Origin of the sequence: Burkholderia sp. Bp9142 (assembly GCF_003853415.1) — a bacterium.
Classification (GTDB): Bacteria; Pseudomonadota; Gammaproteobacteria; order Burkholderiales; family Burkholderiaceae; genus Burkholderia.
This window is the reverse complement of sequence record NZ_QTPP01000006.1, coordinates 110,832-223,125: the sequence shown is the minus strand read 5'-3', so window position 1 is coordinate 223,125 and position 112,294 is coordinate 110,832. Positions and strand designations below refer to the sequence as shown.

Here is a 112,294-nt window from a genome sequence, read left to right as displayed (position 1 = left end):
CTCAACACGCACTGAGCGTGACCGGCGGCCGGCTTGCCGGCTGCCCGGGCGACGGCCGCCGCGGTGCGACCGCTTGCCGCCCGGGTGTGCGGTTGGCCGCGGTCTGCCGACGATCCGACGTTACAATAGAAACCCGCGCAGGCGCCCGGCCTGCGCGGGTTTTTTCTTTCCCAGCCCGATGACCTTTGCCGCCAAGCCTTTTGCTGCTGCTGTCAATCACCTGCTCGCGCGCGAATCGTGGGCGCGCGACCGCCTGATCCCCTATGCGGGCAAGACCGCCCGGCTCGACGTGCCGCCCGTCACGCTCACGCTGCTCGTGCAGCCCGACGGCTATCTGTGCGCGGTGGAAGCGCACGATGCGCAACACGTCGACGTGTCGATCGCGCTCGCGGGCGATACGGTCGCCGCATTCCTGCAGGGCGGCCAGGCGGCCGTGATGAAGCACGTGAAGATCGAGGGTGACGCGGAGTTCGCGACGCAGATCGCGAAGCTGGCCGAGCACCTGCGCTGGGAACCTGAGGAAGATCTCGCGAAGCTGGTCGGCGACGCGGCGGCGCACCGGATCGCGACGGTCGTGCGCGACGCCGGCGCGCGCGCGCGCCGCACCGGCCGCAACGTGCTCGATTCCGTCGCCGAGTACTGGCTCGACGAGAACCCGCAAGTCGTCCGGCGCACGGTGCTCGGCGGCTTCGACGCCGAACTGGCGCGTGCGCGCGATGCGCTCGCGCGGGTCGAGAAACGGGTTGAGCGACTCGAACAAAAAATCGGCGCGCGCACGGGCTCCGGCCCGCGCGGCGCGCACTGAGGGCCGCAGGGCATGCGCATTTTCCGTTTCATCAAGATTGTCTACACCGTCATCCGCTTTGGCCTCGACGAAGTGATGCTGTCCCGGATCGACGACCGGCGCGTGAAGCTGCTGCTGCGGATCACGACGATCGGCCGCCGCTATTCCGATCCGCCCGCCGTGCGGCTGCGTCACGCGCTCGAAAGCCTCGGCCCGATCTTCGTGAAGTTCGGCCAGGTGCTGTCGACGCGCCGCGACCTGCTGACGGTCGATTTCGCGAACGAACTCGCGAAGCTGCAGGACCAGGTGCCGCCGTTCGATCCGGCGGTCGCGATCGCGATCATCGAGAAGTCGCTCGGTGCGCCGGTCGACGAGCTGTTCGACGAATTCGAGCGCGAGCCCGTCGCGAGCGCGTCGATCGCGCAGGTGCATTTCGCGAAACTCAAGCAGGGCGCGCATGCGGGCAAGGCGGTCGCCGTCAAGGTGCTGCGCCCGAACATGCTGTCCGTGATCGACTCCGACCTCGCGCTGATGCGCGACATCGCGATCTGGACCGAGCGCATGTGGGCCGACGGCCGGCGCCTGAAGCCGCGCGAAGTCGTCGCCGAATTCGACAAGTACCTGCACGACGAGCTCGACCTGATGCGCGAGGCCGCGAACGGCAGCCAGCTGCGCCGCAACTTCGCGGGCCTCGACCTGCTGCTCGTGCCCGAGATGTTCTGGGATTTCTCGACCTCGCAGGTGCTCGTGATGGAGCGCATGACCGGCGTGCCGATCAGCCAGGTCGAGACGCTGCGTACCGCGGGCGTCGACATCAAGAAGCTCGCGCGGGAAGGTGTCGAGATCTTCTTCACGCAGGTGTTCCGCGACGGGTTCTTCCATGCGGACATGCACCCGGGCAACATCCAGGTGAGTCTCGATCCGAAGACCTTCGGCCGCTATGTCGCGCTCGATTTCGGGATCGTCGGCGCGTTGTCGGATTTCGACAAGAACTACCTCGCGCAAAACTTTCTCGCGTTCTTCAAGCGCGATTACCACCGCGTTGCGACGCTGCACCTCGAATCGGGCTGGGTGCCGCCCGAGACGCGCGTCGAGGAACTCGAAAGCGCGATCCGCGCGGTGTGCGAGCCGTATTTCGACCGCGCGCTGAAGGACATCTCGCTCGGCCAGGTGCTGATGCGCCTGTTCTCGACGTCACGCCGCTTCAACGTCGAGATCCAGCCGCAGCTCGTGCTGCTGCAGAAGACGATGCTGAACGTCGAGGGGCTCGGCCGCTCGCTCGACCCCGAGCTCGACCTGTGGAAGACCGCGAAGCCGTATCTCGAGCGCTGGATGACCGAGCAGATCGGCCTGCGCGGCTGGTACGAGCGCTTCAAGGTCGAGGCGCCGCAGTGGAGCAAGACGCTGCCGCAACTGCCGCGCCTGATCCATCACGCGATGGCGGCACGCCACGATGCGCCGCGTGCGGCAAGCGAGGAACTGATGCGCCAGATCCTCGTCGAGCAGAAACGTACCAACCGGTTGCTGCAGGCATTGCTGATCTTCGGTCTTGCCGTCGGCGTCGGGGCGCTCGTCGCGCGCGTGCTGCTCGCGCTCGCGTACGGCGCATGACCGACAGGAGCCGTGCGATGTCCGAACGGAAGCAACCGTCCGCGCCGGGCCCCGCCGAGTTCGCGACGCGCGACCCCGGCAACGCATCGTTCTGGGACGAGCGGTTCGCGCGCGGCGTGACGCCCTGGGAATTCGGCGGCGTGCCGGACGGGTTTCGCGCGTTTGCGCAGCGGCGCGCGCCGTGCGCGGTGCTGATTCCCGGCTGCGGCAGTGCGCAGGAGGCCGGCTGGCTCGCGCAGGCCGGCTGGCCGGTGCGCGCGATCGATTTCGCCGCGCAGGCGGTGGCGGCCGCGAAGGCGCAGCTCGGCGCGCATGCGGACGTCGTCGAGCAGGCCGATTTCTTCGCGTACCGGCCGCCGTTCGACGTGCAGTGGGTGTACGAGCGCGCGTTCCTGTGCGCGCTGCCGCCGAGCCTGCGCGCCGGCTATGCGGCGCGGATGGCCGAACTGCTGCCCGCGGGCGCGCTGCTGGCCGGCTATTTCTTCGTGACGGCGAAACCGAAGGGGCCGCCGTTCGGGATCGAGCGTGCCGAACTCGACGCGCTGCTTTCGCCGCACTTCGAGCTGATCGAGGATTTGCCGGTGACCGATTCGCTGCCCGTGTTCGAAGGGCACGAGCGCTGGCTCACGTGGCGCCGCCGCTGAAGTCCGGGCGTCGCGGCCGTTGCCGGAGCGCGCCGGGGTTTCGGCTATAATTCAAGGTTTTGCAAGCCGTTTCCAGTTTCTGCGGGAAAAAATATCATGCCGATCTACGCCTATCGATGCGAAGCGTGTGGTTTCGCGAAGGACGTGCTCCAGAAGATGAGCGACGCGCCGCTGTCACAGTGTCCGGAATGCGGGAAGGATGCGTTTCGCAAGCAGGTCACTGCCGCGGGCTTCCAGCTGAAGGGATCGGGTTGGTATGTCACCGATTTCCGCGGCGGCTCGGGCGGCACCAGCGCACCGGCGGCGGCGTCGGGCGACGCGGCGCCGGCAGCGGCTGCGCAAGCAGCGCCCGCAGCGGCCGCGGCGGGCAGTTCCGAAAGCACGACGACGAGCGCCGCGCCGGCCCCGGCTGCGGCGCCCGCCGCCGGCAGTTGACAGTCGCGGCCCGGCCGGGCCGCGTCCACACCGCGCTTCCGGCGCGGTTCATTGACGGCAGATGATGAAAAAGACGACCCTGAAAACGGTGTTCCTGACCGGCCTGCTGGTTCTCGTCCCGCTCGCGATCACGCTGTGGGTGCTCGGCCTCATCATCGGCACGATGGACCAGACGCTGCTGCTGCTGCCCGAATCGTGGCAGCCGGAGCGGATGCTCGGCTTCCACCTGCCGGGGATCGGCGCGGTGCTGACGCTCGCGTTCATCTTCGTCGTCGGGCTGGCCACGCAGAACTTCATCGGCCAGAAGCTCGTCACGTGGTGGAACGCGGTCGTGCGTCACATCCCGGTCGTCGGGCCGATCTACACGAGCGTCAAGCAGGTGTCGGACACGCTGCTGTCGAGCAGCGGCAACGCGTTCCGCAAGGCGCTGCTGATCGAATACCCGCGCCGCGGCTCGTATACGATCGCGTTTCTGACCGGCGCGCCCGGCGGCGACGTGGTCAACCATCTGACGGAAGAGTACGTGAGCGTGTACGTGCCCACGACGCCGAACCCGACGTCGGGCTTCTTCCTGATGCTGCCGAAGAGCGAAGTCATCGAACTCGACATGTCGGTCGATGCCGCGCTCAAGTACATCGTCTCGATGGGCGTCGTGGCGCCTTCGGCGCCGGCCCCGGCGCCCGCCCGCCGTCCCGTCGAGCCGCCGCTGTAAGTAAAGAATCATCGCCCGGGCCGCGCGTTGCGGCACCCGTTGATCAAACCGAACGAAAGCAAACATCATGTCGATGCGTACTGAATACTGCGGTCTCGTGACCGAACACCTGCTGGGCCAAACCGTGTCGCTGTGCGGCTGGGTGCAGCGCCGCCGCGATCACGGCGGTGTGATCTTCATCGACCTGCGCGATCGTGAAGGCCTCGTGCAGGTGGTGTGCGACCCGGATCGCGCGGAAATGTTCGCGACCGCCGAAGGCGTGCGCAACGAGTTCTGCGTGCAGATCAAGGGTCTCGTGCGCAACCGTCCGGAAGGCACGGTCAACGCCGGCCTGAAGAGCGGCAAGATCGAAGTGCTGTGCCACGAGCTGAACGTGCTGAACGCGTCGGTGACGCCGCCGTTCCAGCTCGACGACGACAACCTGTCGGAAACGACGCGCCTCACGCACCGCGTGCTCGACCTGCGCCGCCCGCAGATGCAGCACAACCTGCGCCTGCGCTATCGCGTCGCGATCGAAGCGCGCAAGTACCTCGACGAGCAGGGCTTCATCGACATCGAAACGCCGATGCTGACGAAGAGCACGCCGGAAGGCGCACGCGACTACCTCGTGCCGTCGCGCGTGAACGCGGGCCAGTTCTTCGCGCTGCCGCAGTCGCCGCAGCTGTTCAAGCAGCTGCTGATGGTCGCGAACTTCGACCGTTACTACCAGATCACCAAGTGCTTCCGCGACGAGGACCTCCGTGCCGACCGTCAGCCGGAATTCACGCAGATCGACTGCGAGACGTCGTTCCTCGGCGAGCAGGAAATCCGCGATCTGTTCGAAGACATGATCCGTCACATCTTCAAGACGACGATCGACGTCGAACTCGACGCGAAATTCCCGGTGATGCCGTACTCGGAAGCGATGGCGCGTTTCGGTTCGGACAAGCCGGACCTGCGCGTGCAGCTCGAATTCACCGAGCTGACCGACGCGATGAAGGACGTCGACTTCAAGGTGTTCAGCACGCCGGCCAACGCGAAGGACGGCCGTGTCGCGGCGCTGCGCGTGCCGAAGGGCGGCGAGCTGTCGCGCGGCGACATCGACGGCTACACGGAATTCGTGCGCATCTACGGCGCGAAGGGCCTCGCGTGGATCAAGGTCAACGAGAAGGCGAAGGGCCGCGACGGCCTGCAGAGCCCGATCGTCAAGAACCTGCACGACGCGTCGATCGCGGCGATCCTCGAGCGCACCGGCGCCGAAGACGGCGACATCATCTTCTTCGCGGCCGACCGCGCGAAGGTCGTCAACGACAGCCTCGGCGCGCTGCGCCTGAAGATCGGCCATTCGGAATTCGGCAAGGCGAACGGCCTCGTCCAGGCCGGCTGGAAGCCGCTGTGGGTCGTCGACTTCCCGATGTTCGAATACGACGACGAGGACGCGCGCTACGTCGCGGCACACCACCCGTTCACGAGCCCGAAGGACGAGCACCTCGAATACCTCGAGACCGATCCGGGCCGCTGCCTCGCGAAGGCATACGACATGGTGCTGAACGGCTGGGAAATCGGCGGCGGCTCGGTGCGTATCCACCGCGAGGAAGTGCAGAGCAAGGTGTTCCGCGCGCTGAAGATCGGCGCGGAAGAAGCGCAGCTGAAGTTCGGCTTCCTGCTGGACGCGCTGCAGTACGGCGCGCCGCCGCACGGCGGTATCGCATTCGGTCTCGACCGCATCGTCACGATGATGGCCGGTGCCGATTCGATCCGCGACGTGATCGCGTTCCCGAAGACGCAGCGTGCGCAGGATCTGCTCACGCAGGCGCCGAGCCCGGTCGACGAGCGTCAGCTGCGCGAACTGCACATCCGTCTGCGCCAGCCGGAACAGCCGAAGGCGTAACGTGCTTCCCGGAGGTCGTGTGTGCGGCGACGCCCACACGACGCTCGATGAAAAAGGCGCAGCGATGCGCCTTTTTCGTTTTTTGCGGTACAGTCGCAGCACTTGCCGCACGTTCGGGCACAGGGCCGGCGCACGGCCCTGTGCCGCATGAAACCAAGATGACGAAGCCGCCGAAAATTCCCGAATCCGTTCTCGTCGTGATCTACACGCCGGAACTTGACGTGCTGGTGATCAAGCGGGCCGACCAGCCCGATTTCTGGCAGTCGGTGACCGGATCGAAGGACGCGCTCGACGAGCCGCTCGCGCTCACGGCCGCACGTGAGGTGGTCGAGGAAACCGGCATCGCGGTCGGGTCGCACGACGTGCCGGCCACCGCGCTGATCGACTGGCACCACCGGATCGAATACACGATCTATCCGCAATACCTGCATCGCTATGCGCCGGGCGTCACGCGCAACGTCGAGCACTGGTTCGGCCTGTGCGTGCCGCGCCGCGTCGACGTGACGTTGTCGCCGCGCGAGCATGTCGACCATGCGTGGCTGCCGTTCCGCGAAGCGGCCGCGCGCTGCTTCTCGCCGTCGAACGCCGAGGCGATCCTGCAACTGCCCGTGCGCGTGTCGCTCGCGCGGGCGCCGAACGGCGCGTCCGCATGAATGCGGAAACCCGCAAGCGCTTCGCGCAATTGCGGCAGATGTTCCTGCAGGAGCGCGGCTCCGCGTCGCGGCTCGCGTTCACGGCCGGCAACACGGTGCGGCTGTGCGAGACCGGCAACGAATTCTTCCACGCGCTGATCGAACGGATCGATGCGGCGCGCGAGCAGGTGATGCTCGAAACCTACATCTTCTGCGACGACGCGGCCGGCCGGCCGGTGTCGGATGCGTTGATCCGCGCGGCGCGGCGCGGCGTGCGCGTGCGCGTGATCACCGACGGCGTCGGCACCGCGCGCCTGCCGCTGTTCGACACGTGGGCCGAGGCCGGCGTCGAGCACTGCATCTACAACCGCTATCTGTTTGGCCGCTTCGGCTTCTCGCGCACCCACCGCAAGCTCGCGGTGATCGATCATGCGGTCGCATTCTGCGGCGGCATCAACATCGTCGACGACTACACGCAAGGCACCGCGACGCTGCCGTTTCCGCGCTGGGATTTCGCGGTCGAGATGGCCGGGCCGGCGGTGTCGGACGTGCGCGCCGCGTTCGAGCTGCAGTGGCACCGGATCCAGTTCGGCCACAAGCCGTACGCGCAGTACGCGGCCGGGCTGCACGGCGGCGAAGCGTTCCCCGACATGTTCCGGCGCTGGATACGCAGCCACCGGTGGATCAAGGCCGGTGCGCTGCGGGTCGTCACCGAGCCGAGCGTCGCGTTCGTCGCGCGCGACAACGTCGTGAACCGCCGCGCGATCGAGAAGGCGTATCTCGCCGCGATCGGCCAGGCACGCCAGCGGATCCTGCTCGCGAACCCGTACTTCATGCCCGGCCGCAAGCTGCGCCGCGCGCTGACGGGCGCGGCACGCCGCGGCGTCGACGTGCGGATCCTGATCGGCCGCAAGGAGTTCGCGGCGCTCGATACCGCCGTGCCGTTCCTGTATCACGCGCTGCTGCGCGCGGGCGTGCGCGTGGCGGAATACGACAAGACGATGCTGCACGGCAAGGTCGCGGTGATCGACGACAACTGGGCGACGGTCGGTTCGTCGAACCTGGACGCGCTGAGCCTGATGCTGAACAATGAGGCCAATGTCGTGCTGGTGCGTTACGACGCGATCACCAACCAACTGCGCGACGCGATCGCGGCCGCCTTCTCCGAAGGCCGCGAAATCGACGCCGCCCGGTATGCCGCCCGGCCGCGCATCGAGCGTATGCTGAACTGGCTCGCGTACAACACGTACCGCCTCGTGATGAAGGCGCTGACGGTCGGCGGTTACGACTGACACGGACTCAGCGTCCGCTTCAAAAATCTGTCCGCACGTTCGTGCGGAAAAGCCGCTCCGGTCCCGCCGGAATCGCGCAAAATAGCGGCTCGGTTAGACACCGGTTTCTAATAATTTCCTTGTTTCGCGAGCGGCCGCACTCAATAATAGTACGGCCGTTCGATTTTATTCGAACCCCCGAACGGTGACAGAAATAGCTATGCGAAAAGGCGAACAGACGCGTGCCGCGATACTCGAAGCTGCTTTGGACCTCGCCAGCCGTGACGGGCTGGAGGGGCTGACGATCGGCCTCCTGGCCGAGCGCATGCAGATGAGCAAGAGCGGTGTGTTCGCGCACTTCGGATCGCGCGAGGACCTGCAGGTCGAGGTCGTCCGCGAGTATCACCATCGTTTCGAAAACGAGGTGTTCTTTCCGAGCCTGCGCGAGCCGCGAGGCTTGCCGCGCCTTCGGGCGATGCTGGCCCGCTGGACGGAGAAGCGCATCCAGGAGGTGACGACCGGATGCATCTACATCAGCGGCGCCGTCGAGTACGACGACCGGCCCGACAGCCCCGTGCGCGAGCAGCTGATCGCGAGCGTGACGGCCTGGCGTGCCGCGATGCTGCGTGCCATTTCGCAGGCGAAGGAAGAAGGCCATCTGCGTGCGGATACCGATCCGGACCTGATGCTCTTCGAGTTGTACAGCTTCACGCTCGGCCTGCATCACGACGCCCGCTTCCTGCATTCGCCGGATGCCGTGCGCCTCACGTGGGCCGCGCTGGAAAAGACGATCGTTTCGTATCAGAGCGAGAGCCGTTAGCGGCGCGGGAACCGCCCGCCAGGAGCTCGAGCCGTTTTGCCCACCTTTGGAGAGAGTCATGGGACAGTACGCCGCGCCGCTGCGCGACATGCAATTCGTGTTGCACGAGCTTCTGAACGTCGAAGCCGAAGTCAAGCAAATGCCCAAGCATGCGGACCTCGACGCCGACACGATCAACCAGGTCCTCGAGGAAGCGGGCAAGTTCTGCTCCGAGGTACTGTTCCCGCTGAACCAGGTCGGCGACCGCGAAGGCTGCACGTATGAAGGCGACGGCGTCGTGAAGACCCCGACCGGCTTCAAGGAAGCGTATCGGCAGTACGTCGAGGCCGGCTGGCCGGCGCTCGGCTGCGATCCGGACTACGGCGGCCAGGGCCTGCCCGCGTTCGTGAACAACGCGCTCTACGAAATGCTGAACTCGGCGAACCAGGCATGGACGATGTATCCGGGCCTGTCGCACGGCGCCTACGAATGCCTGCATGCGCACGGCGCGCCGGAACTGCAGCAGCAATATCTGCCGAAGCTCGTGTCGGGCGAATGGACGGGCACGATGTGCCTGACCGAGCCGCACTGCGGCACCGACCTCGGCATCCTGCGCACCAAGGCCGAACCGAACGGCGACGGCTCGTACTCGATCAGCGGCACGAAGATCTTCATCTCGAGCGGCGAGCACGACATGTCGAAGAACATCGTCCACCTCGTGCTCGCGCGCCTGCCGGACGCGCCGCAAGGCACGAAGGGGATCTCGCTGTTCATCGTGCCGAAGTTCATTCCGGACGCCGCGGGCGAGCCGGGCGAGCGCAACGGCATCAAGTGCGGCTCGATCGAGCACAAGATGGGCATCCACGGCAACTCGACGTGCGTGATGAACCTCGACAACGCGAAGGGCTGGATGGTCGGCGAGCCGAACAAGGGCTTGAACGCGATGTTCGTGATGATGAACGCCGCGCGCCTGGGCGTCGGCATGCAGGGCCTGGGCCTGACGGAAGTCGCGTACCAGAACTCGCTGACGTACGCGAAGGAGCGCCTGCAGATGCGCTCGCTGACGGGCCCGAAGGCACCGGACAAGCCGGCCGACCCGATCATCGTGCACCCGGACGTGCGCCGCATGCTGCTCACGCAGAAGGCCTACGCGGAAGGCGCGCGCGCCTTCACGTACTGGTCCGCGCTGCAGATCGACAAGGAACTGTCGCATGCTGACGAAGCGGTGCGCAAGGAAGCGGCCGACCTCGTCGCGCTGCTCACGCCGATCATCAAGGCGTTCCTGACCGACAACGCGTTCGAGTCGACCAACCACGCGATGCAGATCTACGGCGGCCACGGCTTCATCTCCGAGTGGGGCATGGAGCAGTACGTGCGCGACGCGCGGATCAACATGATCTACGAAGGCACGAACTCGATCCAGTCGCTCGACCTGCTGGGCCGCAAGGTGCTCGGCGACATGGGCGCGAAGCTGAAGAAGTTCGGCAAGCTCGTCACCGAATTCGCGGAAGCCGAAGGCGTGAAGCCGGAGATGGCCGAGTTCATCAACCCGCTCGCCGACATCGGCGACAAGGTACAGAAGCTGACGATGGAAATCGGCATGAAGGCGATGCAGAACCCGGACGAAGTCGGCGCCGCCGCCGTGCCGTACCTGCGCACCGTCGGCCACCTGGTGTTCTCGTACTTCTGGGCGCGCATGGCGCGTCTCGCGCTCGACAAGGAAGCGTCGGGCGATCCGTTCTACAAGTCGAAGCTCGCGACGGCCCGCTTCTACTTCGCGCGCCTCCTGCCCGAGACGGCAGCGACGATCCGCGCCGCGCGCGCCGGTTCGAAGACGATGATGGAAGTCGACGAATCGCTGTTCTGACGCGAGTCCGGGCGGTGCGCGCCGCGCGTCGCCCGAACGCAACGGTTCCTGGTACTCACTTCGCCGTGCAGCCCTCACATCCCGCGCTGCACGACACTATCCGGAGACATCCCGTGAGCAATTTCCTGATTCGCAAGGTCGCCGTGCTGGGCGCCGGCGTGATGGGCGCGCAGATCGCCGCGCATCTCGTCAACGCGCGCGTGCCGGTGCTGCTGTTCGACCTGCCGGCCAAGGAAGGCCCGAAAAACGCGATCGCGCTGAAGGCGATCGAGAACCTGAAGAAGCTGTCGCCCGCGCCGTTCGGCGTGAAGGACGACGCGAAATACCTCGAAGCCGCGAACTACGAGGACGACATCGCGAAGCTCGCCGAGTGCGACGTCGTGATCGAGGCGATCGCCGAGCGGATGGACTGGAAGCACGACCTGTACAAGAAGGTCGCGCCGCACATCGCACCGAATGCGATCTTCGCGACCAACACGTCTGGCCTGTCGATCACGACGCTGTCCGAAGGTTTCTCGGACGAGCTGAAGTCGCGCTTCTGCGGCGTGCACTTCTTCAACCCGCCGCGCTACATGCACCTCGTCGAACTGATCCCGACCGCGCACACGCGTGCCGAGATCCTCGACCAGCTCGAAACCTTCCTGACGAGCATCGTCGGCAAGGGCGTCGTGCGCGCGAAGGACACGCCGAACTTCATCGCGAACCGCGTCGGCATCTTCTCGATCCTCGCGGTGATCACCGAGGCCGCGAAGTTCGGCCTGCGCTTCGACGAAGTCGACGACCTGACGGGCAGCCGCCTCGGCCGCGCGAAGTCGGCGACCTTCCGCACCGCGGACGTGGTTGGCCTCGACACGATGGCGCACGTGATCAAGACGATGCAGGACAACCTCGCCGGCGATCCGTTCTTCCCGGTCTATGAGACGCCTGCCGTGCTCGCTGAACTGGTGAAGCAGGGCGCGCTCGGCCAGAAGACGGGCGCCGGGTTCTACAAGAAGGAAGGCAAGGCGATCAAGGTGCTCGACGCGAAGACGGGCACCTACGTGGATTCGGGCGCGAAGGCGGACGAAACCGTCGGCCGCATCCTGAAGCGCCCGCCGGCGGAACGCCTGAAGCTGCTGCGCGAGACGGACCATCCGCACGCGCAGTTCCTGTGGTCGATCTTCCGCGACGTGTTCCACTACATCGGCGTGCATCTCGAGTCGATCGCCGACAACGCGCGCGACGTCGACCTCGCGATCCGCTGGGGCTTCGGCTGGAACGAAGGCCCGTTCGAAGGCTGGCAGGCCGCCGGCTGGAAGCAGGTCGCCGAGTGGGTGCAGGAAGACATCGCGGCCGGCAAGGCGCTCGCGAACGTGCCGCTGCCGACGTGGGTGCTCGAAGGCCCGGTCGCCGAGAAGGGCGGCGTGCACACGGCCGAAGGCTCGTGGGCGCCGGCCTCGCAGCGCTTCGTGCCGCGTTCCGACCTCGCCGTCTACGGCAAGCAGGTGTTCCGCGCGCCGCTCATCGGCGAAGCCGGCACCGATCCGAAGACCTACGGCAAGACGCTGTTCGAAACCGACGCGGTGCGTGCCTGGGTCGACGATCGTGCCGGCGAAGACGACGTCGTGATCGTGTCGTTCAAGTCGAAGATGAACACGATCGGACCGAGCGTGATCGACGGGCTCGTGCAGGCGATCGAACTCGCGGAGAAGGATTACCAGGGCGTGGTGATCTGGCAGCCGACGTCGCTGAAGCTCGGCACGCCGGGCGGCCCGTTCTCGGCCGGCGCGAACCTCGAGGAGGCGATGCCCGCGTTCATGATGGGCGGCGCGAAAGGCATCGAGCCGTTCGTGAAGAAGTTCCAGGAAGGCATGCTGCGCGTGAAGTACGCGAACGTGCCGGTGGTGGCGGCCGTGTCGGGCATCGCGCTCGGCGGCGGTTGCGAGCTGTTGCTGCACAGCGCGAAGCGCGTCGTGCACGTCGAGAGCTACATCGGTCTCGTCGAAGTGGGCGTCGGCCTCGTGCCGGCGGGCGGCGGCCTGAAGGAAGCGGCGCTGCGCGCGGCGGATGCGGCCACGGCCGCGAACGCGACCACCGAGATCCTGAAGTTCGTCACGAAGTCGTTCGAGAACGCGGCAATGGCGAAGGTGTCGTCGTCGGCGCACGACGCGCGTGCGATGGGCTATCTGAAGCCGTCCGACACGATCATCTTCAACGTGTTCGAACTGCTCGACACCGCGAAGAAGGAAGCGCGTGCGCTGGCCGCCGTCGGCTACCGTGCGCCGCTGCGCGCGAAGGACGTGCCGGTGGCGGGCCGTTCGGCGATCGCGACGATCAAGGCATCGCTCGTCAACATGCGTGACGGCCGCTTCATCAGCGACCACGACTACCTGATCGCGAGCCGCATCGCCGAAGCCGTATGCGGCGGCGACGTCGAAGCCGGCAGCCTCGTCGACGAGCAGTGGCTGCTCGCGCTGGAGCGTCGCGCGTTCGTCGAGCTGCTCGGCACGCAGAAGACGCAGGAACGGATCATGGGCATGTTGCAGACCGGCAAGCCGGTGCGTAACTGAGCGAGCGGATAAGGCAAGGAGTCTCAAATGAGCAAACAACTGCAAGACGCATACATCGTCGCCGCCAGCCGCACCCCGATCGGCAAGGCCCCGCGCGGTGTCTTCAAGAACACGCGCCCCGACGAGCTGCTGGTTCACGCGATCAAGTCGGCGGTCGCGCAGGTGCCCGGCTTCGACACGAAGCTGATCGAGGACGCGATCATCGGCTGCGCGATTCCGGAAGCCGAGCAGGGCCTGAACGTCGCGCGCATGGGCGCGCTGCTCGCGGGCCTGCCGCAGACGGTCGGCGGCGTGACGGTCAACCGCTTCTGCGCGTCGGGCATCACGGCGCTGGCGATGGCGGCGGACCGCATCCGCGTCGGCGAATCGGACGCGCTGCTCGCGGGCGGCTGCGAATCGATGAGCATGGTGCCGATGATGGGCAACAAGCCGTCGATGTCGCCGCACATCTTCGATCGCAGCGAAGACTTCGGCATCGCGTACGGGATGGGCCTGACCGCCGAGCGCGTCGCCGAGCAGTGGAAGGTGAGCCGCGAGGACCAGGACGCGTTCTCGGTCGAATCGCACCGCAAGGCGCTCGCCGCGCAGCAGGCCGGCGAGTTCGGCGACGAAATCGCCGCGTACACGATCACCGAGCGTTTCCCGAACCTCGCGACCGGCGAAATCGACGTGAAGACGCGCGAGATCGCGCTCGACGAAGGTCCGCGCGCGGATACGTCGCTCGAAGGCCTCGCGAAGCTGCGCACGGTGTTCGCGAACAAGGGCTCGGTCACGGCCGGCAACAGCTCGCAGACGTCGGACGGCGCGGGCGCGCTGCTGGTCGTGTCGGAGAAGGTGCTCAAGGCATTCAACCTGACGCCGCTCGCGCGCTTCGTGAGCTTCGCGGTGCGCGGCGTGCCGCCGGAAATCATGGGCATCGGTCCGAAGGAAGCGATTCCGGCCGCGCTGAAGGCCGCGGGCCTGAAGCAGGACGATCTCGACTGGATCGAGCTGAACGAGGCATTCGCCGCGCAGTCGCTGGCGGTGATCCGCGATCTCGGCCTCGACCCGTCGAAGGTCAACCCGGTCGGCGGCGCGATCGCGCTCGGCCACCCGCTCGGCGCGACCGGCGCGATCCGCGCGGCGACCGTCGTGCACGGCCTGCGCCGCCGCAACCTGAAGTACGGGATGGTCACGATGTGCGTCGGCACCGGCATGGGTGCGGCGGGCATCATCGAACGCCTGTAAGCGGGTCGCGACGCAAAGCGACGACGGTGCGCGGGCCACGAGCTCGCGCACCGTTTTTTCATTCCGGTAGAGGAAGTCAAAGGAGACGGTTGTGGCCGAAATTCAAGTGGAACGCGCCGACGGCGTGATGACGATCACGATCGCGCGCCCGGCGAAGAAGAACGCGCTGACGGCGGCGATGTACCAGACGATGGCCGATGCGCTCGCCGACGCGCAGGAAGACAAGGCGGTCCGCGTGATCCTGCTGCGCGGCGGCGACGGCAACTTCAGCGCGGGGAACGATCTCGAGGATTTCCTGAAGTCGCCGCCGAAGGACGAGAACGCGTCGGTGTTCCAGTTTCTCGCGCGGATCAGCAGCGCGGCCAAGCCGATCGTCGCCGCGGTGCCGGGCATCGCGGTCGGCGTGGGGGTGACGATGCTGCTGCACTGCGATCTCGTCTACGCGGCCGACACCGCGACGTTCTCGCTGCCGTTCGCGCAGCTCGGGCTGTGCCCGGAAGCCGCGTCGAGCGTGCTGCTGCCGCGCCTGGCCGGCCATCAGGTCGCCGCGGAAAAGCTGCTGCTCGGCGAGGCGTTCGACGCGCTGGAAGCGCACCGGATCGGCATCGTCAATCGCGTGCTGCCGGCCGCCGAGCTCGACGCATTCGCGGCGAAGCAGGCCGCGAAGCTCGCGGCGCTGCCGGCGTCGTCGCTGCGCGTCACGAAGGCGCTGCTGAAGGATACCGGCGGCGTGGCGACGCCCGCGCGGATGGCCGAGGAAGCCGGCCACTTCTCCGCGATGCTGCGCGCGCCGGAAGCGCGCGAGGCGATGACGGCGTTCTTCGAGAAGCGCAAGCCGGATTTCCGTCAGTTCGACTGACACCGGAAACCAGCGCTTCGCCGTTTCGGATGCCTTCGCCGTCCGAGGCGGCAACGCGCGCGTCCGTGAGCCGCCGGCCGCGCGGCTTCGGTTCCGTGCCGGCGGCCGATGCGTCGATCGACGCGTCGGCTCGACCCTGCGTCGCCGCGCGCTCGTGCGGCGTTTCGCGCGCCCCTGCGTCCGCCACCGTGCTGCGGCCGCACCTCCACGCGCCATGCATGCCCGCGCCCGTCACGGCGCGGCGCGGCGTCGGCACGCTGCCCTTCCCGCCATTGCCGCCCGCTATCCGCGCCGGCTGAGCGCGCTCCCGTCCCCGTCGCGCCCCGGGGCGCGCCTGCAATCGCGTGGGCCGGCATCCCCGGCCCGCTCCGGTTGCGGCGGTTCCCGCTTACTCGGCAATCCTTGTTTTCCGTCAAGTTGCACTGCGGCAATTTTCCGTACAGTTCGCGCACAGGTCGCCCGGGCCGGATGCGTCGCGCGACCGCGGCGTGCGGGCCGGCAGTTCTTCTCAACGACAATCAGGCAAACGAACAATGATCGGACGAATCACCGGCGGAGCGCGTGCGGCGCCCGTCATCGCGATGCTGGCGGGCCTCGCCGGATGCAGCGACCTTCACGTGCTCGATCCGAAGGGCGCGGTGGGCGTCGCGGAGAAATCGCTGATCGCGACCGCGACGTGGGCGATGCTGATCGTCGTCGTGCCGGTGATCCTGCTCACGCTATGGTTCGCGTGGCGTTATCGCGCGTCGAACCGCAACGCCACCTACGCGCCGAACTGGTCGCACTCGAACGCGATCGAGGTCGTGATCTGGACGGTGCCGACATTGATCATCCTGTTCCTCGGCATCCTCACGTGGCGGACGACCCACGCGCTCGACCCGTACAAGCCGCTCGAATCGTCGGTGAAGCCGATCGATGTCGAGGTGGTCGCGCTCGACTGGAAATGGCTGTTCATCTATCCGGAGCTTGGCATCGCGTCGGTGAACCAGCTCGCGATTCCGGTCGGCACGCCGGTGAATTTCCGCATCACGTCGGACTCGGTGATGAACTCGTTCTTCATCCCGCAGCTCGGCAGCCAGGTCTATGCGATGGCCGGCATGCAGACGCGCTTGCACCTGATCGCCGACGAGGCGGGCGACTACGCGGGCGTATCCGCCAACTACAGCGGCCGCGGCTTCTCCGACATGAAATTCCGCACGCTCGCCGAGCCGCGCGAACAGTTCGACGCGTGGGTGCAGAAGGTGAAGGCGTCGTCCGAGCGGCTCGACGCGACCGTGTATGGCAGCGTCGCGCAGCCGAGCGAGAAGGCGCCCGTGCGCTACTTCTCGTCGGTGGATCCGAAGCTTTTCCACAACATCATCGCGAAGTACAACAACGGCCATGTCCTCGACCCGAAGGACGCCGCCTGCACGACGAAGGGGTAACGCATGTTCGGCAAACTGACACTCTCGGCGATCCCGTTCGATCAGCCCATCATCATGGGGGCGAGTGCCTTCATGGGGCTCGTCGTGCTGGGCATCGTCGCCGCGCTGACGGCCGCCGGCAGGTGGAAATGGCTGTGGCGCGAATGGCTGACGTCCGTCGATCACAAGAAGATCGGCGTGATGTACCTGGTCGTCGCGGTGCTGATGCTGCTGCGCGGCTTCGCGGACGCCGTGATGATGCGCCTGCAGCTCGCGCTCGCGTACAACGGCCCCGGCTACCTGCCGCCGCATCATTACGATCAGGTCTTCACCGCGCACGGCGTGATCATGATCTTCTTCATGGCGATGGCGCTGCTGGTCGCGTTCTTCAACCTGATCGTGCCGCTGCAGATCGGCGCGCGCGACGTCGCGTTCCCGTTCCTGAACTCGCTCTCGTTCTGGATGACGGCGGTTGCCGCGATCCTGATGAACGTTTCGCTCGTGATCGGCGAATTCGCGCAGACGGGCTGGCTCGCGTATCCGCCGCTGTCGGAGCTGCAGTTCAGCCCGGGTGTCGGGGTCGACTACTATCTGTGGGCGCTGCAGATTTCGGGCGTCGGCACGCTGATCACGTCGATCAATTTCTTCGTGACGATCGTCAAGATGCGCGCGCCCGGCATGACGCTGATGAAGATGCCGGTGTTCACGTGGACCGCGCTGTGCTCGAACGTGCTGATCATGGCGACGTTCCCGATCCTGACGGTCGCGCTCGCGCTGCTGGGGCTCGATCGCTACCTCGACATGCATTTCTTCACGAACGAGGCCGGCGGCAACGCGATGCTGTACCTGAACCTGATCTGGGCATGGGGGCATCCGGAGGTGTACATCCTCGTGCTGCCCGCGTTCGGCATCTATTCGGAAGTCATCGCGACGTTCGCGAAGAAGCCGCTGTTCGGCTACAGGACGATGGTCTATGCGTCGTGCGTGATCATGGTGCTCGCGTTCCTCGTGTGGCTGCATCACTTCTTCACGATGGGCTCCGGCGCGGACGTCAACGCGTTCTTCGGGATCATGACGATGGTCATCGCGATCCCGACCGGCGTGAAGATCTTCAACTGGCTGTTTACGATGTATCGCGGCCGCATCGAGTTCACCGCGCCGGTGCTGTGGACGATCGGCTTCATGGTCACGTTCACGCTCGGCGGGATGACCGGCGTGATGATGGCGATCCCCGGCGCGGACTTCGTGCTGCACAACAGCCTGTTCCTGATCGCGCACTTCCATAACGCGATCATCGGCGGCGTCGTGTTCGGCTACTTCGCGGGCGTCCATTACTGGTTCCCGAAGGTGTTCGGTTTCCGGCTCGACGAGAAGTTCGGCAAGCGCGCGTTCTGGTGCTGGTTCCTCGGCTTCTATGCGTCGTTCGTGCCGCTGTACGTGCTCGGCTTCATGGGCATGACGCGCCGCCTGAACCACTACGACAACCCGGCATGGCATCCGTGGCTGGTCGCCGCCGCGTTCGGCGTCGCGCTGATCGCGATCGGCGTGCTGTGCCAGGTCGCATCGGTATGGGTCGGCTGGCACAATCGCAACCAGCCGCAGTATCGCGACGCGACGGGCGATCCGTGGAACGGCCGTACGCTCGAGTGGGCGACGTCGTCGCCGCCCGCCGTCTACAACTTCGCGGTGATCCCGAACGTCCACGAGCTCGACGAGCTCGCGTACCGGAAGGCGAAGGGGCTTGGCCTCGGCCTCGGCAAGAACGTCCGGTACCAGGACATCCACATGCCGTCGAACACGAGCGCGGGCTTCTTCGTCGGCATCTTCAGCCTGCTGCTCGGCTTCGCGCTGGTCTGGCACATCTGGTGGCTCGCGATCGCTTCGCTCGTCGGCATCGTCGCGACGGTGGTGCTGTACAGCGCACAGGACAACGACGGTTACTACATTCCGGCGGACACCGTCCGCAAGATCGAGGAACAACGCGCGGGCGTGCGGATCGGCACCCCGGCGCCGCAAGCCGAACTGGAGACGAACTGATGTCGTATCAATCTGTCGCGGGCGGTGCCCGCCATCCGGCGGCACACGCTCATCCGCCGTCGCATTCGGTGTTCGGCTTCTGGCTGTACCTGATGACCGACTGCGTGATCTTCGCGTCGCTGTTCGCGACGTTCGCGGTGCTCGGCAACCAGTTCGCGGGCGGTCCGACCGCGAAGGACCTGTTCGACATTCCGGGCGTCGCGCTCGAGACGGCGGCGCTGCTGCTGTCGAGCATCACGTACGGCTTCGCGATGCTCGGCGCACAGCGTCGCCGGCGCGGCACGGTGTTCCTGTGGCTCGCCGTCACGTTCGTGCTCGGCGCCGCGTTTCTCGCGCTGGAACTGCGCGAGTTCTCGCACCTGATCGCGCAGGGCGCCGGCCCGCAGCGCAGCGCATTCCTGTCGGCGTTCTTCGCGCTCGTCGGCACGCACGGGCTGCACGTGGCGGTCGGCCTGTTGTGGATGGTCGTGCTCGTCGTGCAGATCGCGCGCGGTCCCGGCATGACGGAGCGCGACTTCCGCCGCCTCACCTGCCTGAGCCTCTTCTGGCACTTCCTCGACATCGTCTGGATCTGCGTGTTCTCCTTCGTCTATCTTGCGAGCGTGATCTAAATGGCCCATTCGGAACTCATCCGCCACGATGACGCGCACGGCACCGCCGGCGGCTATCTCGCCGGGTTCGTGCTGTCGGTGCTGCTGACGGCCGCTTCGTTCGGCCTCGTGATGGGCGGCGTGCTCGCGCCGAAAGCGGCGATCATCGCGCTCGCGGTACTCGCATTCGCGCAGATCGTCGTGCATCTCGTCTGCTTCCTGCACATGAACACGTCGTCCAGCCAGCGCTGGAACGTGATGGCGTTCAGCTACACGGTGCTGACCGCGCTGATCCTGATCTTCGGGACGCTGTGGGTGATGCACAACGTCAGCATGAACATGATGTCGCGTTAACCGGCCCGGGCCGCGGTGCGGCCCGTTCCTCCGCGCCGTGCGTGCCGCACGGCTCCCATCTTTTCCGGCGTGCGGTTCGCGCGCCTTTCCGCATCATGGTCGACAACGATTCCCAGACCCCGGTCCGCTCCGGCGAACCCATTCCGCACCGCAAGATCATCCGCGCGTGGCTCGTGCCGTTCGCCACGCGCGAGATCGTGCGCCCGATCCTGCTGCTCGTGCTCGACTACCTGCTGCTGTTCGCGGCATTCGCCGGCGCGCTGCTGATTCCGTCGAGCGTCGGCAAGATCGTCTGCGGGATGGCCGCCGGGTTCATCACCGGGCGGCTCTTCATCATCGGGCACGACGCCTGCCATCAGAGCCTGACGCCCAATCGCCGGCTGAACCGCTGGCTGGGCCGCATCGCCTTCCTGCCGTCGCTGACGCCATACAGCCTGTGGGAAGTCGGGCACAACGTCGTGCACCACGGCTATACGAACCTGAAGGGCTTCGATTTCGTGTGGGCGCCGCATACGCCGGCGGAGTTCGCCGCGCTGTCGCCGGTGCGCCGCTTGCTGGATCGCGTCTACCGAAGCGGCTGGGCGCCGGGCCTCTACTATTTCGTCGAGATCTGGTGGCTGCGGATGTATTTCCCGACCAGGACCTATATCGGTGCGTCGCGGCCCGTGTTCCGGCGTGACGGCCTGCTGGTGACGGGCTTCGCGGCCGTGTGGATCGCGGCCGTCGTCTGGGTGGCGATCGCGACACGGCAGCCCGTCGCGCTGCTGCTCGCCACCGGCGTGCTCGTGCCGTTCCTGTTCTGGTGCTCGATGATCGGCTTCGTCGTGTACGTGCACCACACCGACCCGCGCATCGCGTGGCACGCGAACCGGGCCGAATGGTCGAATGCCGCGCCATTCGTGTCGACCACGCTGCACCTGACGTTCCCGTTCGGGATCGGCGGCCTGCTGCACCACATCATGGAGCACACGGCGCATCACGTCGACATGAGCGTGCCGCTGTACCGGCTCAAGCCCGCGCAGGCGAAGCTGGAGGACATGCTGCCCGGGCGGATCGTCGTGCAGCGCTTCAGCTGGCGCTGGTACTTCGACACGGCACGGCGCTGCAAGCTCTATGACACCGACCGCAAGCTGTGGACGGACTACCGCGGCAACCGGACGAGCGATGCGGCATGCGACGCGAGCGCGCCGGCCGCCGCGGACGAACCGCCGGGCACGGTTCGCGAACCGGCGCCCGCCGCGAGCGCTCACGCGGTGCCGTAATCGACGTGACCGGTTTCGCGGCAGAAGCTGACCAGCCGCAAGCCGGCCGCCTTCGCGATCTCGATCGCGAGCGACGACGGCGCGGAGATCGTCGCGACCATCGGGATCCCGACCCGCGCCGACTTGCGCACGAGCTCGTAGCTCGCGCGGCTCGACAGGAACACGAAACCGTCGGTGGCGTCGGCGCGCGCCAGCACGAGCGAGCCGATCAGCTTGTCGAGCGCGTTGTGGCGGCCGACATCCTCGAACGCCATGCGGATCGCGCCTGTTGCGTCGCACCACGCGGCCGCATGCAGGCCGCCGGTGAGCCGCGTGAGCGCCTGGTGGGCCGGCAGCGCGTGGGCCGCGCGCGCGAGCGCGTCGGGCGCGAGGCGCGCGAGAAAGCCGGTGTCGGGCACCCGTTCGGGCGCGAGGTCGAGCAGGTCGATGCTTTCGATCCCGCACACGCCGCAGCCGGTGCGCCCCGCGAGCGCGCGGCGCCGGTCCTTCAGCGCGGCGAACGCCTGCTGGACGACCTCCAGGTGCACCTCCGCGTGCGGCAGCGGCGCGTCGGCGTGCAGGATCACGTCGATGTCCTTGATGTCGCTGCCGCGCTCGACGATCCCTTCCGAGATCGCGAAGCCGACCGCGAACGCCTCGAGGTCGCGCGGCGTGCACATCATCACCGCGTGCGAGATGCCGTTGAAGACCAGCGCGACCGGCCATTCCTGGCCGACGTAGTCGTGCGCGGCTTCGACGGCGCCGCCGCGCGTGCGGCGCACGGACAGCTCGATCGCGCCGCGCGGTTCTTCTGTTTCAGTCGGATTCACGAGCACTCCCGTTGATTCGAGGCACGGGCGGCGGCGATCGTGTCCGCCGCGCGCGCGCAGAGGTTCTAAAATACCTCAGGCAGGCCGGCCGCGCCGGCATCCGCCACTCGGGTAACGACCATGGGACTCAGCGACGCTCCGCTGCTATTCAATTTCGAACACGATTCGTCGGAAAACCTGACGTACATTCCGATGATCGTGCGTTTCAATCTCGACCGTTTCGGTCTGCGGATTTCCCTGGAGCAGTGGCAGCTGCTGCCGCTCGAGGACCGCAAGCTGCTCGCGCGCTTTCCGGCCGACGAGGACACCGCGATCGAGCCCAACTTCGATCACGCGCTGTTCGAAATGCTGCGCACGCATGCCGACCTCGAACCGTCGTGGTTCCAGCCGGACGAGCAGCCGAGCTGGCGCGCCACCGACACGGTGCCGGACGCGCTCGTGCAGCAGAGCGCGCTGGCCGGGCTGCCGGCGCCCGCGCTCGCGCAGTGGCAGCGGCTCGCGCCGTTCCAGCGCTACGTGCTGGTGAAGCTGTCGCGCAAGCCGAAGCTCAATCACGACTTCGTGCCCGCGATGCGGGAGTTCGGGCTGGCGGCCATGCACTGACGGGCCGCGTGCGGCGCCGCAGCGCGGCGCGTGCGGGTCAGAGCGGCGGCAGTTGCCGCGGCTTGCGGTCGGGGCCGGTCGCGACGTAGGTGAGCGTCGCCTCGGTGACCTTCACGATTTCGCCCATCAGGCGCATGCGCTGCGCGTACACCTCGACGTCGACCGTGATCGACGTGTTGCCGGTGCGCATGATGGTCGCGTAGAAGCTCAGCAGGTCGCCGACGAACACCGGCTGCTTGAACACGAACGAATTGACCGCGACCGTCGCGACGCGGCCGTTCGCGCGCTGGCTCGCGGGAATCGAGCCGGCGATGTCGACCTGCGACATGATCCAGCCGCCGAACACGTCGCCGTGGACGTTCGCGTCGTGCGGTTGCGGGACGACGCGCAGCGCGGGCTGCTTTTGCGGAAGTTCGAGGGTCGAATCGGTCATGGCGGGGGCTTTCATCCTGTAATAAAGGCGCCGCCGCGCACCGGCAGGCCGGCGAGGCCGCCCGCAGCGGCGCGTGGCGGCTTCTGCGACAATACAACGTTCGCAAATTGTACGAGAAAGCGGGCGAGCCGGCCGCCGCGGCAACGCGTCCGGCACCGCCGCCGATCCTTCCCCCATGCGCCGATATTCCGCTTCCGGCGAGCCCGCGCCGGCTCAGACCGGGCCTCGCAACGACTGGCAGACCATCCGGTCGCTGCTGCCGTATCTCGCCACCTACAAATGGCGCGTCGCGCTCGCGCTCGGCTGCCTGATCGGCGCGAAGGTCGCGAACCTCGGCGTGCCGGTCGTGATGAAGCGCATCGTCGATCACCTGTCCGCCGTGCAGCAGCTCACGGCGCTCGGGCGGGCCGAGCAGTCGGCCGGCATCGTGCTCGCGGGCGGCGTCGGCCTGCTGGTCGTCGCGTATGCGCTCGTGCGGCTGTCGACGTCGCTGTTCACCGAGCTGCGCGAGATCCTGTTCTCGAAGGTCACCGAGAGCGCGGTGCGCCAGCTCGCGCTGCAGGTGTTCCGGCATCTGCACGGTCTGTCGCTGCGCTTCCATCTCGAACGCCAGACCGGCGGCATGTCGCGCGACATCGAGCGCGGCACGCGCGGCATCCAGCAACTGATTTCCTATTCGCTGTACAGCATCCTGCCGACGCTCGTCGAGGTCGGGCTCGTGCTCGGCTTCTTCGTGGTCAAGTACGAGGCGTACTACGCGTACGTGACGTTCGCGGCGCTCGTCACGTACATCGTGTTCACCGTGAAGGTCACCAACTGGCGCACGCACTTTCGCCGCACGATGAACGAGCTCGATTCGCGCGCGAACTCGCGGGCGATCGATTCGCTGATCAACTACGAGACGGTGAAGTACTTCGGCAACGAGGAGTGGGAGGCGCAGCGCTACGACGAGAACCTGAAGCGCTACCGCAAGGCCGCGATCCGCTCGCAGAATTCGCTGTCGGTGCTGAACTTCGGCCAGCAGGCGATCATCGGCACCGGGCTGGTGTTCATCCTGTGGCGCGCGACGCAGGGCGTGCTGGCCGGCAAGCTGACGCTCGGCGATCTCGTGCTGATCAACACGTTCATGCTGCAACTGTACATCCCGCTGAATTTTCTCGGCGTCGTGTATCGCGAGCTGAAGCAGAGCCTCACCGACATGGACCGGATGTTCGGGCTGCTGTCGGCCGCGAAGGAAGTCGCGGACGCACCCGACGCGCGGCCGCTCGCGGTGGCCGGCGCGCAGGTGCGCTTCGAGCACGTGAACTTCTCGTACGAAGCGGCGCGGCAGATCCTGCACGACGTGACGTTCACGATCGATGCGGGCACGACCACCGCGGTGGTCGGCCACAGCGGTTCCGGCAAGTCGACGCTGTCGCGCCTGCTGTTCCGCTTCTACGATCTCGACCGGCAGGCGGGCGGCGCGATCCGGATCGACGGCCAGGACATTCGCGACGTCACGCAGGACTCGCTGCGCGCGTCGATCGGGATCGTGCCGCAGGACACCGTGCTGTTCAACGACTCGATCTACTACAACATCGCGTACGGCCGGCCGACCGCGAGCCGCGACGAAGTGATCGCGGCCGCGCGCGCCGCGCACATCCACGACTTCATCGAGAGCTTGCCGAAGGGCTATGACACGCCGGTCGGCGAGCGCGGGCTGAAGCTGTCGGGTGGCGAGAAGCAGCGCGTCGCGATCGCGCGCACGCTGCTGAAGGATCCGCCGGTGCTGCTGTTCGACGAGGCGACGTCGGCGCTCGATTCGCGCTCGGAGCGCGCGATCCAGCACGAGCTCGACCAGATCGCGCGGCACCGCACGACGCTCGTGATCGCGCACCGGCTGTCGACGGTCGTGCATGCGCAGCAGATCCTCGTGATGGACCACGGGCGGATCGTCGAGCGCGGCACGCACGACGAACTCGTGCGCGCGGACGGGCTGTATGCGCAGATGTGGGCGCTGCAGCAGCAGCGCGCGGCGGCGGGCGGGGAGGCGGCCGAGGCCGCGTGAGCGGGGATGCCGCGCCGGGGCGGCGCGCGGCGGAAACGGGTGGTTTGCCGGCCGTCCGCGATCGGCCGGCGATGCGCCGTCACGGCCGCGTGAGCCGGCGGAGCGCCCGCGGTATTCGATTCCGGGTCGGCCTGCCGCCGAGTGACCGGGCCGTCATCGGTCTTTCACGCCATCGGCCGCCGCGCCGGGTGGCCCGGCCGCGGTCAGCGGCGAAACGATCAGCCCGCGGCGGCGCGCAGCCGCGCGTCGAGCTCGCCGAGCTGCGCGGGCGTGCCGACGTTCTCCCAGATACCTTCATACAATTCGCCGCTCGCGCGGCCGGCCTCGATGGTCGCCTTGAAGTAGGGCGACAGCGGCCGGTGCGTGCCGGGCACGATGTCGCGGAACATCCGCGTGTCGTACACGCCGATGCTGCCGAACGTGACGCGCGGGGCGCCGGCGAGTGCCAGCCGGCCGTCATCGCGAAGTACGAAATCACCGCCCGGATGGAACGGCGGGTTCGGCACCATCACGAGATGCATCGCGGGCGCATCCAGCGCGGCCATCTGCGCGGCACGCGCGGCGAGCGTCCGGTAGTCGAATGCGCAGTACACGTCGCCCGCGACCGCCGCGAACACCGTCGGCCGGCCGTCGCGCTCGAGCAGCGGCAGCGCCTGCGCGATGCCGCCGGCGGTTTCCAGCGCTTCGCCTTCGGCCGAATACGCGAGCCGCACGCCCCAGCGCGAGCCGTCGCCGAGTGCCGCCTCGAGCTGCGCGCCGAGCCACGCGTGGTTGATCACGATCGACTCGACGCCCGCGCGGGCGAGCGCCTCGATCTGCCAGACGATCAGCGGCTTGCCGCCGGCTTCGAGCAGCGGTTTCGGGCGGATGTCGGTCAGCGGGCGCATCCGTTCGCCGCGCCCGGCGGCGAAGATCATCGCCGTGGTCAGGGTAGTGCTCATGTTCGGCTGAAGGTAAGGACGGTGAGGGCGGTCAGAACGTATAGCCGACGTCGGCCGCGCCCTTGCCCTCGAGCTCGTCGAGCAGCTTCGCGAACGGCACGAGCGGGCGGTAGCGCAGCGCGACCTTGCGCGCATAGGCCAGGAAGCGCGGCAGGTCGTTCAGGTAGTGCGGCTTGCCGTCGCGGTAGTTGATGCGCGCGAACAGGCCGAGGATCTTGATGTGGCGCTGCAGCCCCATCCACTCGAGCTGGCGGTAGAACTCGCCGAAATCCGGGTCGACCGGCAGGCCGGCCTTCTTCGCCTTTTCCCAGTAGTACGCGAAGCAGTCGAGCTCGAACTCCTCGTCCCAGCTGATGAACGCGTCGCGCAGCAGCGACACGACGTCGTACGTCAGCGGCCCGTACACGGCATCCTGGAAGTCGAGCACGCCCGGATTCGGCTCGCAGACCATCAGGTTGCGCGGCATGAAGTCCCGCAGCATGAAGCCCTGCGGTTGCGCATGGGCGCTCGCGACCAGCAGCGCGAAGGTGCGGTCGAGCGTGCCGCGCATCGCGTCGGTGACGGGCTTGCCGAGGTGCCGGCCGACGAACCATTCGGGCAGCAGCTCCATCTCGCGGCGCAGGAACGCCTCGTCGAACGGCGGCAGCACGTCCGGCCTCGAGCTCAGCTGGAAGCGGATCAGCGCGTCGAGCGCGTCGCGCATCAGCGGGCGTGCCGCGACCGGGTCGGCCGGATCGAGCACCGCGATGTACGACGTGCGGCCGAGGTCGGTCACGAGCATGAAGCCCGCGTCGAACTCGTGAGCCAGCACCTCCGGCACGTGGTCGCCGGCCGCGGCGAGCAACTGCGCGACCTGGACGAATTCGCGGCACTTCTCGGGCGGCGGCGCGTCGACCGCGACCAGCGAGCCGCCGGGGCTCGTGGCCGACGCGACACGGAAATAGCGGCGGAAACTGGCGTCCGACGACGCGGGCGCGAGGGTCGACAGGTCGAGGGCGAAGCGCTCGGCGAGCGGGCGCAGCCACGCGGTGAGCGCTTCGAGGCGGGCGTCGGGCTGGGATGCGGCGGATGGGGGTGTCATGAAACTCGGCGGAGGGGGGAACGTCTTGCCATATAATACCCCACGACTTTTTTGACGCGCCCCGCGTCAGCTTGCGCCGTGCAGGCCCGCCGCCTGTCGCGCCGTCCGCCCGATCGCCTCCCCGGTTTGCGCTCAGCCGCAGTCGCGGTGCGACGGCGCGGCCCGCCGCGCGCGAATGTGCCGTGCAGGTGCGGTTGACAAGGGGCGATTCGCCAAACGATAGATGCCGCCCAAACCGCTATTCCCGAATGTCTTCCCCGGTGACGGGGCGCCGCGCAAACGGCGGCTCGCGCTCGCACTCCTGGCCGTGCCCGGCCTCGTGCCGGCCGTGTCGTACGCGCAGCTGTCGGGCGCGGCCGCGCAGCCGCAGCCGCTCGACTCGCCGTGGGACCTGCGTCTCGCCCCGCAGCTCGAGGATCATCCGCTGAAGGACGGCGCGAAGCCGGCCGCCTTCGTGATCGCCGACCATACGAGCGGCACGGCCGACCAGGACCTGGCCGCGAAGGGCTCGGCCGAGTTGCGCCGCGGCGACGCGGTCGTGAAGGCCGACGCGCTCCACTACGATCAGGATACCGACATGGCCGACGCGTACGGCCAGGTCAAGGTGGTCAACGGCGGCACGTCGTTCGCGGGCCCCGAGGCGCATCTGAAGGTCGAGGCGAACCAGGGCTTCATGACGGCGCCGAAGTACCACTTCAACGTGACGGGCGGGTCCGGCAGCGCGGAGCGCGTCGACCTGCTCGACAGCGAGCGCTCGGTGTTCGTCAACGGCACCTACACCGCGTGCCAGTGCTCGACGAACCCGGCGTGGTACATCAAGGGCAGCCGCTTCGACTTCGATACGGGTGCCGACGAAGGCACCGCGCGCAACGGCGTGCTGTTCTTCCAGGGCGTGCCGATCTTCGCGAGCCCGTGGATGACGTTCCCGCTGTCGGGCGAGCGGCGCAGCGGCCTGCTGCCGCCGACCTTCTCGATCAACTCGAACAACGGGTTCGAGCTGACGCTGCCGTACTACTTCAACATCGCGCCGAACCGCGACCTGACGATCACGCCGCGCATCATCTCGCGGCGCGGCGTGCAGACCGAAGCGACGTTCCGCTACCTGTCGCCGTCGTATTCGGGCACGTTTACGGCCAATTACCTGCCGGACGACCGGCTCGCGCACCGCGACCGCTACGCGATCTACTGGCAGCACCAGCAGAACTTCGGCGGCGGTTTCGGCGGCTACGTCTACTTCAACAAGGTCTCGGACAACACGTATCCCGAAGACCTTGGGTCGATGAACCAGTTCATCAACGGGACGCAGACGCTGTACCAGCAGGAAGCCGGCCTCACGTACAACAACGGCCCGTGGTCGGTGCTCGCGCGCTACCAGCACTGGCAGACGCTGCCGCCGTCGATCGCGCCTTATAGCCGCGAGCCGCAGTTGAACGTGAAGTACACGAAGTACAACGTCGGCGGCTTCGACTTCGGCGCGGAAGCCGACTATTCGCGGTTCCGCATCACGACCGCCGATGCGACCGAAGGCGACCGGATCGTCTTCAACCCGTACATCGCGTACGGCGTGTACGGCCCCGGCTACTTCGTCGTGCCGAAGGTCCAGTACCACTTCGCGTCGTACGACCTGAACTACCTGTCGTCGAGCACGCCGAACAACCCGAAGCGCTTCACCGAGTCGATCCCGACCGTGAGCTTCGACACGGGCCTGATCTTCGACCGCTCGGTGCGCCTGTTCGGCCAGGACTTCATCCAGACCCTCGAGCCGCGCCTGTACTACGTGTACACGCCGTATCGCGACCAGTCGAACGCGCCGCTGTTCGACACCGCGGAATCGGACTTCGGCCTCGCGGAGATCTACCAGCCGAACACGTTCGTCGGCAACGACCGGATCGCGGACGCGAACCGGATCACGGCCGGCCTGACGTCGCGCTTCATCGATCCGCGCACCGGCGACGAGCGCGCGCGCTTCGTGGTCGCGCAGCAGTACTATTTCGCCGACCAGCGCGTGACGCTGAACTCGGGGCAGTCCGCCGTGCAGGCCCGCCACTCGGACCTGATCGTCGGCGCCGCGCTGAAGCTCGGCTCCGGCTTCATGTCGGAAACCGCGTTCCAGTACAACCAGAACAACAACCAGCTCGTGAAGTCGAGCATCGGTTTCGGCTTCAGCCCCGGCGAGCGCCGCGTGATCAACGTCGGCTACCGCTATACGCGGGCGAACACGACGCTCGACAACCAGCCGATCAACCAGTTCCTGGTGTCCGCGCAATGGCCGCTCACGCGCCGTCTGTATGCGATCGGCCGCTTCAACTACGACCTGGCAGCCGACCGGATCGTCGATGGTCTGCTCGGCTTACAATACGACGCGGATTGCTGGGCGCTCGGGGTCGGTGTCCAGCGCTTCGCGAACGGCGTGAACACGTCGGGGCAGCAGAACTCGTCGACGCGCTTCATGATGCAGCTGACGTTGAAGGGGCTGTCGAGCGTCGACAACGGTCTCGTCGCCGCATTCCGCGCCGGGGTGCCGGGCTACACGCCGCTGCCGTCCGCGCCGCCGCCGATGTCCCGCTTCAGCAACTACGAGTAACGCCGGCTTGTCTGCACCGGTCAGCACGATTTCAATGGAGTATCAGTGGCAATGAAGAAAACCCTTCGTTTCGCGGCAGTCGTGTCCAGCCTCGCCGCGTCAGCCGCGCTGCTCGCCGCCGCGCCGGCCGCGGCGCAGGCACTTGGTTCGCATGGCGCGCAGCTCGCCGACGAAGTCGTCGCGGTCGTCAACAACGACGTGATCACGGGCCGCGAACTCGACCAGCGCGTCGGCCTGATCTCGCGCCGGCTGCAGCAGCAGAACGCGCCCGTGCCGCCGGCAGACCAGCTGCGTGCGCAGGTGCTGAACCAGATGGTGCTCGAACGCATCCAGGTGCAGAAGGCCAAGGACGACGGGATCCGTATCGACGACGCGACCGTGCAGTCCACGCTGCAGCGCCTCGCGCAGGCGAACGGGATGACGCTCGAACAGTATCGCGCGCGTCTCGAGGCGCAAGGCGTGCCCTGGAGCGTGTTCACCAGCGACGCGCGCACCGAGCTGATGCTGTCGAAGCTGCGCGAGCGCGAGGTCGACGGCAAGATCACCGTGTCGGACGCCGAGGTCGCGAACTACATCGCGAGCCAGCGCGGGCCGAACGCGTCGCAGCAGCAGGACCTGCGCTTCCAGCACATCTTCGTCAAGGCGCCGACCAACGCGCCGCAGGCGGAGATCGAAGCCGCGCAGAAGAAGGCCGACGCGCTGCTGCAGCAGGCCACGTCGGGCGCCGATTTCGAGAAGCTCGCGAAGAGCAATTCGGAAGCGAACGACGCGAAGAAGGGCGGCGACCTCGGCTTCAAGGCGCCGGGCGCGCTGCCGGCCGAGGTCGTCGAAGCCGCCTCGAAGCTGCGCCCGGGCCAGGTCAACCCGACGCTGATCCGCGTGCCGGACGGCTTCGAGATCGTGCGTCTCGTCGACCGCCGCCAGAGCCAGGGCGCGACCGCCGCGGCACCGAAGATCGTCCAGACGCACGTGCGCCACATCCTGTTGCGCGTCGGCGAAGGCAAGTCGGAAGGCCAGGCGCGCCAGCAGCTGCAGGACATCCGCAAGCAGGTCGAGGCCGGTGGCGATTTCGCGAAGTTCGCGCGCACCTACTCGCAGGACGGTTCGGCGTCGCAGGGCGGCGATCTGGGCTGGATCAGCCCGGGCGAGACCGTGCCGGAATTCGAGCGCGCGATGAACAACCTGCAGGACGGCCAGATCAGCCAGCCGATTCGTACCGAGTACGGCTACCACCTGATCCAGGTGATCGACCGCCGCGAGGCGGAAGGCTCGGTGCAGCAGCAGATGGATATCGCGCGCCAGGCGATCGGCCAGCGCAAGGCCGAGCAGGCGTATGCCGACTGGCTGCGCGAACTGCGCGATTCGTCGTACGTGCAGTACAAGATCGGCGGCGTCGGCCCGGCGAACTGAGCGAGCTTCACATGACGGCATCCGCGCTGCAGATCGCGATCACGACCGGCGAACCCGCGGGTGTCGGCCCGGAGCTGACCGTGCAGGCGTTGCAGGATGCCGCCCGGCGCTGGCCCGGCGCGCATTTCACCGTGCTCGGCGACGCCGCGCTGCTCGCCGCGCGCGCGGCGGCCGTCGGGGCCGACCAGGCGGTGTTCGCCGGCGGCGGGCCGGTGTCGGTCGAGCATCATCCGCTTGCCGTGCCCGCGCAGGCGGGCAAGCTCGACGCGGCCAACGGCCGCTACGTGCTCGGGCTGCTCGATGCCGCGATCGACGGCGCGCTGGCGGGCCGGTTCGACGCGATCGTCACCGCACCGCTGCAGAAGAGCACGATCAACGATGCCGGCGTGCCGTTTACCGGCCATACCGAATACCTCGCGGAACGCACACATACGCCGCGTGTTGTCATGATGCTGGCGGGCACGGGCGAGCGGCCGCTGCGCGTCGCGCTCGCGACCACGCACCTGCCGCTGAAGGACGTGTCGTCCGCGCTGACGATCGACGGGCTCGTCGAGACGCTGGCGATCGTCGATCGCGACCTGCGGCGCGACTTCGGTCTCGCGGCGCCGCGCATCCTCGTGACGGGGCTGAACCCGCATGCGGGCGAGAACGGTTACCTCGGCCGCGAGGAGATCGACGTGATCTCGCCGGCGCTCGCGCGCGCGAACGCGCAGGGCATCGACGCGCGCGGCCCGTATCCGGCCGACACGCTGTTCCAGCCGCGCCATCTCGAGGGCGCCGATTGCGTGCTCGCGATGTTCCACGATCAGGGCCTGCCCGTGCTGAAGTATGCGACCTTCGGCGAGGGCATCAACGTCACGCTCGGGCTGCCGATCATCCGCACGTCGGTCGATCACGGCACCGCGCTGGATCTGGCCGGCACGGGCCGCGCGGATCCGGGCAGCCTGGTCGCCGCGCTCGACACGGCCGTCACGATGGCGCACCATCGCCGCGCGTCCTGACGCGCACGGGCGCAGGCCTGACCTTATTCGTCGCATTTTTCGTTTTTCTCAGTCGATGTCGAACAGCAGACAGCACCAAGGCCACTTCGCGCGCAAGCGCTTCGGGCAGAACTTCCTCGTCGATCACGGCGTGATCGACTCGATCGTCGCGACGATCGGCCCCGCGCGCGGCCAGCGTATGGTCGAGATCGGCCCCGGGCTCGGCGCGCTCACCGAGCCGCTGATCGCGCGCCTCGCGACGCCCGAGTCGCCGCTGCATGCGGTCGAGCTCGACCGCGACCTGATCGGCCGCCTGCAGCAGCGCTTCGGCGCGCTGCTGGAACTGCACGCGGGCGACGCGCTCGCGTTCGACTTCCGCTCGCTCGCGGCACCCGGCGACAAGCCGTCGCTGCGGATCGTCGGCAACCTGCCGTACAACATTTCCAGCCCGCTGCTGTTTCACCTGATGACGTTCGCCGACGCGGTGATCGACCAGCATTTCATGCTGCAGAACGAAGTCGTCGAACGGATGGTCGCGGAGCCGGGCACGAAGGCGTTCTCGCGGCTGTCGGTGATGCTGCAGTACCGCTACGTGATGGAGAAGATGCTCGACGTGCCGCCGGAATCGTTCCAGCCGCCGCCGAAGGTCGATTCGGCGATCGTCCGGATGATTCCGTACGAACCGCACGAACTGCCGGACGTCGATCCCGTGCTGCTGGGCGAAGTCGTCACGGCCGCGTTCTCGCAGCGCCGCAAGATGCTGCGCAATACGCTCGGCGACTACCGCGAGACGATCGATTTCGACGGGCTCGGCTTCGATCTCGCGCGGCGCGCGGAGGATGTGAGCGTGGCCGAATATGTCGGTGTCGCGCAGGCGCTTGCGAAGGTGCGCAAGGCCGCGGAGTAGCGGTAACGCGCGGGCAACGCGCGCGGCACATGCCGGATCGAGGTTCACGAGGCTGCCCTGGCGGGCAGCCTTTTTACTTTGCCGATCGGTGCTCGTCGATCCCGGCGCGCGGCCGCGCGGCGCTACGCGCGCCGGCGCGGCGGCGCGTTGACGAGCGCGATCCCGGTCAGCACCAGCGCGGCCGCGGACATGAAGCGCCAGCCGACCGATTCGCCGAGCAGCAGCACGCCGAACGCGACGCCGAACAGCGGCGACAGGAACGTGAACACCGACAGCCGCGACGCGCTGTAGCGCGTGAGCAGCCAGAACCACGACAGATAGCTGACGAACGCGACGATCACCGACTGGTACGCGAGGCTCGCGAGCGCGACCGGCGTGACCTGCGCGAACGACATCTGGCCGAGCAGCGCGGCAAGCGCGACCAGCACGGCGGCCGAAACCGCGAGCTGGTAGAACAGCGTCTTGCTCGCGCTGGCCCGCGCGAGCGACGTTGAACGCACGACGACCGTCGTCGCGGCCCACATCGCGCCGCCGAGGATCCCGAGCGCGTCGCCGGCGAGCCCGGCCAGTACCGACGCGCCGGGTGCGCGCGGCGTCAGGAAGCCGTCCGCGAACGCGAGCGCGATGCCGGCGAACGCGAGGCCGACGCCGGCCCACTGGACGCGCTGCAACCGCTCGCCCGGCGCAAACAGGTGCAGGCCGAGCGCCGTGAAGCACGGTGCCGTGTACAGGAAGATCGCCATGTGCGACGCGCTCGTCAGCGTCAGCCCGAAGAACACGCAGATGAACTCGCCGGCGAACAGCGCGCCGGCCGCGATGCCCGCGCCGAGCGTGCCGTCCGCGCGGAACAGCGGCGTGCCGCGCGAGCGCGCCCAGCCCCACAGCAGGAGCGCGGCGATCACCGAGCGCAGGCCGGCCTGGAACATCGGCGGGATCGCCGCGTTCGTGCTCTTGATCGCGACCTGCTGGAAGCCCCAGATCGCGCACAGCAGCAGCATCACGCCGACGGCGCGCGTGTCGAGCGCGCGGCGCACGGGCGACCCGGCGAGCGCGGTCATCGGCGGACCTCGCCGATGCGGCGGGAAGGGGGCAGGGACATGGGCAGCGGCGGACGGACGGCGCGTCCGGCACGTTCGAATCGGCGGTTTCGCACGGCGGGCGGTGTGGCTGAATGAGGGGGGGGTCGCGTTTCGGCGGCGGGCGACATGCCCGCTTTTGGTGCGAGGTGGGAGGATGTTACCCGATCGGCAGCGTCGGCGGGGACCATCGAGCCGTGCGGTTTCTGCCGGCGCACGGGCGTCGGGCTCATCGTGCAGATGCTCGGTATCGGCTGGCGGCAGGCCGGGCGCCGGCGGCGGGATTCACGTGACTCCGGTAGAATTTCCGGTTCTGGAAAGTCCCCACTGGAGTACAACCCATGCGTTTGCTGCATACGATGCTGCGAGTCGGCGATCTCGACCGCTCGATCAAGTTCTACACCGAATTGCTCGGCATGAAGCTGCTGCGTCGCGAGGATTATCCGGAAGGCAAGTTCACGCTCGCGTTCGTCGGCTATGAAGCGGAGAGCACGGGCACCGTGATCGAGCTGACCCATAACTGGGATACGCCGTCCTACGATCTCGGCAACGGCTTCGGCCACCTGGCGGTGGAAGTCGACGACGCGTACGCGGCCTGTGACAGGATCAAGGCGCAGGGCGGCAAGGTGACCCGCGAAGCGGGCCCGATGAAGCACGGCACGACCGTGATCGCATTCGTCGAGGATCCGGACGGCTACAAGATCGAGTTCATCCAGAAGAAGGCGCGCTGAGCGCGGGATGGGCGGCGCGCGGCGCACGATGTGCGTCGCGCGCAACGAAAACGGGCGATGCGGAGGAATCCGCATCGCCCGTTTGCATTGCCGGTGCGCCCGATCGCGTTACAGCGACGGCAGCAGCTCGGGCGGATGATGCTTGAGCGTGTGCCGCGCTTCGCGGAATTCCGGGAAGATCGATTCGACGGTCTGCCAGAAGGCCGGGCTGTGGTTCATTTCGCGCAGGTGCGACAGCTCGTGCGCGACGACGTAGTCGATGATCGACAGCGGGAAATGGATCAGCCGCCAGTTCAGCCGGATCTTGCCGTCGCTCGAGCAGCTGCCCCAGCGCGTCGCGGCCGACGACAGCGCGTACGTCGAATACGTGACGCCGAGCTTGTCCGCGTAGACCGCGAGGCGTTCGCCGAAGATCCGCTTCGCTTCGCCCTGCAGCCAGCCCTGCACGCGATCCTTGATCTGCTGCATGTCCGCCTGCGCGGGCAGCGGCAGCGACAGCCGCAGTGCCTCGGCGTCGAATGCGACGGCACCCGTGCCGAGCGCGATCGCGATCGTCTTGCCGAGATACGGGAGTTGCGCGCCGTCGCGCCAGTCGATCTGCGGCAGCGCGCGCTGCTCGGTGCGGGTCTTCCACTCCGCGAGCTTCGCGAAGATCCAGCGCTGCTTCTCGGCGATCGCCGCTTCGATGTCGGCGAGCGTGACCCAGCGCGGCGCGGTGATCGACAGCCCGCTGCCGTCGATCGTGAAGCCGATCGTGCGGCGGGCAGAGCGCTTGAGCCGGTATTCGAGCACGCGGCTGTCGAGCGCGAACGTACGGATGCGGGAGCGATCGGGAGGCGGGCCCGGATCGAGCGGCGCCGCGGGCACCGCGGGAGCCGCCGCCGCTTCAGGCGGCGCAGCGGGCGCCGACGGTGCCGGCGACGCCGCTGCCGGCCCGTCGAAGAGCGGCAGGTCCATCTGGCGATGATCGAGGGCCACGACGGCAGGCCGTGGCCGCGGACGCTTTTTCATCAGTTCGCTTCGTTTCGTCGTACGCAACGGCTGCAATCCGGGTGATTCAGACGCGCGCGGCATCGCGCGTGCCGGCATTGCCCGGCTGGCGATAGGCATCGGGATCGATGCGGCGCATCTCCGCTTCGATCCATGCCTCGACCTGCGAGTTCAATACGTCGGGCGTCTTGCCGTCGACGGGAATCGGCTTGCCGATCGACACGGTGACGACACCCGGGAATTTCGTGAACGAATTGCGCGGCCACACCCGACCTGCATTGTGCGCGATCGGCACGACCGGCGTGGCGGTTTCGATCGCGAAGCGCGCGCCGCCCGTCTTGTACTTGCCTTGCTTGCCGACCGGCGTGCGCGTGCCTTCCGGGAACATGATCATCCAGGCGCCTTCCGACAGGCGCTTCTTGCCCTGGCGGATCACCGACGTGAACGCGTTCTTGCCTTCCTTGCGGTTGATGTTGACCATGTGCAGCATGCCGAGCGCCCAGCCGAAGAACGGCACGTACAGCAGCTCGCGCTTGAATACGTAGCAGAGCGGCTTCGGCATCAGCGCCGGAAACGCGAGCGTCTCCCACGCGGACTGGTGCTTGGCCAGCAGCACGGCCGGGCCGTCGGGCAGGTTTTCCATCCCTTCGATCCGGTAGCGGATGCCGTTCAGCCAGCGCACGACCCACAGCGTCGACTTGCACCAGCCGGCCGCCATCCAGTAGCGCGCATCGGGGCGCATGAACGGGAACGCGATGAAGCACGCCGTGGCGTACGGCACCGTGTACAGGATGAAGTAGATCAGCAGCAGCAGGGAGCGGACGAAGCGCATCGGCGTGGGTCTGACAGTAGGGAGGATGCGCGCGGCGGCCGCATCACTCGTGTTCGTGTGAAAGGAAGTCGAGCGCGAACGCGCGCAGGTCGTCATGGACCTTCGTGCCATCCGGCAGGTTGCCGGCGGCGAGCGTCTTCTTGCCCTTGCCGGTCAGCACGAGGTGCGGCCGGAAGCCGACCGCGACGCCGGCCTGCAGGTCGCGCAGCGAATCGCCGACGGCCGGCGTGTGGGCGGGATCGATCTCGAAGCGCTCGGCGATCATCTGCATCATGCCGGGCTTCGGCTTGCGGCAGTCGCAGTGGTCTTCCGACACGTGCGGGCAGAAGAACACCGCGTCGATGCGCGCGCCGACGGCGGCCGCCGCGCGATGCATCTTCAGGTGCATCGCGTTGAGCGCGGCCATGTCGAACAGCCCGCGGCCGATGCCGGACTGGTTGGTCGCGACGACCACGCGATAGCCCGCGTGGTTGAGTCGTGCGATCGCCTCGAGGCTGCCGGGCAGCGCGATCCACTCGTCGGGCGTCTTGATGAATGCGTCCGAATCGACGTTGATCACGCCGTCCCGGTCGAGGACGACGAGCTTGCGGTGGGGGCTGGTCGGCATCGTGCGGCCCTTATGCGGCGAGCTTCGAGATGTCGGCGACGCAGTTCATCTGCTGATGCAGCGCGAACAGCAGCGCGAGACGGTTCGCGCGCAGCGCGGGATCCTTGGCATTGACCATCACGTCGTTGAAGAACGTGTCGACCGGCGCGCGCAGCGCGGCGAGCGCCGACAGCGCGCCCGTGTACGCACGCGCCTCGAGCTGCGACTGCACGTGCGGCGTCACGGCCGCGAGCTGCTCGTGCAGCGCCTTTTCGGCGGCCTCGACGAGCAGCGTCGGCTGCACCGTGCCGTTCGCGCCGCCTTCCGACTTCTTCAGGATGTTCGAGATCCGCTTGTTCGCGGCCGCGAGCGCTTCGGCTTCCGCGAGGCGCGTGAATTCGCGCACCGCGTCGAGGCGCGCGACGAGATCGTCGACGCGCGTCGGGTTCAGGCTCAGCACCGCTTCGACTTCGCCGGCCGAGTAGCCGCGTTCGCGCAGGAGGCCGCGCAGGCGGTCCATGAAGAACGAGAAGATCGCGTCGGTCGATTCGGCGACGCCCGGCACGCCTTCGAAGCGCGCATGGGCCGTGCGCAGCAGCGACACGAGATCGAGCGGCAGCTGTTTCTCGAGCAGCAGGCGCAGCACGCCGAGCGCGTGGCGGCGCAGCGCGAACGGATCCTTCTCGCCGGTCGGCGCGAGGCCGATGCCCCAGATGCCGACGATCGTCTCGAGCTTGTCGGCGAGCGCGACGGCGGTCGACACCGGCGTGGTCGGCAGCGCGTCGCCGGAGAAGCGCGGCTGGTAGTGCTCGGCACAGGCGAGCGCGACGTCGTCGGCTTCGCCGTCGTGACGCGCGTAGTACGTGCCCATCGTGCCCTGCAGTTCCGGGAACTCGCCGACCATGTCGGTCAGCAGGTCGGCCTTCGCGAGGCGCGCGGCGCGCTTCGCGTGCGCGGCATCGGCGCCGATCGCGGGCGCGATCTCGCCGGCTAGCGCCTCGAGGCGCTCGACGCGCGCGAGCGCCGAACCGAGCTTGTTGTGATAGACGACGTTCGCGAGCAGCGGCACGCGGTCGGCGAGCGGCTTCTTCTTGTCCTGCTCGAAGAAGAACTTCGCGTCGGCGAGGCGCGGGCGCACGACGCGCTCGTTGCCTTCGACGATCTCGTCCGGCGTCTTCGTGTCGATGTTCGACACGATCAGGAAGCGCGAGCGCAGCTTGCCGTCGACGTCGGTCAGTGCGAAATACTTCTGGTTCGTCTGCATCGTGAGGATCAGGCATTCCTGCGGCACCTGCAGGAATTCGTCCTCGAAGCGGCACGGATAGACGACCGGCCATTCGACCAGCGACGTCACTTCGTCGAGCAGCGATTCGGGCATCACGACCGTGTCGCCGTTCGCGTGTTCGTTCAGCTGCGTGCGGATCGTTTCGCGGCGATCGACGAAGTGCGCGATCACGCGGCCCTTGTCGCGCAGCGTGTCGGCATACGCGCGCGCATGCTGGATCGCGACGAGGCCGTCGGACAGGAAGCGGTGGCCGAGCGTGGTGTCGCCGGCGTCGATGCCGAACGCGGTGACGGGCACGATGCGATCGTCGTGCAGCACGGTCAGGCGTTGCACCGGGCGCACGAACTTCACGTCGGAGCCGTCCGGGCGCTGGTAAGTCATGACCTTCGGGATCGGCAGCTTCTCGAGCGTCTCGTCGAGCGCGGCCTGCAGCCCGTCGGCGAGCGTCGCGCCGGCAGCCGAATAGTTGACGAAGAACGCTTCGGCCTTGCCGTCCTGTGCACGCTCGAGATCGGCGATCGACAGGTTCGGATGGCCGAGCGCCGCGAGCTTCTTCGCGAGCGGGGCGGTCGGCTTGCCTTCTGCGTCGAGCGCGACCGACACGGGCAGGACCTTTTCGCGGACCTGCTTTTCAGGTGCGACGGCGCGCACGTTCTGCACGACGACCGCGAGGCGGCGCGGCGTGGCGTAGCGTTCGAATACGAGTTCGCCTTCGACGAGGTCGCGGGCCGCGAGGCGTTGCGCGAGACCTTCGGCGAATGCGTCGCCAAGGCGCGCGAGGGCCTTCGGCGGCAGCTCTTCGGTCAGCAGTTCGACGAGCAGGGGGGCGGGATGATTGTGCGTCATGTCTGGAATAAATCTCGTCTCGTCAGTCCTGATCGATCTTGCGTTCGACCTTGAGCGGCGGCGCCCATGCCGGCTGGGCGGCGTCCTGGGCGTCGGTGGTGAGGCCCGGCACGCCCGGCGGGTTGCCGAGCATCGGGAAGCCGAGCTTCTCGCGCGAGTCGTAGTAAGCCTGCGCGACGAGACGCGACAGCGCGCGGATGCGGCCGATGTACGCCGCACGCTCGGTCACCGAGATCGCGCCGCGCGCGTCGAGCAGGTTGAACGTGTGGCCGGCCTTCAGCACGAGTTCGTACGCGGGCAGCGCGAGCTGCGCGTCGATCATCTTCTTCGCTTCCGCTTCGTAGCTGTTGAAGAACGTGAACAGCAGGTCGACGTTCGCGTGCTCGAAGTTGTAGGTCGACTGCTCGACCTCGTTCTGGTGGTAGACGTCGCCGTACGACAGGCGGCGCAGCTCTGGGCCGTTCGGGCCGTGCTCCTCCCACTCGGTCCATACCAGGTCGTATACGTTCTCGACCTTCTGCAGGTACATCGCGAGGCGCTCGAGGCCGTAGGTGATCTCGCCGAGCACGGGCTTGCAGTCGAGGCCGCCGACCTGCTGGAAATACGTGAACTGCGTGACTTCCATCCCGTTCAGCCACACTTCCCAGCCGAGGCCCCACGCGCCGAGCGTCGGGTTCTCCCAGTCGTCCTCGACGAAGCGCACGTCGTTCTGCTTCAGGTCGAAGCCGAGCGCTTCCAGCGAACCGAGGTACAGGTCGAGGATGTTTTCCGGCGCCGGCTTGAGCACGACCTGGTACTGGTAGTAATGCTGCAGGCGGTTCGGGTTCTCGCCGTAGCGGCCGTCCTTCGGGCGGCGCGACGGCTGCACGTAGGCGGCGCGCCACGGCTCGGGGCCGACCGCGCGCAGGAACGTGTGGACGTGCGACGTGCCCGCGCCGACTTCCATGTCGATGGGCTGGAGCAGGGCGCAACCCTGCTTGTCCCAGTAGGACTGCAGCGTCAGGATGATTTGCTGAAACGTAAGCATGAAGAGCCTTCGTGGCGCTGGCGCTCCGTTGCGGGCGGCGCTCCGGGCGGGGCCCGGAGGGTCGGCTCGCGCGGCGGCGCGGCTTGTTAGTGTGCTGAAACGTGTAATTTTACCGGATCGGCGACCCGATGCGGCCGGAACGCGGACGAAGAGGCTGCCGGCGCTGTTCCGGCGACCTTGCGCAGCCTGTGCGCGGGGGGTGTCGATGCGCGCGGGCGGTCGCGTGCGCGGCGTCGCGATGCGCCTGTCGCGTCGGCTGCCGCGCCGCTTTGCGCGGGCGTTAAGATGCGCGTATTGCGGCGCGCGTGGCGCCTGCCGCGCGACCGATTGCCCACTCCGGACCGCATGGACGATTCGAACGACCTCCTCATTCCATTGGTGCCGCCGCTGCTTGCGCTGCTCGGGCAGGCCGCCGACGCGCACGCGCGCGGCGAGCGCGATGCGCATGCGCTCTGGCTCGCCGCCGCCGGCCATCTGCACGCGGTCGACATGGCCGCGCTCGCGCAGCTCACCACGGCGCTCGTCGCGCGGCAGCACACGGCCGACGCGCTCGCGCTGGCCGAATGCGCGGTGCGCGTTCATCCGGGTGCCGGCGCCCGTTTCAATCACGGCTATGCGCTGCAGATGCTGGGCCGTCACGCCGACGCCGTCGCGCCGTACCGCGCGGCCTACGCGCTCGATCCGGGCTGGCCGTCGCTGCGCAACAACCTCGCGATCGCGCTGCGGCTGTCGGGCGGCGACCGCAACGAGGAAATCGCGCTGCTCGGCGCGGCCGTGGAGGCCGATCCGCACGACGTGCAGGCGTGGATCAACCTGGTCGTCGCGCGGCTCGCGACGCACGACCTCGACGGCGCGCTCGCGTGTGCGGCGCGGCTCGCGGAAATCGCGCCCGACAATGCGCTCGCGCTGAACAACATCGCGATGGCGATGAAGGAAGCGCAGCGCTGGGACGACGCCGAGCGCTACGCGGCGCGCGCGTGCGAGCTGGCGCCCGACGACGCGTCGTTCCGTTTCAATCTCGCGATCATCCAGCTCGTGCGCGGCAACCACGCGGCCGGCTGGCGCGGCCACGAGGCGCGCTGGGACGGTGCCGGCGAGCTGCGCGGCCGCCGGCCGGTGCTGCCGGGCCCGCGCTGGCAGGGCGAGCCGCTCGCGGGCAAGACGCTGCTCGTGTGGGGCGAGCAGGGGCTCGGCGACGTGCTGCAGTTCGTACGCTTCGTCGCGCCGCTCGCCGAGCGCGTGCATCGCGAGGGCGGCCGGCTCGTGTGGAACACGTTCCCGCAGGTGGGCACGCTGATGGAGCGCAGCCTCGGCGCGCACGTGGATGCATTCAGTGCGGGCGGCGGCGTCGACGCGCTGCCCGCATTCGACTACGAAGTGCCGCTGATCGGCCTGCCGTTGATGCTCGGGATGGAGACGTCGACGCTCGAGGAGGCGGTGCCGTACCTGCATGCCGATCCGGGCGCGCGCGATGCGTGGCGCGCGCGGCTCGCGGGCGACGGCCGGCTGAAGGTCGGGCTCGTGTGGACGGGCAGCGCGGGGCACCAGCGCAACCCGTTCCGGCGCGTCGGACTCGAACGCTACGCCGATGCGTTTCGCGGTATCGACGGCGTCGCGTTCCATTCGCTGCAGCCGGGCGCGGACGCGGACGTCGCCGCGGCGCGCGCGGCCGGTTTCGCGATCGAAGACTTCACCGCCGAACTGAAGCGTTTCGACGATACGGCCGCGTTCATCGGCGCGCTGGACCTGGTGATCACGGTGTGCACGTCGGTCGCGCACCTGTCGGGCGCGCTCGGCGCGCGCACCTGGGTGCTGCTCGACGTGAATCCGCACTGGCCGTGGCTGCTCGAACGCACCGACAGCCCGTGGTATCCGACCGCCACGCTGTACCGGCAGCCGACGTTCGGCGCCTGGGCGCCGGTGATGGAGGCGCTCGGGCGGGATCTGCGCGGCCTGGCCGCGGATGCGAAGCGGCCGGCCTGAGCGGCCGACCGATGCATCACACGTTGCGGTTCCGGCCGTCGCCGGCCTGCGCGCCGTTGCGGCGGCGCAGGCCCGGCCCGAACGTGAAGCCGAACGCGAGCAGCACCAGCGACACCGCGAGCACGATGTTGTTGCCGCTCGTCACGTAGGGCGTGAAGCCGCTCGTGCCTTCGATCCGCACGTCGAGCGAGCCGATCGTGAACGGCTTCAGCTGGCCGAGCACGCGGCCGCGCGCGTCGATCGCGGCCGTCATCCCGGTATTGGTGGCGCGCAGCATCGGCCGGCCCGTTTCGAGCGCGCGCATCCGCGCGATCTGCAGGTGCTGGTCGAGCGCGATCGTGTCGCCGAACCACGCGAGGTTCGTCACGTTGACGAGTACGCCGGGCGGCTGCGGGTTGTCGCGGATCGTCGCGGCGATTTCCTCGCCGAACAAGTCCTCGTAGCAGATGTCGGCCATCACCGGCTGGTTGTGCACGAGGAACGGCTTCTGCACCGGCGCGCCGCGCGCGAAGTCGCCGAGCGGCATCTTCATCAGGTCGACGAACCACCGGAAGCCCCACGGGATGAATTCGCCGAAGGGCACGAGATGGTGCTTGTCGTAGTGATAGATGTCGCGCGAGTGCGGCGTCACGCCGTACAGGCTGTTCGTGTAGTCGACGTAATGACCGTCCGGCGTCACCGACGCGCCGACCGCGCCGAACAGCACGGCCGAGCCCGTCGTGTCGCTGAACTGGCGGATCGCGACGGCGAACGGCTCGGGCAGTTCCTGGATCATCACCGCGATCGCGGTTTCCGGCGTGACGATCAGGTCGGCCGGCTTCTCGACGATCATCTGCGTGTACATCTTGATCGCCGCGTCGATGCCTTCCTGCTCGAACTTGATGTCCTGCTTCACGTTGCCCTGCAAGAGCCGCACCGTGAGCGGCGCATTCGCGGTCACGGTCCACGTGGCCTGCGACAGCCCGACGCCGGCCGCGACGAGCGCGACGGCAATGGCGGCCGGTGCGATGACCCGCACGCGCGCATTGCCGGCGGCGCCGCGTTCGACCGCGGGCGCGCGCCGCGCGGCGACGAGCGCCTGCACGGCCAGCGCGGCAAACAGCGCGAGCACCCAGGCGATCCCGTACACGCCCACGACCGGCGCGAAGCCCGCGAACGGGCCGTCGACCTGCGGATAGCCGCTCGCGAGCCACGGAAAGCCGGTGAGCACGGTGCCGCGCAGCCATTCGCCGAGCGCCCACGCGCTTGCGAACGCGAACGCGCCGTGCCAGGTCGGCGAGAACGGCCGCGGGTCGGGTTCGCGGCGATGCCACGCATGGCCTGCGCAGAACGACCACAGCCCGGCCGAGAACGCCGGGTACAGCGACAGGTACAGCGAGAACAGCACCAGCGCGCCGCCCGCGAGCGGCGCGGCCATCTCGCCGTACACGTGCATGCTGATGTAGAGCCACCAGATGCCGCTGATGAAGTTGCCGAAGCCGAACGCGCCGCCGGTAAGCGCGGCGCCGCGCCAGCTCGACGTGCGCGTCAGCTGCGCGAAAAACCAGACGAATACGACGAGCTGCAGCCAGCCGCCGTGCGGGGTCGGTGCGAAGCTGAGCGTATTGGCCGCGCCGGCGAACAGCGCGGCCGGATAGTGCCAGCGCGGCAGCGCGCGGCCGGGCGCCGGCGCGAGAAGACCGCCAGCCGGGCGGGACGGGATCGGATCGTCCATGTGAAGCGAAAGAGGGCGAGCGGTTGAAGGAGGCGCGGCCGGCGCGGGACGGTCAGTCCTCGTGCGAGGTTTCGGCGCGGCGGCTCGTGTGCGGGTTGCGGCGCACCAGCAGCACGTGGACCTGGCGCGCATCGCCGCGCTGGATCTCGAACACGAGGTTGCCGAGTTGCAGCTTCTCGCCGCGGTGCGGCACGCGGCCGAAATGATGGGTGATCAGCCCGCCGATCGTGTCGACCTCGTCGTCGGGGAAGTCGGTGCCGAACGTCTCGTTGAACTGTTCGATCTCGGTGAGCGCGCGCACGCGGTAGCGGCCGTCCGGCCCCGAGATGATGTTGCCGGCTTCCTCGTCGAAGTCGTATTCGTCCTCGATGTCGCCGACGATCTGCTCGAGCACGTCCTCGATCGTGATCAGGCCCGCGACGCCGCCGTATTCGTCGACGACGATCGCGAGGTGGTTGCGGTTCACGCGGAAGTCGTGCAGCAGCACGTTCAGGCGCTTCGATTCGGGAATGAACACGGCGGGGCGCAGCATCCCGCGCACGTCGAATTCCTCTTCGGCATAGAAGCGCAGCAGGTCTTTCGCGAGCAGCACGCCGATCACGTTGTCGCGGTTCTCCTCGTACACGGGGTAGCGCGAGTGCGCCTTCTCGAGGACGAACGGGATGAAGTCTTCAGGCTTGTCGGCGATGTTGATCGCGTCCATCTGCGCGCGCGGCACCATGATGTCGCGTGCGCACAGGTCGGACACCTGGAACACGCCTTCGATCATCGACAGCGAATCGGCGTCGATCAGGTTGCGTTCGTGGGCGTCCTGGAGGATTTCCAGCAGCTCGGTCCGGGATTCCGGCTCGGGCGAGATGAAGTCGGTCAGGCGCTCGAGCAGCGAGCGCTTTTCTTGCGGTTTGTCGGTTGACTTACGACTGGGATACGAATCGTTCATGGTGGTGCGCCCGGGTCATGCCGGAGCGCGCGGTCACGGAGTAGGCAAGGATACACCAAGGGCATGGCGCGGCCGTGTCACCCCGGCCGTCCGGCCGGGGGCAGGCGGCGCGCGCGCCCCGCTCGGGGAACGGTCCGCGCCGGGCGCGGCGCCGTCCTTCGTCTCCATCCTATCTCAGAAAGGGGCGCCGGGGCAGCGGCGGCAAAAAAGCGGGCGGAACGGCGACCGGCTGGCCGGTCGGCGCCGGCGGCATTTCGTCGCGTGCAGGGCGGGCCGGGGCGGGCGCGGCAGCGCCGGAATTCAGAAGCGCATGCCGGCCGAACAGCCGCCGGCCGCCGCGCCGTTGGTCGCGGCGCCGCCGCAGCCCAAGATGCCGCAGCCGGACAGCACGACGCTCGCGGCGACGAGCAGCGCGGCCAGCGTGACGCGCGATCTGCGTGACGATTTCATGGGCGCAGAGCCTCCTTTCACATGCATGGGCGTGACGCGAGCCGGCCTGTCGGGCGTCACCGGCACCGCGCGAGCAGCGCTTCGAGCGCGCGATCGGGGATGCCGCTCGCGCGCAGCGCGTCCACCGTGCGGCTCACGTAGTCGAGCGTCGTGCCGTAGCGGCCGGCCGCGCAGCCGAACACTTCCGTCACGACGTGGTCGGTCAGCTTGCCGGTGTAGGTCGGCACGTCGCGGCGCATCACGAATGCCAGCGCGTTCACGCGTTCGCCGGTCTCGAGCGAGCACGGCAGCCACGCGGGCCGGTACGAGCCCATCGGCATCTCGCGTTTCCACAACGTCTCGAGATGCGGCTGCGCGGACGGGCCCGCGAGCCGGAAAGCGATGCCCGAGCACGAGCCGCCGCGATCGAGCGCGAGCACGAGGCCCGGACGTTCGGGCGTGCCGCGGTTCACGCGCGACCACAGGTAGAGCCCGCGATGGTAGCCGTGTACCTTGCCGCGCACGGCGGCGACGGTCGGCAGCCCGGGGTTCCAGATCAGCGAGCCATAGCCGAACAGCCAGAGATCCTGCTGGCCGTCCCAGTCGCGCATCGTGTGCGCGAGCGACGCGGCGAGCTCGTCTTCCGTCAGCAGCCGCCCCTCGCCGATCGACGGCGGGTACGCGGGCGGCAGCATCGCGGCTTGGCGCATGGTGCGGACGCCTCTTGCGCTTACTGATACGGGTTCGGGAAGCCCAGCTTCGCGAGGATGTCGACCTCGAGCGCTTCCATTTCGGCGGCGTCCTCGTCGCTCGTCTCGTGATCGTAGCCCTGCGCGTGCAGCGCGCCGTGCACCAGCAGGTGCGCATAGTGGGCCGCCAGCGGCTTGCCCTGTTCGTGCGCTTCCTTCTCGACGACCGGGCAGCACAGCACGAGGTCGCCGATCACGGTGCCGTCGGGCGCCGGGTCGTACGCGAAGGTCAGCACGTTGGTCGGGTAGTCCTTGTGGCGGTAGCCGGCGTTCAGCGTGCGGCCTTCTTCGTCGCCGACGAAGCGCACGGTCAGCTGCGCGCTCGCGAACAGCGCCGGCTCGATCCATTCGGCGATCAGCTTGCGCTTGGGGAGCGTCTTGCGGACGTCGCCGGTGATTTCGTCGCCGTACTGCACGGACAGGTCGAGCGCCAGCTCGCGCGGCTCGTCCGCCATTTCCGCGATTTCCTCGTCGCGCGGCGCGGGTTCGGCACCCACGTGCAGCGTCACGCTGTCGTAGTGCTCTGGCTGCAGCGCGAGCTTCGCGCGCATCGCCGGATCGTTGTGCTGCGCGACGATCGCGACGGCCGCCTCGCCCGAGCTGCCCGACAGGTCGAACATCAGGCTGCGGCCGTCCGGGAAGTCGATGCGCAGCCCTTGCGCGTCGACGGTCCGGGCCTTGCCCTTCGCATCGAACAGCGAGAGACGGGGGGAATCGGGCGCGGCGGACTGGGCGCGCCCGGACTTGCGAGAACGGGAAGATTTCATGACGGGTGCGGCGATTGGAACGCGTTGAGGATACACCAAACGGCCGATCGCGCCCGAATTCGAACCGGCCGCGCGCGGGCGAAAAAAGGCCCGGCGCGCCGTCGGGCGGGCCGGGCCGTCGGCCGGTGCGGCGCGCGGGCGCCGCCCGTGCTTCACGCGTCCTGGTGCTGCGCGTGGAAGTCGTCGTACGCCTCGACGATGCGCGCGACGAGCGGATGACGCACGACGTCCGCGCTCGTGAAGCGCGTGAGCGCGATGCCGCGCACGCCGCCGAGCACCTGCTGCGCCTCGACGAGGCCGCTCTTGTGCCCGCGCGGCAGGTCGACCTGGCTCGTGTCGCCGGTGACGACGGCCTTCGAGCCGAAGCCGATCCGCGTGAGGAACATCTTCATCTGCTCGGGCGTCGTGTTCTGCGCCTCGTCGAGGATGATGAATGCGTGGTTCAGCGTGCGGCCGCGCATGTACGCGAGCGGCGCGATCTCGATCATCTGGCGCTCGAACATCTTCGCGGTCTTGTCGAAGCCGAGCAGGTCGTACAGCGCGTCGTACAGCGGCCGCAGGTACGGGTCGACCTTCTGCGCGAGATCGCCCGGCAGGAAGCCGAGCCGCTCGCCGGCCTCGACGGCCGGGCGCGTCAGCACGATCCGCTTGACCTGGTCGCGCTCGAGCGCGTCGACCGCGCATGCGACCGCGAGGTAGGTCTTGCCGGTGCCGGCTGGCCCGATGCCGAACGTCACGTCGTGCTGCAGGATCTGCTTCAGGTATTCGCGCTGCGCGGGCGTGCGGCCGCGCAGGTCGGCGCGCCGCGTGTAGAGCTTCGGCGCCGGTTCCTCGTCGGGACCGACGTCGTCGATCTGCACGACGGGTTCGTCGAACGGATGGTCCGGGTCGCCGCGAAAGCGCACGTCGAGCGTGTCCTGGCGGCCGTTGCCGGACGTGTGGCGCACTTCGACCAGCGCGAGCTGGATATCGTCGACCGACAGCGGATCGCGCGCGCGGTTGTAGAAGTTATCGAGCGCCGCGAGCGCGAGCTTCGCGCCGCGCCCGCGGATCGTGATCCGGTGGCCGCGCCGCGCGAGCGTGACGTCGAGCGCCTGTTCGATCTGCCGCAGGTTCTCGTCGAGCGGGCCGCAGAGGTTGGCGAGGCGCGCGTTGTCGTCGCGCGGTGCGGTGAATTCCAGTGCTTGGACGGTCTTCAAAGTAGCGTCGGGCTCCTGTTGAACGTCAGTCGGTCAGTGGGTGGCCGCGCTCGCGTCGTCGCTCACGAGCAGGAGCTCGCCGCGCAGCGAGTGCGGGTACGCATGGTTGATCTTCACGTCGATCATCTGGCCGATCAGGCGCGGGTGCGACGCGAGCGGCGCCGGGAAATTCACGACCCGGTTGTTCTCGGTGCGGCCCGACAGTTCGTTCGGGTCCTTGCGCGACGGGCCCTCGACGAGGATCCGCTCGACCTTCCCGACCATCGATTGGCTGATGCGCGCGACGTTTTCCTCGATGGTCGCCTGCAGATGTTGCAGGCGTTTGAGCTTGACCTCGCGCGGCGTGTCGTCGTGCAGGTTCGCGGCCGGTGTGCCGGGGCGCGGGCTGTAGATGAACGAGAAGCTGGTGTCGTAGCTCATCTCGTGCACGAGCGCCATCATCTTGTCGAAATCTTCCTCGGTTTCGCCGGGGAAGCCGACGATCATGTCGGTCGACAGCGACAGGTCCGGGCGGATCGCGCGCAGCTTGCGGATCACCGACTTGTATTCGAGCACCGTGTAGCCGCGCTTCATCGCCATCAGGATGCGGTCGGAGCCGTGCTGGACCGGCAGGTGCAGGTGGCTCACGAGCTTCGGCACCTTCGCGTAGGCGTCGATCAGGCGCTGCGTGAATTCCTTCGGGTGCGACGTCGTGTAGCGGATCCGCTCGATGCCGGGGATGTCGGCGACGTATTCGATCAGCGTCGCGAAATCGGCGATATCGGACGAGCCGGCGGTCAGTGCGCCACGATAGGCGTTCACGTTCTGGCCGAGCAGCGTGACTTCGCGCACGCCCTGGTCGGCGAGGCCGGCCACTTCGGTCAGCACGTCGTCGAGCGGGCGCGACACTTCGTCGCCGCGCGTGTACGGCACGACGCAGTAGCTGCAGTATTTCGAGCAGCCTTCCATGATCGACACGAACGCGCTCGGCCCCTCGACGCGCGCGGGCGGCAGGTGGTCGAACTTCTCGATCTCGGGGAACGTGATGTCGACCTGCGCACGGCCGCTTTCGCGGCGCGCGTCGATCATCTGCGGCAGGCGGTGCAGCGTCTGCGGGCCGAACACGAGGTCGACGTACGGTGCGCGCGACACGATCGACGCGCCTTCCTGGCTGGCGACGCAGCCGCCGACGCCGATCAGCAGGCCCGGCTTCGCTTCCTTCAGCTCGCGCACGCGGCCGAGGTCGGAGAACACCTTCTCCTGCGCCTTCTCACGCACCGAGCACGTGTTGAACAGGATGATGTCCGCGTCTTCCGGGGTATCGGTCTTTTCGAGGCCTTCGGCCGCATTGAGCACGTCCACCATCTTGTCCGAGTCGTACTCGTTCATCTGGCAGCCGAAGGTCTTTACGTAAACTTTTTTCGTCATGGGGATTCGCCGTTCGCAGTGGTTGACCTGGGGGCGTCGTCAAGGGTGAATCGGGACGGCTGCTGCCGGTGCCGCGTGGCGGACCGGAGCGCACCGCGCGCCGAGCCCGTCATACACGATCGCGAAGATCGTGAAAAGCCGTCGGGAAAGCCTTCCATTATAACTTTACGCGCTGTCCCGGGCGGCCGGCGGGTTGCAGTCGCGCGACGTCGCGCGTCGTGCTCCGACCCCGACATGGCGGCGCGACAACCGTCAGCGGCACGCGTTCAGCAGATCGTCGAGCGCCGCTTCCTCGCGCGCGAACCGTTCGGCGAGGAAGTCGAGCAGCACGCGCACGCGCGGCGCCATGTAGCGCTTGCTGTGATAGATCGCATGCAGCGGCGCGTCCTGGTGCCGCCAGTCGGGCAGCAGCACGCGCAGCCGGCCGGCGCGCACGTCGTCGGCGATGTCCCACAGCGACTTCAGCGCGATGCCGTGGCCGCGCAGCGTCCATTCGCGGGTGAGGCCGCCGTCGTTGGTCTCGAACGCGGTCGACACCGGCACCGTGTGGGTCTGCATTGCGTCGCCGCGCGTGAAGCGCCACGTGTTCATCGGGCCGGACGCGATCGTGATCACGTTGCAGGGAAAGCGGGCCAGATCATGCGGATCGGCCGGCACGCCGTGGCGCTCGACGAACGACGGCGCCGCGCACAGCACGCGCCGGTTCGCGGCGAGCCGGCGCGCGATCAGCGCGCCGTCGGGCGGCGCGGCGAAGCGGATCGCGAGGTCGATCTCGTCCTGCCACAGGTTCGACGACGAGTCGGACGCCGTCAGCGAGAACGTGACGCCCGGATGCAGCGTGGTGAATTCGTCGAGCCAGTCGAGCAGCTGGTTGCGGCCGAAATCGGACGTCGACGACAGCCGCACCTTGCCGGCCACCACGTTGCGGCCTTCCTGCAGCAGCGCGTGCGCGTCGTCGAGCGCCTGCAGCGCCTGCCGGCAGCAGTTCAGGTAGAGCCGGCCTTCGTCGGTGAGCCGCAGCTGCCGCGTCGAGCGCTCGAACAGCCGCGTCGCGACCTTCGCCTCGAGCTTCGCGAGGCGCGCGCTGGCGGCGGCCGGCGTGAGGCTCAGCTTGCGCCCGGCCGCGGACAGGCTGCCCAGTTCCGCCGCCTCGACGAACAGCCGGATGTCGCCCAGTCGATCCATCGGATTTTCCAGAATTTTTTGAAAATGGTTCAAATGCCACGCCAATTATCAAAGATAGGCGTATTCGGGACAATGCGCGCACATCCCGCCTTTTTGTGCGGTGCGGCACCGAGCGGGCGCCGCGTCCGCCGCCGCCTTCCGGAGAACGTCATGCCCATTCCGTTACTGGCGCTCGCGATCAGCGCCTTCGCCATCGGCACCACCGAATTCATCATCATGGGCCTGCTGCCCGAAGTCGCGCACGACCTCGCCGTGTCGCTGCCGTCGGCCGGCCTGCTGGTCACGGGCTATGCGCTCGGCGTCGCCGTCGGCGCGCCGCTGCTCGCGGTGCTGACGAGCCGCATGCCGCGCAAGGCCGCGCTGCAGCTGCTGATGGCGATCTTCATCGTCGGCAACGTGCTGTGCGCGAGCGCGTCCGGCTACGCGATGCTGATGGTCGCGCGCGTCGTCACGTCGTTCGCGCACGGCTCGTTCTTCGGCATCGGCGCGGTGGTCGCCGCGTCGCTCGTGCCGGCCGACAAGCGCGCGAGCGCGATCGCGCTGATGTTCACGGGCCTCACGCTGTCGAACGTGCTCGGCGTGCCGTTCGGCACGTTCGTCGGCCAGCTGCTCGGCTGGCGCGCGTCGTTCTGGATCGTCGCCGCGCTCGGCGTGCTGTCGCTGGGCGGCGTCGCGCTGCTGGTGCCGAACCGCCACGACAGCGGGCCCGTCGGCCTCGGCCACGAAGTGCGCGTGCTGAAGGAGCCGCAGGTGTGGCTCGCGCTGCTGATGACCGTGCTCGGCTTCGGCGGCGTGTTCGTCGTGTTCACGTACATCGCGCCGATCCTCGAAACCGTCACCGGCTATGCGCCGCGCGCGGTCGCGCTGATCCTCGTGCTGTTCGGCGCCGGGCTGACGGTCGGCAACACGCTCGGCGGCAAGCTCGCCGACCGCGCGCTGATGCCGTCGCTGATCGCGATCCTGGTCGCGCTGATGGCGGTGATGGCCGTATTCGCGAAGACGAGCCACCTGCCGGTCGCGGCCGCGGTGACGGTGTTCGTGTGGGGGATCGCCGCGTTCGCGACGGTGCCGCCGTTGCAGGCGCGCGTCGTCGAGAAGGCCGCGAGCGCGCCGCATCTCGCGTCGACGCTGAACATCGGCGCGTTCAACGTCGGCAATGCGGGCGGCGCGTGGCTCGGCGGCCTCGCGCTGGAGCACGGCTTCACGCTCGACGCGCTGCCGTGGGTCGCCGTCGCGGTGACGTTCGCGGCGCTCGTCGTCACGTGGCTCGCGATGCGGCTCGATGCGCGCGCGCCGGCGCGCGGCGCGGCACCGGCGGCACGGTAGGCAAGCGGTGCGTCGAGCGGCGGTGCGCCGACGCCATGGCGACAGGAAAAGGTTCGCGAGAAACGCATTCCTCCGCGATGCTGATAACGGTGTGAAGATAACTTCGTTTGCCGGGTCTGGGCCGGGTGATAGCGTCTCGATACGCGCCGTTCGTGGCGCAACCCGATTCCGGTTCCGGCTTACCCCATTCGCAGGGCCGCACGGCGGCCCGGAGGCCATGCTATGTCTTCACCCCTGGCGCTGGTGCGCGACGTGTCTTCCTTCGAGTCCGGCGAGGCCGCCGGCGCGCGGACGTCCGCGTCGCTCGACGTCCTCGAGCAGGTCGTCGGCGTGAACCTCGCGCGCCTGCGCGCCGAGCGGCAGCTGTCGCTCGATGCGCTGGCGCGGCTGTCCGGCGTATCGCGCGCGATGCTCGCGCAGATCGAATCCGCGCGCAGCGTGCCGTCGATCAAGGTGCTCTGCAAGATCGCCGCGGCGCTGAAGGTGTCGGTCGCCGCGTTCCTGCGGCGCCACGCGGTGAACGGCTTCGAGCACCTGGCGGCCGAGCGCGCGGCACGCGTCGTCAGCTCGAACGGCCGCTTCTCGGCGCGTGCGCTGTATCCGGAAGGCGAGCCGGCCGCGGCCGAATTCCACGAGCTGCGGATCGCGCCGCTGCACACGGAGCCCGGCGCGCGCCGCGCGCCCGGCACGACGGTCAACCTGGTCGTCAGCGAGGGCACGCTCGAAGTCAGCGTGCACGATCGCCGCCAGCTGCTCGCCACCGGCGATGCGATCGTGTTCGACGCCGACCAGCCATACAGCCTGCGCAACCCGGGCGACAGCGAGGCGCGCGCGTTCCGCGTGACGGTGAGCCCCGAGGTGCCGCCGCGCTGGCTCGTGCCCGATGCCGCGCACGCGGCCGGCTGAGCGCAGGTTGCGTCGCCCGGCCGGCGCCGGTGCCGGTGCCGTTCAAGGCAGGCGCGCAGGCCAGGGGTCGGCCGTTCGGACGATGCCGTTAGACGGAGTCGTCAGTAAGGTTTTAGATGTGGTTCGCTGCGCGGCGCGCGCAGCTGATGTATGCTTGGCCCGCCGGTGCCGGGACAGATCCCGGCCGGCAATCAGTGCGTCTTCAGGGCGGGGCGAAATTCCCCACCGGCGGTAGGCTGGCGTAAGCCGGCGAGCCCGCGAGCGCCCGCGCATCCGCGCGGGGTCAGCAGATCTGGTCGAATGCCAGAGCCGACGGTCACAGTCCGGATGAGAGAAGATGTGCAGATAGTCATGTCCGTCAGGGCCGCTTTGCCATGCGTGCGAAGCGGGTTGTCGTTCTGTCTGTTTGCAATGCCCTGAAACGTTTTTCGCCCAAATCATCATTGCGAGGAGCGTTTCACATGTCCTTCATGTCCGCTTCGTCGGCCCCCGCCGACGCCTTTGCCGATCTTCCGTTGCTCGATTCCGAACCGGTGCCGCCGCGCATCGCCGCCGCGCTCGACGCGCTGCGCGCGGGCCGCGCGGTCGTGTTGCAGGACGATCACGACCGTGAAAACGAGGCCGACCTGATCGTCGCCGCCGAACGCATCACGCCCGAGACGATGGCGCTCCTGATCCGCGAGTGCAGCGGCATCGTGTGCCTGTGCCTGACCGACGAGCGGGTGCGCGCGCTCGAGCTGCCGCCGATGGTGCAGACCAACGAGAGCCGCAACGGCACCGCGTTCACCGTGTCGATCGAGGCACGCGAAGGCGTGCATACCGGCGTGTCCGCGGCTGATCGCGTGACGACGATCCGCGCGGCGATCGCCGACGACGCGAAGCCGTACGACATCGTGCGCCCCGGCCACGTGTTTCCGCTGCGTGCGCAACCGGGCGGCGTGCTGGCGCGCCGCGGTCACACCGAAGGGACGGTCGATCTGTCGATCCTCGCGGGCCTGAAGCCGGCCGGCGTGCTGTGCGAGCTGATGAATCCGGACGGCACGATGACGCGCGGCGACGACGTCGAGCGTTTCGCGCAGCAGCACGGGCTGCCGATGCTGACGATCGCGGAACTCGTCGAATTCCGCGAGGCGCTGGCGGCCGCGCGCGAGCGCTGCTGCGAACCGGCCTGACAGCCGATGCAGCGGGTGCGCCGATGCGCCCGCGGTACGGCGTGCGCATCGAGCCGCACGCCGGTCATGTCGATCCGGTGCGGCCGTCCGTCAGGACTGCACGTCGCCGAATTCGCCGCGCAGGCCGGCCGCGACGAGCGCCGGCAGTTCGTCCATCCTGCGCATGATCCGCGTGATGCCCATCGCGCGCAGCGCGTCCGCGTAATTGTCGGGGATGTGGCTCGCGCCGACGAACGCGACCGTCTTCATGCCCGCCGCGCGCGCGGCGTTCAGGCCCGACACGCTGTCCTCGACGACGATGCAGCGCGCCGGCGCGACGCCGAGCGTGTTCGCCGCATGCAGGTACACGTCCGGGTAGGGCTTCGGCCGCGCGACCTGCTCGGCGCTGAACACGCGATCGCCGAAGATTTCGGTGAGCGCTGCGCGCTTCAGCGAACTGCGCACGCGCACGAGCCGGCTGTTCGATACCACCGCGGCCGGCAGGCCGACCCTCAGCAGCGCGTCGCGCACGCCGGTGATCGGTGCGAGCGATTGCGCGAGCGCGGTCTCGATGTTGTGCTCGATGGTCTCGATGAAGTTGTCGGGCATCGCGATCCCGAAGCGGGCTTCGAGCCCGGCGAGAAAGCGTGACGTCTGCTGGCCGAACGCGGACTTCGCGGCGTCTTCGAAATCGAGGTGCGGGAAGGTGGCGGACAGCGTCTCGAACAGCACGCGGTCGGCAATGACTTCGCTGTCGACGAGTACGCCGTCGCAGTCGCAGATAAGGTGATCGAGCATGGTGGTGAAGAAGCGGGGTGTCGGCGACGCCGATCATCCCGCCATGATACGTGCTTTCGCGGCTGCGCCGCGCGCCGTTCAGGCGTGCCCGCTTGCGCGGCCGGGCCGGTCCCGCCTTGCCACACGGCGGCCGCGCGCCGGTGCCGGCGCCGGCGCGCGCGTCACACCTCGACCACGCGCCCCGTCTGCCACGACGTCATCGCGGCCTGAGCCAGCTCGAGTGCGGCGACCCCGTCGTCGATCGTCGTCCTGACCGGCGTGCCGTCGCGCAGCGCATCGACGAAGTGCGCGATCTCGGCCGCGTACGCGTGCCGGTAGCGCTCGAGGAAGAACGGCTCCGGCACGTCGGTGGCGATGCCGTTCGCCGACCACGCGGTCACTTCGGTCGGCCGCACGTTGCCGGCCTGCAGCATCCCGTTGCTGCCGAGCAGCTCGAAGCGCTGGTCGTAACCGTACGCCGCGCGGCGCGACGTGTTGATCTGGCACAGCAGGCCGCGCCGCGTGCGGATCGTCACGGCGGTCGAATCGATGTCGCCGGCGTCGCGCACGGCCGGGTCGGTCAGGCAGCTGCCGGTCGCGTGCAGCGTCTGCGCTTCGTCGCCGAGAATCCAGCGGAACACGTCGAAGTCGTGGATCAGCATGTCCTTGAAGATGCCGCCCGAGCTGCGGATGTAGTCGACGGGCGGTGCGCCGGGGTCGCGGCTCGTGACGACCAGCATTTCCGGGGCGCCGATGTCGCCGCGCTCGACGCGCGCCTTCAGCGCGGCGAAGGTCGGGTCGAAGCGGCGCTGGAAGCCGATCATGCAGGTCACGCCGCGGCGGCGCACGACCTCCGCGCATTCGCGCGAGCGCGCGACGCTCAGGTCGACCGGCTTCTCGCAGAACACGGCCTTGCCCGCGTTCGCCGCCGCGACGATCAGGTCCGCGTGCGTATCGGTGCTCGACGCGATCACGACGGCCTGCACGGACGCATCACCGAGCGCGCGCTCGATGTCGGCGGCCTGCGCGCCGTGCGCATGCGCGAGCGCGTCGGCCGACGGCGCATGCCGGTCGATCACGTACTTGAGTTTCGCGCCCGGGTGGCGCGCCAGATTCGCCGCATGGATCTTCCCGATTCTGCCCGCGCCGAACAAAGCGAATTCGATCATTCCGTTCTCCTGTTGATTCCGTTGTGTTTCGCCGGCACGCGGCCCGTGTCGGCCGCGCGCCGCGGCGGCGCTCAGCGATCGGCCAGTTCGCCGCGCACGTAGTCGATGCTGGCCCGCAGCAGGTGCTCGATGTCGTCGGCTTCGGCGATTTCGCTCGCGAACGGCTCGAACGAGAACGCGCCGCGGTAGCCGCGCGCGAGCAGTTCGCGCAACTGCCGGATGTTGCCGAGCCGGTCGGCGCCGCCGACCAGCACACGATGGCCGTCGCGCATCCGGTCGACCGGCAGGTCGCTCTCCTCGACGCCCGAGATGTGCACGAGGCCCGTCAGGTTCGGGAAGAAGATGTCCTCGCCCGACAGGTGATGGTGGAACGTGTCGTGCACGAGCCGGAATACCTGCTCACCGGCCGCGGCGTAGATGCCCTTCACCGCGTCCGACTTGCGGCGCAACGCGCACTCCTCGAAGCCGAGCGGTTCGATGAAGCCGAGCAGGCCGCGCGCTTCGAGGACCGGTTTCAGCGCCTTCAGCGCTTGCACGAGATCCGCATGGCGCGCATCGGCGTCGCGCGCGTCGTCGCGGCGGTTGGTCGGGCACAGCACCAGCGCACGCGCGCCGCATTGCGCCGCGTAATCGGCCAGCTCGGTCGCTTCGTCCGCGCGCTCGGCATTCCATTGCTCGAAGCGCTGCAGCGCGTTGATCGTCAGGATCGTCACGCCGCCGGCTTCGGCCGTCGCGCGCACGGCCGAAGCCGGCGTGCCGTCGGTGATCTCGACGCCGTCGAGATCGTTGCGGATCTCGATCGTGTCGACCCCGAGCCGCCGGCACAGCGCGACATAGCGGTCGAGCGGCAGGCGCGGCGCGCTCATCCGGTTCAGCGAAAAGTGGAATGCCTGTTGCGTCATCGTGCTTCCTCAGGTGTCGAGTGGGGCGGGGCTGAATTACGTGAGTTCGCGTGCCGTGGCGTCGGCCGGTGCATCCGCCGTTGCCGCGGCGAGCGTGCGCCACGTGTCGCGCAGCCACTGCGCGCACGCGGCGTTGTTGTCGAAGATCGAATAGCGGGCGCCGCCGCCGTAGTCCGGAAACGGGATGAACTCGCAGCTGATCTGCTCCAGGCGTGTCGGCCGCGCATGAACCTGCCACTGCAGCAGGTGCCGCAGCGCCGTCTTCCACGTGTCGAGCGGCGCCGCGCGCCATTCGCCGTGATAGGCGCCCGGCGCCGGTTCGACGAACGGGTACTGGATTCCGCGGCCCGGCCGGCCGTTAGCGCGGCGCATCCAGCGGTTCTCCGGATTGTTCGGAATCACGCTGCGCGCATGCGCGTGCCGGACCCAGCCGCGCGCGATCCAGTCGGCGTAGACGGCCGACTGCGACGCCGGGTCGAGCAGGCGGCGCGCGCTGTCGGCCGGCTCGTGCAGGCCCGACGCGTCGAGTTCGGCGCGATTGTCGATCTTGAACAGCAGGTGCGAATGATCGAGCGTGATCCGGAACGGTGCGCCGGCCTGTTCGACAAGCTGCGCGACGCGCGCGATGCGCGTGAAATCCTCGCTCCACATGTCGACGTGCACTTCGAGGCTCGGCAGGCAGCCGACCGGCTCGCCGCGTTCGTACGCGCGCAAGTAGAAGTCGGCGACTTCGTGGTCCGACAGCGGATGGCCGTCGGCGTGGTGCGCGTATACCTGGCAGTTGAGCACCGTGCTGCCGAACCGCGCGCCGGCGTCGATGATCTCGTCGACGTGCGCTTCGTCGCGGCCGGCGCACCAGATGCCGCCGATCACGCGAATCGGCAGCGCATGCCGGTCGACCAGCGCGAAATACGGCTCGAGGTCCTCGCCGCGCGCCGGGTTCTTCTCGACGTAGTCGAACACGCCGGCGCCGGCGATCATCCGGAACCGCTCGGCGGGCGTGGGCAGCGGCAGGCCGTCGTGTTCGAGCACGCCGTCGAGGTTGACGCCGATGAGGATCGCTTCAGCCATGGTCTCCCGTCCGTGCTGGTCTCTGGATGGCTGTCAAATGTACGGACGTGCCGCGCGGGCGGCATGACAAACGTTGACGAAAAATCGCCAACGCGGCGGTCGATTTTCTTGCGCCGCGCATCCGTGCGATGCGCGGCGGGCGTCAGGCCTGCAGGTACGCGCTGGTGCGCACGTTGGCCGAGCAGAACACGCGGAACTCGACGGGGTCGCCGGGCGGCGGCTGTTCGACGATGCCGCACGCATGCAGCACATGCTGCAGCGCGGAAATCGCCTGGCCGTCGGGATCCTGGTCGATCGCGATGTCCATCGAGCCGGCCTCGATGTAGGTGCGGTGCAGGTCGATCATCTCGTGCCCGACCCAGACGACGCGTCCGGCCGCGCCCGCCTTGCGCAGCGCCGCCTCGATGCCGGCCGAGCCAGCGCCGCTGTTGTAGATCCCGACGATATCGTCGTGCGTGTGCAGCGCGTTCGTGACCGCGCGGTAGCAGCGGTCGTCCTGGTCGAGCGTTTCGACCGGCGCGTCGTCGCAGCCCAGGGCGGTGAACGCCTCCTTCAGCTGGTCGACGCAGCCGGCCATCCGGTCGGCGTGCGCGCGGTAGCCCATGCGTCCACCCAGCAGCAGCACGCGGCCGGGGCGCGCCGCGAGGCGGCCGATGTAATAGCCGGCCGTGCGCCCGGCGCGGTAATTGTCGATGCCCGCGTAGTGCACGCGGGCGACGCCGCCGATGTCGGTGACCATCGTGACGACGGTTTCGCCGCGCGCGATCGCGCCGGCCAGCGCGTCGCGCACGCGCGGCGTGTCGCGCGCGGTGACGATCAGCGCCGCGCGCCGGTAGGCGGGTCGTTCGATCAGCGCGGCGGCGCGCTCGTCGTCGGCGGCGGGCAGGATGGTCCGGTGCACCACCACGCGCCGGTCGAGCATCTGCAGCGAGCGCTGCAGCGCCTGCTGCAGCCGCCGGAAGAACGGCGCGTCGGTGTCCGGCAGCAGCACGTCGACGTGGAGCAGCCCGTGCCGCGTGTCGGGCAACTGGCGCGGCACGCCGAGCTGGCGTGCGGCCGCCACCACGCGTTCGCGCGCCTGCGCGGACACGCTGCCGCGCTCGTTCAGCACGCGGTCGACGGTGGTCGTGCTGACCCCGGCAAGCGCCGCGATCTCGTCGAAGCGTGCGGTGCGCTTGCGCCAGCGCGGACCGGACGGGTCGGTCATGGTCGTCTCCAGATGTGTCGCCGCCATCGGTACGTGGCGCTGTCCGGAACGCTAAAGCGATGGCGAAATTTCGTCAACGTTTCGATTGAGCGGGCCATGGCCGTCGCCTAATTTTGAGTGCATGACGAAGCGCTCGCCGCGCTTCCCGCACACGAACAACCAGGAGACACAAGTGGCCCACACGGACGACCAGGCGCACGATCGCACCGCGGCGGCGCGCCGTCAGGAATACCGGATGATCGGCGGCGCCGGCGAGCGTGCGCGGGCGGCGGGGCTCGTCAACGCCGAGTGGTACCGGTGCCCGGTGCCGCGGCCGCTGATGAAGCAGCTGATGCAGCGCGACGACGCGCGTGCGATCCGCGACACGCTGATCTGGTACGCGGCGATCGTCGCGAGCGGCGTGCTCGCGTGGCTCGCATGGCGTGCGCATTCCGCGTGGGCGATTCCCGCGTTCCTCGTATACGGCACGCTCTACTGCAGCCCGGCCGACTCGCGCTGGCACGAATGCGGGCACGGCACCGCGTTTCGCACGCGCTGGATGAACGACGTGCTGTACCAGCTCGCGTCGTTCCAGGTATTCCGCCGCGCGACGGTATGGCGCTGGAGCCACGCGCGCCATCACACCGACACGCTCGTGGTCGGGCGCGACCCGGAAATCGCCGCACCGAAGCCGACCGACTGGCTCGGGCTCGCGCTGAACGTGATTGCGCTCAAGCACGTGACGAGCGAGCTGCGCAAGATGGTCGTGCTCGCGTTCGCCGGCCGTCTCGACGACGAGGAACGCACCTACGTGCCCGAATCGGAGTGGCCCAAGGCCGTGCGCGAGGCACGCATTCATCTGACCGTTCATGCACTCGTGATCGGTGCGGCGCTGGTCTGGCACACGATCCTGCCGCTGCTCTACATCGGGCTGCCGAGCCTGTACGGCGCGTGGCTGTACCTGTACTTCGGCCTCACGCAGCACGCGGGCATGCCCGAGAACGTGCTCGACCACCGGCGCAACTGCCGGACCGTGATGATGAATCCGGTGTTCCGCTTCCTGTACTGGAACATGAACTACCACGTCGAACACCACATGTTCCCGATGGTGCCGTTCCACGCGCTGCCGAAGCTCTATGACGCCGTGAAGGCCGACATGCCGCCGCCGTACCGCAGCACGCTGGCCGCGTATGCGGAGATCGTGCCGGCGCTGGTGCGGCAGACGCGCGACCCGTCCCATCACGTCGTGCGGCCGGTGCCGGACACGGCGCGTGCATGACCGGCATCGAACATTTCAACGAAGGAGACACGCATCATGACGCAATGGATCGACACCGGCGCCCTCGACGACATCGACGATGAGGACGTTGCCCGCTTCGACCACGACGGCCGCACGTACGCGATCTACCGGATCGACGGGAACGTGTATGCGAGCGACGGGCTGTGCACGCACGAGCACGTGCATCTCGCGGACGGGCTCGTGATCGACCACGTGATCGAATGTCCGAAGCACAACGGGCGCTTCGACGTGCGCGACGGCCGGGCACTGTCGGCGCCGGCCTGCGAGAAGCTGCGCACCTACCGCGCGAAGGTCGAGGACGGCCGCATCCTGATCGAGGTGTGACGCGATGGCGAACGACCGGGTGATGGCCATCGTCGGCGCGGGCCATGCGGGCGGCCGCGCGGCGCAGGTGCTGCGCGAGGGCGGCTGGCGCGGGCGCATCGTGCTGATCGGCGCGGAGGCGCACCTGCCGTACGAGCGGCCGCCGTTGTCGAAGGGCGTGCTGACCGGCGAACGCAGCGCCGCGCAATGCGGGCTGCGCGATCCGGATGCGTGGCGCGCGGACGACATCGAGCCGATCGTCGCGACGGTCGAGCGGATCGATCCGGTTGCGCGCGAGGTGCATGTATCGGGCGGCCGTGGATTCGCCTACGACGCGCTATTGCTCGCGACCGGCGGCCGCGCGCGCCGTCTGGCGATTCCCGGCGCGGAACTCGACGGCGTATTCGCATTGCGCACGCTCGACGATGCGGCGGCGCTCGGCGCGCGGCTCGTGCCCGATGCGCGGGTCGTGCTGATCGGCGGCGGCTTCATCGGTCTCGAGGTCGCGGCGTCGGCGCGCTCGCGCGGCTGCCGCGTGAGCGTGCTCGATGCGGCGCCGCGTCTGCTCGGGCGCGCGGTGCCGGAGGCGATCGCGGCGCGCGTGCATGCGCTGCATGTGCAGCGCGGCGTCGCAATCGGCCTGGGCCGCCGGCCCGTCGCGATCGAGCGGACGCCGGACGGCGCGCTGGCCGTCGTGCTCGACGACGGCGACACGCTGATCGCCGATACGGTGGTCGCCGGCATCGGGATCGAGCCGGCCGACGAGCTGGCGCGCGACGCGGGCCTCGTCGTCGAGCGCGGGATCGTCGTGAACACACGGCTCGAGACGTCGGCGCGCGGCATCTATGCGGCCGGCGACGTCGCGGTGTTCCCGAGCGGATCGTCGGGGCGGCTCGTGCGTCAGGAAACCTGGCACGGCGCGGAAACGCAGGCGCGCGTCGCCGCACGCAACATGCTCGGCGCGGACGAACCGTATCGCGAGATGCCGTGGTTCTGGTCCGATCAATACGACGCGCAGCTGCAGGTGGCCGGCGAACCGGCGCTCGGCGAGCGGACGGTCGCGCGCGTGCTCGGCGACGACGCCGAGATCCATTTCCACTTCGATGCAGGCGAGCGGCTCGTCGCGGCGAGCGGCTTCGGCCGTGCGTCGGGATTCGTCAAGGAGATGCGCGTCGCGCGCATGCTGGTCGAGCGCGGGATCGGCGTGAGCCCGGCCGCGGTCGCGGATGCGGGTGTGAAGCTGAAGTCGCTGGTGTCGGCCGCGGGCGATCGCTAGCGGCAGCGTGCGGTGCCGGCGCGGCGGCGGCCGTGCGAAGCGGGAGGAGGGGGGCGATCGGAAGCGCGCGGCAGCGGCTGCCGCGCGCTCGAGCCCGAACGCGCGTGAAACCGCGATCAGGCCATCGCGTGCAGGCGCAGATACAGGCCGGCCGCCGCGGCGCCGCCGAGCAGCGGGCCGATCACCGGCACCCATGCATAGCGCCAGTCGCTGTCGCGTTTGCCGGGGATCGGCAGCAGCGCGTGCATCAGGCGCGGCGACAGGTCGCGCGCCGGGCTCATCGCATAGCCGGTCGGGCCACCGAGCGAGATGCCGATGCCGAGCACGAGCAGGCCGACGGGCAGCGCGTCGAGCGCGCCGAGGCCGACCTGCGGCGACGCGAGGTACAGCACGCCGAGGATCAGCACGAACGTGCAGATCGCTTCGGTCAGCACGTTGTGCGTGGTGCTGCGGATCGCGGGCGCCGTGCAGAACACCGCGAGCTTCAGGTCCGCGTCGACTTCCTTCGCGAAGTGCTGGCGATAGGCGAGCCACACGAGCAACGCACCTGCCATCCCGCCGAGCATCTGCGCGACGATGTAGCCGCCGACCTTCGCCCACGCGAACTTGCCCGCGAGCGCGAGGCTGATCGTGACGATCGGGTTCAGGTGCGCGCCGCTGAACGACGCGGTCACGTAGACGGCGACGAACACCGCCATCGCCCAGCCCATCACGATCACGATCAGGTCCGCGCCCTTGCCCTTGGTCTTCGCGAGCAGCACGTTGGCGACCGCGCCGTTGCCGAGCAGCACGAGGATGGCGGTGCCGATGAATTCCGCAATATAAGGTGACATGTTGTCTCTCGTAGATGACGGCGGACTCGCGCGTCGCGCGGTCCGCCGGTATTGTTGTATTTCGTCCGGATTTCTTGGGGTGACGACTGCGGTGGTTACTGTGCGTCGTCGGCCCACGCCTTGGCGGCGCGCACCGCGCGCTGCCAGCCGGCCATGCAGCGCTCGACCTGCTCCTTCTGCATCGACGGCGTGAAGCGGCGCTCGAGCTGCCACTGGCTGCGCACTTCGTCGAGGTTCTTCCAGTAGCCGATCGCGAGGCCCGCGAGGTAGGCCGCGCCGAGCGCGGTCGTCTCGGTGATCTGCGGACGCACCGCGTCGACGCCGAGCAGGTCGGCCTGGAACTGCATCAGCAGGTTGTTCGCGCTCGCGCCGCCGTCGACGCGCAGCTCGCCGATGCTGATCCCCGAGTCGGCTTCCATCGCGGCCAGCACGTCGAGCGACTGGTAGGCGATCGCGTCGAGCGCCGCGCGCGCGAGGTGCGCGGACGTCGTGCCGCGCGTGACGCCGAACACCGAACCGCGCGCCCGTGCATTCCAGTGCGGCGCGCCGAGGCCCGCGAACGCCGGCACGAGATAGACGCCGTCGGTATGCGGCACGCTCGCGGCGAGCGCTTCGATTTCGGCGGCCGTCTTGATGATGCCGAGGCCGTCGCGCAGCCACTGCACGACCGCGCCCGCGATGAAGATGCTGCCTTCGAGCGCGTACTGCACGTCGTCGCCGATCTGCCACGCGATCGTCGTGACGAGGTTGTTCTTCGACTCGATCGGCTTGTCGCCGGTGTTCATCATCAGGAAGCAGCCGGTGCCGTAGGTGTTCTTCACCATCCCCGACGTCGTGCACATCTGGCCGAACAGCGCCGCGTGCTGGTCGCCCGCGATGCCCGCGAGCGGGATCTTCGATGCGAACACCGTGGTTTTCGTGTGGCCGTAGATTTCCGACGACGCCTTCACGTCCGGCAGCATGCTGCGCGGGATGTCGAGCAGTTCGAGCAGCTCGCTGTCCCACTCGCGCGTGTGGATGTTGAACAGCATCGTGCGCGAAGCGTTCGTCACGTCGGTCACGTGCAGCTCGTGCTTCGTGAAGTTCCACACGAGCCAGCTGTCGACGGTGCCGAACGCGAGCTTGCCCTGGCGCGCCTTGTCGCGCGCGCCCGGCACGTTGTCGAGGATCCAGCGGATCTTGGTCGCGGAGAAGTACGAATCGATCGGCAGGCCGGTCTTCGCGCGCACCTTCGCCTCGAGGCCCTGCTTCTTCAGCGAATCGCAGAAGTCGGCGGTGCGGCGGTCCTGCCACACGATCGCGTTGTAGACGGGCTGGCCCGTCTCGCGATCCCAGACGATCGTCGTCTCGCGCTGGTTGGTGATGCCGATCGCGGCGATCGACGTGCCGTTCAGGCCGGTGCGCGTGACCGCTTCGGCGGCGACGCCGGCTTGCGTCGACCAGATTTCCTGCGGGTCGTGCTCGACCCAGCCGGGTTGCGGGTAGATCTGTTCGAATTCCTTCTGGGCGATCGAAACGATGTTGCCCTGGCGATCGAACAGCATTGCGCGGGAACTCGTGGTGCCCTGGTCAAGCGCGAGGATGTACTGATCCTGCATGTCTCTCATCTCCATCCGTGGATTGGCGTAGTTGTGATGCGCGCCGCATGTTACGCGGCACGTCGGTGAATCAACGTCGGTCAGGCAACTGCAACTGCAAACGGATCACGCGTGCGGCGCGTGCACGGCCGCGAACCACGCGTCGACCGCGGCCGTCACCGCGTCGAGCGTGCCTGGCGCGACGTGCAGGCCGAGCTTCGAGCGGCGCCACAGCACGTCCTGCGCGCAGGTCGCCCATTCGACGTCGCGCAGGTAGCGCAGTTCGGCGTCGTGGATGCCCGGCGCGATCTCGGTGCCGAGGTCGGCGAGCGACGTCGCGCCGTCGACCACGCGTTCCGCGCGCGTGCCATACGCCCGCGCATAGCGGCGCGCGAGCGCGGCGGGCAGCCACGGATGGCGCTTCGCGAACGCGTCGGCGAACACGTCGAACTTCGCGTTCGCGATGTCGCCGCCCGGCAGCGGCGCGCCGGCCGTCCAGGTGTTCGCGTCGCGGCCGAGCGCGCGGCACAGCAGGTCGCCGGCTTCTTCCGCGAGCTTGCGGAAGGTCGTGATCTTGCCGCCGAACACCGACAGCAGCGGGGCGCCCGCGCCGTCGTCCAGCTCGAGGCGGTAGTCGCGCGTGACGGCCGAGGCGTTCGCGGCGTTCTCGTCTTCCAGCAGCGGGCGCACGCCCGAATAGGTCCAGTGCACGTCGGCCGGCGAGATCTTGCGCTTGAAGTAGCGGTTGATCGAATCGCACAGGTACTGCGTCTCGTCGCGATCGATCGCGACCTTCGCGGGATCGTTTGTGTATTCGACGTCGGTCGTGCCGATCAGCGTGAAGTCGTGCTCGTACGGAATCGCGAAGATGATCCGCTTGTCCGGGTTCTGGAAGATGTATGCGTGATCGTGATCGAACAGGCGCCGCGTGACGATGTGGCTGCCCTTCACGAGCCGCACGCTGTGCTGCGCGCCGCGGCCGAGCGCGCCGTGCAGCACGTCGCCGACCCACGGGCCGGCCGCGTTCGCGACCGCGCGCGCGCGGACGACGCGGATCGAGCCGTCCGCGTGCTGCAGCCGCGCTTCCCATTCGCCGTCGTGGCGTTCGGCGGATACGAGCTTCGTGCGCGTGAGGATCTCGGCGCCGCGCTCCTTCGCATCGAGCGCGTTCAGCACGACGAGGCGCGCGTCGTCGACCCAGCCGTCCGAATACACGAAGCCGCGCTTGATCGAGTCGATCAGCGGCGTGCCGGCCGCATGGCGGCGCATGTCGATGCCGCGCGAGCCGGGCAGCAGTTCGCGTTTCGCGAGGTGATCGTAGAGGAACAGGCCGATGCGGATCAGCCAGGCCGGCCGCAGGTTCGGCATGTGCGGCATCACGAAGCGCAGCGGCCACATGATGTGCGGTGCCGCGCGCAGCAGCGTCTCGCGCTCCTGGAGTGCCTTGCGGACGAGCCCGAATTCGTTGTACTCGAGATAGCGCAGGCCGCCGTGAATCAGCTTCGTGCTGCACGACGACGTGTGCGACGCGAGGTCGTCCTGCTCGCAGAGCAGGACCGACAGGCCGCGGCCGGCCGCATCGCGCGCGATGCCCGCGCCGTTGATGCCGCCGCCGACGACGAGCAGATCGTAGCGATTCGGTTGGGTCACCTGCTGTCCTTATGTCTGATGGAAATGGGCGAACATGAAATGTTCGAATTCGAAATTTAACGAACGAAATCGAAAAAGTAAAGTTCGAATAAGCGGGGCCAGTAGCGCGCGGCGCGATCCCGGACGATACTGGCGGAATCGACCGTTTCGCGAGGTGAGTCATGCGTATTGGGATGTGGGCCGGCGCGTGCGCCGTCGTGCTGGCAGGGTGCGGCGCCGGCACGCCGCCGCTAGCCGGCAACTGGCGTGCGCCGTCGTTCGTCGACCTGCAGACGTCGTGCGGCGGCACCGCGCGCGACTGGGGCGCGGACGCGCAGCCGGTCTATTCGACGCTGTACGACGCGTACGTGGCGAAACGGTACCGCGGGCTCACGCAAGCGAACTATTGCACGTTCGTAAACGAACTTTCGACGCACTATGCGGCGCCCGACGCGGCAGGGCGTGCCGGCTGGGTCGCGTATTTCAACGGCGCACGCGCGCAGGCCGTCAGCTGGCGGGCCGCGGTCGATCCGACGCTGCGCGGCGGCTGACGCCGGAGCGCTGCGGGAGGCGGGAGAAGCGGAAGAAGCGGCACGGCCGGGAATCCGGCCGGCGCGCCCAGGTCAGGAACAGCGGGGACTTCAGGAATAGCGGCATTTGATGGATCGCAACGCGGCGTCGCCGGTTTCGGTCACGCAGTATTTGCGTCCCGATCCCAGTCCTTCCAGCCGCACGAGCTGCTGTTCGAGCAGCGCGTCGAGTTCATCGCGATCCATGTCGCCGTGATCGGGGGCGTCCTTCACAAGCAGTAGCGTGGCGAATTCATGCGGACTCAGCATCGTTCTCTCCATGGCAATCGGTTTGCCCGCGCAGCCGGCGCCAGCGCCGCTGCGCGATACCCCGCGGGGTATGGCTTGGGGGGAAAGCTGTATTGGCCGGCCTTGGAATTCGCACACGCCTTGGCACGGGCGGATCGTGCGAACGGGCCGGGGAACTGGAGTCTAGTCGAGCGCGCGCGCAACGACAAATCGTGCCCCGTTAATTTTCAGTTTGACAGGCACGGGCGCCGCAAGCGGTTCGGCCGGCGCGCCAACTTCTTGATTTCACTTGAAGTTTCAGGTGCGGTGCAGCATCGCAAGCGTTATTCCGCGACGTACACCTGGGTGCCCGCGGCGGCCACCGCGTCGGCCATCTCCGGCGGCAGCGGCTTGTCGGTGAAGAGCGCATGGACCTGGCTCAGGTGCCCCTGGCGCACCAGCGCCGGGCGGCCGACCTTCGAATGGTCGGCGACGAGGTAGACCGTGCGCGCATGCTGCATGATCGCCTCGGCCACGCGCACCTCGCGCGTGTCGAAGTCGCGCAGCGTGCCGTCGGCCTCGATCGCCGACGTGCCGATGATCGCGTAGTCGACCTTGAACTGGCGGATGAAGTCGATCGCGAGTTCGCCGACGATGCCCTTGTCCCACGGCCGCACGATGCCGCCCGTGATCAGCACCTCGCAGTCGGGGTAGCCGCTCATCATCGACGCGACGTTCAGGTTGTTCGTGATCACGTGCAGCCCGTGATGGCGGTTCAGCGCGCGCGCGACTTCCTCGGTCGTCGTGCCGAGGTTGATGAAGAGCGACGCCTGGTCGGGGATGTGCGACGCCGCCAGCGCGGCGATGCGCCGCTTCTCGTCGTGGAACATCCGCTGGCGCGCGGTGTACGACACGTTCTCGGAGCTGGTCGGCAGGCTCGCGCCGCCGTGGTAGCGGCGCAGCAGGTTCAGGTCGGCGAGCCAGTTCACGTCGCGGCGGATCGTCTGCGGCGTGACCGCGAAGTGCGCGGCGAGATCGTCGACGGTCACGAAGCCGTCGCGCTGCACCCATTCGAGCAATTCCTGCTGGCGCGCGTTGAGGGTGAGGCGGGGATCTCGGGTCATGGCTGGGCGGTCGGATCGTGAGGCGGAGCCGGTATTGTAAGGGCGGGAAGGGCGTTCGACCGGCCTGCGGCGTCGCACCACCCGGAATTCATGCGAAAAGTGCATGTATTCATGTGACAAATGAATTTGTGCGATCGCGCGGATCGCGCTGCAATGGCGGACTGTCCGCGCACGCCGATCGCGCGTCCGGCGCGTTCATTCAGCTTTCGACGAGGGGGACCCGATGACTGGCTTCAACTGGCACAACCCGTATCCGACGACCCGCATTCCGGTGTTCGCGCGCAACGTCGTGTCGACGTCGCACCCGCTCGCCGCGCAGGCCGGGCTGCGGATGCTGTGGAAGGGCGGCAATGCCGTCGATGCGGCGCTGGCCGCCGCGGCCGCGATCACGGTGGTCGAGCCCGTGTCGTGCGGGCTCGGCGGCGATGCATTCGCGCTCGTATGGGACGGCGAGCGGCTGTCCGGTCTGAATGCGTCGGGCGTCGCGCCGGCCGCGTGGAACCCGGACTACTTCCGCAAGCGCCACGGCGAGGACGCGCACGGCATCGCGAACAAGCCGACGCGCGGCTGGGACACCGTCACGGTGCCGGGCGTGATCGCGGGCTGGGAAGCGCTGCATGCGAAGTTCGGTTCGCTGCCGTTCGCGGACCTGCTCGAGCCGGCGATCGAGCTCGCCGAGCGCGGCTATGCGGTGCCGCCGATCGTCGCGCACAAGTGGGCGGCCGCGGTGCCCGAGCTGCAGGGGCTGCCGGGCTTCGCCGACACCTTCATGCCGCGCGGGCGCGCGCCGCTCGTCGGCGAACGCATGTGCCTGCCGGGCCACGCGCGGACGCTGCGCACGCTCGCGAAGGAAGGTGCGCGCGCATTCTACGAGGGCGCGCTCGCCGGGCAGCTCGCAGCGTTCGCGCGCGAAGGCGGCGGCGCGCTGACCGAAGCCGACCTGCGCGCGTACCGGCCGGAATGGGTCGAGCCGATCGGCAAGCGTTTCGGCCGCCATACGATTCACGAGATCCCGCCGAACGGGCAGGGTATCGCCGCGCTGATCGCGCTCGGGATCGCCGAGCAGGCGGGCGTGACTGAATGGCCCGTCGATTCGGTCGACTCGCAGCACCTGCAGATCGAGGCGATGAAGCTCGCGTTCGCGGACGTCTATCGCTACGTCGCCGATCCGCGCGCGATGGATCTGACGCCCGAACAGATGCTCGACGACGCGTATCTCGCGGAACGCGCGAAGCTGATCGACCGCACGCGCGCGACGCACTTCGCTGCCGGCCGGCCGCATTCGGGCGGCACGATCTACCTGTCGGCGGCGGACGAGCGCGGGATGATGGTGAGCTTCATCCAGTCGAACTACATGGGCTTCGGTTCGGGTCTCGTCGTGCCCGGTACGGGCATTGCGTTGCAGAACCGCGGGCACGGCTTCTCGATGGACCCTGCGTCGCCGAACGTTGTCGCGGGCGGCAAGCGGCCGTTCCATACGATCATTCCCGCGTTCGTTACCGAGGAAGTCAACGGCCGCACCGAGGCCGTGATGAGCTTCGGCGTGATGGGCGGCGACATGCAGCCGCAGGGCCACCTGCAGACCATCGTCCGGATGCTCGGCTACGGACAGCAGCCGCAGGCCGCCTGCGACGCGCCGCGCTGGAAGGTCAATCGCGACTTCACGCTCGACGTCGAGGCGACGATGAATCGCGAGACGGTCGGGGCGCTCGCCGCGCGCGGCCATACGATCCAGTCGATCGACGATCCCTACATGGATTTCGGTTCCGGGCAGTTCGTATGGCGCCTCGATCCCGACGATCCCGACCGCGGCTATGTGGCCGCGAGCGACAGCCGGCGCGACGGTCTCGCCGCCGGTTTCTGACGGATCGCTTCCAGTCTTGCGCTCGACGGGCGGCCGAACGGCCGCCCGTTTTCGTTCGAGGCGGCGCAGGCCGCCGTGCGCGCGCAACCGGTTCGAACAACTCATCTAATGAACCGCAACATGCGCAACGGAACTGCGCCTGTCAGGCATGGTCAGTGCCTGAAGCACGAACATAAAAGTCCGGCTAAGATGCCAGCATGGTTCTGGCCGGACCAAGTCACGATAAATGCAAGCAATACGTCGCCTGCGGGCGCCGCGCCCGTGCCGAAGGCATGGGCCGGACGGCCGCGCGACGACTGGGAGCGCACCACCATGCCTACTGAAACGACGCATGTCATGCCGTGGCGTATCGAGGACATCGACCTGAACCGGATCGATCGTCAGCGCGCCGCCGCGAACGAGGATCTGCTGCTGCTGCTGTGCGCGTCGTCGTTCATCGAAAGCGGCTCGGATCTCTACACGAGCAACCTGAGCGAGTTCTTCAACGACGATCCGGAAGTGTCCGCGTGGCTCAACAATGCATGGGAGCACGAGGAACTGCAGCACGGGCGCGCGCTGAAGGCGTACATCGCGCACGTGTGGCCCGAGTTCGACTGGGATACCGCGTTCGCGAATTTCTTCGCCGAGTATTCGAAGACCTGCTCGGTCGATGCGTTCGAGAAGACCCGCGCGCTCGAGATGGTCGCGCGCTGCGTCGTCGAGACGGGCACGGCCACGCTCTATCGCGCGATCAACGAATGCTCGGACGAGCCGGTGCTGAAGGAAATCACCGACAACATCCGCACGGACGAAGTGCGCCACTACAAGCACTTCTTCAAGTTCTTCAAGAAGTACAACAAGCTCGAAGGCAACGGCCGGCTCGCGGTGCTCGGCGCGCTGATGCGCCGCGTGATGGAAATCAAGAACGAGGATTCGGAGATCGCGCTGCGCCACGTGTTCGCGATCCGCTATCCGGATCGCGTCGGCGACAGCCAGTACAACCGCGAGCGTGCCGCGCGCATCAGCTCGCTCGTGCGGCGCAACCTGTCGGCCGACATGTGCGTGAAGATGCTGCTCAAGCCGCTCGACCTGCCCGCGAAAATCCAGCCGGGTGTCCACTATCCGCTGACGAAGATCACGCGGCACGTGTTCATGCGCTGAGCGTCACCGCGCGGCCCATTGCGCGTATGCTGCGGCATCGCCAGTCGCTTTCCACCGGGGCCGCCATCATGACCGATTCCCATCGCCACGCGCTCGAACAATGGACGTTCGACGCGTGGCCGCCGGCCGTCGTCGCGCTGTTCGACGGCACCGCGCTCGAACGCCATGCCGACTTCGCCGCATCGCTGCTCGTCGCGACCGACGATGGCCAGTTGCGCACGACGCTGCTCAGCGTCGGCGAGATCCTCGCGCGCGATGCGCACACGCTGCTGCTCGCGCTATGGCCGCAATCGCGCGCGGCGCGCGCGCTGGCGCACCGGCGTGCGGCCGCGTTGACGCTCGTCGCGGATGGCGCATTCTTTCAGGCACAACTGAGGATCGAGCCGCTCGCAGGAGACGTCGGCGGACTGGCCGGATTCGCTGCGACGATCGCGCACGGCGATGCGCAGCGGGTCGGCTATGCGCGTCTCGCGACAGGCGTCACGTTTGCGCTGGAAGGGCAGGCGCGCGCCGAGGTGCTCGCGCGCTGGCAACGCCAGGTCGAGCACCTGCGGCGCGCGGCCGCGCGGCTTCAGTGACCGCGCTGGCCGCTGCGCGACGAACGGTTGCGGTTCGCGTGCGCGGCATTGCCGTTCGCGGGGCGCGCGCCGTTGCCGCCTGACGGGCGAGCGCCGCCGCCGGCGTTGCCGGTCGCGCCGCCGGCCGTGCGCGGCTTGGCCGCCTTCGCGGCCTTCGGTTGCGCATTGCCGTCGCGCTTCGCGGCCGGCTGGCCTGAGCCGCCCGCACGCGGCTGGCGGTTGCCGCCGCCGCCACCGTTGCCGTTGCCGCCGCGCGGCTGCTGCCCGCGGCGCTGCTGGATCGGCTCCGGCTTCGCGGTCGGATCGGGTTCGAAGCCCGCGATCACTTCCTGCGGAATCTCGCGCTTGATCAGCCGCTCGATGTCGCGCAGCAACTGCTTCTCGTCGACGCACACGAGCGACACGGCTTCTCCGGTCGCGCCCGCGCGGCCCGTGCGGCCGATCCGGTGCACGTAATCTTCCGGCACGTTCGGCAGGTCGAAGTTGACGACGTGCGGCAGCTGGTCGATGTCGATCCCGCGTGCGGCGATGTCGGTCGCGACCAGCACCTGCAGCGTGCTGTTCTTGAACTCCGCGAGCGCGCGCGTGCGGGCCGACTGGCTCTTGTTGCCGTGGATCGCCATCGCGCTGATGCCGTCCTTCGTCAACTGTTCGGCAAGCCGGTTCGCGCCGTGCTTGGTGCGCGTGAACACGAGCACCTGGAACCAGTTGTGTTCGCGGATCAGGTGCGTGAGCAGTTCGCGCTTGCGATCGCGGTCGACCGGGTGGATCTTCTGCGCGACGCTTTCCGCGGTGGTGTTGCGGCGCGCCACTTCGATCAGCGCCGGCGAATCGAGCAGGCTGTCGGCGAGCGACTTGATCTCGTCGGAGAAGGTGGCAGAGAACAGCAGGTTCTGGCGCTGCGGCGGCAGCTTCGCGAGCACGCGCTTGATGTCGTGGATGAAGCCCATGTCGAGCATCCGGTCGGCTTCGTCGAGCACGAGGATGTCGAGCTCCGACAGGTCGATCGTCTTCTGCTGCATGTGGTCGAGCAGACGCCCCGGCGTCGCGACGACGATGTCGACGCCGCGCTTGAGCGCGTCGATCTGCGGATTGATGCTGACGCCGCCGAACATCACGGTCGAGCGCAGCTTCAGGTACTTGCTGTACGCGCGCACGCTTTCCTCGACCTGGGCGGCGAGTTCGCGCGTCGGTGTGAGGATCAGCGCGCGCACCGCGCGCTTCGCGCCGCGATGCTCGGCGTAGAACGTGTGCAGCCGCTGCAGGATCGGCAGCGTGAAGCCGGCGGTCTTGCCGGTGCCGGTCTGTGCGCCGGCGAGCAGGTCGCCGCCGCCGAGGACGGCGGGGATCGCCTGTTGCTGGATGGGCGTCGGCGACGTGTAGCCGAGCTCGTTGACCGCCTTGACGAGCGGTTCGGCCAAGCCGAGAGATTCGAAAGACATAGATACCACTCTGGAGTTTTATGATCAGCGACGCCTCGCGCGGCCCGCGCGGGGAACTGGCGTCGCAAAAAGCAAAGGGGCGCGGAACGCAGATCGCTCACCTGTTGCGGCGAGATCGGCGTACCGTTGTTGCCCCACGACATCCGGATATACGTGACGACTGCCGCGACTTCCTGGTTCGACAGCGACTGTGCGAACGGCGGCATCCCGTACGGACGCGGATTCTTGAACGTGCTCGGCGGATAGCCGCCATTCAGCACCATGCGGATCGGGTTGACTGCCGATTCCATCACGATCGAGTGGTTGCCTGCGAGCGGCGGATATGCCGGCGGCTTGCCCGCGCCGGTTTCGGCGTGGCAGGTCGCGCAGTTGTCCGCGTAGATCTTCTTGCCCTGGTCGAACAGCGCGTTGCCGAACTGCTTCGACGGCTCGTACTGCATGTTCTTCGGCGCTTCAGCCTTCTGCGGGATCGACTTCAGGTACGTCGACATCGCGCGCGTATCTTCGTCGCTCATGTACTGGAGGCTGTTGTGCACGACGTCGGCCATCGGGCCGAACACCGCGCCCTTGTTCGACACGCCGGCCTGCAGCAGGTCGGACAGCTCCTGCACGTGCCAGTCGCCGAGGCCGAGTTCCTTGTCGTTCGTCAGCGACGGCGCATACCAGTTCTGCAGCGGAATCAGGCCGCCCGCGAAGGCTGCCGAGCTCACCGGGCCGCCCATCATGTTGATCGACGTGTGGCACATCGAGCAGTGGCCGAGGCCTTCGACGAGGTACGCGCCGCGGTTCCATTCGACCGACTTGGTCGGATCCGGCTTGTACTCGCCTTCCTTGAAGAACAGCGTGCGCCAGCCGAGCAGCAGGTTGCGGTTGTTGAACGGGAACTTCAGTTCGTGCGGACGGCTCGGCACCGACACCGGCGGGACCGAACGCAGGTACGCGTAGATCGCGTCCGAATCGGCGCGCGTGACCTTCGTGTAGCTCGCGAACGGGAAGCCCGGGTAGAGCAGGCTGCCGTCCTTCGAACGGCCGGTATGCATCGCGCGGTAGAAGTCGTCCGACGTCCACTTGCCGATGCCGTCCTTGTCGTCCGGCGTGATGTTCGGCGTGTACATCGTGCCGAACGGCGTCGCCATCGGCAGGCCGCCCGCGAACGACTTGCCGCCGCGCACGGTGTGGCACGCGATACAGTCGCCGACGCGCGCGAGGTATTCGCCCTTCTTGATCAGCGCGGCCTGGTCGGCCGGCGTGGCCGCGACGGCGGCAGCGCCGTGCAGCGTGTCGTTGCCCGGCCACAGGACCGGCACGAGGGCGGCAGCCGCGACGATCGCGACAGCCGAGAGTGCAAACAGGGACTTGCGTTTCATTGTGTCTGTCTCCCTTGCCTTATTGCGGTTCGCTGCCGCAGGCGAGCGGAGTCTTCATCGAACGCGCCGGGGCCGGCACGGGGTTGGCGGGCGCCGGTTGCGCGGCGAGCCATGCGGTCACGGCCGTCACGTCTTCGTCCGACAGCTTCGACGCGATGTCGTGCATGCAATCAGGTGCCTTCGCGTGGCGGTTGCCCGAGCGCCATGCGCCGAGCTGTGCGCTCAGGTAATCGGCGTGCAGGCCGACGAGGCCCGGGATCGCCGGCTGCATGCCGGTCAGCCCTGCGCCGTGGCAGGCCACGCAGGCCGGCAGCTTGCGCGACGGATCGCCTTGCGTGACGAGCTGCTTGCCGCGCGCGAGCGTGGCGGCCGGCAGCGTCGGCTTGGCCGGCGTCGGGTACGGCGGACGCTCGGCCGAGAAGTGCTCGGCGATCTCTTTCAGGTAATCGTCGTTCAGGTACGTCAGCAGATAGTTCATCGGCGGGTACTTGCGACGGCCGTCACGGAAGTTGACGAGCTGGTTGTACAGGTACTCCGCCGGCTTGCCGGCAAGCCGCGGGAAATAGTCGTTGTCCGTGCCCTGGCCGTGGACGCCGTGACATGCGGTACAGCCGCGCACACGCTCGGCCATCGAATCGGGTGCCTTGAGCGGCGCCTGCTGGGCGTGCGCTTGCTCCGTGGGCTTGGTCTGCGCTTGGGCAGCGCTCATAAGGCCCGCGCCACCGATCAAGAGAACGGCAAGCAACGGACGGAAGAGGCGTCTTGAAGACACACGAGACTCCATGTTTATTCGTCGGGGACCTGTCCGGGCTACGATCGGCTCGGCGCATGGACGGCAGGACAGCCGGGCTGCTGCGACGCGGCATTCTATCATCGATGGGTAATGACGGCTATTTGGCAAAAGGACAGCGGTTCCTGTCTGTTTGCGACTTGCGACAATTTGACGCGCATTGCACTGCCGCAATGTGAACCGGCGTGCGTTTTCACCATCGAAGACCGTACACTCGCGGGTTGCGCGGCGCCGCCTCCGCCGCAGATCCAGTCATTTCTCCCGTTTCCGGATTCATCGATGACGTTCCTTACCATGCCGTTGCCGTCTTCCCGCTGTCGTTCCACTTGCCGCCGCACCGCCGGCGGGCCGTTCCCGGGAGGGCGCGCGCGATGAAGATCGACAGCTTGTGGATCGGGCAGGTCGCGCTGGCGGCATTGATGGACGCGACGTTCGCGATGGCGGTCGGCTCGGCGCTGCTCAAGGCGTGGCTCGGCAAGGATGGCGCACGGCCGGTCGTCGCGCCGTCGCATCCTGCCTGGCTGCGCGCGCAACATTCGCTGGTCGCGGCGGCGCTGGCGCTCGTGCTCGCCGATCTCGGCTGGCTGGTGTACGAAGCCGCGTCGATGAGCGGCGCGGGGCTCGGCGGCGCGTTCGCCGCGATTCCCGTCATGCTCACGCAGACGCACGCGGGCTTCGCGTGGAGCGTCGCGTTCGCCGGCGCCGTGGTGCTCGCGATCGTCGCGCTCGCGAAGCCGGAAGGCCCGCTCGCACACGCGGTGCTGTGGCTCGCGGTGATCGTGGTCGCGGCCGGCAAGGCGTCGCTCGGCCATGCGGCCGACACGGGCCCGCTGTCCGCGGCGGTCGGCGTGCAGACGCTGCACCTGCTCGCCACCGCGGTGTGGGGTGGCCTCGTGCTCGCGGGCGGGCTCGCGGTGCTGCCGGTGCTCGGCTCGTCGGTCGCGCGCGGCGCGCTGATCCGGATCGGCCAGCACCTGTCGCGTACGTCGGTGATCGCGGTCGTCTTCGTGCTCGGCGCGGGCGTGCTCAACGCGCTGCGCGGGCTCGGCGGCTCGCTCGCGCCGCTCGACGGCAGCACGTGGGGGCGCGTGCTGCTGCTCAAGCTGCTGCTCGTCGCGCTCGCGCTCGTGCTCGGCGGGCTGAACCGCTTCTCGGCGCTGCCGCGCCTGCGCCGTACCGCGTCGACCGAGGATGCGCACACGTTCCGCAACATCCTGCATCTCGAGGCGCTGACGATGATCGGCGTGTTCGTCGCGGCCGCCGTGCTGTCGTCGAGCGTGCCGGGGTTCGCGGCGCTCGGCTGACGGCCGGGCCGGCGCGGCGCAGGGCGGGGCGCCCGCGCGCCGCGTACTGCGGATGCAAGAACGGCCGCCTGTCGGGCGGCCGTCTCGAAGACGATGCGCGGCATGCCCGCCGCGCCATGCACGTCATCTCAGCACTGCATCACCACTCGGCGACGCTGCCGTCCGCGTGGCGCCACACCGGGTTGCGCCAGCGGTGGCCCGTCTTCGCCATCTCGCGCACCTTCTCCTCGTTGACGTCGATGCCGAGCCCCGGGCCCTGCGGGATCGCGACGAAGCCGTCCTCGTAGCGGAACACCTCGGGGTTGCGCAGGTAGTCGAGCAGGTCGTTGCCCTGGTTGTAGTGGATGCCGAGGCTCTGCTCCTGGATGAACGCGTTGTAGCTGAGTGCATCGAGCTGCAGGCACGCGGCCAGCGCGATCGGGCCGAGCGGGCAGTGCAGCGCGAGCGCGACGTCGTAGCTTTCCGCGAGCGTCGCGATCTTGCGGCACTCGGTGATGCCGCCCGCGTGCGACGCGTCGGGCTGGATGATGTCGACGTAGCCGCCCGCGAGGATGTGCTTGAAGTCCCAGCGCGAGTAGAGCCGCTCGCCGAGCGCGATCGGCGTGTTGGTCTGGTTGACGATGTCGCGCAGCGCCTCGGCGTTCTCCGACAGCACCGGCTCCTCGATGAACATCAGCTTGTACGGATCGAGCTCCTTCGCGAGCACCTTCGCCATCGGCTTGTGCACACGGCCGTGGAAGTCGACGCCGATCCCGACGTGCGGGCCGACCGCGTCGCGCACCGCCGCGACGTTCGCGATCACCTGCTCGACCTTGTCGTAGGTGTCGACGATCTGCAGCTCCTCGGAGCCGTTCATCTTCACGGCCTTGAAGCCGCGCTCGACCACCGCGCGCGCATTGTTCGCGACATCGCTCGGCCGGTCGCCGCCGATCCACGAATACACCTTGATGCGGTCGCGCACCTGGCCGCCGAGCAGCGCGTGCACGGGCACGCCGTGATGCTTGCCCTTGATGTCCCACAACGCCTGGTCGATGCCCGCGATCGCGCTCATCGTGATCGGGCCGCCGCGGTAGAAGCCGGCGCGGTACATCACCTGCCAGTGATCCTCGATCAGCAGCGGATCCTTGCCGACCAGGTAGTCGGCGAGTTCGTGCACGGCGGCCTCGACCGTGTGCGCGCGGCCCTCGACGACCGGCTCGCCCCAGCCGACGATGCCCTCGTCGGTTTCGATCTTGAGGAACAGCCAGCGCGGCGGGACGACGAAGGTTTCGAGGCGGGTGATTTTCATGTCGCGGGTCTCCAGGGTTGACCGGCGCAGACGTGCGGACGCGGCGCCGTTCGAGGACGTGACGATTATCCTAGCGTAGCTCGATAAAAAATAGTATTAATAGCACTATTGTGCAGATAGTGGGCAGCCGCGGCGTGCCCGCCCAACGGAGAACGATCATTCAACGCGACCTGCATGGACAGACGGCTTTCCGGCTTGCGACGGCGATCCTGCGCGGCGACTATCCGCCCGAATCGCTGCTGCCGCGGGAGCCGGAACTGATCGAGATGTTCGGCGTGAGCCGCACGGTGCTGCGCGAGGCGCTGCGCACGCTGACGTCGAAGGGGCTGGTCGAATCGCGGCCTAAGGTCGGCACGCGCGTGCGGCCGCGCCGCGCGTGGAACCTGCTCGATGCCGACCTGCTCGACTGGTATGCACGCGTCGCGCCGCCGCTCGCGTTCGCGCTGAAGCTGCAGGAGATGCGCGAGATGATCGAGCCGCACGCGGCCGCGCTGGCCGCGCGCACACGTACGCCCGAAGCGTTCGACGCGATCGACGGCGCGGCGCGCGCGATGGCCGCCGCGCGCAACGTCGATGAATGGGTACGCGCGGACCTGCGCTTTCACCTGAGCGTGCTGGAGGCCGGCGGCAACGAGCTGCTGGTGCCGCTCGGCGCGCTGATCGATCGCACGCTCGAGGCGCAACTGCACCTGAATGCGCGCCGGGCGGAGGTCTACAACGCGTCGCTCGCGGAGCACGTGGCCGTCAGCGACGCGATCCGCGTGCGCGACGAGGACGGCGCGCGCCGCGCGATGGCGTCGCTGCTCGCGGTGACGCGTGCGCGGATCGAGATGTCGTGACGGGGAGGGCGGGCCGTCAGTGGTTCGCGCAGCCGCCCGGCTTCAGGACGCGCTGCGTCGACGCCGGATATTTCGCGAGCAGGCTCGCCGGCCGGCGCGGGCGCACCACCAGTTCGCCGCCGCAGTTCGGGCAACGGCCCTTCAGCACGTCGTCGGCACAGCTCGCGCAGAAAGGCTCGCCGCCCGCGTACATTCAAATGTACAAATGCGCGCGTCCGCCGAATCGGGCGGCAGGTCCTTGTCGCAGCATTCGCAGCCAGGACGCAGTTCGAGCATGGCGGTGTTCCCCGTGGTCGGAGCGGGTCGGGACGGGCGCCGCCGCACATTGCGCGCGACGCGGGTGCGCGCTACTGTACCCGCTTGAGTCGGCCCGGCCATCGGTGTCCCGCCGGGACGCCGTCGACGCGCACGGGCCGCCCCGGGAGACGACCATGCTCTATCGCGGAAGCTGTCACTGCGGCGACGTGACGTTCGAGGTGGAAGGCGACCTGCAGGGCGTGATGGCCTGCAACTGCTCGATCTGCCGGCGCAAGGGCGCGCTGATGTGGTTCGTGCCGCGCGACCACATGACGCTCCTCACGCCCGAGGACAATCTCGCAACCTACATGTTCAACAAGCACGTGATCCGGCATCGCTTCTGCAAGCGCTGCGGGATTCACACGTTCGGCGAGGGCACCCACCCGAACGGCACCGCGATGGCCGCGATCAACGTGCGATGCCTCGAGGATGTCGATATCGACGCGCTGCCCGTCACACACTACGACGGCCGCTCGCACTGAGCGGCGCGTCGTGGCGCGAGCGCACTGGCCGCTGTCAGGACGGCTCGGCCTGCGGCGCCGGCGTTTCGGCCTGCGGCGCGGGGCCCGCGGTGCGCGTGCCGGCCTCGACCGGGCGCTCGATCAGCGGCGCGAGCGCCGGCGCCATCGACTTCAGCAACTGCACGGCCATCGCGCTCGTGAAGTCGTAGCGCGCCGCGTACGGCTCGTGCGCGGTCGCCGTCAGCACGCCGAAGAAACGGTCGCCGAGCACGAACACGAACGTGCCGCTGCGATTGACCTTGCGCGACTCGATCAGCCGCGCGCCGCGCGCGTAGACATTGAAGCGCTGGTCGCCCGTCCCGGTCTTGCCGTATACCTGGAGCGTCTTGCCGTCGGGCAGCGTGAAGCCGCCCGCCAGGCGCCGCCCGGTGCCGCTCAGCACGACGTCGCGCAGCAGCGTGTGCACCACGTTGACGATCTCCGGCGACAGCATCGGCTGCGGCTGCGCGGCCGCGCGCACGAAGCGCGTTTCGTACGGCGTGCCCTTCGCGAAGTCGAGCCGCGTGATCGTCTCGGTCGGCACCTTCTGTCCGCCGGTCGCGACCAGGCCGATCAGTTTCGCGAGCGCGTCGGGCTGGTCGCCCGATGCGCCGATCGCGGCCGCGTACGACGGCGTGACTTCCGCGAACGGGTAGCCGAGCGCGCGCCACGCCTTCGTGATTTCCCCGTACGCGCGCAACTCGACCATGCGGCGGATGCGGCGGTCCTGGGTCGCGTGGTAGCGCGTCCTGTACAGCCACGAGTACGTGTAGAAGCGCGCATCGCGGCTGGCGCGCTGGACTTCGTCGAGCGACGCATTCGGATGCGCGCGAAGGTAGTTGAGCGTCCACAGCGCGAGCGGGTGGACGCTCGCGATATAGCCGCGATCATTGAGGTTGAAGCGGTCGATCGCGTACTTCGCGTAGAGCGCGGCGAGATCGTCGTCCGACAGCGTCGCGGCCGGCGTGCCCTTCAGCTGCGCGCGCATCTGCGCATCGAACCAGGCGAGCGATTCGTTCGGCGCGACGCTGCGCAGCACCGTCGCGATCTTCGGCGGCGACTTGCGCACGTCCTGCAGCATCAGCGCGAGCGCGTCGCCGGGCGCCTTGCCCGCATAGCGCGTGTAGTAGCGCTTCACGTAGACCTTGCTTTCGCCGTCGACGAACTGCGCGAGGTAATGCTTGCGCTGCTCGGGATCGTCGAGCCACGACGACGACGGGCCGGCCGCCTTCAGCATCTCGTAGTGGACGATGTCGCGCATCAGCCGCACGAACACGAGGTTGACCGAGTGCTCGAACGCTGTGTGCAGCGTCAGGATGCGGCCGTTGTCCGACTTTTCGAAGTTCGAGAACACCTGCGCGCCGCCGCCCGTGTAGAACACGTCGGGGCTCGCCGAGTACTTGCGTTCGACCGACGCGTCGAGCATCGCCTGCAGCGAGCGGTCGCGCGTGTGCGACAGGTAGTCGAGCGCCCAGTGCGACAGCCCGTCGATCGGGTCGGGCTTCACCTGCGCGAGTTGTGCGTTCGACAGGTTGCCGTAGCGCGCGTGCAGCTCGGAGACGATCTGGAGGTAGGTGATCAGCGTGCGCAGCTTCGCGGTCGAGCCGAGGTTGATGCGGCCGCCGCGGTTCACGTCGAACGGCTGGTTCACGCTGTCGGTCTGCACGCGCAGCAGGTTCGCGCCGTTGCGATGCTCGTACAGCGTGAAGCTGTACGTGAGGTGCGACGGGTCGTCCTTCGGCGCGAGCATCTCGAAGCCGTACAGACCGGCGGCCTGTGCGCCGTCGCGGGTCGATGCCTTCGCGAGCCGTTCGGCGACCGCCTGCTGCACACCGTTGTCGAGCGTGCTGGTGGCTTCCAGGTCGAACTGGTCGAGCTGGTACACGTCACTGATCCCGAGCGCCGACAGCAGCGACGCGCGTGCCGACGACACGGCCTTGCGCGACACGAACGACTGCACGTGCGCGGCGGCCGGCGGCGCGCTGCGCTCGATCTGCGCGGCGAGCGCCGCATCGCGCAGTGCGGGCGAGATCACGCCGCCGTTCGACAGGAGCCGCAGGTAGCTGTCGGTCAGCTTCTGCAGCGCCGGATAGCCGCGATTCAGGAAGTACGACGGCGCGCGCTGCGCGATGATCAGCGACAGCACCTCGCGGAAGGTCTTGCCCTGTTCGTCGACGTTGTCGCCGGTCGTCGGCGCCGACAGGATGCGGTTCACGTCGTTGAAGTCGCGGCCGTACCACGCGGCGAGGCCGTCGCCGATGCCGGTGATCTCGCCCACATGCGGCCGCGCGGCGAGCGGCACCGAGTTCAGGTAGCGCACGACGATCGAGCGGCGCGCGAGCATCGTCTGCGGGCCGTTCATGTACGCGAGGATCGACGCGGACGCGATCTGCCGCAACTTCTCCGGCGGCGTCGCGGTGCGGCCGTCGGGCGAATGGCGGAACTTCTCGATCTGCGTCGCGAGCGTGCTGCCGCCCGGGCGTGCCTGTTGATGGTTGACGACGTGCATCGCCTGGTCGGCGAGCGCCCGGCTGAAGCGCCCCCAGTCGATCGCCGGATTGCGGTTCGGCTGGTTCGCGTCGAGCAGGTAGCGATCCTCGATGAACAGCAGCGAATCGGTGACCACGCGCGGCACCGCGTCGAAGTCGGCGTACACGCGCTGCGGGAACACCGTCGCGAACAGCGGCGAGCCGGTCGAATCGAACAGCATCAGCCCGGCCTGGTCCTTTTCTTCGTAAGGCAGGAACAGGCCGCGATCGGCGAGCGAGAGCATCCGGTCGGAATCGCGCGCCTGCTTGCCGACGACGAAGCCGCGCGCGAGCAGGCGCTGCTGGAACGCGGGAATCATCGCGTAGCCGAGGCGCTGGTCGTACGGACCGCTGGCGGGGAAGCGGACGTGGTCGCTCGCGCCCGCTTCGACGGTGTAGCCGACGTCGCGTGTGAGTTCGGACAGGTAGTGCGCCTGCAGACGCGACGTCTCGATCTCGGTCATCACGAGCCGCGCAAGGATCGCGATCGCGATCGCCAGCGCGGCCAGCAAGGACCACTTGATCCACGTCCAGACCGATGCACTACCGGTCACGCGCGGCAGGATGCGATTCAGCGGCCGATTCATGGCGGCGTCTCCCTGAAGGCGCGGGCTTCGGCCACACCTCATTAAGGATTAGTGTAGTCCTCCGCGGCGGGCTGCCAAGAGCGATTGACTACCGAGATGCGCCGACGCAACGCGCGTGCCTGCGGGCCGCCCGCAGCGTAACGTTTGCGCGTTTCATGTCGGGACGTCCGCGTGGCAAGGGGTTCGGCGGGCAAGCCCGGGCGGCCGGGCGGGCGGAAGATGCACCGGTTTCGTGCGGTGCGGCAGGGCGACAATTCGGGCCGGAACGTGCCCGTGAAACCGCGGCCGTCGTACGGCGATGCTGCGGGTTTTCGCGATAGCCGTGCGCGCCGGCCGCGGGTAGGATCGCCGGATGTGCGGCGCACTTCCGCTTTCGCCGAGAGTCCCATGCCGATCCATCCCGTCGCGCTCGTTTGCACGGCCATCCTCGGGCTGCTGCTGTTCGGGCTCGGGCTCATCGTGTCCGTCACGCGCTTCCGGTGCACCACCGGATCCGGGTGTGCCCCCGATCCGGCGAACGGGTTGCACAAGGTCGTGCGCGCGCACGGCAACACGGCCGAATACGCGCCGTTTCTCGCGGTGCTGTTTCTCTATTTCGGCGCGCATGATCCGTCGCGCGCGGTTCTGGCGCTGATCGTCGCGGCGACCGCGTGCCGCTGCCTGCTCGTGGTCGGATTGCTGGCGTGGCCGACGATGGCCAACCCGAATCCCGTGCGCTTCGTCGGCGCGCTCGGCACGTATCTGTGCGGCGCCGCGCTGTGTATCGCGCTGTTCGTCTGAAGGGCGGCGCTCGGGGCATACGGCACCAGTCCTGACGGGAGCGGCCGCGGCGAGCGGTGATATGCTCGCGGGGCGCCCGCGATCGACGGGCGGATTCCGACTGCCTGCGCGCTGCCGCGTTGCACGGCATTTCCGAGGGAAGAACCGACAACATGAGCCGCAAATTCATTCTGAAGGGCGACACGACCGACCACGGCGGGGTGGTGCTCGAAGGGATCGCCAATTCGTCATTCGACGGACGCGAACTCGCCTATCTCGGCGCGTCCGTGTTCTGCGCCGCGTGCAAGTCGCCGGGCGTGATCGTGTCCGACGGCGGAGAGCGGACGATGACCGTGATGGGCAAGGTCGTCGCGCTCGAACACGACCTGTGCCAGTGTCTGTGCACGCCGCAGCCGAAGCTGATCGCGTCGCAGGCCACGGGGACGATCACCGGATGACACCCGCCGCGCGGATGCGGTTGCCATCCGCGCGACGTCGGCGCACGGCCGCCGGCCGTCAGACGCTGCCTTCGGCTTCGATCACGAGGATGCGTGCTTCGCCGAGCGGATGCGCGACGTGCTCGATGCCGGCCGCCGCATGGAACACGTCACCCGTTTCGAGCACCGTCGCGTGCTCGACGCCTGCCACGCGATAGCGCATCTCGACGCGGCCGTCGAGCACGGCAAACACTTCCTCGCCGTCGTTCACATGCCATCGATACGGCTGGTCGGTCCAGTGCAGGCGGACCGTGACGCCGTTCAGGTTCGCGATGTCGAGCGCGCCCCACGCGCGGTCCGCGGTGAACGCCGCGCTGCGGATGATGTTCATCGATGTGTTCTCCGGCGCCACGGCGCGTCGCCCTTCCGTCAATTTCCCCGCCCTCGCATTCAGCGCGACACCGCGCGCAGTGCCTGTTCGATCGTCTGCTTGCGTTTCGCAAAGCCGGCCGCCGAGCGTTCGGTGACGCGCTTCACGACCGATGCTGGCGCCGTGTCGGGCGAACCGGCGTCGAACGGCGGCGCAGGCGCGTATTCGAGCTGCAGCTGGATCGCCTGCGCTTCTTCGTCGCCGGCCAGTTCCGCGGCGATCGTCAACGCAAAGTCGATGCCGGCCGTCACGCCGCCGCCGGTGATCAGGTTGCCGTCGCGCACCACGCGCTCGCGCACGGGCACCGCACCGAGCGGTTCGAGCAGTGCATGAAACGCCCAGTGCGTCGTCGCGCGTCGTCCGCGCAGCAGGCCGGCCACGCCGAGCAGCAGCGCGCCCGTGCAGACCGACGTCACGTAGCGCGCGGCGGCCGCGCGCTGCTGCACGAACGCGATCGTTTCGGCATCGAGCAGCAGGTCGTTGATCCCGATCCCGCCGGGCACGCAGATCACGTCGAGCGGCGGGCAGTCGTCGAACGTGCAGGTCGGCGCGAGCGCGAGGCCGCTGCTCGACGCGACGCTGTCGCGCGATTTCCAGACCAGGTGGACAGCCGCGCCGGGCAGCGATGCGAGCACGTCGTGCGGGCCGGTGAGATCGAGTTGCTGGACGCCCGGAAACACGAGAAGGCCGATATGCAGGGTCATGCGAACACTCCGAAGGGAAGGGGGCGCCGCGACCGGCGCACGATGGACAGATCGATTCTAGGCGCGTAGTGTTTGGCGAAATTGCCATATCCCCCACGTTTTCTGCCAAACGCCATGTCCGCCGCTCCGCGCTCGATCCTGGTCCTCGCGTTTCCCCGTGCGCAGTTGCTCGACGTGACCGGGCCGCTGCAGGTGTTCGCATCCGTCAACGAACTCGCGCAGGAGCGCGGTCAGCCCGCGCCGTATGCGCCGCGCGTCGTCGCCGCCGAGGCCGGGCCGATCGAGACGTCGTCCGGCCTCGTCGTGATGGCCGATTCGCTGCGCTCGGCCGGGCGGCCCGATACGGTGATCGTGGCCGGCGGCAAGGGCGTGCACGCCGCTTCGCGGGATGCGCGGATGGTGCGCTGGGTCCGGCAGCAGGCGCAGCGCGCGCGACGTGTCGCGTCCGTCTGCACCGGGGCGTTCCTGCTCGCCGAGGCCGGCCTGCTCGACGGGCGGCGCGCGGTCACGCACTGGGCGCGCTGCGATGAATTCGCGGCGCGCTACCCGAACGTGCGCGTCGAGCCCGATCCGATCTTCATCCGCGAAGGCGCGCTGTGGACGTCGGCCGGTGTGACGGCCGGCATCGATCTCGCGCTCGCGCTCGTCGAGGAGGATCTCGGGCGGGCGGTCGCGCTCGACGCCGCGCGCGAACTCGTCGTGTTCCTGAAGCGGCCGGGCGGGCAGGCGCAGTTCAGCGCGATGCTGTCGATGCAGCGCACCGACGACCGCTTCGGCGAACTGCATGCATGGATCGCCGAGCACCTGAGCGCCGACCTGTCGGTGCCCGCGCTGGCCGAGCGCGTCAGCATGAGCGAGCGCAGCTTCGTGCGCCACTATCGCGCAGGGACCGGCCGCACGCCCGCACGTGCGGTCGAACAGATCCGCGTCGAGGCCGCGCAGCGTTTGCTCGGCGAAACCGCGTGGCCCGTCAAGCGGATCGCCACGCGGTGCGGCTTCGGTTCGGAAGAGACGCTGCGGCGCAGTTTCGTGCGCGTGCTCGGCGTGTCGCCGCAGGGCTATCGCGAGCGGTTCGTGCGGTAACGTGCGGGCGTGCCGCGGGCAGCCGGCGCGCGGCGGCCGGAGACAGGCCGATCGTCGTGCCGAACTGAACGAAACTCGATCACTTTCGAGTCCGAAGCGCCTGAACTGTTCGTGAACGGAGAACAATGGGCGGGGGCTTGTGCCGCGCGCGTTGCGCGCTCTATTCTGTCCTGTTGGCGATTCGAAGGGGGCGCAGCATGGACCGCATCCAGGCAATGGAAGTTTTCACCCGCGTGGTCGACGCGAACAGCTTCACGCGCGCGGCCGACACGCTCGCGATGCCGCGCGCGTCGGTGACGACCATCATCCAGAATCTCGAGGCGCTGCTCGGCGTGCGCCTGATGCACCGGACGACGCGCCGGCTGTCGCTGACGCCGGAGGGCGCCGCGTACTACGAACACTGCATGAAGATCATCTCGGAGATCGCGGAGGTCGACTCGAGTTTCCAGACCGGCAACCGCAAGCCGAGCGGTGTGCTGCGCGTCCACATGCCGAGCTCGCTCGGGCGGCGCGTCGTGTTGCCGGCGCTGTCGATCTTCCGGCAGCAGTATCCGGACATCACGCTCGACCTCGGCTTGTCGGACCGCTACGTGGATCCGGTCGAGGAGGGCATCGACTGCATGATCCGGGTGGGGCCGCTCGAGGATTCTTCGATGGTCGCGCGACGGATCGGGATGCTCAAGCGCGTGACCTGCGCGTCGCCGGATTATCTGGCGCGTCATGGCGAGCCGCAGGAGATTGCCGACCTGGCGGACCATCACGCGGTCAATTTTCGCGCGAGCCATGGCGCGCGTGCGATTCCATGGGTGTTCATGATCGAGGGCAAGCCGGTCGAGGTGCGGATGAACGGCAGCGTCACCGTCAACGATTCGGATGCGTACGTGACGTGCGGGCTCGAAGGGTTCGGGATGATCCAGCCGACGCTGTTCATGGTGCTGCCGAACCTGCGCGACGGCTCGCTGGTCGAGGTGCTGCCCGACTGCAATCCGAAGCCCAAGCCGATCTCGATCGTGTATCCGCACAACCGGCACCTGTCGCAGAAGGTGCGCGTGTTCGCGGACTGGCTCGCGGAGTTGTTCGAGTCGACGCCGGCGCTGGAGGGCGGGGAGAACTGGCGCGGGAAGGTGCGCGCGCAGACGAGCGAGGCGCAGCGCGGGGTGGTGGTGGCGTAGCAGCAGCGCAGCGCGTGGCCTGAGGGAGGGCGGCGCGCGACACGGTCGCTGAATGAGGCGGCAATGAAAAAAGCCGCTGATCCTTGCGGAACAGCGGCTTCCTTTACAACTGGTGGCGAATCAGGGATTCGAACCCCGGACCTGCGGATTATGATTCCGTCGCTCTAACCGACTGAGCTAATTCGCCGAAGACTTGAATTATGTAGACCTACCGCCGGGCTGTCAACACCTTTTTTCGTCTTCCCTGAAAAAAGTTGCCGGCGGCCCGTGCAGCCCGGGTTGCGGGCGGGGCGGGCACCGCAAGGAACACGCCCGACGACCGATGCCCGCCGGCTACCCGACCTCAATCCTGCGCGTAGATGTCCGAGTCCTTCGTCTCCTTGACGAACAGCAGGCCGATCACGAACGTGGCCAGCGCGATCACGATCGGATACCAGAGCCCCGAATAGATGTTGCCCTTCGCCGCGACGATCGCGAACGCGGTTGCCGGCAGGAAGCCGCCGAACCAGCCGTTGCCGATGTGATAGGGCAACGACATCGACGTGTAGCGGATCCGCGTCGGGAACATCTCGACCAGCATCGCCGCGATCGGGCCGTAGACCATCGTCACGTAGATCACGAGGATCGTCAGGATCACGATCGTCATCGGCCAGTTGAGCTGCGCCGGGTCGGCCTTCGCCGGGTAGCCTGCCGCCTTCAGTGTCGACGCGAGCGTCTTGTCGAACGCCGCACCCTGCGCCTTCGCGTCGGCGGCCTTGCCGTCATAGGCCGGGATCACCGCGTCACCCACCTTGATCTCGGCGGTCGCGCCAGCCGGTGCCGCAACGTTCTCGTAGTTCAGGCCGGCCTTCGAGAGCGCGCTTTTCGCGATGTCGCACGAGTTCGTGAACTTCGACGTGCCCACCGGGTTGAACTGGAACGAGCAGGTGGCCGGATCGGAGACGACCGTGATCGGTGCCTTCTGCGTCGCGAGTTCGAGCTGCGGGTTTGCGTAGTGCGTGAGCGCCTTGAACAGCGGGAAGTAGGTCAGCGCCGCGATCAGGCAGCCCGCGAGGATGATCGGCTTGCGGCCGATCTTGTCCGACAGCGACCCGAAGAACAGGAAGAACGGCGTGCCGATCAGCAGCGCGATCGCGATCAGGATGTTCGCGCTTGCGCCGTCGACCTTCAGCGTCTGCGTGAGGAAGAACAGCGCGTAGAACTGGCCCGTGTACCACACGACGGCCTGGCCGGCCGTCAGGCCGATGAGCGCGAGGATCACGATCTTCAGGTTCTTCCACTGGCCGAACGCTTCGGTCAGCGGTGCCTTCGACGTCTTGCCTTCCGCCTTGATGCGCAGGAACACCGGCGATTCGTTCAGCTGCAGCCGGATCCACACCGACACCGCGAGCAGTGCGATCGACGCGACGAACGGCACGCGCCAGCCCCAGTTGCCGAACGCTTCCTCGCCGATGAAGGTGCGCACGCCGAGGATCACGAGCAGCGACAGGAACAGCCCGAGCGTCGCGGTCGTCTGGATCCACGCGGTGTAGAAGCCGCGACGGTTCGCCGGCGCATGCTCGGCGACGTAGGTCGCCGCGCCGCCGTACTCGCCGCCGAGCGCGAGGCCCTGCAACAGCCGCATCGCGATGAAGATCACCGGAGCCGCGATGCCGATCGACGCGTAGCCTGGCAGGAAGCCGACCACGAAGGTCGAGATACCCATGATCACGATCGTCACGAGGAACGTGTGCTTGCGGCCGACGAGGTCGCCGAGCCGGCCGAACACGATCGCGCCGAACGGCCGCACGGCGAAGCCGGCCGCGAACCCGAGCAGCGTGAAGATGAACGCGGCGGTCGGATTGACCCCGGAGAAGAAGCTCTTGCTGATGTAGGCCGCGAGCGAGCCGGCCAGGTAAAAGTCGTACCACTCGAACACGGTGCCCAGCGACGACGCGAAGATCACCTTCTTCTCTTCGCCCGTCATCGGCGCGTGCGAAATTTGCCCGCCTAACGTTGCCATGAATCGTCTCCAAGTCCCTTGATATAGATATGCGGCCGCCTTGGGTGGGCGGGCCTGTCGACGATTATTGGCAGGGAAACTTACGGCGCACTGACTCGCGCGGACAAAACGACTGCGCGTTAACCCGTGCCGAATCGGTCGCTTCGCGCCCCGATCGTGTCGCAAACGGGCGATAAAACACCGGTTTCGATGCGATCGCGACCTGCTGTGCAGGATCGGCGTCCGGCGCCCGGCCGCGCGCGTCAGGATTGATCCGGGGCGGCTTCGGACAGCGGCAGGCTGATGCGCACGAGTGTGCCGGCGAGGCGCGGCGCCTGCTGATAGACATGATCGTCGAGCGTCAGCGTGCCGCCGTGCTGCGCGGCGATCTCGCGCACGATCGCGAGCCCGAGGCCGCTGCCGTCGCCTTCGCGGCCGAGGATCCGGTAGAAGCGCTCGACCACGCGGTCGCGTTCGGCGGCCGGGATGCCGGGCCCGGTGTCCTCGACTTCGAGATGCACGCGCCGCGCCGCGTGGTCGGCCCGCACGCGCACGGTGATGCGGCCGCCCTCGGGCGTGTAGCGGATCGCGTTGTCGACCAGGTTGCCGAGCATCTCGCGCAGCATCACCGGATTGCCGTCGACGTCGAGCGGCGCGTCGTCCTCCGGGCCTTCGTAGCCGAGGTCCATGCGCTTCGCGAGCGCCGCCTGCACCCAGTCGCGCACCGTGCGGCGCGCCAGCGCGGCGATCTCGACCGGCTCGAACGTCAGCCCGCTCGCGCGGTTCTCGGCGCGCGCGAGCGCGAGCAGTTGCGTGACGAGCCGCGCGGCCTGCTCGGAGCTCGTCGCGATCTGCTCGAGCGAGCGCTGCACGTCGGGCGGCACGGGGTGGCGCAACGCGAACTCGGCCTGCGTGCGCAGCCCCGCGAGCGGCGTCTTCATCTGGTGCGCGGCGTCGGCAATGAAGCGCTTCTGCAGTGCCATGTTCTGTTCGAGACGCGCGAGCAGGTCGTTGAACGACGTGACGAGCGGCTCGATTTCGGGCGGCGCGCGCTGCGCCTCGACGGGCGACAGGTCGTCGGGCCGCCTGGCGCGGATGTGCGCCTGCAGCGCGTTGAGCGGCGCGAGCCCGCGCGACAGCCCGAACCAGACGAGCAGGATCGCGAGCGGCAGGATCACGAACTGCGGCAGGATCACGCCCTTGATGATGTCGTTCGCGAGCGCGTTGCGCTTGTCGAGCGTCTCGCCGACCTGCACGAGCACGGGCTGCGTGCTGCTCGACGCCGGCAGCGCGACGGTCGTATACGCGACGCGCACGTCGTTGCCGCGCAGCAGGTCGTCGCGGAACACGACGACGCCCGGCGGCGGGCGGTCCTCGTCGCGCGGCAGCGGCATGTCGGCCTCGCCCGCGACCAGTTCGCCGCGCGTGCCGAGCACCTGGAAGTAAACGCTGTCGATGTTGTCCGCGCGCAGGAAGTCGCGCGTCTGCTGCGGCAGCGTCAGCTCGGCGACGCCGTTGACCGGATGGATCTGCCGTGCGAGCACGTATGCGTTGGTCTCGAGCGCGCGGTCGAACGGGCCGTTCGCGATCGTCTTCGCGACGAGATAGGTGACGGCGATGCTCATCGGCCACAGCAGCAGGAGCGGCGCGAGCATCCAGTCGAGGATTTCGCCGAACAGCGAGCGCGGGCGCGCGGCCTCGGGCGTGTCGGTCTCGTCGGGCGGCGCGAACGGGTTCTCGTAGCGCGCGTCGCGCGCGGCGTCGGCGGCGGACGGCTGCTCGCCGGTCGGATGGCGGGAATGGGCCGGCGTGGCCATTGCGGCGACGGCCGGTTTCAGCGCAGCGGCGTGCCGGCCGCCGCGGGCTGGGGCGCGGCCGTGTCGGCCGGCGCCGCGGGCGCGACTTTCTCGAGGCAGTAGCCGAGGCCGCGCACGGTGGAAATCCGCACGCCGCTGGGCTCGATCTTCTTGCGCAGCCGGTGCACGTACACTTCGATCGCGTTGTTGCTGACTTCCTCGCCCCATTCGCACAGATGGTCGACGAGCTGCTCCTTCGACACGAGCCGGCCGATGCGCTGCAGCAGCACTTCGAGCAGCCCGAGCTCGCGCGCGGACAAATCGAGCACGCGCTCGTTCGCATACGCGATGCGGCCGACCTGGTCGAACGCGAGCGAGCCGTGGCGCACGACGGTCGGGCCACCGCCCGCGCCGCGCCGGGTCAGCGCGCGCACGCGCGCCTCGAGCTCGTTGAGCGCGAACGGCTTGGCCATGTAGTCGTCCGCGCCGAGGTCGAGCCCCTTCACACGTTCGTCGACGCTGTCGGCGGCGGTCAGGATCAGCACGGGGAGATTGGAATTGCGCGCGCGCAGGCGCTTCAGCACGTCGAGCCCGGGCATCTTGGGCAGCCCGAGATCGAGGATCAGCAGGTCGAAGGTCTGCATCGACAGCGCGGTGTCGGCCTCGACCCCGCTCTTCACGTGGTCGACCGCATAGCCCGATTGGCGGAGTGACCGGGTGAGGCCGTCCGCGAGTATGCTGTCGTCTTCGGCGATGAGAATTCGCATGGTGCTGACCGGTGGCCGGCGGGGCGTTCGCGCCGGCGCGGCTGTCTCCGAAGTTATCCGTGTACAACGCAGCCTGCATTGCGGGCTTGCATAAAACACTGTTTTTTTATACAGTGTCTGCATTCGTGGGCGGCGCTTGAAAGCGGGCGCGCCTCTGACAGACGCTGCTCATCATAGCAAAGGACGATTCATGGAAGATAGCAAGAAGGGCTCCGGGATGACCGCCGAGAAGAGCAAGGCGCTGGCGGCCGCACTCGCGCAGATCGAGAAGCAGTTCGGCAAGGGATCGATCATGCGGATGGGCGACGGCGAAGCGACCGAGAACATCCAGGTCGTGTCCACGGGCTCGCTCGGTCTCGATATCGCGCTCGGCGTTGGCGGCCTGCCGCGCGGCCGGGTGGTCGAGATCTACGGTCCGGAATCGTCCGGCAAGACCACGCTCACGCTGCAGGTCATCGCCGAACTGCAGAAGCTGGGCGGCACCGCAGCGTTCATCGACGCCGAGCACGCGCTCGACGTTCAATACGCAGCGAAGCTCGGCGTGAACGTGCCGGAGCTGCTGATCTCGCAGCCGGACACCGGCGAGCAGGCGCTCGAAATCACCGACGCGCTGGTGCGCTCGGGCTCGATCGACATGATCGTCATCGACTCGGTCGCGGCGCTCGTGCCGAAGGCCGAAATCGAAGGCGAGATGGGCGATTCGCTGCCGGGCCTGCAGGCTCGCCTGATGTCGCAGGCGCTGCGCAAGCTGACCGGCACGATCAAGCGCACGAACTGCCTCGTGATCTTCATCAACCAGATCCGGATGAAGATCGGCGTGATGTTCGGCAACCCGGAAACCACGACGGGCGGCAACGCGCTCAAGTTCTACTCGTCGGTGCGTCTGGATATCCGCCGGATCGGCTCGATCAAGAAGAACGACGAGGTGATCGGCAACGAAACCCGCGTGAAGGTCGTCAAGAACAAGGTGTCGCCGCCGTTCCGCGAAGCGATCTTCGACATCCTGTATGGCGAAGGCATTTCGCGTCAGGGCGAGATCATCGATCTCGGCGTGCAGGCGAAGATCGTCGACAAGGCCGGCGCCTGGTACAGCTACAACGGCGAGAAGATCGGCCAGGGCAAGGACAACGCGCGTGAATTCCTGCGCGAGAATCCGGAAATCGCACGCGAGATCGAGAACCGCATTCGCGAATCGCTTGGCGTGGTCACCATGCCCGATGGTGCAGGCCAGGACGAAGCCGAGGCGATGGACGAAGAAGAGTGATGGTCGGGCGCCGAGGTCAGGCTGGCGAACCGGAAGCGAGCGACGCGCCCGAAACGGCGGGTCGCTCGGGCCGGCGAGCCGCACCCTCCGGCGCCAGCCGGCGGTCTGCAGGCAGCGATGCCGCGAACCGCACCGCGACGAGGGCATCCGACGATGCCCTCGTTTCGTTTGAGATCACCGCGCCGGACGATCCGTTCGACGACGACGAATCGTTCGACGCGCACGACCGGCCGCGTCGTCGCGTGTCCGGTGTCAGCTTCCCGGGCGAGCGCGCAGCCGACGCCGCGGCACCGGCCAGGGAAGACGTCTACACGCGCAGCAGCCAGCATCCGCGTCGCACGCGCCGCGCGTCCGGCAGTTCCGCCAGCGCAGCTTCCGGCGGCGGGTCGGAGGCCACCGAGCGCAAATCGTCGAAACCGCCGCGTTCGCTGAAGGGCCGCGCGCTCGGCTACCTGTCCCGGCGCGAATACAGCCGCGCCGAACTCGCGCGCAAGCTCGCGCCGTACGTCGGCGAGGACGAATCCATCGAACCGGTGCTGGATGCGCTGGAGCAGGAGGGTTGGCTGTCCGACGCACGCTTTGCCGAAAGCCTCGTGCATCGCCGCGCGTCGCGCGTCGGCGTCGCGCGCGTCGTCAGCGAACTGAAGCGCCATGCGGTCGGCGACAGTCTCGTCGAGGAGGTGAATGCACAATTGCGCGAGACCGAGTGGACACGTGCGCAGGCGGTCTGGCGCAAGAAATTCGGTGCGCTGCCGCAAACGCCGGCCGAGCGTGCGAAGCAGGCGCGCTTCCTTGCCGCGCGCGGCTTCTCGAGCGCGACCATCGTGAAGTTGCTGAAGGTCGGCGACGATTTCCCGATCGACGACTGACCGGTTCGGTCGCGCGCGCTGCGCGCGATTTTGCTGCAATGCAACCGCTTCCGGACAGGCGGGAATACCCGCCGTCGCGGCCGAATGCCTCGAATACCCGATATGCTAAAATCCACGGGTTTTCCTCTTCGGCCTCAACTTCCAGCATGCCGCTATCCGAGCCCGTGCCCCGTCAGTTGCGACATCGACGCGCAATCCGAGCGGAAGCCTACGAGCGCGGCGACGGCTTGTGGGACATCGAAGCCTGCCTGACCGACCACAAGCCGCGCGATGTCGCGCTTGCGTCGGGCATCCGGCCCCAGGGCCTGCCGATCCACGAACTCTGGCTGCGCGTGACCATCGATCGTGACCTCAATGTCGTCGACGCCGAAGCGTCTTCGGAATGGGTTCCTTATCCCGGTCACTGTCAATCCGCCCCGCCTGCCTATCGGGCCCTCATCGGGCTCAATCTCTTCCGCAATTTCCGCCGCAACGCGAACCGGCTGCTCGCCGGCGTCGCAGGCTGCTCCCATCTCACCGAACTGTGCGCCGTGCTGCCGACGGCAGCGATCCAGGCGTTCGCCGGTGATGTATGGAACGTGCGCGAGGAGGGGGGCGAAGGGCCGGACCATGACGGCGAGCGCGTCGAACCGCCTTTCCAGCTTGGCCGCTGCCAGGCATTGCGGTTCGACGGCGAGGTCGTGCGGCAGTACTACCCGCGCTGGTATGGCCCGAGCCGGCCGGACTTGCCCGGTGAAGGCAGCACGAAGGAATGAACGGAAATCATTCGAAGAAGCGTCTTAAGCGACATTTCATCCAACTCTCAGACTGAAGGGAATCACGCATGAAGATTCACGAGTACCAGGGTAAGGAAATCCTGCGGAAATTCGGCGTCGCGGTACCGCGCGGCAAGCCGGCGTTCTCGGTTGACGAGGCCGTCAAGGTTGCGGAAGAGCTCGGCGGCCCGGTGTGGGTCGTGAAGGCTCAGATTCACGCGGGTGGTCGTGGCAAGGGCGGCGGCGTGAAGGTGGCGAAGTCGATCGAGCAGGTTCGCGAATACGCGAACCAGATCCTCGGCATGCAGCTCGTCACGCACCAGACCGGTCCGGAAGGCCAGAAGGTCAACCGTCTGATGATCGAGGAAGGCGCCGACATCAAGCAGGAACTGTATGTCAGCCTCGTCGTTGATCGCGTGTCGCAAAAGATCGTTCTGATGGGTTCGAGCGAAGGCGGCATGGACATCGAGGAAGTTGCCGAAAAGCACCCGGAACTGATCCACAAGGTCATCGTCGAGCCGTCGACCGGCCTGCTCGACGCCCAGGCCGACGACCTGGCCGCGAAGATCGGCGTGCCGGCTGCTTCGATTCCGCAAGCGCGCGCCATCCTGCAAGGCCTGTACAAGGCATTCTGGGAAACCGACGCGTCGCTGGCTGAAATCAACCCGCTGAACGTCTCCGGCGACGGCAAGGTCATCGCACTCGACGCGAAGTTCAACTTCGACTCGAACGCGCTGTTCCGCCACCCGGAAATCGTCGCGTACCGCGACCTGGACGAAGAAGATCCGGCTGAAATCGAAGCGTCGAAGTTCGACCTCGCGTACATCTCGCTCGACGGCAACATCGGCTGTCTCGTGAACGGCGCAGGCCTCGCGATGGCGACGATGGACACGATCAAGCTGTTCGGCGGCGAGCCGGCGAACTTCCTGGACGTCGGCGGTGGCGCCACGACCGAGAAGGTCACGGAAGCGTTCAAGCTGATGCTGAAGAACCCGGACCTGAAGGCGATCCTCGTGAACATCTTCGGCGGCATCATGCGCTGCGACGTGATCGCGGAAGGCGTGATCGCCGGTTCGAAGGCCGTGAACCTGAACGTGCCGCTCGTCGTGCGCATGAAGGGCACGAACGAGGACCTCGGCAAGAAGATGCTGGCCGATTCGGGCCTGCCGATCATCTCGGCGGACAGCATGGAAGAGGCTGCGCAGAAGGTCGTCGCGGCTGCCGAAGGCAAGTAAAGAAGCGCCCCCAGACCTGGCGCTACGCGCCAGGCCCCCCGGGGGGGTCAAGAAAACTTGGGGCGGCCCGGCGTTTTCTTGGCGCGCTCAATGAATACGCATGGCGGCGCGGTTTGCACGCGACGCCAATCGAACAGAGGTCAAAATACATGTCGATTCTGATCAACAAGGACACGAAGGTCATCACGCAGGGCATTACCGGCAAGACCGGTCAGTTCCACACGCGCGCCTGTCGTGAATACGCAAACGGCCGCGAAGCATTCGTCGCGGGCGTGAACCCGAAGAAGGCCGGCGAAGATTTCGAAGGCATTCCGATCTACGCGAGCGTCAAGGAAGCGAAGGAAGAAACCGGCGCGACCGTGTCGGTCATCTACGTTCCGCCGGCAGGCGCAGCCGCTGCGATCTGGGAAGCGGTCGAAGCCGACCTCGATCTCGCGATCTGCATCACGGAAGGCATCCCCGTGCGCGACATGATCGAAGTGAAGGACCGCATGCGTCGCGAAGGCCGCAAGACGCTGCTGCTCGGGCCGAACTGCCCGGGCACGATCACGCCGGACGAACTGAAGATCGGCATCATGCCGGGTCACATCCACCGCAAGGGCCGCATCGGCGTCGTGTCGCGTTCGGGCACGCTGACGTATGAAGCCGTTGCTCAGCTGACGGCACTGGGCCTCGGCCAGTCGTCGGCAGTCGGCATCGGCGGCGACCCGATCAACGGTCTGAAGCACATCGACGTGATGAAGATGTTCAACGACGATCCGGATACGGATGCGGTCGTGATGATCGGCGAAATCGGCGGTCCGGACGAAGCCAACGCCGCTCAGTGGATCAAGGACAACATGAAGAAGCCGGTCGTCGGCTTCATCGCGGGCGTCACGGCGCCTCCGGGCAAGCGCATGGGCCACGCCGGCGCGCTGATCTCGGGCGGTGCGGATACGGCCGAAGCGAAGCTGGAAATCATGGAAGCGTGCGGCATCACCGTCACGCGCAACCCGTCGGAAATGGGCCGCCTGCTGAAGAAGGCGCTGTAATTTCCGCGTGGTTCGTCCTGCAAAAAACGCCGGCTTTGCCGGCGTTTTTGTTATGCTCGCGCAATGAATTTGTAAGGCCCGGGCATGCATGCTGCATGTTCCGGCGATGAACCGGGTCGTCTGTCGGACAGTCGTTGCCCCGCACCTATATCCACTCATGCTTGAATTCCTGACATCGCTGCACTGGGGCGCCGTGTTCCAGATCGTCATCATCGACATCCTGCTCGGCGGCGACAACGCGGTCGTGATCGCGCTCGCGTGCCGCAACCTGCCGGCCAACCAGCGGCTGCGCGGCGTCGTGTGGGGCACGGCCGGCGCGATCCTGCTGCGCGTCGCGCTGATCGCGTTCGCAGTCGTGCTGCTCGACGTGCCGTTCCTGAAATTCGGCGGCGGCCTGCTGCTGCTGTGGATCGGCGTCAAGCTGATGGCGCCGGACGCCGACGCGCACGACAACGTGAAGCCGGCCGACCGGCTGTGGGACGCCGTGAAGACGATCGTGATCGCCGACGCGGTGATGAGCCTCGACAACGTGATCGCGATCGCCGGCGCCGCCGAGCAGGCCGATCCGTCGCACCGGCTGGCGCTCGTGATCTTCGGGCTCGTCGTCAGCGTGCCGATCATCGTGTGGGGCAGCACGCTGGTGCTGAAGATGCTCGATCGCTTTCCGATTGTCGTCGCGCTGGGCGCCGGGCTGCTCGGCTGGATTGCCGGCGGGCTGATGGTGCACGATCCGGTCGGCGATCGCTGGCCGGTGCTCGATACGCCGGCCGCGGTTTACGGCGCGAGCATCGCCGGCGCCTTGTTCGTCGTCGCCGCCGGATACGCGCTCCGGCACCGCCGCGGCGTCCCGGACGCGCATTGACGCTGGCCATCCGGCTGACTGCCGGGTTCGCGGCCTGCTGGCTACGATCGAAACGCCTGCCTGGTTCGGCAGGCGTTTTTCGTTTCCGGAGCCAGTCATGTTCGAAGCCTTTTCCGTTTCCCTGTTCCGTCGCATCGCCGCCGATCTGCGGCGCGCGCGCCGGCCGGTGCCGCGCTGGCGGCCCGCCGGCTTCACGCTGATCGAACTGATGATCGTGCTCGCGATCGTCGGCGTGATCGCGGCCTATGCGATCCCCGCGTACCAGGATTACCTCGCGCGGTCGCGGGTCGGCGAGGGGCTCGCGCTCGCGTCGTCCGCGCGGCTCGCGGTCGCCGACAACGCCGCGAGCGGCGCGGGCCTCGATGGCGGCTACAGCTCGCCGGCCGCCACCCGCAACGTTGAATCCGTTCGCATCGACGCCGACACGGGCCAGATCACGGTGGCGTTCACCGCCCGCGTCGCGGCGGCCGACGCGAATACGCTCGTCCTGGTGCCGTCCGCGCCGGACAAGGCCGACACGCCGACCGCGCGGGTGCCGCTGAAAAAGGGCGCGATGCAGTCAGGCGCGATCGCATGGGAGTGCTTCGCCGCCGGCAAGGCTGCGTCGTCGCTTCCGGCGCCGGGAGCGGGCCCGTTGCCGACGGACGCGGCGACGCTGCCCGCGAAATATGCGCCCGCGGAATGCCGCGCATAGTGCCGGTGGTGTCCCGGCCGATGCGCGGCCGCGGGCACGGCGCTGCGCTTGCCGTGCCGGCCGGCCGCGTCGGGCCTGTCGTAACGGATGACGGCGCGACGGGCCCGCACAGAGGGGGGAAAGTTTTGTATAGTGCGCCGGTTGCTGACATCCGGTTCGCTCATGCCTTCTACTTTTTCCCGTTCGTTGCCGCTCGTTGCGCTGGCTGTCGCCCTGATCGTGCCGTACTCGATCACGAATCACACGTATCCGATCCCGACCTTTTATTCCGAGTTTGCCGCGCTGGTGCTGTATCTGCTGGTGGGGCTCTCGGTCGTCCTGCTGGCACGCGTGGGTCGCCCGGCCGAGCCGTTCGCCGCGCCGGCCGCGTTCGTCGCGCCGCTTGGGTTCGCGGCGGTGCTGATCGCGCAGGTCGCGCTGATGCCGCTGAAGGTGCCGTCGATGAACTGGCTGGCGGTCGGCTATCTGGCCGCCGCGCTGGTCGCGATGCAGGCCGGCTACACGCTTGCGCGCGAGGGGCTCGCCGAAGCCACCGCGCAAATGATGGCCGGCGCGCTGCTGCTCGGCGGGATGCTCGCGGTCGCGAGCCAGGTCGTGCAGTTGTTCCATCTCGAATCCGCGGTGTCGCCGTTCGTCGTGATGTACAACATCGCGGTCGATCGCCGCCCGTACGGCAACATGGCGCAGGCGAACCACCTGGCGACCTACATCGCGTTCGCGCTCGCGGGCGCGCTGTATCTGGTGCAGACGCGCCGGCTCGCGGCATGGGCATGGCTCGCGCTGTCGATCGTGCTGTCGGCCGGTCTCGCGCTGACGGTGTCGCGCGGCCCGTGGCTGCAGGTGGCGGTGATGGTCGTCGCGGGGTTCTGGATGGCCTGGCTCGAGTCGCGCCGCGCGCCGGGCAACCGCCGCGCATGGCTGATGCCGGTCGTGCTCGCGGTGGCCTTCGTCGCGGTGAACGTCGCGGTGCGCTGGGCCAACGTGCACTTCCACCTGGGGCTTGCCGAGTCGGCGGCCGAACGGATGCGCGACGCGGGGCAGATCGCGCCGCGGCTCGCGCTGTGGAAGTACGGGCTCGCGATGTTCCGCGAGCATCCGGTGCTCGGCGTCGGCTGGGGCGAATTCCCGTCGCACCAGTTCGCGCTCGTGCGCACGCTCGGCGGTGTCGAGATCGCGAACAACTCGCACGACATCTTCATCGACCTGCTCGCGAAGTCCGGTCTTGCCGGCCTCGGCGTGCTCGTCGTCGCGCTCGTGACGTGGTTCGTGCGCGCGGTGCGCGCGCCGCAGTCGAGCACGCGCGTGTTCGGCCTCGCACTGATCGGCATCCTGCTGATGCATGCGCTCGTCGAATATCCGCAGCAGTACATGTTCTTCCTGCTGCCGGCGATGTTCGTGATCGGACTGCTCGACGTGAAGCCGCTGCGCATCCTGCCGGGCCGCGCGGCGTTCGGGCTGTTCGCGCTGCTGTCGGTCGGCGGCGTGCTGGCGGCGGTGCCCGTGCTGCGCGACTACCAGCGCGCGGAAGTGCTGTATTACGGCAACGATCCGGCCGCGCAGTACCGCGATGCGCCGTCGCGGCTGTTCGGCGCGTGGGGCGATTACGGGGCGGCCACGCTGCTGACGATTTCGCCGGACAACCTGCCGCTCAAGCTCGTCGCGCACGAGCGCGCGATCGCGCTGCTGCCCGGCGAGACGGTGCTGCGCCGCTATGCCGCGCTGCAGGCGCTGGCCGGTCGCGAAGCCGACGCGCTCGATACGGTCGCGCGCCTGCATGTGTTCGCGAAGGAATTGAAGGACTGGCCGCAGCAGTTGGCGTCGCTGTACAAGCTGTGCGACCAGCAACCGGCGCTGAAGGGGTTCAAGGCGGCCGTGGTCGCGAAATACGGGGAAGTGCCGGCCGACGCGGACGACGACGAATCGGACGACGATTCGGAGTGACGCCGCGCGGCGCCGGGCGGGGAATCCCGGCGCTGGCCGGATTGCGGTGAGGCGGGGGAGCGGTGGCCGGCCGGGACGGTGCGGCGATTGCTTCCCGCGGGGAATGGATGCCTGTCGAATCCGGCGCGATTCGCGTCAACCATTGTCAAATCGCCGCCACGCGCGAGGCGGCGCGTGCACAATGCGCGACACGGTACTGAAGAACGATATTCGACCATGGCCCTTCGCTCGACCACCCTGATCCTGCCTGCCGTCGCCGTGCTGTTTTCCGGCTGCGCGATGCTGTCGTCGTCGCAGGAAAGCAAGCTGACTTGCCACATTCCGCGCGCCGTCTATCCCGATAGCGCGAAGCCGCTCACGCGTCCGGTCACCGTGCTCGTGCGCGCGCTGATGACGACCTCGGGCGAAGCGCAGAACGTGACCGTGACGACGAGCAGCCGCAATGCGGCGGCAGACCGCGCGGCCGTCGACGCGATGACGCATGCGACCTGCACGCAGACCGGCGCCACCGCGAATCCGTTCCTGCTCACGCAACCGTTCGTGTTCGAGCCGCGACGCGCCGAATGACGGGCGGCCGATGCGGCGGGTCATGCCGCGTCGCGCCGGCTGCTTGACGTCGTTTCCGGTCCGGCGCCGCCATGCCGGGGCGCCGTCTTGCACCGTCGAGGTTCAGTGCTGCGGCATCAGGTTCGCACCGTGGCACGCCGGCTCGGCCGCCTTGCGCAGCCCGAGCAGCGTGAAGCCGTTGCGTTCCTGGCGGATCAGCGCGTAGCGCCGCGCCACGGTGTTGCCGTCCTTGCCCGTCAGATCCAGTTCGACCTGGAAGCGATCCTTGCTGTCCGAACAGCCACGTACCGGTCCATACGCGAACCCGGTATCGGGCGCCTTGATTTCCGCGTTGAACGCCTGCCGGGCTTTCAGCGCTGACGCAGCCGCCGCGGGTTCGCTCCATTCGCGCACGAGCGCGTCGTCCACCTTCAGCCATTCGTCGACGAAATCGCGGCCGTTGAGCGCCACCGGCTGCACGCGTTGCACGGTGCCGCCGTCGACGCGGTAGCGGAAGATGCCCGGCCGCGTCATCACGTCGCTGTCGAGCGAGCCGACCGTCGTGCGCAGCTCGAAGCCGTCGGGGCGCACCTTGAAGCGGATCGCATCGTCGTCGATCACGTAACCGTGCGCAGTATGGAACAGCGTGCGTTGCGCGGCCGAACCGTTGGCCGGCGCGACCACGTCCGCGCCGAACCGGCTCCAGCGCGACGAGCACCACGGCGTGCCGTGGACGACCGCCACCTGGCCGCCGGGCAACGCGCCGAACCAGAAGCCGCCGCCGTAGGCGCCGCCGATGTCCTTGTAGTCGTCGGCCTGCCAGCGCAGCACGCGCCGCCAGCCGCCGTTTTCCCACGTGTAGGCCGTGAGCAGGTTGTCGTCGCCGCACGCGATGTCGAAACCGGCGCGCACGAAGAGCAACGGGCGGGACGTGCCGTCGCGTTTGACGTCGACGTCCGGGTTGCGGCCGAACGCCGATTCGCCGTTTTTCGGCTGGGTGGATTGCGCGGGGACGCCAAGTGCCGCGGCGAGCGTGCGTTTCAGCGCGGCCGGGTCGACGTGTTCGTCGCTGCATGCGAGGCGCGCGTCGATCGCGCCGACGAGCGCCTGCTTGTATGCGCGAAGCGCGTCGCGCAAAGGCGGCGAGACGTCGACGGTGCCGCCGCCGTCGCCTTGCGGGTTGCGGACTTGTTGCACGCGGTGCTGCGCGTCGACGGCTGCGTGTGCGGCGGTGTCGGCGGTGGGGCAAGGGCTGGCGGCGAAGGCGGTGGTCGACGTTGCACAGACAACGGAGAGCGCGAGTGTCGCGCGATTCAGCAGGTTGTTCATCGAAGCCTTTTGTCGTTCTTTTCTTCGTTCATCACTGAGCGCGCCCGGCCGGACACCGAAGTGGAACCGAAGCCCGGCGCGATGAACGGAAGATTCGACCGAGGTCGCCTGTCAGCCGGTGCGGCAAGGTATCTCGCCGCGACCCGGATCGTCGGTCACGATCGCGGGCCGCAGCAAAGGCGGGCTGCCGGAGGGTCCGGCGTACGATCAGAAGGTCCGCTTCTTCAGCGTGAATGCGTGCAGCCAGTACAGCGTGTTGGTCTGTGCGTCGAAGTAGCCGCCTTGTGCGACCTTGTCGGTCGTTTGATCCCATGACTTGCCGGCGTCGGTGCTGCTGAACGTCAGGTCGATCGGTGCACCGCCGCGGCTTCCCGAGTTCGGGTCGGTGGCGTAAACGAGCAGGAGACCGTCACGGCCGACGCTCAGGCTGTCGAGCCTGAGCGTTTCGTCGAACGTGCGCAGTTGATGCACGGACTCGGGATGGTCGTTCGTCCACGTGGAAATGGCGCCCGTCCGGCGGCCGTTGTCGCGAACCTCGCCGCTCTGCGGCTTGTCGAGACGCGACAGCGCGTACAGCGAATAGCGTGCTGCCGGTCCCGGCGTGGTATCGAGCGCAGTGACGACCTGGCCCGGCAGCTCGGTATCGGTCACGAATGCGTGCTGTTCCCAGTCGAGCCGGTCGATCACGCTGTGCGCCGGCGTTTCGGCAGTCGGAGCGACGGAGTAGGCGATGCGCAGTACACCGTCAGGGCCGAGGCTGACTGCATTGAAATTCTTGCGCGTCTTGCCGGCGACGCGCGCATCGGCCGGCACGTCGATCGCCTGCCACGTGTTTCCGCCGTCCGCCGTGCGCCACACGCGAGGCCCCCAGCCGATCGCGTAACCTCGTTGCGGATCGAGGAAGAGCAGTCGGCCGATGTTCTGGTTTTCAGGCCATTGCAGCTGCGACCACGTTTGGCCGCCATTGAGCGACTTCCACAGCTTCGTGGTTTGCGGCGCATCGCCGCCGTGTGCCTCGGGGGCCTTGTAGTTCATCCATGACGTGCTGATGACCTGAACGGACCAGTCCGGCGAATACCACCAGGCGGCATTCTGGCCGACCTGCTGGAACTGGCGTTTCATCCCGCCGTCGATGGTTCCGCGGAAGAAGCTGATCGTCATGCGGTTCAGCAACTCGCCGGTGTCGTTCATCCATGCTTCGGTCGGCTCGGGCCGCTGCGGTTCCTTCGATTCGGCCGTGGGTTTGAACGTCACCTCGGGATTGGCGAGCTTGACGCTCATCACGTCGTTTCCCTTGATGCGGAAGTTGCCGCCGCCATACGGCGTGTCGTTCCGCATGAAGCTTGTCGAAATCGTTTCCCAGCCCGTCGCCATGTTTACGTACCCGTATGTTGCAATGGCCAGGGCAACGAGACCCCCGGCGATCCATTTCCAGCGCTTGTGTTTTTGCATGTTACTTATTTAGCAAACGATCCAGCGCCCGGCTGACTTCGTCGGACGTGTCGGAACTCCACTCGCGTGCTTTTTTTGCCGCGTCCGAGCCCCACTCGCGGACCTGATCGGCCGCCTCCGAGCTCCAATCGTGCGCCTTCTGCTTGGCGACGGGGATGCCCGCGTCCCACGCTTGTTTGAACGTCCGCCCATCGCCCCATTCCTGCATATTGGGCCGCATGCCAATCTTCACCAGATCGTTGACCGGCAGACCGGCCAGCCCTCCGTCCAGATAAGCGAGTGGGTGCGTGACGAAGGCGAAGGTCTTGAACGTTTCCCCGTTCTGGTCCACTTCCAGCTCGTATCGTTCCACTTGCATCGAAAGCTCGCCGTTTCCCGGCTTCGCACTCTTGAATGCGATCTGGTCCCCCTGCATGTTCTGCTGCAACCCGATCTCGATGTATTGCTGAAGCCACCACCGGGCGGTTTCGAGCCATTTCTTTCCTTTTGCCGTGAGGGTGGGATACAGATTGGCGCCGTAGTCCGAGCAATAGTAATAGCCGTAACTGACGTAGTAATCGGGCGGTTTATGTCCGCACCCGATATGGCGCATCATGAAATTGCCGTGGCGCGACCAGTCCGAATCCGTGCTCCCCAGTTTGATCAGCTGCTCTCGCCGATGCAGCAGGCGGCGAGCGACTTCCTTGTCTTTCCACGGATCCCATGACGTCGCGAATTTCTTGACGGTCTCCCATGCGCTCGACTTGCTGACTTTCTCGACCGTCTCCCAGTACTCGCCATGCAGCGGCTGGTAGTAGAACGGGCAGGTGCCGACGATGGAATCGGCGGCCGGCGGCGCGTACTTGTCGCAGATGTTGATCTGCACCTTCGGCCGATCCTTGTACCCCGTCGGCGTCAGCATTCCCGAACCGGTGCCCAGGACGTCGTTCTTCTGTTGCACGTCAGCCATTCGATTTCCCTAGAAACTTGACGACGACGTCGTGCGGCACGTGGCTCTGCGTGAGCCCCGTTTCACCGGCCGCATTGGTGACGCCTTCCGAGAGCAGCTTGCCGTTCGAGAACATCTGGTACCGCGTGTTCGCGACCGGAATGTCGGTGCCGGCCCAGTGCGCGATGAACGCCTGATCGTAGTTGCCGGTCGAGTTGGGCAGCGTCGGCATCGTCTGTGACAGGTGCGTGGGGCCGCTGAACGCGTGCTGAGCGCCCTTGATGTCGATCTTGCCGGGTGCGTGCACCTCGATGTTGCCGCCGGCGATGCGGATGTAGGCGCCGCCTGACGTCAGCAGGATTTCCTTTGCTGCCGCGCCTTCGATCGACTGAGTGGCCGCCAGCAGCTTCAGCGCCTTTTGCGCGGTCAGCTCGATATTGTCCGCGTGCGCCTGGATTTCGACTTTGCCCTTGGCGGCGAACAGCTTGATCCCCGCGTTCTGCGCGAACAGGCTGATCCGGTCGATCACGCTCGCGACCAGCGATTTACCGGCGGCGACATGCGTGCTTTGCCCGCTGACGACGTTGATGTGCCGGTCCGCGGCAAGCTGCGCGGACTGCTGCGTGGACATCCCGATGCCGGCCGGGCTGCCGAACAGCATCACGGGCTCCTTGAACGCATTGGCGCTGCCGGTGCCGCCGCCGGCGGTCCTGCCGCCCGACGCGCTGCCGCTCACGCTGTTCTGCGTCGCATCGGTGAACTGCTTCAGCGCCGAATGGCCGGGGTCGAGCGACTCGGCCTGATGCTGCGCGCTGACATCCGACATGGCCTCCATCAGGCCTTCCGCACGGACGAGTTGCTGTTGCGTTTCCTGAACGTCGAGCGGCTGGCTCGCCGGCTGCTTCGGGTACGTCGTGACGTACAGGCCGCGGTTCGCGCGCACGGCGCCGTATGCGTCGGAGCGCAGGTCGAAACCGCTACCGAGGTAGCTGCCACGATTGTTGCCCGTGTGATCGATCAGGTAGCCGAGGTGCAGATGCGCGTTGGTCTGGCTGCTGTACAGGTGCACGCGATTCTGCGACGTCGCGTCGTCGAGCACGAGCTGGTTGTAGCCGGCGCCCGCATATTCCTTGGACCGGTATCCGGACAGGATCCCGTTGCCATGCCATTGCGGACTCGTCGCGCCGTTGTAGACCTTGCCGACGATGATCGAGCGATCGCAGTCGCCGCCGAGGAAATCGACCAGCACCTCCTCGCCGCTGCGGTGCGGGTGAACGGCACCATAGCCATTGCCCGAATCCGACGCCGTGGCGCGTAGCCAGCACGACGCCGTTTCGTCGCCGTCGTTCAGGCGGTCCCAATGGAAGCGGACCTTGACCCGGTTGAGCGCATCGGTATGGACTTCTTCCCCCTGCGGCGCGACGACGATCGCCGATTGCAGATGCATCGCCGGTTTCGCATGCTCGAACGGGCTGCGGAACGGTACGGTCGTGCGCTGTGCTTCCACGCGAATCTGAAAGAAGCCCTCGCTGCCGTCCGCATGACTGACGCTGGACAGGGCAGTATCGGTCGCCTGCACGATGCTGCCGATCTCGGCCTGCAGGCTGTGCGGGAAAACGGCCTGGTCGCCTGCCACGGGCAGGTTGTTGACGATGATCCACGCCGTCTCGATCACCGCGAATTCGCGCTGCCCGGCATCGTCCTTGTCGTGTGCGGGGTGATCCGCCAGCTCGAACGTGCGTCCGGCATCGATGCGCCGCACGCCGCCGACGCCGTGAAAGCGCTTCGCGTGCGACTCCTGCTCCTCCATCCAGATCTTCGACAGATGGTCGCCGCGGGACTGCTCGAGGTACGTATACGCGCCGGTGTATTCGTAGACTTCGAGTTGCTGCGGCAGGTCCCCCTGATTCGCGATCGTCGGCGTATGGGTGGCCTTCGGATTCGACGCGCTTGGCGGCTGCTTGTAGTCGAACGTGCGGGTGGCGCGCGCGACACTTCGCAGCGTGCGTGTGCCGGAGAACTGGACGAGCGTATCGGCTTCGTCGCCCGTGCCGGCGCGATGAAAACGCACGGTTCGCGGCGATAGCGCGGGCAACGCGTCGAGGCGGTCGACGATGACGAGCCGGTGCGACTTGCCGTCCTGTTCCTGTTCCCAGAAACCGTACAGGCCTTCGGATTCCATCAGGCGATGCACGAAATTCCAGTCGTCCTCGTACTGCATGCAGAACGAGCGGAGCGGCAGCGGCTGGTAGAGCTTGAAGGTGAAGCGCCCCTTGGCCTGCGGATGCTGGTTCAGCACGTCGGCGATGATGTCGTCCGCGGACCGGTCCTGCCAGATTCGCTGGTCGCGGCGGAACTTCAGGAAGTGCAGGAATGACGCAAAGACAAGCTGGTAGTGCGTGACGCCGCTGTCCGATCCGAGCCGGCGCGCCGCATGCACGTAGCCGTGGTGAGGTACGTACGACCGGTCGGCCTGCAGGATCCACAGCGTCACCGGCTGCGCGATCAGCTTCTTGAGCTCGAGGTTGTCGGATACCGACACGGTATCGACGGTGAACTCGAAATGACGTCCGAGCCGTGACCGCCCGACGACGCGATGTGGCAGCAGGACGTCGGGGCCAAGCGGCGTATCCAGTTTGACAAGTCGCTCATGCTGAACCGGCCCGCCCAGCATTGCGCTTCTTAATGCTTGCGAATTCATCACCAGGGCTCACTCTTTTTGTTGTGCTGGTCGCACGCTCTCTCGTGCGGAATCCGGTAATTGTATGAGATAAACGGGCGGTATCCCGAATTTGCCGGCCGACAGGGTGCCGACCGGTCAGCCGGCGGCGCCTTCGGCCTTCCAGTCCCCCGACTTCCCGCCACGCTTCTCCCTGACGCTCACGTCGGTGATCACCATCCCGCGATCGACCGCCTTGCACATGTCGTACACGGTCAGCAGCCCGACCTGCACGGCGGTCAGCGCTTCCATCTCGACCCCGGTCCGCCCGAACGTCTCGACCTGCGCGACGCAGTGCACGCCCGGCAGCGCGTCGTCGAGTTCGAAGTCGACGGCCACGCGCGTCAGCGCGAGCGGGTGACACAGCGGAATGAGGTCGGCGGTGCGCTTCGCGCCCTGGATCGCGGCGATGCGCGCGACGCCGAGCACGTCGCCTTTCTTCGCCTTGCCGTCGCGGACCAGTGCGAACGTCGCCGGCAGCATCCGGATCGTGCCGCGCGCGATCGCGATGCGTTGCGTTTCCTGCTTGCCGCCGACGTCGACCATGTGCGCGTGGCCGGCGGCGTCGAAATGGGTAAGTCCTGACATGTCATGCTCCAGCGGAACGGAGGGCGCGCGCGAGCACGTTCCTCGATCCTGTTTCACGATCGGCCGGGGCGTTGAATCCGGTATTCGCTTCCCGATCCGATGCAACGTTACAACGGGCGCCTATCATAGCAGTGGCATCCGCGACGCCAGAAGCGCAGGCGGCGTGTCCGCCGCACGGGACAGTCGAGATCGCACCGGTACAATGACCCGAATATTCAGACCAAACGCCGCAATGCGCGCCCGGCGCGCGGGACGGCGTCGCCTTCAAGCTGCCATGCGTGTCAAACAGTTGCTTGCCGTGTTGCTGTCGGCGGCGCTCGCGGTGCCGCCGAGCGGCTACGCACAGCGCACGTCCGCGCTGCCGCTCGAGCCGGCGGCCGGCGCTGCGCCGACGATCTCCACGGTGCCGTCCGGCATCGCGACCGGCGTATTTGGCACCTACGGCGGCGCGGAAAGCCGGTTCTCCGGCGCCGACGGCGCGTCCGCGCCGGTCGCGAGCCTGCGCGCACCGCTGCGCGCGCTGGAACTGCCCGACCTCGGCGACGGCTCCGGCGGTTCGCTGACGCCGCAGGCCGAGCGTCGTCTCGGCGAGCGCGTGATGCGCGAGGTGCGGCGCGACCCGGACTACCTCGACGACTGGCTCGTGCGCGACTACCTGAACGCGATGGCGACGCGGCTCGCGGCGGCTGCCGCGGCGCGCTACATCGGCGGCTACTACACACCGGACTTCGACCTGTTCCCGGTGCGCGATCCGCAGATCAACGCGTTCTCGATGCCGGGCGGCTTCATCGGCATCAACAGCGGACTGGTCGTCACGACGCAAACCGAGTCCGAACTCGCATCGGTGGTCGGCCACGAGATGGGCCACGTGCTGCAGCGGCACATCGCGCGGATGATCGGCGCGAACGAGAAGACCGGCTACACCGCGCTCGCGACGATGCTGCTCGGCGTGCTGGCGGGCGTGCTCGCGCGCAGCGGCGATCTCGGCAGCGCGATCGCGATGGGCGGGCAGGCGTATGCGGTCGACAACCAGCTGCGCTTCTCGCGTACGGCCGAGCGCGAGGCCGATCGCGTCGGCTTTCAGCTGCTCGCCGGCGCCGGTTACGACCCGTACGGGATGCCGGGCTTCTTCGAGCGGCTCGAGCGCGCGTCGATGGGCGACGCGGGCGTGCCGGCCTATGCGCGCACGCACCCGCTGACGGGCGAGCGGATCGCCGACATGGAGGATCGCGCGCGCCGCGCGCCGTACCGGCAGCCGCGCCAGTCGCCCGAATACGGCTTCGTGCGCGCGCGGCTGCGCATTCTGCAGAACCGCGCGCCGAACGACATCGCGGCGGAGGCGCGCCGGATGCAGCTCGAGATCGACGATCGCACGGCGCCGAACGTCGCGGCGAACGCGTACGGGATCGCGCTCGCGAACACGCTGCTCGGCCAGTACGACGCGGCCGACAAGGCGCTCGCGTCGGCCCGCACGGCGTTCGACGCACGCGAGCGGCACGCGGACGATCCGGCGACGCGTTCGCCGAGCCTCGACGTGCTTGCCGCTGACATCGCCCGCCGCGCGGGCCGGACCGACGACGCGGTGCGGCTCGCGGCGCTCGCGCAGCGGCGCTGGCCGGCGTCGCACGCGGCGATCGTCGCGCACCTGCAGGCGCTGATCGCCGCGCGCCGCTTCGCCGAAGCGCAGGCGCTCGCCCGCACGCAGGCGCAGGCGGACCCCGACCAGCCGGACTGGTGGGACTACCTCGCGAAGGCGAGCGACGGCCGGGGCGACGTGCTCGCGCGGCGCCGTGCGCTCGCGGAAAAGCTGGCGCTCGACGGCGCCTGGCCGTCGGCGATTCGCCAGCTGAAGGAGGCGCGCGACGCGAAGGACGTGTCGTTCTACGACCAGTCGATCATCGGCGCGCGGCTGCTGGAGTTCGAGGCGCGCTACAAGGAAGAGCGCGAGGACGAGAAGAACGGCCGCGGATAGCGGCCGTCAGGCGGACAGGGCGGTCGCGCTTCAGCTTTCGACGCTGCCGGTGCCGCCATCCGGCGTGTCGCGCCGCGCCCGCTGCGCGGGACTCGCGACGAAGCCGAACGCTGCCGGCACGTCGGCGCAGGCGACGTCGCCGAGCGGCAGCGGGTGCCGGCCGCGCCAGCGCAGCATGGGCGGCGTCGCGTCGAAGTCCGCATGATCGGCGAACAGGCCGAGGTCGTGGTCGTGCAGGGCCGCGATGCGCGGCGGCGTGCCCGCCGCACGGAACAGCACGCCGCCCGCATCGTCGAGCCACGCGGCGTCCGGCTCGAACGGCGCACCGGTCTGGTCGGTCAGCGTGAGCGCTCCGTCGCGTTCGGCCAGGCGCACGACCCACGGTGTATAGGCGAGCTCGACGTACACGCGCTGCGGCCCGTTCTGGAAGAACCATTGGCCGTGCGCATCGCATTCGTAGTTGCGTCCGATGAACGCATTGAGCGCCGCATGCCGGATCGGCGAGCCGAGCGCGCCGGCGGCCTGCGCGGCGTCGTCGCGCAGCCGCCACTCGCCGCGCCGGTCGAGCAGCAGCCAGCCGGTGCAATGCGGGACGTTCGGCCACTTGGCGAGGGCCTGCCTGACGATGTCATCCATGGTCGACGAATTTCGAGCAATAGCCGAACACCCGCGCCGACAGCCAGTCGAGGCGGCCGGGGAACGGCCCGGTCATGAATCCCGCATGGCCGCCGGCCGCGGGCTGGTCGAGCTCGACGGCCGGCGACACGTCGGCGGCGCTCGGCAGCGCGGATTCGGGCAGGAACGGATCGTTGCGGGCGTTGAGGATCAGCGTGGGCACGTCGATTGCGGGCAGCAGCGGGCGCGTCGTGGCCTGGGTCCAGTAGTCGTCGGCGTTCGCGAAGCCGTGCAGCGGCGCGGTCACGACCTCGTCGAAGTCGCGCATCGTCACGGCCTGCAGCATCGCGTCGCGGTCGAACAGCCCCGGATACTGGTCGAGCTTCGCGAGCGCCTTGCGCTTCAGCGTCTTCAGGAAGCTGCGCGTATAGATCATCGCGAAGCCCTGCGACAGCGCGCGGCCGCCCGCATGCACGTCGATCGGCGTCGAGATCGCGGCGGCGGCGTGCACGATCGACGTGTCGCTGCGGTGCTCGCCGAGCCAGCGCAGCAGCACGTTGCCGCCGAGCGACACGCCGGCCGCGACGACCGGCCCGCGATGCTGCGCGGCGAGCCGGCGCAGGATCCAGTCGACTTCGGCGCTGTCGGCGAGATGGTAGAAGCGGGGCTGCCGGTTGAGCTCGCCGCTGCAGCTGCGAAAGTGCGGGACGACCGCGTGCCAGCCCTTCGCGCGCGCGGCGGCCATCATCGCCAGCGCATAGTGCGAGCCGGAACTGCCTTCGAGACCGTGGAACAGCACGAACAGCGGCGCGTCGGGCGGCGGCGCGGCGCTGTCGAGGTGCGCGACCCAGTCGAGATCGATGAAGTCGTGGTCGGGGGTTTCCCATCGCTCGCGCCGGTAGGCGACCGCCGGGCGCCGTGCGAACAGCGCCGGCACGATGGTTTGCGCATGGCTGTTCGGCAGCCAGCGTGGTGCGCGATAGCGCAGTGAATCGTCGTCGGGGGCCGGGGCCCCGGTCAGCGGCGAGGTGGGCGGAGAAGCCGTACTCATGATCGCCCCGCTAATGCGTTGCTTCGTTCTTCGTCAGTGCAGCGGACCCTGCCCGTGACGGATCTTCGCGGCGAATTGTCCGGCCGCTTGTTCGGGAATCGGGCTCGCGTGAATATGCGCGATGCGCCACTCGCCGCGTTCGTGAATCATCACGTACGTCGCGAAAACCATGTCGGGTTCGGTCGTCAGGTCGGCCTGCTGATGCGCTTCGGCGATCGTATAGACGACGGTGCCGAGACTGTCGTATACGCGGATGTCGAGCGGCTCGATCGTCACCGGACGCGTCGCGAGCCGGTTGGCCAGCCCGCTGCGGATCTGGTCGAGGCCGTGCAGATGCTCGCCATCGGCCCAGACGCAGCTGGCGAAGTCCTCGTCGATCCACAACCCCAGCAGCGCGTCGAGATTGGCATCGGCGACGGCCTGGTAGTAGGCGTTCAGCGTATCGGCAGCGGCTTCGAAGAGGCGGGCAAAACGTGGCATCGGGGTTATCTCTCGCGCGCGTCGCGCGCCGTATTCAGCACGGCGGCCCGGATGGGGCTGCCGTACACCGGTGAATCGGATTGCCCGGCGCGTCGTGCGACGCTGCCGGTCAGGGTCAGCGCTGCCCGACGAGCATGCCGCGCAAATCGCCGAATACCTGCTCGGGACCGAGTTCGCGCAGGCAGTTCAGATGGCCGAGCGGGCACTCGCGTTCGAAGCAGGGACTGCATTCGAGATGCAACCATTGTACCTTCGCCAGCTCCGACAGCGGAGGGGTGTGGCGCGGATCGGTCGATCCGTACAGGGCGACGAGCGGCCGGCGCAGCGCGGCGGCGACGTGCATCAGCCCCGAATCGTTGGTCACGACCGCGTTCGCGCGCGCGATCAGCGCGCACGCCTCGGACAGCGACGTCTGCCCGCACAGGTTGCGCACGTTCGGCGCGTGGTCGGCGATCGCCTGTGCGGCGGCGGCGTCCTTCTGCGAGCCGAGCGCGACGATCTGCGTGTACGGGAACGACTGGTGAACGATCGTCGCG

The 112,294-nt window shown here is 68.1% G+C and carries 100 protein-coding genes, 1 tRNA gene, 2 pseudogenes and 1 riboswitch (2 of these 104 only partly in view); of the genes and pseudogenes, 54 read left to right on the top strand and 49 right to left on the bottom strand.

What is annotated here, in order from left to right:
* The 19 genes from DIE22_RS09625 to DIE22_RS09535 form a co-directional block, all read left to right on the top strand.
* A protein-coding gene (locus DIE22_RS09625; RefSeq protein ID WP_124604950.1) for a Tim44 domain-containing protein crosses the window boundary here: on the top strand, positions 1–15 show its 3' portion. It extends 1,020 nt beyond the left edge of the window; the window shows 15 of its 1,035 coding nt (coding positions 1,021–1,035); the start codon falls outside the window, past its left edge; its stop codon occupies positions 13–15.
* 163 nt (positions 16–178) lie between these two features.
* Positions 179–805, top strand: a complete 627-nt coding sequence (locus DIE22_RS09620) for an SCP2 domain-containing protein (protein ID WP_124498966.1) — start codon at positions 179–181, stop codon at positions 803–805.
* 12 nt (positions 806–817) lie between these two features.
* Entirely contained in the window at positions 818–2,395 is a 1,578-nt protein-coding gene (gene ubiB / locus DIE22_RS09615; RefSeq protein ID WP_124498967.1) for a ubiquinone biosynthesis regulatory protein kinase UbiB, read from the top strand.
* A 17-nt stretch (positions 2,396–2,412) separates the two neighbouring features.
* Positions 2,413–3,039: an SAM-dependent methyltransferase gene (locus DIE22_RS09610; protein WP_124498968.1), complete on the top strand. Its 627-nt coding sequence runs from the start codon at positions 2,413–2,415 to the stop codon at positions 3,037–3,039.
* A gap of 96 nt (positions 3,040–3,135) precedes the next feature.
* Entirely contained in the window at positions 3,136–3,474 is a 339-nt protein-coding gene (locus DIE22_RS09605; RefSeq protein WP_124498969.1) for an FmdB family zinc ribbon protein, read from the top strand.
* 61 nt (positions 3,475–3,535) lie between these two features.
* Complete coding sequence (locus DIE22_RS09600; RefSeq protein WP_027785397.1) at positions 3,536–4,186, top strand: DUF502 domain-containing protein; 651 nt, start codon at positions 3,536–3,538, stop codon at positions 4,184–4,186.
* 67 nt (positions 4,187–4,253) lie between these two features.
* On the top strand, positions 4,254–6,056 hold the full coding sequence (aspS, locus tag DIE22_RS09595) for an aspartate--tRNA ligase (protein ID WP_006477843.1): 1,803 nt from the start codon (positions 4,254–4,256) through the stop codon (positions 6,054–6,056).
* Positions 6,057–6,214: 158 nt separating this feature from the next.
* Entirely contained in the window at positions 6,215–6,709 is a 495-nt protein-coding gene (nudB, locus tag DIE22_RS09590) for a dihydroneopterin triphosphate diphosphatase (RefSeq protein WP_124498970.1), read from the top strand.
* Positions 6,706–7,980: a cardiolipin synthase ClsB gene (gene clsB, locus DIE22_RS09585; RefSeq protein ID WP_124498971.1), complete on the top strand. Its 1,275-nt coding sequence runs from the start codon at positions 6,706–6,708 to the stop codon at positions 7,978–7,980. Before nudB ends, clsB begins: the two co-directional genes overlap by 4 nt.
* 199 nt (positions 7,981–8,179) lie before the next feature.
* Positions 8,180–8,779, top strand: coding sequence for a TetR/AcrR family transcriptional regulator (locus tag DIE22_RS09580; protein WP_006751498.1), 600 nt, complete (start codon positions 8,180–8,182; stop codon positions 8,777–8,779).
* 58 nt (positions 8,780–8,837) lie between these two features.
* Positions 8,838–10,625, top strand: a complete 1,788-nt coding sequence (locus tag DIE22_RS09575) for an acyl-CoA dehydrogenase C-terminal domain-containing protein (protein WP_124604949.1) — start codon at positions 8,838–8,840, stop codon at positions 10,623–10,625.
* A 113-nt stretch (positions 10,626–10,738) separates the two neighbouring features.
* Positions 10,739–13,174, top strand: coding sequence for a 3-hydroxyacyl-CoA dehydrogenase/enoyl-CoA hydratase family protein (locus DIE22_RS09570; protein ID WP_124498973.1), 2,436 nt, complete (start codon positions 10,739–10,741; stop codon positions 13,172–13,174).
* A 27-nt stretch (positions 13,175–13,201) separates the two neighbouring features.
* On the top strand, positions 13,202–14,401 hold the full coding sequence (locus tag DIE22_RS09565; protein ID WP_124498974.1) for an acetyl-CoA C-acyltransferase: 1,200 nt from the start codon (positions 13,202–13,204) through the stop codon (positions 14,399–14,401).
* Between the two features lie 91 nt (positions 14,402–14,492).
* Positions 14,493–15,260, top strand: a complete 768-nt coding sequence (locus tag DIE22_RS09560; protein WP_124498975.1) for an enoyl-CoA hydratase — start codon at positions 14,493–14,495, stop codon at positions 15,258–15,260.
* A gap of 533 nt (positions 15,261–15,793) precedes the next feature.
* Entirely contained in the window at positions 15,794–16,684 is an 891-nt protein-coding gene (cyoA, locus tag DIE22_RS09555; protein ID WP_124604948.1) for a ubiquinol oxidase subunit II, read from the top strand.
* Positions 16,685–16,687: 3 nt separating this feature from the next.
* Positions 16,688–18,700, top strand: a complete 2,013-nt coding sequence (gene cyoB / locus DIE22_RS09550) for a cytochrome o ubiquinol oxidase subunit I (protein WP_124604947.1) — start codon at positions 16,688–16,690, stop codon at positions 18,698–18,700.
* A complete protein-coding gene (gene cyoC, locus DIE22_RS09545; protein ID WP_124498978.1) occupies positions 18,700–19,311 on the top strand; it encodes a cytochrome o ubiquinol oxidase subunit III in 612 nt (203 codons plus the stop codon). Before cyoB ends, cyoC begins: the two co-directional genes overlap by 1 nt.
* Positions 19,312–19,644 (top strand): cytochrome o ubiquinol oxidase subunit IV, encoded by a 333-nt coding sequence (gene cyoD, locus DIE22_RS09540; protein ID WP_124604946.1) that lies wholly within the window; start codon positions 19,312–19,314, stop codon positions 19,642–19,644.
* Between the two features lie 95 nt (positions 19,645–19,739).
* Positions 19,740–20,906, top strand: a complete 1,167-nt coding sequence (locus DIE22_RS09535) for a fatty acid desaturase (protein WP_124604945.1) — start codon at positions 19,740–19,742, stop codon at positions 20,904–20,906.
* Here DIE22_RS09535 and fdhD read toward each other — a convergent pair.
* The gene (gene fdhD, locus DIE22_RS09530; protein ID WP_124498981.1) at positions 20,891–21,721 is read right to left on the bottom strand and encodes a formate dehydrogenase accessory sulfurtransferase FdhD; all 831 of its coding nucleotides are present in this window, start codon (positions 21,719–21,721) and stop codon (positions 20,891–20,893) included. The genes DIE22_RS09535 and fdhD overlap by 16 nt on opposite strands.
* A gap of 114 nt (positions 21,722–21,835) precedes the next feature.
* Between fdhD and DIE22_RS09525 the strand changes: the two genes are divergently transcribed.
* Positions 21,836–22,318 (top strand): nitrate reductase associated protein, encoded by a 483-nt coding sequence (locus tag DIE22_RS09525; RefSeq protein WP_124498982.1) that lies wholly within the window; start codon positions 21,836–21,838, stop codon positions 22,316–22,318.
* A 37-nt stretch (positions 22,319–22,355) separates the two neighbouring features.
* On the opposite strand, the gene DIE22_RS09520 is transcribed toward DIE22_RS09525, so the two are convergent.
* Positions 22,356–22,751 carry an acyl-CoA thioesterase gene (locus tag DIE22_RS09520; protein WP_027789162.1) on the bottom strand — a complete coding sequence of 132 codons (396 nt, stop codon included), beginning with the start codon at positions 22,749–22,751 and terminating at the stop codon, positions 22,356–22,358.
* A 175-nt stretch (positions 22,752–22,926) separates the two neighbouring features.
* Here DIE22_RS09520 and DIE22_RS09510 point away from each other — a divergent pair, with 175 nt between their 5' ends.
* A complete protein-coding gene (locus DIE22_RS09510; RefSeq protein ID WP_124498983.1) occupies positions 22,927–24,798 on the top strand; it encodes an ABC transporter ATP-binding protein/permease in 1,872 nt (623 codons plus the stop codon).
* A 218-nt stretch (positions 24,799–25,016) separates the two neighbouring features.
* On the opposite strand, the gene murU is transcribed toward DIE22_RS09510, so the two are convergent.
* Positions 25,017–25,739, bottom strand: coding sequence for an N-acetylmuramate alpha-1-phosphate uridylyltransferase MurU (murU, locus tag DIE22_RS09505; protein ID WP_124604944.1), 723 nt, complete (start codon positions 25,737–25,739; stop codon positions 25,017–25,019).
* Between the two features lie 31 nt (positions 25,740–25,770).
* Positions 25,771–26,820 carry an aminoglycoside phosphotransferase family protein gene (locus DIE22_RS09500; RefSeq protein ID WP_124604943.1) on the bottom strand — a complete coding sequence of 350 codons (1,050 nt, stop codon included), beginning with the start codon at positions 26,818–26,820 and terminating at the stop codon, positions 25,771–25,773.
* 223 nt (positions 26,821–27,043) lie between these two features.
* Between DIE22_RS09500 and DIE22_RS09495 the strand changes: the two genes are divergently transcribed.
* The 4 genes from DIE22_RS09495 to rsmA are packed head-to-tail and all read left to right on the top strand — an operon-like array spanning position 27,044 to position 32,701.
* Positions 27,044–29,404, top strand: a complete 2,361-nt coding sequence (locus DIE22_RS09495; protein WP_124498986.1) for an LPS-assembly protein LptD — start codon at positions 27,044–27,046, stop codon at positions 29,402–29,404.
* 51 nt (positions 29,405–29,455) lie between these two features.
* On the top strand, positions 29,456–30,814 hold the full coding sequence (locus tag DIE22_RS09490; RefSeq protein WP_124498987.1) for a peptidylprolyl isomerase: 1,359 nt from the start codon (positions 29,456–29,458) through the stop codon (positions 30,812–30,814).
* Between the two features lie 11 nt (positions 30,815–30,825).
* On the top strand, positions 30,826–31,815 hold the full coding sequence (pdxA, locus tag DIE22_RS09485) for a 4-hydroxythreonine-4-phosphate dehydrogenase PdxA (RefSeq protein ID WP_124604942.1): 990 nt from the start codon (positions 30,826–30,828) through the stop codon (positions 31,813–31,815).
* 55 nt (positions 31,816–31,870) lie between these two features.
* A complete protein-coding gene (rsmA, locus tag DIE22_RS09480; protein ID WP_124498989.1) occupies positions 31,871–32,701 on the top strand; it encodes a 16S rRNA (adenine(1518)-N(6)/adenine(1519)-N(6))-dimethyltransferase RsmA in 831 nt (276 codons plus the stop codon).
* 122 nt (positions 32,702–32,823) lie between these two features.
* Here rsmA and DIE22_RS09475 read toward each other — a convergent pair whose 3' ends face one another.
* Positions 32,824–33,759 carry a DMT family transporter gene (locus DIE22_RS09475; RefSeq protein WP_124498990.1) on the bottom strand — a complete coding sequence of 312 codons (936 nt, stop codon included), beginning with the start codon at positions 33,757–33,759 and terminating at the stop codon, positions 32,824–32,826.
* A 359-nt stretch (positions 33,760–34,118) separates the two neighbouring features.
* Between DIE22_RS09475 and gloA the strand changes: the two genes are divergently transcribed.
* A complete protein-coding gene (gloA, locus tag DIE22_RS09470) occupies positions 34,119–34,508 on the top strand; it encodes a lactoylglutathione lyase (protein ID WP_124604941.1) in 390 nt (129 codons plus the stop codon).
* 108 nt (positions 34,509–34,616) lie between these two features.
* Here the strand turns inward: gloA and DIE22_RS09465 are convergent, their stop codons facing one another.
* Genes DIE22_RS09465 through glyQ form a run of 5 tightly spaced genes read right to left on the bottom strand, consistent with a single transcriptional unit; the run spans position 34,617 to position 40,074 of the window.
* Positions 34,617–35,519 carry a M48 family metallopeptidase gene (locus tag DIE22_RS09465; RefSeq protein WP_124604940.1) on the bottom strand — a complete coding sequence of 301 codons (903 nt, stop codon included), beginning with the start codon at positions 35,517–35,519 and terminating at the stop codon, positions 34,617–34,619.
* A 46-nt stretch (positions 35,520–35,565) separates the two neighbouring features.
* Positions 35,566–36,330, bottom strand: a complete 765-nt coding sequence (locus tag DIE22_RS09460) for a 1-acyl-sn-glycerol-3-phosphate acyltransferase (protein WP_124498993.1) — start codon at positions 36,328–36,330, stop codon at positions 35,566–35,568.
* Positions 36,331–36,373: 43 nt separating this feature from the next.
* On the bottom strand, positions 36,374–36,937 hold the full coding sequence (gene gmhB, locus DIE22_RS09455) for a D-glycero-beta-D-manno-heptose 1,7-bisphosphate 7-phosphatase (RefSeq protein WP_124604939.1): 564 nt from the start codon (positions 36,935–36,937) through the stop codon (positions 36,374–36,376).
* A gap of 10 nt (positions 36,938–36,947) precedes the next feature.
* Positions 36,948–39,047: a glycine--tRNA ligase subunit beta gene (gene glyS, locus DIE22_RS09450; RefSeq protein WP_124604938.1), complete on the bottom strand. Its 2,100-nt coding sequence runs from the start codon at positions 39,045–39,047 to the stop codon at positions 36,948–36,950.
* A gap of 22 nt (positions 39,048–39,069) precedes the next feature.
* Positions 39,070–40,074 (bottom strand): glycine--tRNA ligase subunit alpha, encoded by a 1,005-nt coding sequence (gene glyQ, locus DIE22_RS09445; RefSeq protein WP_082729730.1) that lies wholly within the window; start codon positions 40,072–40,074, stop codon positions 39,070–39,072.
* A 345-nt stretch (positions 40,075–40,419) separates the two neighbouring features.
* On the opposite strand from glyQ, the gene DIE22_RS09440 reads away from it, so the two are divergent.
* On the top strand, positions 40,420–42,057 hold the full coding sequence (locus DIE22_RS09440; protein ID WP_124604937.1) for a tetratricopeptide repeat protein: 1,638 nt from the start codon (positions 40,420–40,422) through the stop codon (positions 42,055–42,057).
* 16 nt (positions 42,058–42,073) lie between these two features.
* Here the strand turns inward: DIE22_RS09440 and lnt are convergent, their stop codons facing one another.
* The 8 genes from lnt to DIE22_RS09405 form a co-directional block, all read right to left on the bottom strand.
* On the bottom strand, positions 42,074–43,771 hold the full coding sequence (gene lnt, locus DIE22_RS09435; RefSeq protein WP_124604936.1) for an apolipoprotein N-acyltransferase: 1,698 nt from the start codon (positions 43,769–43,771) through the stop codon (positions 42,074–42,076).
* 52 nt (positions 43,772–43,823) lie between these two features.
* Complete coding sequence (locus DIE22_RS09430) at positions 43,824–44,711, bottom strand: HlyC/CorC family transporter (RefSeq protein ID WP_124498998.1); 888 nt, start codon at positions 44,709–44,711, stop codon at positions 43,824–43,826.
* A gap of 300 nt (positions 44,712–45,011) precedes the next feature.
* Positions 45,012–45,161, bottom strand: a complete 150-nt coding sequence (locus DIE22_RS38140) for a hypothetical protein (RefSeq protein WP_185640581.1) — start codon at positions 45,159–45,161, stop codon at positions 45,012–45,014.
* Between the two features lie 56 nt (positions 45,162–45,217).
* On the bottom strand, positions 45,218–45,850 hold the full coding sequence (locus tag DIE22_RS09425; RefSeq protein WP_124604935.1) for a gamma-glutamylcyclotransferase: 633 nt from the start codon (positions 45,848–45,850) through the stop codon (positions 45,218–45,220).
* Between the two features lie 20 nt (positions 45,851–45,870).
* Positions 45,871–46,656 (bottom strand): rRNA maturation RNase YbeY, encoded by a 786-nt coding sequence (gene ybeY, locus DIE22_RS09420; RefSeq protein ID WP_124604934.1) that lies wholly within the window; start codon positions 46,654–46,656, stop codon positions 45,871–45,873.
* A 152-nt stretch (positions 46,657–46,808) separates the two neighbouring features.
* Complete coding sequence (locus DIE22_RS09415; protein ID WP_124499001.1) at positions 46,809–47,855, bottom strand: PhoH family protein; 1,047 nt, start codon at positions 47,853–47,855, stop codon at positions 46,809–46,811.
* Between the two features lie 33 nt (positions 47,856–47,888).
* A complete protein-coding gene (gene miaB, locus DIE22_RS09410) occupies positions 47,889–49,262 on the bottom strand; it encodes a tRNA (N6-isopentenyl adenosine(37)-C2)-methylthiotransferase MiaB (RefSeq protein ID WP_124499002.1) in 1,374 nt (457 codons plus the stop codon).
* A gap of 252 nt (positions 49,263–49,514) precedes the next feature.
* Entirely contained in the window at positions 49,515–50,447 is a 933-nt protein-coding gene (locus tag DIE22_RS09405) for a LysR family transcriptional regulator (protein WP_124499003.1), read from the bottom strand.
* A 150-nt stretch (positions 50,448–50,597) separates the two neighbouring features.
* Between DIE22_RS09405 and DIE22_RS09400 the strand changes: the two genes are divergently transcribed.
* The 3 genes from DIE22_RS09400 to ribB all read left to right on the top strand — a co-directional run bounded on the left by DIE22_RS09400 (position 50,598) and on the right by ribB (position 53,851).
* Positions 50,598–51,773, top strand: a complete 1,176-nt coding sequence (locus tag DIE22_RS09400) for an MFS transporter (RefSeq protein ID WP_124604933.1) — start codon at positions 50,598–50,600, stop codon at positions 51,771–51,773.
* Between the two features lie 222 nt (positions 51,774–51,995).
* A complete protein-coding gene (locus tag DIE22_RS09395; RefSeq protein WP_124499005.1) occupies positions 51,996–52,679 on the top strand; it encodes a helix-turn-helix domain-containing protein in 684 nt (227 codons plus the stop codon).
* A gap of 194 nt (positions 52,680–52,873) precedes the next feature.
* Positions 52,874–53,022, top strand: a riboswitch (FMN riboswitch).
* Between the two features lie 118 nt (positions 53,023–53,140).
* A complete protein-coding gene (gene ribB, locus DIE22_RS09390; protein WP_124499006.1) occupies positions 53,141–53,851 on the top strand; it encodes a 3,4-dihydroxy-2-butanone-4-phosphate synthase in 711 nt (236 codons plus the stop codon).
* 90 nt (positions 53,852–53,941) lie between these two features.
* Here ribB and DIE22_RS09385 read toward each other — a convergent pair whose 3' ends face one another.
* From DIE22_RS09385 to DIE22_RS09365, 5 genes are all read right to left on the bottom strand, one after another.
* Positions 53,942–54,628 (bottom strand): HAD family phosphatase, encoded by a 687-nt coding sequence (locus DIE22_RS09385; protein WP_124604932.1) that lies wholly within the window; start codon positions 54,626–54,628, stop codon positions 53,942–53,944.
* 161 nt (positions 54,629–54,789) lie between these two features.
* A complete protein-coding gene (iolG, locus tag DIE22_RS09380; protein WP_124604931.1) occupies positions 54,790–55,776 on the bottom strand; it encodes an inositol 2-dehydrogenase in 987 nt (328 codons plus the stop codon).
* Between the two features lie 71 nt (positions 55,777–55,847).
* A complete protein-coding gene (locus DIE22_RS09375) occupies positions 55,848–56,678 on the bottom strand; it encodes a TIM barrel protein (protein WP_124604930.1) in 831 nt (276 codons plus the stop codon).
* A 36-nt stretch (positions 56,679–56,714) separates the two neighbouring features.
* Entirely contained in the window at positions 56,715–57,749 is a 1,035-nt protein-coding gene (locus DIE22_RS09370) for a xylose isomerase (protein ID WP_124604929.1), read from the bottom strand.
* Positions 57,750–57,891: 142 nt separating this feature from the next.
* Positions 57,892–58,956, bottom strand: a complete 1,065-nt coding sequence (locus DIE22_RS09365) for a LacI family DNA-binding transcriptional regulator (protein WP_124499011.1) — start codon at positions 58,954–58,956, stop codon at positions 57,892–57,894.
* Positions 58,957–59,128: 172 nt separating this feature from the next.
* Between DIE22_RS09365 and DIE22_RS09360 the strand changes: the two genes are divergently transcribed.
* The 3 genes from DIE22_RS09360 to DIE22_RS09350 are packed head-to-tail and all read left to right on the top strand — an operon-like array spanning position 59,129 to position 61,814.
* Positions 59,129–60,214 carry a fatty acid desaturase family protein gene (locus DIE22_RS09360; protein ID WP_185640580.1) on the top strand — a complete coding sequence of 362 codons (1,086 nt, stop codon included), beginning with the start codon at positions 59,129–59,131 and terminating at the stop codon, positions 60,212–60,214.
* Positions 60,215–60,250: 36 nt separating this feature from the next.
* A complete protein-coding gene (locus DIE22_RS09355) occupies positions 60,251–60,559 on the top strand; it encodes a non-heme iron oxygenase ferredoxin subunit (RefSeq protein ID WP_011657860.1) in 309 nt (102 codons plus the stop codon).
* Between the two features lie 4 nt (positions 60,560–60,563).
* Positions 60,564–61,814 (top strand): NAD(P)/FAD-dependent oxidoreductase, encoded by a 1,251-nt coding sequence (locus DIE22_RS09350; protein ID WP_124499013.1) that lies wholly within the window; start codon positions 60,564–60,566, stop codon positions 61,812–61,814.
* Positions 61,815–61,930: 116 nt separating this feature from the next.
* Here DIE22_RS09350 and DIE22_RS09345 read toward each other — a convergent pair whose 3' ends face one another.
* The 3 genes from DIE22_RS09345 to glpD all read right to left on the bottom strand — a co-directional run bounded on the left by DIE22_RS09345 (position 61,931) and on the right by glpD (position 65,874).
* Positions 61,931–62,647, bottom strand: coding sequence for an MIP/aquaporin family protein (locus tag DIE22_RS09345; protein ID WP_124499014.1), 717 nt, complete (start codon positions 62,645–62,647; stop codon positions 61,931–61,933).
* A 95-nt stretch (positions 62,648–62,742) separates the two neighbouring features.
* Entirely contained in the window at positions 62,743–64,245 is a 1,503-nt protein-coding gene (gene glpK / locus DIE22_RS09340; RefSeq protein WP_185640579.1) for a glycerol kinase GlpK, read from the bottom strand.
* A gap of 105 nt (positions 64,246–64,350) precedes the next feature.
* Positions 64,351–65,874: a glycerol-3-phosphate dehydrogenase gene (gene glpD / locus DIE22_RS09335; protein ID WP_124499016.1), complete on the bottom strand. Its 1,524-nt coding sequence runs from the start codon at positions 65,872–65,874 to the stop codon at positions 64,351–64,353.
* Between the two features lie 161 nt (positions 65,875–66,035).
* Here glpD and DIE22_RS09330 point away from each other — a divergent pair, with 161 nt between their 5' ends.
* Positions 66,036–66,404 carry a hypothetical protein gene (locus DIE22_RS09330; protein ID WP_185640578.1) on the top strand — a complete coding sequence of 123 codons (369 nt, stop codon included), beginning with the start codon at positions 66,036–66,038 and terminating at the stop codon, positions 66,402–66,404.
* 90 nt (positions 66,405–66,494) lie between these two features.
* Here DIE22_RS09330 and DIE22_RS09325 read toward each other — a convergent pair whose 3' ends face one another.
* Together DIE22_RS09325 and DIE22_RS09320 are read right to left on the bottom strand one after the other, a co-directional pair.
* Positions 66,495–66,692, bottom strand: coding sequence for a hypothetical protein (locus DIE22_RS09325; protein WP_044846784.1), 198 nt, complete (start codon positions 66,690–66,692; stop codon positions 66,495–66,497).
* A gap of 302 nt (positions 66,693–66,994) precedes the next feature.
* On the bottom strand, positions 66,995–67,774 hold the full coding sequence (locus DIE22_RS09320) for a DeoR/GlpR family DNA-binding transcription regulator (RefSeq protein ID WP_048025981.1): 780 nt from the start codon (positions 67,772–67,774) through the stop codon (positions 66,995–66,997).
* A gap of 223 nt (positions 67,775–67,997) precedes the next feature.
* Between DIE22_RS09320 and DIE22_RS09315 the strand changes: the two genes are divergently transcribed.
* The 3 genes from DIE22_RS09315 (at position 67,998) to DIE22_RS09305 (ending at position 71,356) form a co-directional block, all read left to right on the top strand.
* Positions 67,998–69,638, top strand: coding sequence for a gamma-glutamyltransferase family protein (locus DIE22_RS09315; RefSeq protein ID WP_124604927.1), 1,641 nt, complete (start codon positions 67,998–68,000; stop codon positions 69,636–69,638).
* Between the two features lie 312 nt (positions 69,639–69,950).
* Entirely contained in the window at positions 69,951–70,778 is an 828-nt protein-coding gene (locus DIE22_RS09310) for a ferritin-like domain-containing protein (RefSeq protein ID WP_124499018.1), read from the top strand.
* A gap of 68 nt (positions 70,779–70,846) precedes the next feature.
* Positions 70,847–71,356 (top strand): hypothetical protein, encoded by a 510-nt coding sequence (locus DIE22_RS09305; protein WP_124604926.1) that lies wholly within the window; start codon positions 70,847–70,849, stop codon positions 71,354–71,356.
* Here DIE22_RS09305 and DIE22_RS09300 read toward each other — a convergent pair.
* The 3 genes and pseudogenes from DIE22_RS09300 to DIE22_RS09290 form a co-directional block, all read right to left on the bottom strand.
* Positions 71,350–72,798, bottom strand: a complete 1,449-nt coding sequence (locus DIE22_RS09300) for a DEAD/DEAH box helicase (protein WP_124604925.1) — start codon at positions 72,796–72,798, stop codon at positions 71,350–71,352. The genes DIE22_RS09305 and DIE22_RS09300 overlap by 7 nt on opposite strands.
* Before the next feature lie 74 nt (positions 72,799–72,872).
* Positions 72,873–74,165 (bottom strand): annotated as a pseudogene (locus DIE22_RS09295) (c-type cytochrome); the annotation flags it as partial.
* Between the two features lie 19 nt (positions 74,166–74,184).
* Positions 74,185–74,949, bottom strand: coding sequence for a c-type cytochrome (locus DIE22_RS09290; protein WP_124499021.1), 765 nt, complete (start codon positions 74,947–74,949; stop codon positions 74,185–74,187).
* A gap of 377 nt (positions 74,950–75,326) precedes the next feature.
* Here DIE22_RS09290 and DIE22_RS09285 point away from each other — a divergent pair, with 377 nt between their 5' ends.
* Positions 75,327–76,259 (top strand): CopD family protein, encoded by a 933-nt coding sequence (locus tag DIE22_RS09285; protein WP_124499022.1) that lies wholly within the window; start codon positions 75,327–75,329, stop codon positions 76,257–76,259.
* A 139-nt stretch (positions 76,260–76,398) separates the two neighbouring features.
* Here DIE22_RS09285 and dgoD read toward each other — a convergent pair whose 3' ends face one another.
* Positions 76,399–77,547, bottom strand: a complete 1,149-nt coding sequence (dgoD, locus tag DIE22_RS09280; protein WP_124499023.1) for a galactonate dehydratase — start codon at positions 77,545–77,547, stop codon at positions 76,399–76,401.
* Positions 77,548–77,681: 134 nt separating this feature from the next.
* On the opposite strand from dgoD, the gene DIE22_RS09275 reads away from it, so the two are divergent.
* The gene (locus DIE22_RS09275; protein WP_124499024.1) at positions 77,682–78,386 is read left to right on the top strand and encodes a FadR/GntR family transcriptional regulator; all 705 of its coding nucleotides are present in this window, start codon (positions 77,682–77,684) and stop codon (positions 78,384–78,386) included.
* A 16-nt stretch (positions 78,387–78,402) separates the two neighbouring features.
* Here the strand turns inward: DIE22_RS09275 and DIE22_RS09270 are convergent.
* Positions 78,403–78,662: pseudogene (locus DIE22_RS09270) on the bottom strand (DUF1272 domain-containing protein).
* A 155-nt stretch (positions 78,663–78,817) separates the two neighbouring features.
* On the opposite strand from DIE22_RS09270, the gene DIE22_RS09265 reads away from it, so the two are divergent.
* Complete coding sequence (locus DIE22_RS09265; protein ID WP_124499025.1) at positions 78,818–79,165, top strand: GFA family protein; 348 nt, start codon at positions 78,818–78,820, stop codon at positions 79,163–79,165.
* A 34-nt stretch (positions 79,166–79,199) separates the two neighbouring features.
* On the opposite strand, the gene DIE22_RS09260 is transcribed toward DIE22_RS09265, so the two are convergent.
* The gene (locus tag DIE22_RS09260; protein WP_124604924.1) at positions 79,200–82,298 is read right to left on the bottom strand and encodes a transglycosylase domain-containing protein; all 3,099 of its coding nucleotides are present in this window, start codon (positions 82,296–82,298) and stop codon (positions 79,200–79,202) included.
* Between the two features lie 387 nt (positions 82,299–82,685).
* On the opposite strand from DIE22_RS09260, the gene DIE22_RS09255 reads away from it, so the two are divergent.
* Both DIE22_RS09255 and DIE22_RS09250 read left to right on the top strand, forming a co-directional pair.
* Entirely contained in the window at positions 82,686–83,078 is a 393-nt protein-coding gene (locus DIE22_RS09255) for an MAPEG family protein (protein ID WP_124499027.1), read from the top strand.
* Between the two features lie 152 nt (positions 83,079–83,230).
* Positions 83,231–83,515: a PAAR domain-containing protein gene (locus tag DIE22_RS09250; protein ID WP_059495397.1), complete on the top strand. Its 285-nt coding sequence runs from the start codon at positions 83,231–83,233 to the stop codon at positions 83,513–83,515.
* 58 nt (positions 83,516–83,573) lie between these two features.
* Here DIE22_RS09250 and DIE22_RS09245 read toward each other — a convergent pair whose 3' ends face one another.
* Both DIE22_RS09245 and DIE22_RS09240 read right to left on the bottom strand, forming a co-directional pair.
* The gene (locus DIE22_RS09245) at positions 83,574–83,885 is read right to left on the bottom strand and encodes a cupin domain-containing protein (RefSeq protein WP_124499028.1); all 312 of its coding nucleotides are present in this window, start codon (positions 83,883–83,885) and stop codon (positions 83,574–83,576) included.
* Positions 83,886–83,944: 59 nt separating this feature from the next.
* Complete coding sequence (locus DIE22_RS09240; protein WP_124499029.1) at positions 83,945–84,628, bottom strand: DJ-1/PfpI family protein; 684 nt, start codon at positions 84,626–84,628, stop codon at positions 83,945–83,947.
* 114 nt (positions 84,629–84,742) lie between these two features.
* Between DIE22_RS09240 and DIE22_RS09235 the strand changes: the two genes are divergently transcribed.
* Both DIE22_RS09235 and DIE22_RS09230 read left to right on the top strand, forming a co-directional pair.
* Complete coding sequence (locus DIE22_RS09235) at positions 84,743–85,711, top strand: GlxA family transcriptional regulator (protein WP_124604923.1); 969 nt, start codon at positions 84,743–84,745, stop codon at positions 85,709–85,711.
* Positions 85,712–85,908: 197 nt separating this feature from the next.
* A complete protein-coding gene (locus tag DIE22_RS09230; protein WP_124499031.1) occupies positions 85,909–86,883 on the top strand; it encodes a LysR family transcriptional regulator in 975 nt (324 codons plus the stop codon).
* Positions 86,884–86,993: 110 nt separating this feature from the next.
* On the opposite strand, the gene DIE22_RS09225 is transcribed toward DIE22_RS09230, so the two are convergent.
* The 4 genes from DIE22_RS09225 to DIE22_RS09205 form a co-directional block, all read right to left on the bottom strand.
* Positions 86,994–87,070 (bottom strand) — tRNA-Met (locus DIE22_RS09225).
* A 156-nt stretch (positions 87,071–87,226) separates the two neighbouring features.
* Entirely contained in the window at positions 87,227–88,885 is a 1,659-nt protein-coding gene (locus DIE22_RS09215; protein WP_124499033.1) for an MFS transporter, read from the bottom strand.
* A 242-nt stretch (positions 88,886–89,127) separates the two neighbouring features.
* The gene (locus DIE22_RS09210; protein ID WP_124604922.1) at positions 89,128–90,681 is read right to left on the bottom strand and encodes a sensor histidine kinase; all 1,554 of its coding nucleotides are present in this window, start codon (positions 90,679–90,681) and stop codon (positions 89,128–89,130) included.
* A gap of 17 nt (positions 90,682–90,698) precedes the next feature.
* Complete coding sequence (locus DIE22_RS09205; protein WP_124499035.1) at positions 90,699–91,427, bottom strand: response regulator transcription factor; 729 nt, start codon at positions 91,425–91,427, stop codon at positions 90,699–90,701.
* 190 nt (positions 91,428–91,617) lie between these two features.
* On the opposite strand from DIE22_RS09205, the gene recA reads away from it, so the two are divergent.
* From recA to DIE22_RS09160, 9 genes are all read left to right on the top strand, one after another.
* Positions 91,618–92,691: a recombinase RecA gene (recA, locus tag DIE22_RS09200; protein ID WP_046544497.1), complete on the top strand. Its 1,074-nt coding sequence runs from the start codon at positions 91,618–91,620 to the stop codon at positions 92,689–92,691.
* Complete coding sequence (gene recX, locus DIE22_RS09195) at positions 92,691–93,560, top strand: recombination regulator RecX (protein WP_124499036.1); 870 nt, start codon at positions 92,691–92,693, stop codon at positions 93,558–93,560. Before recA ends, recX begins: the two co-directional genes overlap by 1 nt.
* 146 nt (positions 93,561–93,706) lie before the next feature.
* A complete protein-coding gene (locus DIE22_RS09190) occupies positions 93,707–94,315 on the top strand; it encodes a DUF2889 domain-containing protein (RefSeq protein ID WP_124604921.1) in 609 nt (202 codons plus the stop codon).
* Between the two features lie 68 nt (positions 94,316–94,383).
* Complete coding sequence (gene sucC / locus DIE22_RS09185) at positions 94,384–95,550, top strand: ADP-forming succinate--CoA ligase subunit beta (protein WP_017334083.1); 1,167 nt, start codon at positions 94,384–94,386, stop codon at positions 95,548–95,550.
* Positions 95,551–95,699: 149 nt separating this feature from the next.
* On the top strand, positions 95,700–96,581 hold the full coding sequence (gene sucD, locus DIE22_RS09180) for a succinate--CoA ligase subunit alpha (protein ID WP_042586225.1): 882 nt from the start codon (positions 95,700–95,702) through the stop codon (positions 96,579–96,581).
* A gap of 157 nt (positions 96,582–96,738) precedes the next feature.
* Entirely contained in the window at positions 96,739–97,443 is a 705-nt protein-coding gene (locus DIE22_RS09175) for a TerC family protein (protein WP_124499719.1), read from the top strand.
* A gap of 97 nt (positions 97,444–97,540) precedes the next feature.
* The gene (locus DIE22_RS09170) at positions 97,541–98,137 is read left to right on the top strand and encodes a pilin (protein WP_124604920.1); all 597 of its coding nucleotides are present in this window, start codon (positions 97,541–97,543) and stop codon (positions 98,135–98,137) included.
* Between the two features lie 162 nt (positions 98,138–98,299).
* Positions 98,300–100,078 carry a Wzy polymerase domain-containing protein gene (locus DIE22_RS09165; RefSeq protein ID WP_124604919.1) on the top strand — a complete coding sequence of 593 codons (1,779 nt, stop codon included), beginning with the start codon at positions 98,300–98,302 and terminating at the stop codon, positions 100,076–100,078.
* Between the two features lie 216 nt (positions 100,079–100,294).
* Positions 100,295–100,645 (top strand): TonB family protein, encoded by a 351-nt coding sequence (locus tag DIE22_RS09160; RefSeq protein ID WP_124499722.1) that lies wholly within the window; start codon positions 100,295–100,297, stop codon positions 100,643–100,645.
* Between the two features lie 102 nt (positions 100,646–100,747).
* Here DIE22_RS09160 and DIE22_RS09155 read toward each other — a convergent pair whose 3' ends face one another.
* The 5 genes from DIE22_RS09155 to moaC form a co-directional block, all read right to left on the bottom strand.
* Positions 100,748–101,953 (bottom strand): hypothetical protein, encoded by a 1,206-nt coding sequence (locus DIE22_RS09155; RefSeq protein ID WP_124604918.1) that lies wholly within the window; start codon positions 101,951–101,953, stop codon positions 100,748–100,750.
* Positions 101,954–102,160: 207 nt separating this feature from the next.
* The gene (locus tag DIE22_RS09150; RefSeq protein ID WP_124499821.1) at positions 102,161–103,327 is read right to left on the bottom strand and encodes a glycosyl hydrolase; all 1,167 of its coding nucleotides are present in this window, start codon (positions 103,325–103,327) and stop codon (positions 102,161–102,163) included.
* 79 nt (positions 103,328–103,406) lie between these two features.
* Complete coding sequence (locus DIE22_RS09145; protein ID WP_124604917.1) at positions 103,407–104,354, bottom strand: hypothetical protein; 948 nt, start codon at positions 104,352–104,354, stop codon at positions 103,407–103,409.
* The gene (locus DIE22_RS09140) at positions 104,347–107,034 is read right to left on the bottom strand and encodes a type VI secretion system Vgr family protein (protein WP_124604916.1); all 2,688 of its coding nucleotides are present in this window, start codon (positions 107,032–107,034) and stop codon (positions 104,347–104,349) included. The genes DIE22_RS09145 and DIE22_RS09140 overlap by 8 nt, the downstream gene beginning before the upstream one ends.
* A 117-nt stretch (positions 107,035–107,151) precedes the next feature.
* The gene (moaC, locus tag DIE22_RS09135; protein ID WP_124604915.1) at positions 107,152–107,640 is read right to left on the bottom strand and encodes a cyclic pyranopterin monophosphate synthase MoaC; all 489 of its coding nucleotides are present in this window, start codon (positions 107,638–107,640) and stop codon (positions 107,152–107,154) included.
* A gap of 274 nt (positions 107,641–107,914) precedes the next feature.
* On the opposite strand from moaC, the gene DIE22_RS09130 reads away from it, so the two are divergent.
* Positions 107,915–109,612 carry a M48 family metalloprotease gene (locus DIE22_RS09130; RefSeq protein WP_124604914.1) on the top strand — a complete coding sequence of 566 codons (1,698 nt, stop codon included), beginning with the start codon at positions 107,915–107,917 and terminating at the stop codon, positions 109,610–109,612.
* A gap of 30 nt (positions 109,613–109,642) precedes the next feature.
* Here the strand turns inward: DIE22_RS09130 and DIE22_RS09125 are convergent, their stop codons facing one another.
* The 4 genes from DIE22_RS09125 to waaF all read right to left on the bottom strand — a co-directional run.
* Positions 109,643–110,248 (bottom strand): DUF2946 family protein, encoded by a 606-nt coding sequence (locus tag DIE22_RS09125; RefSeq protein WP_124604913.1) that lies wholly within the window; start codon positions 110,246–110,248, stop codon positions 109,643–109,645.
* Positions 110,241–111,278, bottom strand: a complete 1,038-nt coding sequence (locus DIE22_RS09120; RefSeq protein WP_124499729.1) for a hydrolase — start codon at positions 111,276–111,278, stop codon at positions 110,241–110,243. Before DIE22_RS09120 ends, DIE22_RS09125 begins: the two co-directional genes overlap by 8 nt.
* Positions 111,279–111,311: 33 nt before the next feature.
* The gene (locus tag DIE22_RS09115; RefSeq protein WP_124499730.1) at positions 111,312–111,758 is read right to left on the bottom strand and encodes a nuclear transport factor 2 family protein; all 447 of its coding nucleotides are present in this window, start codon (positions 111,756–111,758) and stop codon (positions 111,312–111,314) included.
* 115 nt (positions 111,759–111,873) lie between these two features.
* Positions 111,874–112,294, bottom strand: the final stretch of a protein-coding gene (gene waaF / locus DIE22_RS09110) for a lipopolysaccharide heptosyltransferase II (RefSeq protein ID WP_121859459.1). The gene runs 617 nt beyond the window's last position; the window shows 421 of its 1,038 coding nt (coding positions 618–1,038); its start codon lies beyond the right edge, outside the window; its stop codon occupies positions 111,874–111,876.

What these genes read in the sequence shown, in the direction of transcription:
- DIE22_RS09620 (WP_124498966.1), top strand. Translation starts at nt 179, where the DNA reads ATGACCTTTGCCGCCAAGCCTTTTGCTGCTGCTGTCAATCACCTGCTC.
- ubiB (WP_124498967.1), top strand. Translation starts at nt 818, where the DNA reads ATGCGCATTTTCCGTTTCATCAAGATTGTCTACACCGTCATCCGCTTT.
- DIE22_RS09610 (WP_124498968.1), top strand. Translation starts at nt 2,413, where the DNA reads ATGTCCGAACGGAAGCAACCGTCCGCGCCGGGCCCCGCCGAGTTCGCG.
- DIE22_RS09605 (WP_124498969.1), top strand. Translation starts at nt 3,136, where the DNA reads ATGCCGATCTACGCCTATCGATGCGAAGCGTGTGGTTTCGCGAAGGAC.
- DIE22_RS09600 (WP_027785397.1), top strand. Translation starts at nt 3,536, where the DNA reads ATGATGAAAAAGACGACCCTGAAAACGGTGTTCCTGACCGGCCTGCTG.
- aspS (WP_006477843.1), top strand. Translation starts at nt 4,254, where the DNA reads ATGTCGATGCGTACTGAATACTGCGGTCTCGTGACCGAACACCTGCTG.
- nudB (WP_124498970.1), top strand. Translation starts at nt 6,215, where the DNA reads ATGACGAAGCCGCCGAAAATTCCCGAATCCGTTCTCGTCGTGATCTAC.
- clsB (WP_124498971.1), top strand. Translation starts at nt 6,706, where the DNA reads ATGAATGCGGAAACCCGCAAGCGCTTCGCGCAATTGCGGCAGATGTTC.
- DIE22_RS09580 (WP_006751498.1), top strand. Translation starts at nt 8,180, where the DNA reads ATGCGAAAAGGCGAACAGACGCGTGCCGCGATACTCGAAGCTGCTTTG.
- DIE22_RS09575 (WP_124604949.1), top strand. Translation starts at nt 8,838, where the DNA reads ATGGGACAGTACGCCGCGCCGCTGCGCGACATGCAATTCGTGTTGCAC.
- DIE22_RS09565 (WP_124498974.1), top strand. Translation starts at nt 13,202, where the DNA reads ATGAGCAAACAACTGCAAGACGCATACATCGTCGCCGCCAGCCGCACC.
- cyoA (WP_124604948.1), top strand. Translation starts at nt 15,794, where the DNA reads ATGATCGGACGAATCACCGGCGGAGCGCGTGCGGCGCCCGTCATCGCG.
- cyoB (WP_124604947.1), top strand. Translation starts at nt 16,688, where the DNA reads ATGTTCGGCAAACTGACACTCTCGGCGATCCCGTTCGATCAGCCCATC.
- cyoC (WP_124498978.1), top strand. Translation starts at nt 18,700, where the DNA reads ATGTCGTATCAATCTGTCGCGGGCGGTGCCCGCCATCCGGCGGCACAC.
- cyoD (WP_124604946.1), top strand. Translation starts at nt 19,312, where the DNA reads ATGGCCCATTCGGAACTCATCCGCCACGATGACGCGCACGGCACCGCC.
- DIE22_RS09535 (WP_124604945.1), top strand. Translation starts at nt 19,740, where the DNA reads ATGGTCGACAACGATTCCCAGACCCCGGTCCGCTCCGGCGAACCCATT.
- DIE22_RS09525 (WP_124498982.1), top strand. Translation starts at nt 21,836, where the DNA reads ATGGGACTCAGCGACGCTCCGCTGCTATTCAATTTCGAACACGATTCG.
- DIE22_RS09520 (WP_027789162.1), bottom strand. Translation starts at nt 22,751, where the DNA reads ATGACCGATTCGACCCTCGAACTTCCGCAAAAGCAGCCCGCGCTGCGC.
- DIE22_RS09510 (WP_124498983.1), top strand. Translation starts at nt 22,927, where the DNA reads ATGCGCCGATATTCCGCTTCCGGCGAGCCCGCGCCGGCTCAGACCGGG.
- murU (WP_124604944.1), bottom strand. Translation starts at nt 25,739, where the DNA reads ATGAGCACTACCCTGACCACGGCGATGATCTTCGCCGCCGGGCGCGGC.
- DIE22_RS09500 (WP_124604943.1), bottom strand. Translation starts at nt 26,820, where the DNA reads ATGACACCCCCATCCGCCGCATCCCAGCCCGACGCCCGCCTCGAAGCG.
- DIE22_RS09495 (WP_124498986.1), top strand. Translation starts at nt 27,044, where the DNA reads ATGCCGCCCAAACCGCTATTCCCGAATGTCTTCCCCGGTGACGGGGCG.
- DIE22_RS09490 (WP_124498987.1), top strand. Translation starts at nt 29,456, where the DNA reads ATGAAGAAAACCCTTCGTTTCGCGGCAGTCGTGTCCAGCCTCGCCGCG.
- pdxA (WP_124604942.1), top strand. Translation starts at nt 30,826, where the DNA reads ATGACGGCATCCGCGCTGCAGATCGCGATCACGACCGGCGAACCCGCG.
- rsmA (WP_124498989.1), top strand. Translation starts at nt 31,871, where the DNA reads ATGTCGAACAGCAGACAGCACCAAGGCCACTTCGCGCGCAAGCGCTTC.
- DIE22_RS09475 (WP_124498990.1), bottom strand. Translation starts at nt 33,759, where the DNA reads ATGACCGCGCTCGCCGGGTCGCCCGTGCGCCGCGCGCTCGACACGCGC.
- gloA (WP_124604941.1), top strand. Translation starts at nt 34,119, where the DNA reads ATGCGTTTGCTGCATACGATGCTGCGAGTCGGCGATCTCGACCGCTCG.
- DIE22_RS09465 (WP_124604940.1), bottom strand. Translation starts at nt 35,519, where the DNA reads ATGAAAAAGCGTCCGCGGCCACGGCCTGCCGTCGTGGCCCTCGATCAT.
- DIE22_RS09460 (WP_124498993.1), bottom strand. Translation starts at nt 36,330, where the DNA reads ATGCGCTTCGTCCGCTCCCTGCTGCTGCTGATCTACTTCATCCTGTAC.
- gmhB (WP_124604939.1), bottom strand. Translation starts at nt 36,937, where the DNA reads ATGCCGACCAGCCCCCACCGCAAGCTCGTCGTCCTCGACCGGGACGGC.
- glyS (WP_124604938.1), bottom strand. Translation starts at nt 39,047, where the DNA reads ATGACGCACAATCATCCCGCCCCCCTGCTCGTCGAACTGCTGACCGAA.
- glyQ (WP_082729730.1), bottom strand. Translation starts at nt 40,074, where the DNA reads ATGCTTACGTTTCAGCAAATCATCCTGACGCTGCAGTCCTACTGGGAC.
- DIE22_RS09440 (WP_124604937.1), top strand. Translation starts at nt 40,420, where the DNA reads ATGGACGATTCGAACGACCTCCTCATTCCATTGGTGCCGCCGCTGCTT.
- lnt (WP_124604936.1), bottom strand. Translation starts at nt 43,771, where the DNA reads ATGGACGATCCGATCCCGTCCCGCCCGGCTGGCGGTCTTCTCGCGCCG.
- DIE22_RS09430 (WP_124498998.1), bottom strand. Translation starts at nt 44,711, where the DNA reads ATGAACGATTCGTATCCCAGTCGTAAGTCAACCGACAAACCGCAAGAA.
- DIE22_RS38140 (WP_185640581.1), bottom strand. Translation starts at nt 45,161, where the DNA reads ATGAAATCGTCACGCAGATCGCGCGTCACGCTGGCCGCGCTGCTCGTC.
- DIE22_RS09425 (WP_124604935.1), bottom strand. Translation starts at nt 45,850, where the DNA reads ATGCGCCAAGCCGCGATGCTGCCGCCCGCGTACCCGCCGTCGATCGGC.
- ybeY (WP_124604934.1), bottom strand. Translation starts at nt 46,656, where the DNA reads ATGAAATCTTCCCGTTCTCGCAAGTCCGGGCGCGCCCAGTCCGCCGCG.
- miaB (WP_124499002.1), bottom strand. Translation starts at nt 49,262, where the DNA reads ATGACGAAAAAAGTTTACGTAAAGACCTTCGGCTGCCAGATGAACGAG.
- DIE22_RS09405 (WP_124499003.1), bottom strand. Translation starts at nt 50,447, where the DNA reads ATGGATCGACTGGGCGACATCCGGCTGTTCGTCGAGGCGGCGGAACTG.
- DIE22_RS09400 (WP_124604933.1), top strand. Translation starts at nt 50,598, where the DNA reads ATGCCCATTCCGTTACTGGCGCTCGCGATCAGCGCCTTCGCCATCGGC.
- DIE22_RS09395 (WP_124499005.1), top strand. Translation starts at nt 51,996, where the DNA reads ATGTCTTCACCCCTGGCGCTGGTGCGCGACGTGTCTTCCTTCGAGTCC.
- ribB (WP_124499006.1), top strand. Translation starts at nt 53,141, where the DNA reads ATGTCCTTCATGTCCGCTTCGTCGGCCCCCGCCGACGCCTTTGCCGAT.
- DIE22_RS09385 (WP_124604932.1), bottom strand. Translation starts at nt 54,628, where the DNA reads ATGCTCGATCACCTTATCTGCGACTGCGACGGCGTACTCGTCGACAGC.
- iolG (WP_124604931.1), bottom strand. Translation starts at nt 55,776, where the DNA reads ATGATCGAATTCGCTTTGTTCGGCGCGGGCAGAATCGGGAAGATCCAT.
- DIE22_RS09375 (WP_124604930.1), bottom strand. Translation starts at nt 56,678, where the DNA reads ATGACGCAACAGGCATTCCACTTTTCGCTGAACCGGATGAGCGCGCCG.
- DIE22_RS09370 (WP_124604929.1), bottom strand. Translation starts at nt 57,749, where the DNA reads ATGGCTGAAGCGATCCTCATCGGCGTCAACCTCGACGGCGTGCTCGAA.
- DIE22_RS09365 (WP_124499011.1), bottom strand. Translation starts at nt 58,956, where the DNA reads ATGACCGACCCGTCCGGTCCGCGCTGGCGCAAGCGCACCGCACGCTTC.
- DIE22_RS09355 (WP_011657860.1), top strand. Translation starts at nt 60,251, where the DNA reads ATGACGCAATGGATCGACACCGGCGCCCTCGACGACATCGACGATGAG.
- DIE22_RS09350 (WP_124499013.1), top strand. Translation starts at nt 60,564, where the DNA reads ATGGCGAACGACCGGGTGATGGCCATCGTCGGCGCGGGCCATGCGGGC.
- DIE22_RS09345 (WP_124499014.1), bottom strand. Translation starts at nt 62,647, where the DNA reads ATGTCACCTTATATTGCGGAATTCATCGGCACCGCCATCCTCGTGCTG.
- glpK (WP_185640579.1), bottom strand. Translation starts at nt 64,245, where the DNA reads ATGCAGGATCAGTACATCCTCGCGCTTGACCAGGGCACCACGAGTTCC.
- DIE22_RS09330 (WP_185640578.1), top strand. Translation starts at nt 66,036, where the DNA reads ATGCGTATTGGGATGTGGGCCGGCGCGTGCGCCGTCGTGCTGGCAGGG.
- DIE22_RS09325 (WP_044846784.1), bottom strand. Translation starts at nt 66,692, where the DNA reads ATGCTGAGTCCGCATGAATTCGCCACGCTACTGCTTGTGAAGGACGCC.
- DIE22_RS09320 (WP_048025981.1), bottom strand. Translation starts at nt 67,774, where the DNA reads ATGACCCGAGATCCCCGCCTCACCCTCAACGCGCGCCAGCAGGAATTG.
- DIE22_RS09315 (WP_124604927.1), top strand. Translation starts at nt 67,998, where the DNA reads ATGACTGGCTTCAACTGGCACAACCCGTATCCGACGACCCGCATTCCG.
- DIE22_RS09310 (WP_124499018.1), top strand. Translation starts at nt 69,951, where the DNA reads ATGCCTACTGAAACGACGCATGTCATGCCGTGGCGTATCGAGGACATC.
- DIE22_RS09305 (WP_124604926.1), top strand. Translation starts at nt 70,847, where the DNA reads ATGACCGATTCCCATCGCCACGCGCTCGAACAATGGACGTTCGACGCG.
- DIE22_RS09300 (WP_124604925.1), bottom strand. Translation starts at nt 72,798, where the DNA reads ATGTCTTTCGAATCTCTCGGCTTGGCCGAACCGCTCGTCAAGGCGGTC.
- DIE22_RS09290 (WP_124499021.1), bottom strand. Translation starts at nt 74,949, where the DNA reads ATGGAGTCTCGTGTGTCTTCAAGACGCCTCTTCCGTCCGTTGCTTGCC.
- DIE22_RS09285 (WP_124499022.1), top strand. Translation starts at nt 75,327, where the DNA reads ATGAAGATCGACAGCTTGTGGATCGGGCAGGTCGCGCTGGCGGCATTG.
- dgoD (WP_124499023.1), bottom strand. Translation starts at nt 77,547, where the DNA reads ATGAAAATCACCCGCCTCGAAACCTTCGTCGTCCCGCCGCGCTGGCTG.
- DIE22_RS09265 (WP_124499025.1), top strand. Translation starts at nt 78,818, where the DNA reads ATGCTCTATCGCGGAAGCTGTCACTGCGGCGACGTGACGTTCGAGGTG.
- DIE22_RS09260 (WP_124604924.1), bottom strand. Translation starts at nt 82,298, where the DNA reads ATGAATCGGCCGCTGAATCGCATCCTGCCGCGCGTGACCGGTAGTGCA.
- DIE22_RS09255 (WP_124499027.1), top strand. Translation starts at nt 82,686, where the DNA reads ATGCCGATCCATCCCGTCGCGCTCGTTTGCACGGCCATCCTCGGGCTG.
- DIE22_RS09250 (WP_059495397.1), top strand. Translation starts at nt 83,231, where the DNA reads ATGAGCCGCAAATTCATTCTGAAGGGCGACACGACCGACCACGGCGGG.
- DIE22_RS09245 (WP_124499028.1), bottom strand. Translation starts at nt 83,885, where the DNA reads ATGAACATCATCCGCAGCGCGGCGTTCACCGCGGACCGCGCGTGGGGC.
- DIE22_RS09240 (WP_124499029.1), bottom strand. Translation starts at nt 84,628, where the DNA reads ATGACCCTGCATATCGGCCTTCTCGTGTTTCCGGGCGTCCAGCAACTC.
- DIE22_RS09235 (WP_124604923.1), top strand. Translation starts at nt 84,743, where the DNA reads ATGTCCGCCGCTCCGCGCTCGATCCTGGTCCTCGCGTTTCCCCGTGCG.
- DIE22_RS09230 (WP_124499031.1), top strand. Translation starts at nt 85,909, where the DNA reads ATGGACCGCATCCAGGCAATGGAAGTTTTCACCCGCGTGGTCGACGCG.
- DIE22_RS09215 (WP_124499033.1), bottom strand. Translation starts at nt 88,885, where the DNA reads ATGGCAACGTTAGGCGGGCAAATTTCGCACGCGCCGATGACGGGCGAA.
- DIE22_RS09210 (WP_124604922.1), bottom strand. Translation starts at nt 90,681, where the DNA reads ATGGCCACGCCGGCCCATTCCCGCCATCCGACCGGCGAGCAGCCGTCC.
- DIE22_RS09205 (WP_124499035.1), bottom strand. Translation starts at nt 91,427, where the DNA reads ATGCGAATTCTCATCGCCGAAGACGACAGCATACTCGCGGACGGCCTC.
- recA (WP_046544497.1), top strand. Translation starts at nt 91,618, where the DNA reads ATGGAAGATAGCAAGAAGGGCTCCGGGATGACCGCCGAGAAGAGCAAG.
- recX (WP_124499036.1), top strand. Translation starts at nt 92,691, where the DNA reads ATGGTCGGGCGCCGAGGTCAGGCTGGCGAACCGGAAGCGAGCGACGCG.
- DIE22_RS09190 (WP_124604921.1), top strand. Translation starts at nt 93,707, where the DNA reads ATGCCGCTATCCGAGCCCGTGCCCCGTCAGTTGCGACATCGACGCGCA.
- sucC (WP_017334083.1), top strand. Translation starts at nt 94,384, where the DNA reads ATGAAGATTCACGAGTACCAGGGTAAGGAAATCCTGCGGAAATTCGGC.
- sucD (WP_042586225.1), top strand. Translation starts at nt 95,700, where the DNA reads ATGTCGATTCTGATCAACAAGGACACGAAGGTCATCACGCAGGGCATT.
- DIE22_RS09175 (WP_124499719.1), top strand. Translation starts at nt 96,739, where the DNA reads ATGCTTGAATTCCTGACATCGCTGCACTGGGGCGCCGTGTTCCAGATC.
- DIE22_RS09170 (WP_124604920.1), top strand. Translation starts at nt 97,541, where the DNA reads ATGTTCGAAGCCTTTTCCGTTTCCCTGTTCCGTCGCATCGCCGCCGAT.
- DIE22_RS09165 (WP_124604919.1), top strand. Translation starts at nt 98,300, where the DNA reads ATGCCTTCTACTTTTTCCCGTTCGTTGCCGCTCGTTGCGCTGGCTGTC.
- DIE22_RS09160 (WP_124499722.1), top strand. Translation starts at nt 100,295, where the DNA reads ATGGCCCTTCGCTCGACCACCCTGATCCTGCCTGCCGTCGCCGTGCTG.
- DIE22_RS09155 (WP_124604918.1), bottom strand. Translation starts at nt 101,953, where the DNA reads ATGAACAACCTGCTGAATCGCGCGACACTCGCGCTCTCCGTTGTCTGT.
- DIE22_RS09150 (WP_124499821.1), bottom strand. Translation starts at nt 103,327, where the DNA reads ATGGCGACGGGCTGGGAAACGATTTCGACAAGCTTCATGCGGAACGAC.
- DIE22_RS09145 (WP_124604917.1), bottom strand. Translation starts at nt 104,354, where the DNA reads ATGGCTGACGTGCAACAGAAGAACGACGTCCTGGGCACCGGTTCGGGA.
- DIE22_RS09140 (WP_124604916.1), bottom strand. Translation starts at nt 107,034, where the DNA reads ATGAATTCGCAAGCATTAAGAAGCGCAATGCTGGGCGGGCCGGTTCAG.
- moaC (WP_124604915.1), bottom strand. Translation starts at nt 107,640, where the DNA reads ATGTCAGGACTTACCCATTTCGACGCCGCCGGCCACGCGCACATGGTC.
- DIE22_RS09130 (WP_124604914.1), top strand. Translation starts at nt 107,915, where the DNA reads ATGCGTGTCAAACAGTTGCTTGCCGTGTTGCTGTCGGCGGCGCTCGCG.
- DIE22_RS09125 (WP_124604913.1), bottom strand. Translation starts at nt 110,248, where the DNA reads ATGGATGACATCGTCAGGCAGGCCCTCGCCAAGTGGCCGAACGTCCCG.
- DIE22_RS09120 (WP_124499729.1), bottom strand. Translation starts at nt 111,278, where the DNA reads ATGAGTACGGCTTCTCCGCCCACCTCGCCGCTGACCGGGGCCCCGGCC.
- DIE22_RS09115 (WP_124499730.1), bottom strand. Translation starts at nt 111,758, where the DNA reads ATGCCACGTTTTGCCCGCCTCTTCGAAGCCGCTGCCGATACGCTGAAC.